The 90,241-nt window shown below is 53.8% G+C and carries 95 protein-coding genes, 2 tRNA genes and 2 pseudogenes; 25 read left to right on the forward strand and 74 right to left on the reverse strand.

What is annotated here, in order from left to right:
• The 19 genes and pseudogenes from C1Y41_RS18650 to C1Y41_RS18740 form a co-directional block, all read right to left on the reverse strand.
• A pseudogene (locus tag C1Y41_RS18650) lies at window positions 1-862 on the reverse strand (hypothetical protein); the annotation flags it as partial.
• Entirely contained in the window at window positions 862-1,479 is a 618-nt protein-coding gene (locus C1Y41_RS18655) for a hypothetical protein (protein ID WP_104086066.1), read from the reverse strand. The gene C1Y41_RS18655 and the pseudogene C1Y41_RS18650, both read right to left, overlap by 1 nt.
• Window positions 1,466-1,921, reverse strand: a complete 456-nt coding sequence (locus tag C1Y41_RS18660) for a lysis protein (protein ID WP_104086067.1) — start codon at window positions 1,919-1,921, stop codon at window positions 1,466-1,468. Before C1Y41_RS18660 ends, C1Y41_RS18655 begins: the two co-directional genes overlap by 14 nt.
• Complete coding sequence (locus C1Y41_RS18665) at window positions 1,918-2,235, reverse strand: hypothetical protein (protein WP_052246523.1); 318 nt, start codon at window positions 2,233-2,235, stop codon at window positions 1,918-1,920. The genes C1Y41_RS18660 and C1Y41_RS18665 overlap by 4 nt, the downstream gene beginning before the upstream one ends.
• A 120-nt stretch (window positions 2,236-2,355) precedes the next feature.
• Window positions 2,356-2,952, reverse strand: coding sequence for a tail fiber assembly protein (locus C1Y41_RS18670; RefSeq protein ID WP_104086068.1), 597 nt, complete (start codon window positions 2,950-2,952; stop codon window positions 2,356-2,358).
• A complete protein-coding gene (locus tag C1Y41_RS20305; RefSeq protein ID WP_233207464.1) occupies window positions 2,952-6,332 on the reverse strand; it encodes a phage tail protein in 3,381 nt (1,126 codons plus the stop codon). The genes C1Y41_RS18670 and C1Y41_RS20305 overlap by 1 nt, the downstream gene beginning before the upstream one ends.
• 5 nt (window positions 6,333-6,337) lie before the next feature.
• Window positions 6,338-6,781, reverse strand: a complete 444-nt coding sequence (locus C1Y41_RS18680; RefSeq protein ID WP_104086069.1) for a phage tail protein — start codon at window positions 6,779-6,781, stop codon at window positions 6,338-6,340.
• A 61-nt stretch (window positions 6,782-6,842) separates the two neighbouring features.
• Entirely contained in the window at window positions 6,843-7,934 is a 1,092-nt protein-coding gene (locus tag C1Y41_RS18685; RefSeq protein ID WP_104086070.1) for a phage tail protein, read from the reverse strand.
• Between the two features lie 9 nt (window positions 7,935-7,943).
• Window positions 7,944-9,377: a baseplate protein gene (locus C1Y41_RS18690; RefSeq protein WP_104086071.1), complete on the reverse strand. Its 1,434-nt coding sequence runs from the start codon at window positions 9,375-9,377 to the stop codon at window positions 7,944-7,946.
• A 12-nt stretch (window positions 9,378-9,389) separates the two neighbouring features.
• Window positions 9,390-9,749 carry a hypothetical protein gene (locus C1Y41_RS18695; protein ID WP_104086072.1) on the reverse strand — a complete coding sequence of 120 codons (360 nt, stop codon included), beginning with the start codon at window positions 9,747-9,749 and terminating at the stop codon, window positions 9,390-9,392.
• A 3-nt stretch (window positions 9,750-9,752) separates the two neighbouring features.
• Window positions 9,753-12,806 (reverse strand): hypothetical protein, encoded by a 3,054-nt coding sequence (locus C1Y41_RS18700; protein WP_158249876.1) that lies wholly within the window; start codon window positions 12,804-12,806, stop codon window positions 9,753-9,755.
• Window positions 12,807-13,481: 675 nt separating this feature from the next.
• Window positions 13,482-14,300 (reverse strand): hypothetical protein, encoded by an 819-nt coding sequence (locus C1Y41_RS18705; RefSeq protein WP_104086074.1) that lies wholly within the window; start codon window positions 14,298-14,300, stop codon window positions 13,482-13,484.
• A gap of 11 nt (window positions 14,301-14,311) precedes the next feature.
• Window positions 14,312-15,031, reverse strand: coding sequence for a phage tail protein (locus C1Y41_RS18710; protein WP_104086075.1), 720 nt, complete (start codon window positions 15,029-15,031; stop codon window positions 14,312-14,314).
• 9 nt (window positions 15,032-15,040) lie between these two features.
• The gene (locus C1Y41_RS18715) at window positions 15,041-15,592 is read right to left on the reverse strand and encodes a hypothetical protein (RefSeq protein ID WP_104086076.1); all 552 of its coding nucleotides are present in this window, start codon (window positions 15,590-15,592) and stop codon (window positions 15,041-15,043) included.
• A gap of 2 nt (window positions 15,593-15,594) precedes the next feature.
• On the reverse strand, window positions 15,595-16,086 hold the full coding sequence (locus C1Y41_RS18720; RefSeq protein ID WP_104086077.1) for a baseplate protein: 492 nt from the start codon (window positions 16,084-16,086) through the stop codon (window positions 15,595-15,597).
• 10 nt (window positions 16,087-16,096) lie between these two features.
• Window positions 16,097-16,687, reverse strand: a complete 591-nt coding sequence (locus C1Y41_RS18725) for a hypothetical protein (protein ID WP_104086078.1) — start codon at window positions 16,685-16,687, stop codon at window positions 16,097-16,099.
• A gap of 43 nt (window positions 16,688-16,730) precedes the next feature.
• Window positions 16,731-17,435 carry a hypothetical protein gene (locus C1Y41_RS18730; protein ID WP_104086079.1) on the reverse strand — a complete coding sequence of 235 codons (705 nt, stop codon included), beginning with the start codon at window positions 17,433-17,435 and terminating at the stop codon, window positions 16,731-16,733.
• Window positions 17,436-17,446: 11 nt separating this feature from the next.
• Window positions 17,447-19,024 carry a phage tail protein gene (locus tag C1Y41_RS18735; RefSeq protein WP_104086080.1) on the reverse strand — a complete coding sequence of 526 codons (1,578 nt, stop codon included), beginning with the start codon at window positions 19,022-19,024 and terminating at the stop codon, window positions 17,447-17,449.
• A 46-nt stretch (window positions 19,025-19,070) separates the two neighbouring features.
• Complete coding sequence (locus C1Y41_RS18740) at window positions 19,071-20,810, reverse strand: capsid protein (protein WP_104086081.1); 1,740 nt, start codon at window positions 20,808-20,810, stop codon at window positions 19,071-19,073.
• Window positions 20,811-20,980: 170 nt separating this feature from the next.
• Between C1Y41_RS18740 and C1Y41_RS18745 the strand changes: the two genes are divergently transcribed.
• The gene (locus tag C1Y41_RS18745; protein WP_104086082.1) at window positions 20,981-21,433 is read left to right on the forward strand and encodes a hypothetical protein; all 453 of its coding nucleotides are present in this window, start codon (window positions 20,981-20,983) and stop codon (window positions 21,431-21,433) included.
• A 52-nt stretch (window positions 21,434-21,485) separates the two neighbouring features.
• Here C1Y41_RS18745 and C1Y41_RS18750 read toward each other — a convergent pair whose 3' ends face one another.
• From C1Y41_RS18750 to C1Y41_RS18775, 6 genes are all read right to left on the reverse strand, one after another.
• Window positions 21,486-23,141, reverse strand: a complete 1,656-nt coding sequence (locus tag C1Y41_RS18750) for a hypothetical protein (RefSeq protein ID WP_104086083.1) — start codon at window positions 23,139-23,141, stop codon at window positions 21,486-21,488.
• A gap of 246 nt (window positions 23,142-23,387) precedes the next feature.
• On the reverse strand, window positions 23,388-23,912 hold the full coding sequence (locus tag C1Y41_RS18755) for a hypothetical protein (protein ID WP_104086084.1): 525 nt from the start codon (window positions 23,910-23,912) through the stop codon (window positions 23,388-23,390).
• 2 nt (window positions 23,913-23,914) lie between these two features.
• The gene (locus tag C1Y41_RS18760) at window positions 23,915-24,682 is read right to left on the reverse strand and encodes a hypothetical protein (protein ID WP_104086085.1); all 768 of its coding nucleotides are present in this window, start codon (window positions 24,680-24,682) and stop codon (window positions 23,915-23,917) included.
• On the reverse strand, window positions 24,682-24,966 hold the full coding sequence (locus tag C1Y41_RS18765) for a PAAR domain-containing protein (protein ID WP_040113254.1): 285 nt from the start codon (window positions 24,964-24,966) through the stop codon (window positions 24,682-24,684). Before C1Y41_RS18765 ends, C1Y41_RS18760 begins: the two co-directional genes overlap by 1 nt.
• Before the next feature lie 27 nt (window positions 24,967-24,993).
• On the reverse strand, window positions 24,994-25,191 hold the full coding sequence (locus C1Y41_RS18770) for a hypothetical protein (protein WP_104086086.1): 198 nt from the start codon (window positions 25,189-25,191) through the stop codon (window positions 24,994-24,996).
• Window positions 25,191-25,769, reverse strand: a complete 579-nt coding sequence (locus tag C1Y41_RS18775; RefSeq protein ID WP_104086087.1) for a hypothetical protein — start codon at window positions 25,767-25,769, stop codon at window positions 25,191-25,193. The genes C1Y41_RS18770 and C1Y41_RS18775 overlap by 1 nt, the downstream gene beginning before the upstream one ends.
• 195 nt (window positions 25,770-25,964) lie before the next feature.
• Here C1Y41_RS18775 and C1Y41_RS18780 point away from each other — a divergent pair, with 195 nt between their 5' ends.
• On the forward strand, window positions 25,965-26,348 hold the full coding sequence (locus C1Y41_RS18780; protein ID WP_104086088.1) for a hypothetical protein: 384 nt from the start codon (window positions 25,965-25,967) through the stop codon (window positions 26,346-26,348).
• Between the two features lie 52 nt (window positions 26,349-26,400).
• On the opposite strand, the gene C1Y41_RS19950 is transcribed toward C1Y41_RS18780, so the two are convergent.
• The 13 genes from C1Y41_RS19950 to C1Y41_RS18840 form a co-directional block, all read right to left on the reverse strand.
• The gene (locus C1Y41_RS19950; RefSeq protein WP_146065242.1) at window positions 26,401-26,703 is read right to left on the reverse strand and encodes a hypothetical protein; all 303 of its coding nucleotides are present in this window, start codon (window positions 26,701-26,703) and stop codon (window positions 26,401-26,403) included.
• Window positions 26,704-26,712: 9 nt separating this feature from the next.
• Complete coding sequence (locus tag C1Y41_RS18785) at window positions 26,713-27,249, reverse strand: hypothetical protein (RefSeq protein WP_104086089.1); 537 nt, start codon at window positions 27,247-27,249, stop codon at window positions 26,713-26,715.
• A gap of 125 nt (window positions 27,250-27,374) precedes the next feature.
• Window positions 27,375-29,777 carry a Dam family site-specific DNA-(adenine-N6)-methyltransferase gene (locus C1Y41_RS18790; protein WP_104086090.1) on the reverse strand — a complete coding sequence of 801 codons (2,403 nt, stop codon included), beginning with the start codon at window positions 29,775-29,777 and terminating at the stop codon, window positions 27,375-27,377.
• On the reverse strand, window positions 29,774-30,682 hold the full coding sequence (rdgC, locus tag C1Y41_RS18795; RefSeq protein WP_104086091.1) for a recombination-associated protein RdgC: 909 nt from the start codon (window positions 30,680-30,682) through the stop codon (window positions 29,774-29,776). Before rdgC ends, C1Y41_RS18790 begins: the two co-directional genes overlap by 4 nt.
• A gap of 64 nt (window positions 30,683-30,746) precedes the next feature.
• On the reverse strand, window positions 30,747-31,355 hold the full coding sequence (locus tag C1Y41_RS18800) for a baseplate protein (RefSeq protein ID WP_104086092.1): 609 nt from the start codon (window positions 31,353-31,355) through the stop codon (window positions 30,747-30,749).
• Window positions 31,352-32,344, reverse strand: coding sequence for a tail length tape measure protein (locus tag C1Y41_RS18805; protein ID WP_104086093.1), 993 nt, complete (start codon window positions 32,342-32,344; stop codon window positions 31,352-31,354). Before C1Y41_RS18805 ends, C1Y41_RS18800 begins: the two co-directional genes overlap by 4 nt.
• A gap of 3 nt (window positions 32,345-32,347) precedes the next feature.
• Window positions 32,348-33,121, reverse strand: a complete 774-nt coding sequence (locus tag C1Y41_RS18810; protein ID WP_104086094.1) for a baseplate — start codon at window positions 33,119-33,121, stop codon at window positions 32,348-32,350.
• Entirely contained in the window at window positions 33,118-33,903 is a 786-nt protein-coding gene (locus C1Y41_RS18815; protein ID WP_104086095.1) for a phage tail protein, read from the reverse strand. The genes C1Y41_RS18810 and C1Y41_RS18815 overlap by 4 nt, the downstream gene beginning before the upstream one ends.
• Window positions 33,903-35,117: a phage tail protein gene (locus tag C1Y41_RS18820; protein ID WP_104086096.1), complete on the reverse strand. Its 1,215-nt coding sequence runs from the start codon at window positions 35,115-35,117 to the stop codon at window positions 33,903-33,905. The genes C1Y41_RS18815 and C1Y41_RS18820 overlap by 1 nt, the downstream gene beginning before the upstream one ends.
• Window positions 35,110-35,442 (reverse strand): hypothetical protein, encoded by a 333-nt coding sequence (locus C1Y41_RS18825; RefSeq protein WP_040113265.1) that lies wholly within the window; start codon window positions 35,440-35,442, stop codon window positions 35,110-35,112. The genes C1Y41_RS18820 and C1Y41_RS18825 overlap by 8 nt, the downstream gene beginning before the upstream one ends.
• Window positions 35,439-36,092, reverse strand: coding sequence for a maturation control protein (locus tag C1Y41_RS18830; protein ID WP_104086097.1), 654 nt, complete (start codon window positions 36,090-36,092; stop codon window positions 35,439-35,441). The genes C1Y41_RS18825 and C1Y41_RS18830 overlap by 4 nt, the downstream gene beginning before the upstream one ends.
• Window positions 36,093-36,268: 176 nt before the next feature.
• The gene (locus C1Y41_RS18835; protein ID WP_104086098.1) at window positions 36,269-37,057 is read right to left on the reverse strand and encodes a hypothetical protein; all 789 of its coding nucleotides are present in this window, start codon (window positions 37,055-37,057) and stop codon (window positions 36,269-36,271) included.
• 60 nt (window positions 37,058-37,117) lie between these two features.
• Complete coding sequence (locus tag C1Y41_RS18840) at window positions 37,118-37,726, reverse strand: Ref family recombination enhancement nuclease (RefSeq protein ID WP_369826843.1); 609 nt, start codon at window positions 37,724-37,726, stop codon at window positions 37,118-37,120.
• Window positions 37,727-38,317: 591 nt separating this feature from the next.
• Between C1Y41_RS18840 and C1Y41_RS18845 the strand changes: the two genes are divergently transcribed.
• A complete protein-coding gene (locus C1Y41_RS18845) occupies window positions 38,318-39,199 on the forward strand; it encodes a RepB family plasmid replication initiator protein (protein ID WP_104086100.1) in 882 nt (293 codons plus the stop codon).
• Between the two features lie 997 nt (window positions 39,200-40,196).
• Here the strand turns inward: C1Y41_RS18845 and C1Y41_RS20375 are convergent.
• Window positions 40,197-40,319 (reverse strand): hypothetical protein, encoded by a 123-nt coding sequence (locus C1Y41_RS20375; RefSeq protein WP_255402234.1) that lies wholly within the window; start codon window positions 40,317-40,319, stop codon window positions 40,197-40,199.
• A 1,153-nt stretch (window positions 40,320-41,472) separates the two neighbouring features.
• On the opposite strand from C1Y41_RS20375, the gene C1Y41_RS18860 reads away from it, so the two are divergent.
• From C1Y41_RS18860 to cui, 7 genes are all read left to right on the forward strand, one after another.
• Window positions 41,473-41,913 (forward strand): LexA family transcriptional regulator, encoded by a 441-nt coding sequence (locus C1Y41_RS18860; RefSeq protein ID WP_104086153.1) that lies wholly within the window; start codon window positions 41,473-41,475, stop codon window positions 41,911-41,913.
• Window positions 41,897-43,162, forward strand: a complete 1,266-nt coding sequence (gene umuC, locus C1Y41_RS18865; RefSeq protein WP_104086103.1) for a translesion error-prone DNA polymerase V subunit UmuC — start codon at window positions 41,897-41,899, stop codon at window positions 43,160-43,162. The genes C1Y41_RS18860 and umuC overlap by 17 nt, the downstream gene beginning before the upstream one ends.
• A gap of 187 nt (window positions 43,163-43,349) precedes the next feature.
• Window positions 43,350-43,487: a hypothetical protein gene (locus C1Y41_RS20050; protein WP_158249877.1), complete on the forward strand. Its 138-nt coding sequence runs from the start codon at window positions 43,350-43,352 to the stop codon at window positions 43,485-43,487.
• A gap of 146 nt (window positions 43,488-43,633) precedes the next feature.
• Complete coding sequence (locus tag C1Y41_RS18870) at window positions 43,634-43,819, forward strand: hypothetical protein (RefSeq protein WP_104086104.1); 186 nt, start codon at window positions 43,634-43,636, stop codon at window positions 43,817-43,819.
• Window positions 43,820-43,865: 46 nt separating this feature from the next.
• Complete coding sequence (locus C1Y41_RS18875; RefSeq protein WP_104086105.1) at window positions 43,866-44,132, forward strand: hypothetical protein; 267 nt, start codon at window positions 43,866-43,868, stop codon at window positions 44,130-44,132.
• Window positions 44,129-44,455: a hypothetical protein gene (locus tag C1Y41_RS18880; protein ID WP_104086106.1), complete on the forward strand. Its 327-nt coding sequence runs from the start codon at window positions 44,129-44,131 to the stop codon at window positions 44,453-44,455. The genes C1Y41_RS18875 and C1Y41_RS18880 overlap by 4 nt, the downstream gene beginning before the upstream one ends.
• Before the next feature lie 189 nt (window positions 44,456-44,644).
• Window positions 44,645-45,175 carry a colicin immunity protein Cui gene (gene cui, locus C1Y41_RS18885; RefSeq protein WP_104086107.1) on the forward strand — a complete coding sequence of 177 codons (531 nt, stop codon included), beginning with the start codon at window positions 44,645-44,647 and terminating at the stop codon, window positions 45,173-45,175.
• Between the two features lie 25 nt (window positions 45,176-45,200).
• Here cui and C1Y41_RS18890 read toward each other — a convergent pair whose 3' ends face one another.
• The 3 genes from C1Y41_RS18890 to C1Y41_RS20310 form a co-directional block, all read right to left on the reverse strand.
• Window positions 45,201-46,550: a colicin-like pore-forming protein gene (locus C1Y41_RS18890; RefSeq protein ID WP_104086108.1), complete on the reverse strand. Its 1,350-nt coding sequence runs from the start codon at window positions 46,548-46,550 to the stop codon at window positions 45,201-45,203.
• Between the two features lie 461 nt (window positions 46,551-47,011).
• Window positions 47,012-47,563, reverse strand: a complete 552-nt coding sequence (locus C1Y41_RS18895; protein WP_104086109.1) for an AlpA family transcriptional regulator — start codon at window positions 47,561-47,563, stop codon at window positions 47,012-47,014.
• 70 nt (window positions 47,564-47,633) lie between these two features.
• A complete protein-coding gene (locus C1Y41_RS20310) occupies window positions 47,634-47,858 on the reverse strand; it encodes a hypothetical protein (protein ID WP_104086110.1) in 225 nt (74 codons plus the stop codon).
• A 240-nt stretch (window positions 47,859-48,098) separates the two neighbouring features.
• Between C1Y41_RS20310 and C1Y41_RS18905 the strand changes: the two genes are divergently transcribed.
• Genes C1Y41_RS18905 through C1Y41_RS18920 form a run of 4 tightly spaced genes read left to right on the forward strand, consistent with a single transcriptional unit; the run spans window position 48,099 to window position 49,669 of the window.
• Window positions 48,099-48,779, forward strand: a complete 681-nt coding sequence (locus C1Y41_RS18905; RefSeq protein WP_104086111.1) for a hypothetical protein — start codon at window positions 48,099-48,101, stop codon at window positions 48,777-48,779.
• A 2-nt stretch (window positions 48,780-48,781) separates the two neighbouring features.
• Window positions 48,782-48,991: a hypothetical protein gene (locus C1Y41_RS18910; RefSeq protein WP_104086112.1), complete on the forward strand. Its 210-nt coding sequence runs from the start codon at window positions 48,782-48,784 to the stop codon at window positions 48,989-48,991.
• Window positions 48,992-48,998: 7 nt separating this feature from the next.
• On the forward strand, window positions 48,999-49,307 hold the full coding sequence (locus C1Y41_RS18915; protein WP_104086113.1) for a hypothetical protein: 309 nt from the start codon (window positions 48,999-49,001) through the stop codon (window positions 49,305-49,307).
• Window positions 49,307-49,669: a hypothetical protein gene (locus C1Y41_RS18920; protein WP_146065243.1), complete on the forward strand. Its 363-nt coding sequence runs from the start codon at window positions 49,307-49,309 to the stop codon at window positions 49,667-49,669. Before C1Y41_RS18915 ends, C1Y41_RS18920 begins: the two co-directional genes overlap by 1 nt.
• A 134-nt stretch (window positions 49,670-49,803) precedes the next feature.
• On the opposite strand, the gene C1Y41_RS20055 is transcribed toward C1Y41_RS18920, so the two are convergent.
• Window positions 49,804-49,956, reverse strand: a complete 153-nt coding sequence (locus C1Y41_RS20055) for a hypothetical protein (RefSeq protein ID WP_158249878.1) — start codon at window positions 49,954-49,956, stop codon at window positions 49,804-49,806.
• Between C1Y41_RS20055 and C1Y41_RS18925 the strand changes: the two genes are divergently transcribed.
• From C1Y41_RS18925 to C1Y41_RS18935, 3 genes are all read left to right on the forward strand, one after another.
• Window positions 49,955-50,173, forward strand: a complete 219-nt coding sequence (locus C1Y41_RS18925) for a hypothetical protein (RefSeq protein WP_104086115.1) — start codon at window positions 49,955-49,957, stop codon at window positions 50,171-50,173. The two genes, C1Y41_RS20055 and C1Y41_RS18925, sit on opposite strands and share 2 nt — an antisense overlap.
• Window positions 50,174-50,319: 146 nt before the next feature.
• Complete coding sequence (locus C1Y41_RS18930; protein WP_104086116.1) at window positions 50,320-51,396, forward strand: acyltransferase; 1,077 nt, start codon at window positions 50,320-50,322, stop codon at window positions 51,394-51,396.
• Between the two features lie 76 nt (window positions 51,397-51,472).
• The gene (locus C1Y41_RS18935) at window positions 51,473-51,679 is read left to right on the forward strand and encodes a type II toxin-antitoxin system MqsA family antitoxin (protein WP_104086117.1); all 207 of its coding nucleotides are present in this window, start codon (window positions 51,473-51,475) and stop codon (window positions 51,677-51,679) included.
• A 382-nt stretch (window positions 51,680-52,061) separates the two neighbouring features.
• On the opposite strand, the gene C1Y41_RS18940 is transcribed toward C1Y41_RS18935, so the two are convergent.
• The 8 genes from C1Y41_RS18940 to C1Y41_RS18975 all read right to left on the reverse strand — a co-directional run bounded on the left by C1Y41_RS18940 (window position 52,062) and on the right by C1Y41_RS18975 (window position 57,416).
• Window positions 52,062-52,691: a hypothetical protein gene (locus C1Y41_RS18940; protein WP_104086118.1), complete on the reverse strand. Its 630-nt coding sequence runs from the start codon at window positions 52,689-52,691 to the stop codon at window positions 52,062-52,064.
• Window positions 52,692-52,745: 54 nt separating this feature from the next.
• Window positions 52,746-53,051 carry a hypothetical protein gene (locus tag C1Y41_RS18945; RefSeq protein ID WP_104086119.1) on the reverse strand — a complete coding sequence of 102 codons (306 nt, stop codon included), beginning with the start codon at window positions 53,049-53,051 and terminating at the stop codon, window positions 52,746-52,748.
• Window positions 53,052-53,469: 418 nt separating this feature from the next.
• Entirely contained in the window at window positions 53,470-54,270 is an 801-nt protein-coding gene (locus C1Y41_RS18950) for a hypothetical protein (protein WP_104086120.1), read from the reverse strand.
• 9 nt (window positions 54,271-54,279) lie between these two features.
• The gene (locus C1Y41_RS18955) at window positions 54,280-54,924 is read right to left on the reverse strand and encodes a dUTP diphosphatase (protein WP_104086121.1); all 645 of its coding nucleotides are present in this window, start codon (window positions 54,922-54,924) and stop codon (window positions 54,280-54,282) included.
• A 3-nt stretch (window positions 54,925-54,927) separates the two neighbouring features.
• Entirely contained in the window at window positions 54,928-55,401 is a 474-nt protein-coding gene (locus C1Y41_RS18960) for a helix-turn-helix domain-containing protein (protein ID WP_104086122.1), read from the reverse strand.
• Window positions 55,402-55,501: 100 nt separating this feature from the next.
• Window positions 55,502-55,960, reverse strand: coding sequence for a hypothetical protein (locus tag C1Y41_RS18965; RefSeq protein ID WP_104086123.1), 459 nt, complete (start codon window positions 55,958-55,960; stop codon window positions 55,502-55,504).
• On the reverse strand, window positions 55,960-56,292 hold the full coding sequence (locus C1Y41_RS18970) for a hypothetical protein (RefSeq protein ID WP_104086124.1): 333 nt from the start codon (window positions 56,290-56,292) through the stop codon (window positions 55,960-55,962). The genes C1Y41_RS18965 and C1Y41_RS18970 overlap by 1 nt, the downstream gene beginning before the upstream one ends.
• A gap of 92 nt (window positions 56,293-56,384) precedes the next feature.
• Window positions 56,385-57,416 (reverse strand): tyrosine-type recombinase/integrase, encoded by a 1,032-nt coding sequence (locus C1Y41_RS18975; protein WP_104086125.1) that lies wholly within the window; start codon window positions 57,414-57,416, stop codon window positions 56,385-56,387.
• Window positions 57,417-58,032: 616 nt separating this feature from the next.
• Between C1Y41_RS18975 and C1Y41_RS18980 the strand changes: the two genes are divergently transcribed.
• Window positions 58,033-59,109: a hypothetical protein gene (locus C1Y41_RS18980; RefSeq protein WP_104086126.1), complete on the forward strand. Its 1,077-nt coding sequence runs from the start codon at window positions 58,033-58,035 to the stop codon at window positions 59,107-59,109.
• Between the two features lie 61 nt (window positions 59,110-59,170).
• Here C1Y41_RS18980 and C1Y41_RS18985 read toward each other — a convergent pair whose 3' ends face one another.
• Together C1Y41_RS18985 and C1Y41_RS18990 are read right to left on the reverse strand one after the other, a co-directional pair.
• Window positions 59,171-60,682 carry a terminase gene (locus tag C1Y41_RS18985; protein ID WP_104086127.1) on the reverse strand — a complete coding sequence of 504 codons (1,512 nt, stop codon included), beginning with the start codon at window positions 60,680-60,682 and terminating at the stop codon, window positions 59,171-59,173.
• Window positions 60,679-61,992, reverse strand: a complete 1,314-nt coding sequence (locus tag C1Y41_RS18990; RefSeq protein ID WP_104086128.1) for a hypothetical protein — start codon at window positions 61,990-61,992, stop codon at window positions 60,679-60,681. Before C1Y41_RS18990 ends, C1Y41_RS18985 begins: the two co-directional genes overlap by 4 nt.
• Before the next feature lie 206 nt (window positions 61,993-62,198).
• Between C1Y41_RS18990 and parM the strand changes: the two genes are divergently transcribed.
• Window positions 62,199-63,326 carry a ParM/StbA family protein gene (gene parM / locus C1Y41_RS18995; RefSeq protein ID WP_104086129.1) on the forward strand — a complete coding sequence of 376 codons (1,128 nt, stop codon included), beginning with the start codon at window positions 62,199-62,201 and terminating at the stop codon, window positions 63,324-63,326.
• 2 nt (window positions 63,327-63,328) lie between these two features.
• Entirely contained in the window at window positions 63,329-63,874 is a 546-nt protein-coding gene (locus tag C1Y41_RS20060) for a hypothetical protein (protein ID WP_104086130.1), read from the forward strand.
• 17 nt (window positions 63,875-63,891) lie between these two features.
• Here C1Y41_RS20060 and C1Y41_RS19005 read toward each other — a convergent pair whose 3' ends face one another.
• From C1Y41_RS19005 to C1Y41_RS19060, 14 genes are all read right to left on the reverse strand, one after another.
• Complete coding sequence (locus C1Y41_RS19005) at window positions 63,892-64,299, reverse strand: late promoter activating protein (protein WP_104086131.1); 408 nt, start codon at window positions 64,297-64,299, stop codon at window positions 63,892-63,894.
• A 352-nt stretch (window positions 64,300-64,651) separates the two neighbouring features.
• Window positions 64,652-65,050 (reverse strand): hypothetical protein, encoded by a 399-nt coding sequence (locus tag C1Y41_RS19010; protein ID WP_104086132.1) that lies wholly within the window; start codon window positions 65,048-65,050, stop codon window positions 64,652-64,654.
• On the reverse strand, window positions 65,050-65,628 hold the full coding sequence (locus C1Y41_RS19015; RefSeq protein WP_146065244.1) for an MW1434 family type I TA system toxin: 579 nt from the start codon (window positions 65,626-65,628) through the stop codon (window positions 65,050-65,052). The genes C1Y41_RS19010 and C1Y41_RS19015 overlap by 1 nt, the downstream gene beginning before the upstream one ends.
• Window positions 65,629-65,631: 3 nt before the next feature.
• Window positions 65,632-65,883 carry a hypothetical protein gene (locus tag C1Y41_RS19020; RefSeq protein ID WP_104086134.1) on the reverse strand — a complete coding sequence of 84 codons (252 nt, stop codon included), beginning with the start codon at window positions 65,881-65,883 and terminating at the stop codon, window positions 65,632-65,634.
• A gap of 140 nt (window positions 65,884-66,023) precedes the next feature.
• Window positions 66,024-66,125 (reverse strand) — tRNA-OTHER (locus C1Y41_RS20065).
• A gap of 449 nt (window positions 66,126-66,574) precedes the next feature.
• Window positions 66,575-66,703: a hypothetical protein gene (locus C1Y41_RS20380; RefSeq protein WP_255402235.1), complete on the reverse strand. Its 129-nt coding sequence runs from the start codon at window positions 66,701-66,703 to the stop codon at window positions 66,575-66,577.
• 1,034 nt (window positions 66,704-67,737) lie between these two features.
• Window positions 67,738-67,798 (reverse strand) — tRNA-OTHER (locus tag C1Y41_RS19025).
• A gap of 439 nt (window positions 67,799-68,237) precedes the next feature.
• A complete protein-coding gene (locus C1Y41_RS19030) occupies window positions 68,238-69,527 on the reverse strand; it encodes a DNA-directed RNA polymerase subunit alpha C-terminal domain-containing protein (RefSeq protein WP_104086135.1) in 1,290 nt (429 codons plus the stop codon).
• 141 nt (window positions 69,528-69,668) lie between these two features.
• Window positions 69,669-69,968, reverse strand: a complete 300-nt coding sequence (locus tag C1Y41_RS19035) for a hypothetical protein (protein WP_104086136.1) — start codon at window positions 69,966-69,968, stop codon at window positions 69,669-69,671.
• Window positions 69,965-70,483, reverse strand: coding sequence for a hypothetical protein (locus tag C1Y41_RS19040; protein WP_104086137.1), 519 nt, complete (start codon window positions 70,481-70,483; stop codon window positions 69,965-69,967). Before C1Y41_RS19040 ends, C1Y41_RS19035 begins: the two co-directional genes overlap by 4 nt.
• The gene (locus C1Y41_RS19045; protein ID WP_233207465.1) at window positions 70,484-71,176 is read right to left on the reverse strand and encodes a VRR-NUC domain-containing protein; all 693 of its coding nucleotides are present in this window, start codon (window positions 71,174-71,176) and stop codon (window positions 70,484-70,486) included.
• 353 nt (window positions 71,177-71,529) lie between these two features.
• Window positions 71,530-71,814 (reverse strand): hypothetical protein, encoded by a 285-nt coding sequence (locus C1Y41_RS19050; protein ID WP_104086139.1) that lies wholly within the window; start codon window positions 71,812-71,814, stop codon window positions 71,530-71,532.
• An 8-nt stretch (window positions 71,815-71,822) separates the two neighbouring features.
• On the reverse strand, window positions 71,823-72,251 hold the full coding sequence (locus C1Y41_RS19055; protein WP_104086140.1) for an olxA: 429 nt from the start codon (window positions 72,249-72,251) through the stop codon (window positions 71,823-71,825).
• Window positions 72,252-72,281: 30 nt separating this feature from the next.
• Window positions 72,282-79,085: an SNF2-related protein gene (locus C1Y41_RS19060; protein ID WP_233207466.1), complete on the reverse strand. Its 6,804-nt coding sequence runs from the start codon at window positions 79,083-79,085 to the stop codon at window positions 72,282-72,284.
• 144 nt (window positions 79,086-79,229) lie between these two features.
• Here C1Y41_RS19060 and C1Y41_RS19065 point away from each other — a divergent pair, with 144 nt between their 5' ends.
• Window positions 79,230-80,924, forward strand: coding sequence for a phage portal protein (locus C1Y41_RS19065; RefSeq protein WP_104086142.1), 1,695 nt, complete (start codon window positions 79,230-79,232; stop codon window positions 80,922-80,924).
• A 133-nt stretch (window positions 80,925-81,057) separates the two neighbouring features.
• Here C1Y41_RS19065 and C1Y41_RS19070 read toward each other — a convergent pair whose 3' ends face one another.
• From C1Y41_RS19070 to C1Y41_RS20490, 3 genes are all read right to left on the reverse strand, one after another.
• Window positions 81,058-81,366 (reverse strand): hypothetical protein, encoded by a 309-nt coding sequence (locus tag C1Y41_RS19070; protein ID WP_104086143.1) that lies wholly within the window; start codon window positions 81,364-81,366, stop codon window positions 81,058-81,060.
• A 537-nt stretch (window positions 81,367-81,903) separates the two neighbouring features.
• Entirely contained in the window at window positions 81,904-82,161 is a 258-nt protein-coding gene (locus C1Y41_RS19075) for a DUF2829 domain-containing protein (RefSeq protein ID WP_104086144.1), read from the reverse strand.
• Window positions 82,162-82,177: 16 nt separating this feature from the next.
• Entirely contained in the window at window positions 82,178-82,294 is a 117-nt protein-coding gene (locus tag C1Y41_RS20490; RefSeq protein ID WP_146065245.1) for an ash family protein, read from the reverse strand.
• 293 nt (window positions 82,295-82,587) lie between these two features.
• On the opposite strand from C1Y41_RS20490, the gene C1Y41_RS19080 reads away from it, so the two are divergent.
• Entirely contained in the window at window positions 82,588-83,592 is a 1,005-nt protein-coding gene (locus tag C1Y41_RS19080; RefSeq protein WP_104086145.1) for a head processing protein, read from the forward strand.
• Window positions 83,593-83,926: 334 nt separating this feature from the next.
• The gene (locus C1Y41_RS19085) at window positions 83,927-84,814 is read left to right on the forward strand and encodes a hypothetical protein (protein WP_104086146.1); all 888 of its coding nucleotides are present in this window, start codon (window positions 83,927-83,929) and stop codon (window positions 84,812-84,814) included.
• Here C1Y41_RS19085 and C1Y41_RS19090 read toward each other — a convergent pair.
• Window positions 84,811-85,302: a glycoside hydrolase family 104 protein gene (locus tag C1Y41_RS19090; RefSeq protein WP_104086147.1), complete on the reverse strand. Its 492-nt coding sequence runs from the start codon at window positions 85,300-85,302 to the stop codon at window positions 84,811-84,813. The genes C1Y41_RS19085 and C1Y41_RS19090 overlap by 4 nt on opposite strands.
• Window positions 85,303-85,582: 280 nt before the next feature.
• On the opposite strand from C1Y41_RS19090, the gene C1Y41_RS19095 reads away from it, so the two are divergent.
• Together C1Y41_RS19095 and C1Y41_RS19100 are read left to right on the forward strand one after the other, a co-directional pair.
• A complete protein-coding gene (locus C1Y41_RS19095; RefSeq protein WP_104086148.1) occupies window positions 85,583-86,458 on the forward strand; it encodes a transposase in 876 nt (291 codons plus the stop codon).
• A gap of 46 nt (window positions 86,459-86,504) precedes the next feature.
• Window positions 86,505-86,804: a 4-fold beta flower protein gene (locus tag C1Y41_RS19100; protein WP_104086149.1), complete on the forward strand. Its 300-nt coding sequence runs from the start codon at window positions 86,505-86,507 to the stop codon at window positions 86,802-86,804.
• Window positions 86,805-86,925: 121 nt separating this feature from the next.
• On the opposite strand, the gene C1Y41_RS19105 is transcribed toward C1Y41_RS19100, so the two are convergent.
• The 3 genes and pseudogenes from C1Y41_RS19105 to C1Y41_RS20070 all read right to left on the reverse strand — a co-directional run.
• Window positions 86,926-88,302 carry a hypothetical protein gene (locus tag C1Y41_RS19105; protein WP_104086150.1) on the reverse strand — a complete coding sequence of 459 codons (1,377 nt, stop codon included), beginning with the start codon at window positions 88,300-88,302 and terminating at the stop codon, window positions 86,926-86,928.
• Window positions 88,303-88,346: 44 nt separating this feature from the next.
• Window positions 88,347-88,766: a ddrA gene (locus C1Y41_RS19110; protein WP_104086151.1), complete on the reverse strand. Its 420-nt coding sequence runs from the start codon at window positions 88,764-88,766 to the stop codon at window positions 88,347-88,349.
• Window positions 88,763-90,241, reverse strand: a pseudogene (locus C1Y41_RS20070) (hypothetical protein); the annotation flags it as partial. The pseudogene C1Y41_RS20070 and the gene C1Y41_RS19110, both read right to left, overlap by 4 nt.

A 90,241-nucleotide genomic window follows, 5' to 3' on the forward strand; every position in this document is an offset into this window, starting at 1 on the left:
TGTTTTCCGGCTCGCTGGCTTTTGCCTGCTGCAGCGCGGCCAGCTGCCCGGTAAGGTCGGCATTCAGCTGTTTCTGGCTGGCGAGTTTGCCGCGCAGCGTCTGCTCATTGCCCTGCATCTGCTGCGCGCGTGCGGTCTGAGTGTCCACCTGCTCCAGCAGCGCTGACTGCTGCTCTGCCAGCTGATCGGTCTCAGCCTGCGTGGTTTCCACTTCCGCGCGCAGCTTCGCCTGTGCGTCCTTCTGCTTCGTAAATTTGCCGCTGTTCTTCTCGATCAGGTTGGAAAGCGCCTGCGTCACCTGCTGCAGCGACACGTCACGCCCGCCAATCGGCGCAACGATGTGCGTCACGTCGCGCTTGTTGGTCAGGAACTGGAAGGCTACCAGCGTGTCCTGGTTACGGATCTTGCCGTTGTCCGCGGTCGGTGAGTGGAACACCAGCGACACGGTTTGCCCGTCGGATAACGGGATAAGCGCGCTCAGAACCGGAATGCTGGCCACGCGGCGCACTTTGCCGATCACCGCGCCGCCCACGGTTTTCTGCCCGGTCGTGTCTGCGCCGGCGTCGTCGGTCCCGGCGGTAATGTCGGTGCCGTTCAGGCCACGGTTCAGCGCCTTCACAAATGCGCGCATGGTCTGCGCCAGGCGCATACGCTCCGTGCTGATCGCCTCAAACATCGCGCCCGGTAACACGCTTTGTTCACCCAGGTAGGCGTGATCGATATCGTCGATAGTGGCGCTTTCCAGCATCATATCCGCGCTGCTGCCGGTCATCAGGCCGTCATACACCGCCTGCGCCAGCTCTGCGCCCTGCGTGCGGCGCTGGAAGTCCAGCACCATACGGTTTTTAAGGATCTCACTCATTACGCTGCCTCCTCCAGTTGGGCGATCTGCTCTTTAAGCTGCCGCGTCAGTGCCTGCTCCTGATTTAGCTCAGTCTGCAGGCTGTCCGCACTTTTCTGCGCGTCGTCCGCGCTGCGCGTCAGCTGCTCCACCTTTGCTTTGGTTTCCGCTATGCCTGACTTATAGGCGTCACGCTGCTGGCGCACTTCGGCCAGCAGCTGCACCGAGGATTTCACGCCGCGTTTGGGCTGCGCCGTGTCATCGCTGGTGGCAGCAGCGCGCGCCATCCTGCGCGCCAGGGCTTTCTGAAAAGCCGTTGAGCCTTTGCTGAATAGCGTGGCCAGCTGGCGCCCGAGCTCAGGGATCGTGGTGACGTGGGTAAACGGCACGTTTTTCCCGTTCAGCTTCAGGCCGGAAATGTCGCCGCTGTCGTTGACCTGCACGGTCATAACCTGCTCGTCCATGCCAGTGAGGCTGAAAGTTTTGGTCGGTACGCCGTCTTTCCTGCGTGCGGTGCCGGCGGCGGTGACTTTGGCAATCTCATAGCCGCCGGTGGCGATCGCCTTCTTCAGCTTCGCCAGGCCCTTATCGTTGAGTTCGTCAAAATTCAGCAGCACGTAACCTTTAGGATTCGACACTGAATACCCCCTGCTCTGACTTGCTCAGCTGGTACTTTCTGGAAATGGTGTCCTGCAGCGGGAAGATCCGGTAAAGCGGATTCAGGCGGCTGTTGCCGTGCGTCACGCGCACGGTAAGCAGCCATTCACCCGGTTCAAGGTAACGCGTGTCGATCAGCAGAAACTCCTCGCTCACGCCTTTGGGCGAGAGGTCGAGCGTGCGCTGCTTGCCGGAAATAACCACCGTCGGATCGTTGCTGTCGCGCAGCCAGTACTCAATTTTTGCGCCCGCCAGCTTGCCGGCGCAGGCAATGTTAAGCCGGACCGGAAACGCCAGCGCGTTATCACGCGCAACGGCGGTACCGCACCCCAGCAACTCCACCTTTTTACGGGCAAATACGCAGCGATCCGTCACCATTGCTGCAGCCATCGCAGCAATAAACAGGTTCTGATAATCAATCATTGGCCGGAGCCTCCTTTTGACCCAAGCACGCCGTTTATTGCCGCAATGAGTCGTTCTTTGAATACAGTTGAAAGTTCACGCCAGTTGTTGCTCGCCACTAATACGGCGAGATAAATCACGATTTCATCCAGTCCCTGCTGCCGCGCAAAAAAGTAGGCCGTGAGGCCGGTAATTAGCGCCAGCACCAGCTCAGTGACAAAGTTGAATACGTTCGGTTTGATCCGGTATTCGCGCACTCCCAGCAGGAAAACGCCTGTGCCACTCAGCAGGGACAGGAGAAGCGAAACCGCGAGCATTTTTTCTACATCGGTCACATACCCCCCTTTGGTACCTGGTTATCAGGTGGCGAGAGGGTAAGCAGTCTGTAATTTAGAGAGGTAAAGAAAAACAGCGCCCGGAGGCGCTGTTTTTAGGTGTGACGTGTAATTCGGCTATCAAACTGAGGGCTTGTCCGGCCAGGCTACGGCAGCTCCGGCTGATATGTCGATATTCTGCAGCAGTTCGGCGTAGGCCATCCACTCAATCAATTTCGCTTTGCTTGCGTCGCTGATCATGTTCAGCAGTAGCTGCGTCTGCCATAACTGCGTCGCGCTGTGTACCTCTGCCAGCTTATCAGCACGCAGCTTTTCAGCCGCCTCGCGTGCTGCAGATTCTGCCGCAACGCTGTCAGTTACCCAGGCGCTGCCAGACCATACATCGTGCTCTGTCGCCGGTGCCTCAAGCGTCATGGAATCATCAAGCGGGCCGACTTCGGTAACTTCCAGGACATAACGGGTACTCTTCTGATAAGCCTTCAGGCCACGAAAATCGTCAATGATTTCCCAGCCATCGCCGCTGAAGCGGGCGATCTTCAGCTCGTCCGGAAGGATGGCTGGCGGAGCCTGAATAGTGCAGAAGGCGGGCAGGCCAACGCCTTTTGTTACCTTCTCTGTTGTCGAGCCCGCAAACAGCCCGGTAGACGGGTGCGCATTATAGGCAGTCACCACGCCATCCGCTGTGGCGAGCCCGTTTTTAAACGTAACCTTCTTCATTAAGCAGCTCTCACAATGTAGTTAAATGCTATGTTTCGCGGCCTCACCCTGAAGCCCGTACCCGCACCCAGTCCTGTAGGCGTAAGCGTGATTCCTGGATAATGCGCAGACGTTGAGGCCATCGATTCTCTGGCGTCATAGTCCTGTGTGTAGTAGTTGGAATAACCTGTATTCTGGACTGTTGATTCTGGACGCGTGACAAGGGTGTAGTTACCATCGGTTCGCTTTGCCAGTCCCCAGTTTTCAACAAGTGTTGCGGCCTGCCAGCTCATAACCTGACGTCCGTTGTCCACGCCACGCCCGTTATCCGCACCACGGATAAATTCGCCGCGCAAATCAGGTAGTGTCAGGTTCGGGTAGGCTCTTGCCAGTTCTGGATAATCTGACGCACTGAATTTTGCGCCATTGCAGAGTAGCCAGCCGTAGGGGATTTCATCAGATGGCCACGGGAAAGGTATGCCAGCAGGAAGGTTCAGCGCTTCTAACGTGGGTTTATATCCTTCGTGATAAACGCGCTGATTGTCATACTGCAAAGAACCATCGTTTACTAACCGGAGAAACTTTTTGGTAGTCGCATTCCCCATATAAACATCATTCGCTGCACACCCGAAATTGAGCAATGACGTTATTCCTGGCGCTTTGACTGTTAGCTCACTGCTGAACTGAACCGGCCCTGTAAAAAGTGCGCTGCTGCGTACCACAAGACCGATATCGCTATCCGGAAGGCTGGTGTCTGTGCTGCCGATGATTGTCTGGCCACGCAAATAGTTTGGCGCGGTTCCCTGCAGGTACAGGTTCCATCGGTTCACGCCGGGGCGCGCATTCAGACGCCCGTCAAAAGCGGCAGCTGACAGAATGTTCTCGCTAGTTTTATCGTAGGCGCGGAACGAGGAAAAATTGCTGATCTTCGTGGTGCTGTTGACGGTGCCGGAGTTCGCCCAAAACTCCACCGCGTCATTCAAAGTATGCGCTGTTTTCCCATCGCCAAACGTTAACTCAGCGCCAAAGCCCAGCGCGCGCTCTGTCGCGTCTGCGCCAATATTCGCATACGCCATAGCCACCAGCTGCGTCGTGCCAGTCAGGTTGCCATTGCCGGCGAGACCGTTACCCAGCGTCAGCAGCCGGGAAGCGGACGCGCCAGCCCCCAGGCCGACAGAAAGCTGGCCTCTGGAACCAAAAGCAGCACAATACTTACTCCACGTTTTCCCGTTATCCCGGTTATCTGCTTCCAGCAGCAGGTTAGTGCCGTAGGTTCGCCAGCGATATGACGGGTTATTTGTAGTGCGATCAATGAGCGCCAGCGCAGGCGAAAAGCTGTTAACGGTGATGCCTTGGCTGCCGTCACCATTACTGCCGTTCACCACCATCGCCGCACCGGTAAGATCGCCAATGGCAGTTGAGCCTTTCGCCAGGACGGTCACCGGCCCGGTAAAGTCAGCGCCGGCCGCAACAGTCAGGCTACCGGCGACTGAAGCTCCGCCGCGAAACTTCATTGTCGAGACGTTGATATCGCCCGTGCCGTCGGCAGAGAGGCTGATCCATGTATTGGGTATCGAATTGCCCCAGGTCACGGTATCGGTGTTATCGACTGACTGGCCTAAATACCAGTGCAGCGTGTCGTCTGACTTCCGTCCGCGAAGATAATAGGCTTTATCTTTGGTTGAGGGCTTCAGCTGCAGCGCAACCTGATCAGCTGAAAAGAGGCCTGCCCCATCAGAACGCAGACCGCCGCCGCCGACTAATGAAAGTCCGCCGGACCCCTGCAGCGTGGCGGTACCGTCGCCACTGTTGAGGGCAAAGCGCGCTGTGGTCGCGCCAGAGCGCGCGCGCGCATCGAGCGCAAGCTGCCCGCCGCCGTGTGTCATGTTCGTGATAGTAATACTGCCGAGCACTCTGCCGCCCCAGGTATCGGTCGTCGTGGACGCCAGCCGCCCGAAGATGTTCATCACGTCGGTGTCATACGCCGTCGGCGTATCTTCCGGCTGATCGGTGCGCACAAACGTCATGACAGGCGTTGACGGCTCAGAGCGGATCACGCCAATACGGAACCCGGCCTGAATCTGTGAATTAACCTCCAGATTCTTTGCGAATTTCACTTTCGGTGTATTGATATCGGTCAGGCTGTTCAGGCTGGTAATGTCGTTGTTCCAGCCCGCTCTCGCAGCGCCCAGGTTCAGCAGATCGGTCAGCGTCATACTGGCCGTGTCCATCTGTTTACGCCAGCCGTTTGCATCAGCGCCACTGCTCAGGCCATGCCATGCCCAGGAGCCATTACCACCGCCCGCGGTGCGGATATACACCGTGCCGTTTTGCGCGACCAGCAGCTGCACCAGCGACGCGCCGGCATCATACAAACGGCGAACGTTGATTAGCTGGCCGCTCAGTGCCAGTGGCGCTTTACCAAGCTCAACCGGACCGTCTGTAAAGCTGCCGCTCAGCGTCCAGAAGGCGTTCTTTCCGGTTACAGTCACGTCAGCCAGCGACGTAATTTTGCTGTTTAATACAGCAGACGTTCCGCCCAGGCCAAACGCCCCTACGGCCATCAGAGCGCCGGCCGTCATATCAATCGAGGTTTCCTGGACGTTCGCCAGCGCGGCGGTACCGAGCCCAAGATGCTTGCGGGCTTCCGGAACGTTTGGCAGATCTCCCAGGTTTTCAGAGGCCTTCAGCTGCTTGTCATTGGTTACCTGGTCGAGCTCAATGTTCTGACGAAAGAGCGCCTTATCCTCGATGTCTGAACCATTGTTAGCGATGACCATGTTATTATCGATCATGCCCTTCAGGATTTTCAGCCCCTTCAGGTTAGCTGCAATCAGTTCATCATCGCTGGTGAGTATGGAGTCCAGCGTAATACCTACCTGCCGGTTGATGCGGTAGTTCGTGACGATCATCGCCTGCGTCACCTGCGTGGTGCCGGTTGGCACAAGCACGCGGCAAAGCTCCAGCTGGTTCGGTGCCAGCGCAACCGACAGATCCTGCGCAAAGACGCGCGCGGCCTTAACGGCGGAATCGCGGTTAACCTGCTCTGTCACCACGCCAACTTTGTAGTTCGCCTCCAGCACAATGCGCGTGGTCTTGCCCGCCACTACCGGCAGCGACAGATCGGCCAGGTGCTGCACCGTTACCTGGTGAGCGTTAACGTCAATAGAAGCCGAACCCTGCCCGCCGTCAGCGCCCTTTGAAGTGACAACGACGCTTAGCCCGGTACCGGCTACCGGGGAAAAACCCAGGTAGAAGCCGGGACGCACGATCCCTTTTAATTTCCGGTTAAGCGCGGAACTGGTGTAGGTCTCCAGATACTGCATATCAGCTGACAGCGGCGCGGTACCATACGGAATGCCGGACATAACGCCTACGTCGGTAATTTCGTTATCAGTCATGTGCGTTACGCCGTTTTCTGTTCAATGGTAACCAGCAGGTTATAGGCCTTGCCGCGAAATACCGTGTCCTGCTGCAGACAGAGCACGGCAAAGGCGTTGCCGTCTCCATCCACCAGCGTCAGCGTATTAAGGTCATAGGCTTTATCAGCGGCCAGCGCTGACTCGTTAAGCTGAATAGAGACAGAGATTTCCGCGCCGGAGCTGGTGAGGATCAGCGGCGTCTCAGTAAACTTGCCGGACAGGTTGGCATTGCTGAAGGTGGAGGGAATATCTGCAATGTTCCAGCCGCCGGCAGCATTACTGGTGACCAGCGCAGACTTGCCCCAGTAGGCTTTCGCCATTTGGAAGCGGTTTCCCTTGCCGATGGATGATTCAGCGCGACGGATGTAGTAGTAGTCCAGCAGCTTCGCCTTAAACAGCTTGCTGCTGACGGAGATGGTATCAGCCATAAAAAAGCCTCTCAGAGTTAAGAGGCCAGAGGGTAAGGAGTTTGTAAAATCCGCAGGTCAACTATGAGACAAATTGCTCGTAAAAAAGCATTGTAACCGTGCTGGTGCCGCTGCCGTCCGTGGGTAGCGCCAGAGTAAACTCCGGCGTCCCATCGAAGGGAAACGCCATTGTTTTACTGCTGCCGTCGTCACGCGTGACCGTAATGCCCTGATAGTCACCCTTCAGGATAGCGATGTACTCCACGCCTTCCTCCGTAAATAACCGGGCGCGGCTGTCATCGCCGGCGCTGGCAATAACAACCGGCGCCGGAGCGGCGTCCGGTTTGTTCTGGTAGTCGTTCCACCAGGCATCAGCAGGTAGCGCGTCATAGCGCTTAACGTAGCGCGCTTCTCTGACGGGCTCAGGAGACATGACATGCAGCTGCTGTGACGTCATGTGCAGCGTCTTTATTTCCGATTGTAGATCGGCGTAGGACATTTTGGCCCGGTAGTCGATACCGGCACTAATCAGCCGCACGCGCTCTGAATCAGCGGTAAGCTCAAACGAGATAAACAGTGCCACGCCGTCAAACACAATATGCAGCGGCAGCAGCGGCTCAATGATCTGGTCAAACTGGCTCAGCAGTTTGTTAACCGCCTCCGTCTGTTCCACGTAGCCATAGCGCTCGTACAATTCGTTAAGCGCCACCGAAATTTGGGCGCGAGACGTCAGAAAGAACTCGCCATATTGCTCCTGCGCGACCTCCACGCCCTCTTTTGTGGTGAAGAATGAGCCGTAAGGTGCTTTCTCCTGATCCACCGGCGCATAGAGCGGTTGCCAGGTCACGGGCAGGTTATCGAACTCGCGCCAGAACGTTGACGTGATCGGCTTATCGGTCCCCTTAAAATGCACTTCATCCAGGCGCTGCGCCAGCAGTACCGGCCTGCTGGTGTCCGTGGTTTCCGCCACGACAAAAAAGCGGCCATACTCGCTCATGCGCAGCGTCAGATCGTCTTTGTTCATCGTGAAATAGCTTTTGCGATTGGTGATGCGCTCAAGCGTCGGTTCTACCGCCTGCTCAAATACTGACTGCAGGATATTTGCGAAGCCCGACCACAGCTCTGACGTGCTTTTCTCTTTTGTGAGCCGGTCTTTTACCCAGTTTCTGATCATGGCTTGGCCTCAGAGATAATTGATGTCAAAGGTGGAATTAGCAACGTCGAGATAGATAAAGTCATTCAGCTGGACGGCGGTTTTCAGATCGTGCGTCTGCACGTCGTAGGAGATAAACAGATCAAGCTCCTCAATGACGCGCCACAGGTCTTTTACCTGCACCTGCGCAAATTGTTTGCCGGCGGCAACGTCACTCTGATAGCTGTCGCCAAAGGTAGTCGCATCGCGCCCGAATTGTGCCTCCAGCAGTTTCTGCACCTCGTCTTTCGCATCGGAGATAATGACGTTCTTCTTCGCCACGGCGCTGACGCTTACCGTAAACGGCTCCTCCTGCGTGCGCACGTAGCGGAAGGTTTTATTTAGCTCATTGGGTACAGACAGAACGGCGGTCATAAGCAGTTCTTCGAGCTCTGCCTGCGTATACCCCGGCTTGTGGCCGCAAAAGAAAATTGTGTTGATGTTGGAGAGTGATTTAACGCCGGTTGACTGCTCCTGCTCCTTTTCGCCCCAGGCGCTGATCCACGACATACCCGGCACTTTGCGATTCAGGAAGTATTTGTAATCGCCGCCCCACACAACCTGTTCATCATAGGCAACGTAGTACTGCGCCCGGTTGCGGGTCTCCTCGGTTGATTCAAAACCGCTGCCACCGGTGATCGGCGTCATAGTCACTACTTCGATTTTGCTGCTCATATCGGCAATGTTGCCCGCCGGCGTCAGCTTCTGGCCCTGCGTCAGCGTGGTGTCACCCCGGCTGCACCACACGTCCAGATCGACCTTGCTGCCCGTTTCCGGCATTTTACCAATTGCGCCATCGCCAAAGCGCACGCCCAGCTGCTCCGAAGGCTTATAGACCATCACGTAATGCTTACTGGTGCCGCGCGACAGGCGAAACAGCGGGTTATTTTCCCACAGGGTTTTGTTCTCGTTTTCCGTTACAAAAACGTCGAGTGAAACGGCCTCCTCGGTAATGTCGCGCGGCAGCATAACCGTATAAAACGCCGACTCAGCCTCAATTGTGGTGGACACGTTGACGTACTCCATCTGGCGTACGTCATTCACAGTCACGCTTTTACCTGCGGGGATATAAATCACGTCGGTTGTGACGTAGGGCAGCTGCGCCAGCGACAGAAACTCTGCGTAAATCGGTAGCTGAATGTCCTGATCCGTTTTATTGGTGATCTTCACGCTGCCCCAGGACGGCGTGATTAAGTGGCCAATGTAGTTACGATCTTCGGCTGCGGCCAGAATGCTCGATCGCTTCGTTGCAGTAGAGATAAAACCCTCAGTCAGCCCGCGTTCGGCGGTGCTCTGCGCGGCATAAATGATCTGCGCGCCAAACACGGCCATCATCTGAATGAACTGGCTGTTAGTAAACTTTCTCCACCAGCTGTTGCTCTGCAGCAGCCCGTTAAATTTGTCCTGTAATGCCTGAATGTTCACAATATTCCCCGGTTAACTTTTATTCATGGACACGGCCAGCGCGCCGTTTGATGTGACGAATGTGATTTGCCAGGTATCAACGTTCTCCGGGGCGCAGCGGATAGCGCGCAACCCCAGCGCCGGCAGATCAATACGCAGCTTGCGCAGCAGCGCCGCTTCTATGGCGACTTCGGTTAAATGGCCGGTCTCAGATCCGACAGGCTCATGTTTGTAGTCCTGCATGGTGTTACCCCAGCCAGGCAGGCCATAGACGCTGCCCTGCGGGGTTCTCAGCCACTCCTCAAGGCGGGCAAGCCACGCCTGAGAATCACCCTCTTTCAGCACGACGCCGCCCTGATCCACGCGCATCAGGCAGTCAATTTCGTTTTGCATGCGTTAGTCCCTCAGTAATTCGTTGAGCGCCGGATCGCTGATGCTCAGCGACGACGACTGGCGCGGCGCCGGCTGCGCGGTATTCACCACTTTGTCCGGTGCTTCTTCGCCTTTTTTCTTGGTGACGCCCAGCAGCGCCTCCAGCTGCGTGCGCATGGCTTTCAGCTCTTTGAGCATGTCCGAATCCTGACCGGCGCTGTCGCCCTTCATCATCGGACGCATCCCGCTGGCGCCTAAATCAGTGACGTTCGGGATTTGTGCCGGGTGACTCAGCAGCGGCTGCTGCGGTGCGGAACGTGCCAGGGATGCGCTGCCGCCTGCAAAAAATGACTGGCCGGCGCTGGCCAGCGACTCTATGCCGCTGTCCAGAAAACCGCCCGCTTTGCTGGTGAGCGGTGACACGGCCCTGAAAATCCCCGGATCGGATATGCCCGCCTGACCCAGCACGCCGCTTATCATGTCGTTACCGCTGAAGCCCCCCAGCGTCTGGCTGAAAGTGTCGCCCAGGGCAGGCATGACGGCAGAGCCAACGGCTTTCACGCCGTCCATCGCACCACCCATCATGCGATCAAAAAATCCGGCTTCTGCTGCAGACTGCGCTGGCGCGCTATCAGCCTCCATAGCCCTGTTGATGACCTGCTCTTTCGCCGCATTAACAACACTGCCAGACGTGGCAGAGTTCGGACGGACGCGGGCGCGGCCAAACGATGCGCCTGACGTAGCGACAGGACGTGAGCGGGTAGCAATCTGGCCCGGTGAAAGCGCCGCCATCTGCAAGCCAGCCGGGAGCGAATCGCCGGCAGGCAGCGAAAGCCCGCTGGTTGGACGGTTACGGGACAGCCCTTCCACGCCCAGTGATTCTGCTGCGCCCTGTAACTTGCCGTCAGCCCATTGGTTGAGGCCTTTCACGCCGCCCCAGGCGGACGACGCACCCTGTTTGATTTTGTCGGTTAAGCCCGTGGCAGGTTTGTCTTTGTCAGATTTCGCGGTGGCTGCTGCAACCTGTGAGCCGGTTGGTGCAGCAGGCGCATTTACTACGACGGCAGGTGCCGCCTGGACCGGTGCGGCAGCGGGTGCCACTGCACCAGGCGTTACTTTTACCTTGTCGCCGGCCGAATAAAGCGAATCGGCGGCAACGGGTGCCAGCCCCTGCTTTCTCCGCGCTTCGTTTACCGACTTCAGGGATTCATCACTGAATTTGCCCCCTACCCACTTGCCGTTTTCGTTGTGGCCAATGGCATTCATCATGAAGTCATTCGTCACCTGCGGGTTGCCGCCCTCTATGGTGGCGATACCGCGCATCATCTGCGTCATGACTTTGGGATCTTTGAGGTCAAGCTGCTGATTGCTTTTCACGCCCAGCTTTTTAGAGAGTGAATCGACGTAGTTCGACGTGTCATTTTCACTCTGCGGGGCATACAGCTTGATAATGTCCTCAACGGTATTGAGCTTCTTATAACCGGCAGCTTTAGAGGTACCTTCGGAATAGCTGGTGAGCTGGTTGGCCAGCGCCCTGAAACCTTCCTCCGGCGTGTTGAATTTCGCAAAGCGCGCCTCGCCTTTGGCGTTCTTCGCCTCCAGACTTGCGCCCTCCTGCCCGACAAAATTCAGGTTGCCAAAATTGTTATTGCGGAAAGATCGGGTTTTCGCGTTTGCGCCACCAATATTGAGATCCGCGCCGATGCTGTTTTTCGCCACGTCGGCATAGTCAGCCGTGCTTTTACCCTGCGCACCTACGCCATCCTCACCCCATGTTCCACCCTGCAGCTGTGAGCCCAGCCGGTTGATCGCCGTAACGGTTTTTTCGGTTCCGTCCGTGATCGCTTTCGTCTGCTCAGCGCTGGTGCCGGTGAGCTTGTCATAAGCGCTGACGGCGCTGGTGGAAAAAGAGGTGAACACGTCACCTACCTTGCTCAGCCCTGAGTCCAGTCCTTTAGCGATATCCCCGGTGTCAAACGTCAGCGCCTTAGCCGCGCCATCCATACCCAGCGCACTCGCGCCTTTCGCCAGCAACCCGGCGCCGCCTGACAGCAGCCCGCCCATGTTCAGCACGTTGGCAGCGGTGTATTCGCCTTTCTGTCTGCCACTGACAGCCTGATTCTCTTTCAGGCCAAACGCCTTTTTCTGGCCGTCGGTATCATGAAAGCCTTCGTAGGCGTCCATTCCCGCACCTATTGCGGTACCCACCAGCGGGATCGCTTTCAGCGCGGTTTCTCCGGCGACCTTCCCGGCCACTTTGAGGCCACCTTTCTCAGCGGTTTGCTCAGCGGCGGCGGCAGCGGCTTTCTCAGATACGGCAATGCCCTCTTTGGCCACAACCTTCCCGGCAGTGTCTGTCGCGGCTTTAGTCCCTTCCTTTGCGGCGGTCTCTCCTGCTGCTTTCGTACTGGCGAGCACTGTTGCGCCGGTGGCCGCTGTTGCTGCTGCAGCGCCAGCGCCGGCAACGGTTGCTGCTTTTTTGCCGCCTTTCAGGGCTTCCATTGCCTTTGTCAGCAGGCTTTTCTTTTTCGGCTCAGGCCGGGGTTTTTCCCCATGAGGTTTTTTCTTGCCATCCGGCAGCAGATCGCCTGCGGTATCAAGCGCCCCTGCAGCGGCAGTAAGCGCACCGCGCTTTCGCCCGCGGGAGCGTCGTTTACGCCTGCCGGGTATGAGCGAGTCCAGCAGCCCGCCATCTTTGCCGTCCGACGCATGCGCGAGCTTTTTAATTTCGTCGCGCACGTCGTCCAGCCCGCTGATGATACGATCGTCATTGGCGGCGAGTATTTTGGTCTGCTCCTGCGTGACCTGTACGGCCTTTGCCTGCTGCGCGCTCTTATAGCCATCAGCTGATTTTGGCTTGCCGACGGCCGGCGGCTGCTTCGCTGCTGCAGTAACTGGCGGGTGCGTCACCGGCGGTTCTATTTTCAGCGCGGCGTTGCCTTCGGTTTTTCCCTGCATGAAGTTTTTTAGCGAGACGACGTTTTTACCGACTTCGGCGGAAATGTCGTACATGCCTTTACCCATCATCCAGAGCGGCCCCCCTGCGGCGGTACCGGCAATGTCTGTCCCTGATGACATGGCATCGCTGTTTGCTTCAGTAGCAGATTTCATCATGCTGGTAAGCGATCGATAGAAGCCCTGCTGCTGCTGCTGTTCGGCGCGACGGGCATTTTTTTCCTGCTGCGCAGCCGATGCATCGCCTGATTCAGTACGCGATTTGAAGCGCCCGCTTGCGTCCCTACGCGGGTTTTCTGTTGTGATGCTTTCCTGCTTTAGTTGTGACTTATTTTGATTTCCTGAGTGCTTTTTTTGAGGTTCTTGTGTGCTTTTTTTTGCCTCTTCTGTGACTTTTACTTGTTCTTTTTTCGATTGTGTCTTTTTATCGCTTTTACTGTGCTCTTTTTTAATCACATTAGTGCTTTTTTCAGAGCGCTTATCCGCATCTTCTGAAGCGCGAGTGCGTCCGGTAACAGAGCGTCTGACTGTGAGGCCTGAACCATTGCTGTTGCTGGCTTTATCAGGTTTTGAATCTCCAGTAAGCGCTTTGCGGATAAGTGTCAGTTGCTTTAATTCAGCTTCGCTGGCGTCCTGAATGGCGTCTATTATCCGAGCCTGACTTTGAAGATTCATAGTTCAGCCCTGTATTGTGTTCTTTTAAGTTGCTCAATAAGCGTGTTGTTCATCTGGATAGCTCGCCACAATGGTAAATTGTCCACATCTCCGACAGGCTGGCGCGCGACCAGCGTCAGGTTGTCAATGATGGTTAGCCATCCACTGAGTTGAAAATTTCGGAATAAATAATCCAGAGCGAAAGGGAATAAACAGTTGAGTGGTATTCATCTGCATGTCCTCCTTTTCACATGGTGTTGGCGGAAGCAGCAGGCGTACCTGACCCTGTGTAATTTGCATGCGTAGCCCGTGACGCAGGTTTCTCTGCATCAGCTGGATATGCGCCACCAGCGGCGCAAACTCCAGATCAGGAACCATGTTTTCCATAATGTCGAATCGACGGTTTGCGGCAGCTTCAAAATCTTCCGGATCGTCATCCAGTGCGGTACAGAGTGCGAACTCAGCAATGCGCATGCGCACCAGCGCCGCCTCATATTCCGGCGTGTCGGCATCCGGCAGGCTCACGCGCATGCGCTCCAGCATCTCCTGGCCGCGCCCGGTAAGCGGCTTTAACGTCCAGTTGGTTGCCACGCCGTTGACCGGCACGCTCACGCGCTCAAATGGCTCAATGGTCAGCAGCTCGACGGTTTCCGCCAGGTCTGACAGGTCAAAGTCGTAGGTATGCACTTCTTTGCAGTGTTCGCAGGTGTAGTGAAACGCCTCAAGGTTATCTGCGCGGCTGTTAATCATGATCCACCAGAGCGCGGTGCGCCGTTCCTGCGCAGTCCAGTCGCGGCTGTCGTTTAGCGGTCCTTCCTGCAGGTGGTTGAGGTATTCAGTGACGCGGCGTTCGTCACCGATTTCATCCGGCGTGCTGTATTTGAGCGCGTCTTTCATGACCGGCTGGCGAAACTGAATTTCGGTACCGGGACGCGAGGCCAGGGGAAGCGGGGGAATATTCACGGCAGTGTCCTTCAGAATTTAATGAGGTTTGATGCGGACGATTGAACCTGGTTTGTAATTCCCCCGGTTAATCCTTTTACCAATCCGTTTAATGCGCCGCCGGCACTGGTGTACTTCACAAAAGTCACAGGGAAGGTGGCAAACTCGCCCACGGCATCGCGCGCGCGGGAGATCTCGCCAACCGTGGTAATGAAACCCTTCATTTCCTCTTCCAGTGAGGCCTGACCATCCTGCGTCACCCGGTAAATCCGGGTGTTTAACAGGTAGGCAGGAGGGAGGTTAAAGGTGCCGTCTCCGTTGGATATGCGCGCCCGCTTCTCCTTGAATTTCTGCAGCAGCTCGCCGCTCTCGTTATCGCGGAGCGTCATGGTGATGGAGCCCGCCGTAACGTGCGTGGGCTTCACGAACTCCACGCCGCCAATCAGTTTGCTTTCGGTCTCAACGTTGTTGGCGCTGTAGGTGAGATCTTTCACGTACATATCCACGCGCGAGAAGCCGTCTATTTCAATATTCCACTGCCAGCCCTGCGCGTAGCGAATGCGCATCGCCATTTCCAGAATGGCTTTGGCACTGGAGAGCTCAGGCGGCAGGCCTGCATAAGACGCGCCGCCGCCGCTCATGTTTGAGGAGGCACGCGCCAGAATGTTGGATATCAGGCTGCTGCCAGCCTGTTTGGCCGTACTGGAGGCCAGGCCTTTAATGTTCCCGGCCAGCCCGTCAAAAAAGCTCATGCTGTCTCCTTACCAGGAACTCATAGCGGGGATGATCGCCCGGTTAGCGGAGATCTGCGCTTCCAGGTCGGCTTTGCGCTGGTGCAGCGTGGCTTCATCCGGCAGAAATGAGGCATCAAACTTTCCGGCGATGTGCAGCCGGCGCAGGCGCTCGACGTTGGGAATGGCGATCAGCGCTTCAAGGTAATCTTCAATCAGCCCGGTAATGTCCGGCGGCAGCGTCACCGCGTCATAATCGCAGTCGCGGATATTGCGAAAGTAGAGCAGGGTGAGCGGCCATTTTTCGCGGCCAGTCAGCTCTAGTTCAATGGTGGATTCCCAGGGATCGGCGTATACCAGCGCGCCATTGAAATCGTTCACGTTTACCAGCGAGAGGTAATCAGACGGAAACGGGAGGCTTGCGCCCCCCGTTTTTTCAATGCGTGTGCGACCGGTTACGCCGGCCCGATCCTGATAGACGCCCAGTGCCTGGCGGAGAAGGCTTTGCAGCAGCGGCGCCTCGTCCACCAGCAGCGTCGTGAAGCGCGCTTTTACGGCTTCAAGCAGTTCGGCCGGCGTCATGATTATTCAGCCCAGTTATACACTACGCGCAGCGGCAGCTTGACGGCTGCAGTCGTGTCCTCAGAGCCAAAGTCCACGGCATCTGAGTAGATTTTGCAGTGCAGGTAGTTGCGCGTCAGGCCAGCGTCAGCGCCGCTGTTTGACTCGGCGGCGGCGGCAAAGGTGAGATCCAGATACTCTTTGTTGAGCACCATCTTGCGGACGGCTGCAAAGACGTCGCCCTTAATGGTTTCAACGCAGGTCATCTGGAACTCGCCAGAGTTTTTCAGTACGCCGTGCTGGTTAAACTTCATGCCGCCTGGCGCAACGTCCTCAACGTCCTCGCGCGCCATTTCAGGCAACTGAGTTGTGCGGATCAGAATAGACAGGTTCGGGTAGCCCTTAACGGTCATCCAGTACTCGGAGCCGATAAGTTTTTCACCGGCGGCAAGGTTCTGGTTAAAGCGCTTTTTCAGAAATGCCACGTCGGGTTTTGTGTTGGAAAAGCCGGACATAAATTGTTCCTCAGATAAACATAAATGGAATATCAGACTGGTTCTGGACGCTCTGGCCGGAGCACTGCAGCGTGACGGTGTTGTGCGTGTAATACCCCTCAGCGGTGCGGGGCGCGTCCAGCTGGTAGCTGACGCTTTTGATCACAACGTCCATGATCTTCAGGCGGCGCCCGATATCCAGAATGACGGGGAGAGGACGGCGACCGCCGGGGAGGGCGGCATTCAGTTCAGGCGAAGCCATCTGCTGCAGCGCCATGATTGCGTCCATTACTTCGATCTTCGCGTTCACGGTGGCCATCAGGTCTACCACGATGCTGAACTCTGGCGGCTGCTGGCCTTCCCAGATAAGCAGGGAGTTAAATTCCGACTTTGAGGTATTCCCGGTTGCCGCCTGCGCGCCGCTCGCCAGCTTGCCCGCTGCCGTGCTGACCGCGCCGGCCACGCCGCCAAGCGAGTCATTGGCAAAAGGGGATTCCCACATGGATTCGAGACTGGCGCTCGACCCTTCCCCGATATAGCCCACGACCATCGCCGTCTGAGACGTGATGTAGAGCTTCAGGAATGGGCTTACCCCGTCCGGCATGATTGCACCGCAGATCATCGCACTATCCTCATTGCCGCCGGCGTTAACCGGCGGCTATCCCTTACAGACCGCGCTTTTTGCGCAGCTTCATCGACTTCTTACGGTGCGCATTCGCCATTGAGCTATGCGCCTTCATGCGGGCTTTTTTGAGCGCCTGCTTCTGCAGAGACGTCATGCGGCGCTTTTTCGGACGCTTACGGATAAGCGTTACCACGCCATCGCGCACGGCTTTGAACGTGGCTGACTCAAGCATGGCTTCGCCACCTTTGCCGCCGGCAACGGTGTAGTCAGCAATGGCTTCGTCGTCGTCGCTCAGGCCGGAAAGCGCCTCGAAAACGCTCTCAGCGGCGCTGTCGTCGTCGTCGTCGATCATGCTGGTGACGTCATCCTGATCCGCACCCAGGGCAACGGCGGCGTTGGCCAGCTGGCCCAGCGCGTCGTTAAACTGATCCACCTGGTCATCAGTCAGATCGTCGTCCTCTGCAATGCCATCCAGACCGGCCAGCACCAGCGCCAGCGCTTCAAAGCTATCAGCGTCGGCTTCACCGTCGGCAATCCAGCCCGCCAGCAGTGACGCGGCAACAGAGCGGGCATCCTCACCGGCGCGGCGCTCCACGGCTTCAAACATCGCAATGACGCGCGACTCTGCCGCGTTGCCGTCATTGACGCCTTCCGCCATAAAGTCCGGTTTAGCGGGCTCTGCTGCCGGCGCGGCAAACGCCGCGCCCAGGAGGCCATTAGACTTGTGGTTAAAAATGTTGTTCATAATTTCCTCTGTTAGCGGAGCAGGGTTGGCTTACCGACGATGCGGCGTGAAGAACCGGTAGGGCAGACAGACCAGGTGGCTTCCCACAGGTCGATATCTTTCTGCACAACGGCGATGACAAACGGCTCGGTACCCTGCGTGGCGTCACGCGGCTTAACCAGCGCCTCCGCGGCAACGAAGCGCTCCAGAACGTCTTTCAGGCCATCAGTGAGGCCTTTGAAGGTGATACCGTCCGGCTCATGCTTAAGCGCTTCCGCCACGTCGTAAAAACTGCGCGCGATCGCATTCATCAGTGAACTGATGTGCTGCAGGCGCAGGTAGTTGTTTTTAGCGAAGGTGGTCAGGGAATCATCAATGTACATATTCCCGTTCTTATCCAGGCTGACCGGGTTAATACGCGCATTCACAAAGGCTTCGCGGTCGATTTCATCCAGGCCTGGAATCGGCTTGATGTTCTGGCGTCCGATAATGGCGCGTGACACGCCTGCCGGCGCGTAGTGCCAGCCGCCGACGTCAGAGACCAGCGCAACGCCTTTCGCTTTCGCCACAAACGCATCGCAGGAGATCCCCCAGCTGACGTTAGTGCCGGTAAATGCATCGCGTGCGGTGTACGGCCAGTAGTAACGCGCCGCCTGATGCGAACCGCCGAAACTATGGCTCTGCGCTTCGGCAATAGCGGCGGCTGACAGCTGCGCCCCGTGGATGTCGTAAAACATATCGGTACGGGTATCTTCGGCCAGCTTCACCAGCGCGGCGAGGATAGTGGGGTCATAGCAGCCCAGTGACAGCACTGCGGTCCAGGTAAACATTGATTTGCGCAGCACGGTCAGCGCTTTGGTGTAATCCGCCGTTGCGATAGCAGACAGATCGCCGTCGGTACCGCCGCTGAACTGCATATCATCGAAGCCTTCGGTGATCTGCAGCATCTGCGTTTCAACGTCGTCAGCCACAACAGCGCGCAGGCGGGTAGAGCCGTTTTCCAGCGCGGTCGGCAGAAACGCCGGTGATCCCATGTCGCTGGTGGCGTCCGGATTAAAGGAGATCTGGTGTGACTCCAGCTGCGTTTCACCGCCAGCCGCATCAACCTGCTTCAGCGTCAGGATGTAGAAGCCCGGAGCGGTTTTATCCGCCTCCATGCTTAGCGTGCGGTCTGCAGAGGCGTCGCCATCCTCGATGTAAATCATGGCCGCAGCGCCAGCCGCCAGAACCGGGTCGGTTCCCGGCGCGAAGTTGGTGGCAACCACGCTCAGCTCCTGCATGGTGGTATCAGCAGTCAGGGTCAGAGCAGGGATCTTCATTCCCGGCGCTGGCACGCGTACCACATAACCGTCGCCGCCATTTACCGCCGTTGCAACGTGGCGCAGAGGTTCAAAGGCCGCGCCACTGCGCGGGTGAATCGCCGCGCCCAGCACCGCCTGAAAATTGTCAGCCGTAACGCGCAGCACGGAGCCGATTTTACCGCGGCGGGAAATGACCAGGCCTGCAAAGACGGACGCGCCGCCGGATGTAACCGAAGTCGTTGCGTCAGCATTGACTTCGCTTATGCCGACGCCAGCCGCCTGGCCTACTGCAAAAGGAATCTTATTCATGTGATATTTCCATGAAATGCCCCCTTAACGGGGGCGTTAAAGGGGATTAGCTGGCAGTACCGGTGGTGGCAGTTTCAGGTGCGGTTTCACCCTGAATTTTCTTGCCGGTCAGCATGTCGTACGCGCCTTCTTTCGCATTGGTCAGCGTCAGCTTGGCGAAGTAGTTCTCACCATTGCGCGGGTGCAGCTCGTTGAGGGAAGAACCCCAAAGCGTGGTGCGGTTGACCAGAGACGGGTTGGTTTCATGGACATACGGGATTGCCGGAACGGCGTCACCGGCGATCAGGCCAGCATCACCGATGGACTCGCCGCGGCCATAAAACAGAATGTCCTCTTTGCTCAGCGCCACGCCGTTGGCCACGAACTGATCGCAGATAGCGGTCGGCACTTCGTAGATCGGGTAGATGCCAAACAGGGTGCCGATGCGCTGAATGTACGGCGACTGGACGAAGTTTGGATCGGCCTGGAACACGTTAGCCGGAAGGCTTTTCAGGAAGTTTGCCGCCTCGCCACCCGCAAAGCCGCCACGGATGCCCGCCTTACGGGTACGGTTCACCATGTCAGTGCTCAGCTGCGTAACAGCGTGCTTCAGCAGCGTTACCCATGATTCGTAGGTCTGGCCTTCCGGCAGCGCTACGTCAAACTCACGACCGTAAACGGTGTGGAATGCCATAGTGCGCAGACGCATCATGTCCTGCTCATGGCTCAGCCAGTTACGCATTGCAGTGAACTGCGTGGACGACAGGCTGATGCCAAATTCACGACTCAGATCGGACGCGGCCATCACGGTGTGCTCGGACGCAATAACGAACTGCGACGGCTTAATGGTGAACTCACGCATGGACTGGTTGATAACCGGGATCAGGCCTGGCGCTTTTTCAACGTTGATCTCGACCTGCGCGGCCAGCTCAGTACCTTTAGCCGGCGCGTCGGTAAAGGTTACAACGATGGTGCCTTTGTCGTAATCGACTTTACAGGTAGCCTGGAACTGGTTGCCTTTAACGTCTTTGTCGGAGAAAAACAGGTTGCCGTCAGTATCATCGACTTTACTCGGACGACGGTTGATCAGCAGCTTGGTGCGGCCAGCACGGATCGGCATATCCGCGTTCTCAATCGCCTTAATGCTGAAGGTGAAGGTTTTCTTGGTGCCGTCCGGCTGCGCTGCAGCAGGGAACAGGTACAGGCGTTTCATCTGCGAGTAAACCGCCGCAGACTGCATATGCATTTCATCGCCCTGCTGGAAGGTGCCAAAGCTGGTACCGGCCACGTTCATCAGCTCGTAAATCTTCGCTTCGTCGCGCTCGCACGGGACAAAGGTACATGCATCGCTGGTGGCAGCGCCCAGCACCGCAGGCAGGATCAGCGCGGCAAACTGCGCCTGACGCATTACGCCGTCAGAAGTGCGCATATCAGCAGCCACGGACTCAAACATCGCTTTGCCGTTGCCTTCATGCTTTTCAGCTGCTGATTCAACCATCAGGTTTTCAAGCGCGCGGCTGGCGTTCGCCAGCTGATCGGCTGGTGGGTAATGACCGTTACGCTCTTTGTACTCGATCATGCTTGACGCCCACGCGGTGCCTACCAGACGGCAAAACTTCGGGTCAACGCCTTCAAACATCGGATCACGGCCAGCTGCCACGCCAATACTGACGGACATATCGTGGCGGTCAGAAATCATTGAGCCATCTGCGTTGCGCTGAGCGTCAACGGTGAAAGCCATAACGCGCGATGCACGCTGCATAACGTCCTGCTCGCGCAGGCGAGCCGGGGCAATATCTTTACTCACAAGTAGACCCTTTTTTCAGGGCGCGGCTGCGAGGGAACTTTTGACGAGGGTGAATTTAAGCGGTTTGTAATTTGCGTAGATCGACATGCAAGAGAATTATTTAAATTCTAAGGAAAATTTTAGACGAATGGTGTAGATTGCGCGAATGAATTTGACCACTGGTAAACCTCATGGCTTATAAGCTCTACTTTCAATACGCAAACGGCTCCAGATCACATACGCTTTCGACCGGCAGCCGGCGCGATGCTCAGCAGCACCTTGATTACCTTCTGAGTGAGACAGAACCCCGCTCACTGGCTCAGCAAATCATCATCATGTATGGCGCAGAGATCATCATGGAAGTCAGCCCGACATTAGGGGATGACGAGATCCGCGCACTTCCTCGCTGGCGCAAAGCCGGTAACACGCAGCAGATGCATAACCCGGTTACGGCGTCTATTTACATGCCGAGTGCGGCGCGTGATTTTCTGCTGCTGACGGGTGAGGGCAATCTGGCAGCAGGCATGCGTAAAATCATGCTGGAAGTAGGCGGAGCGGAAATAGCGTCAGCGTACATGGTGGACATAGCGGGTAATTCTGAAAACTACAGCGCAGCCAGTGAATTGAAAGTCTGGATAAAATAAAATACCCACACACTAATAATATTAAGCCGCTATGTCAGCGGCTTTTATGCTATTAGGATGCAGTATTAGGGATGACTATATCAAAATCCTCAGGTGAAAAACCAAACACTTGAATAAATGCATTCTTAGCCCAACCCTCTAATTCTTTGCTGCTGTGTTCTTTAGTAAGCCATCCGAAATTATATTTGAAATCCCCTGCCTCTAAAATCCATTGCTGGCATAGGTTAAAGAGTGCCATATAAATATAAAAATCCCCAGCCGTGTTCGATAGGTTTTTTTCATCAATACCGGGCAGCTTACTTGGGCCAATATCCATGTTTACATTTTCTTTGAATAATGCTTGGTGTTTTAAATATAGATGACTGTGGATTTTCTCCATCCTTCCCCCAGCAACGTAAGCACCAGGCCAGCAGAAAAATTCTGGGTTACTTAATTTATCACCATTAAAGCTAAGAAATCTTGCAAAAAGCAACCTCACCAGCAAATTACCATTTTCAAAAGAAAATTTTTCATTTTGCTGCATTAATTCAATCAAACCTTCCTCGTTTTCACGCCAAGCCTCTAGCTCGCAAAGATATGTAATTGGAGCAATAACGCCAATGGCCTTGCATAGCAAAGTGGATATAACAAAATATTTTTTCGGTGCATAATCGTCAATTATATATTTAAATTCAGGGTATTGGTTTTTCACTACTGCGCAAAGATGAATGAATCTTATCCCCGGATCTGTATGCTCGATAAAATTTTCAAAACGCTCTACAACAAATGGAAAGCCCTCAGCTGGGTTTATCGCAACATCAATGAGCAATAAATAAAGTGCAACCAATGGGCTATCAATACTCTTAGGATATTCCTCTTCAACAATCTTTAAAAAAACATCAAATGCAGAAATGTAAATACCGTGAAGCATTCCCGCTTGTTTAAATTGATACCAATCGAGTTGCTTGTCAGAAGTTATATGTAAATAAAGCAACTGGTTAAATCTGGCCTGACCTTCATATAAATCGGATAGGCCTACAGGGGGAATGCCTATAGACTCGCCGCGATAAAAACCGCTTACTTTTTTATCAGCTAATTCTTTAAATCTTTCTCCCCATTCATCTACGTTTGGAAGGAAGGAAAAATCGTTATCGAACGTCGATGAAAGAACACGGATAGCACAATCATAAGCTATACTGTAAGAGTGACCAATTGATTCAAAGTACTTATCATTGCAAACTTCAGATATATAGCTAGGCCTTTTCATTCTTATTTTGTAGTAATTTATATCATGATAATTGTTCATTATCTGATTTATAACCATAGATTCAGGGCTGTTGGAATTACTTTTTCTAAGGTTATTATCACTATAAAAGCTAATTGGCTTCTTTTTACCAATTAAATTGACGTATTCTTTAAGTAGATTTATGTTGGCTATAGTTTGCGCTGGCGTGCTTAGGCTCATAATTAACCCTGATGTAGAGCCTACAAACTGCCACCAATGCAACGTTTCATGAAAAAGTGTAGATAAAGCTTGATGAATTTCACCTGACATCAGATCATCTGTTTTTCCTTCTTCAACCTTATTGATTATGTCATGAACTTCGGGATGCAATCTTAATACATAAATAATATGGTTATAGAGTCCCTTGACCGTGCTTTCAGATTCTATAGGAGCTTGAGCATCGTCAAGTTCTGAGTCATTAAGTAATGAAGGGTTAAGTTGCATATGATCATCCTTGTGCATAATGAAATTTTTTTCACTTTATCCATAAAAGATGACTAACTAAAGTGCTAGAAATGTAAAATAACAAAGTCGCTCACAGACCTCACCACTTACAAAGTCCGTAAGCGACTTAATTATAGGTATACGTTATGGTTAGATATTAGGCCGTTTCGCCGGTTGCATTCATCGACTGAAGCCAGTATTCCTGCCACGTAAGCGGGTAGCATGTCGGTGAATCCGGGAATGTTTTCATCCACCTGGCACGGCTGATAGGCCAGCGCCTTTTGAGGCGGCAGCTCCACCAGCTTTGTGACCGTCACGACTTCGGGAATTAACGGCGCGGGCTTTGTCCCGGAGCATGCGAATAACGCTGGCAGGCAAAGCAGTATGATTAACGCCGGCAAGCAGTATCGCCCGGTTAATTTCATCAATTTCATTCTGACTATCCTCTTTAAGTTTCTGCAGATCCTGCTCAAGCTGCGCCTGTTTCTGCGCGTAGTCCTGGCGTTCTTTTTCCCGTTTCTCCAGCGCCTGCTGCAGCGTCTGCAGCTGCGCCTGCTGCTCAGAGAGCGAGGTTTTAAGCGTGCTGTTATTACCGGTCAGCGTTTTGTTGTTCGCAGTAAGCGTGCTGTTTGCCGCCTCCAGCTGCGCAACGTGCGCAAAGTGATTCGTGACAATCACATATCCCTTATGGCCTGCGGTCAGCAGCACGACGCAGAGCGCCACGGCTACCGCACGCTTGAGCCAGCCGGTCAGGGTGATTTGACTGAACATAGTTACTCCTCGTTGAGCGCAGCCAGAACGGCCGCGGGCATAATGGCGCTGACGGCCTGACCCATAACCGGATCGCCGCTCAGGCCGGACGTAAGCGCGATGGCCACCGCATCCGACATGGCTTTTTTTGCCGTGCTGGTGGACGCGCTGACCTGATCCGCCAGGCGGGAAAGTGCAGACGTACTGGCGGGAAGGGGCAACAGCAGCACATCGAGCGCGCTGGTAGCCTCGCTCAGCGCGGCTGTTTCCTCTTCGGTAAACGCCAACGCGGTTGCGGCACTTCCCGTTGCGCCCGGTGCTGCAGCAGCGCCTGCTTTCGCGTTAATTTCCCCCATTGCTCCGGAGAGCGCGGATAGCGATACGGCCTGCAGCAGATCGCCCACTGCGCCTGTAACGGCTTCATCCACCATTGCGGACACCAGCGCGAACGCCGGGGCTGGAGAGAGGCGATTCCCCTTTACGTGACACTCCCATCCGGTTTTCAGCTGCAGCAGCTCAGAAGGGCTGCTGAAGGGCTTAACCGCTGCCACGAATCCGGCAGCAGCGCCTGCTGCAGCGTCCAGGCTCGCCGCATAGCCTGACAGCTTCCCGGTATACCCGGAGACCTCCGCCGGATAGGTGACGTCCGGCAACAGCAGCGCCCTGACGGATGCGGCCAGCTGCTCAGCGCGCGCCTGCGCCCCTTCGCACACCACAACCGGCGCTGGCGTAACCATGCCGGAGGCGGAGAGGGCAGCAAACGCGTTGATCTGTTTGTCGTTGTAGAGCATTACTTAACCTCAAACCCGGCTTCGCCCGTGGCGACCACTGATCCGCACGAAACCGGATCGTTGACGCACACAATGCCTTTGCCGTTGATGGTGAACCACGGACGACCCGTAACCGCCGTGCCGTTGTGAGTACTGCTGCCGTCGGTGTGATCCGGAAACAGCTTGCCGTCCACCAGCACGGGCTTGCCGTTGATGGTGAGCCCCGCATCAGCCTCAGCGGTCTGACGCGAGGGGAAGCCATCGTGTCCGGAACAAACCGAGTCCAGCGTGCCAGCGGCAGGCATCAGCCCGCCCCGGCGCCGGAGCGCGTTTTATTCGTCATCAGGTATCAGCTCCAGATCCCCGCGGGTGTAGTTAAGCGGGCAGGTATAGTACGGGTGTTTCAGCACGTAGCGCTGCCCGTTCTCCAGCCAGTCCACCCGGTCAACTACGCACACTTCACCGTTAAAAAGGTTGCCGCGTATGCGCACGCGGGAGCCTTTGCGGATCGGCTTCTCAGCTACGTCCATCAGGATTCCAGCAGCTCGTAAAAGTCATCAGGGATATCGCTGAACGACATGAACATACCCAGCCAGACGGCGCGGCTTGCGTCGGTGATATAGCGCGACATTTTGACGGTAGACAGCACGTTGCTGACCCATTTGGTCTGCGTGCGCTGGTCAAGCGGTGACATTTCATCCCACTTATCCGTTGCCATTTCGCGTGCCAGGTTAAGGGCGTACATGGTGGCCCACATTACCGGCATCAGCTCGACGGTTTCCGGCTCGTCCGGCAGCTCTGCCTGCGCTTCCAGATAGAACTCATACGCGACCTGGCAGACGTAGGTTGGCGTCAGCATGTAGCGCGATTCCGGGCGCATGGCCATCAGGCGCACGCGGGTATCTTCTGCCGTGGCGTTTGCCATGATCTGCTCAATCATGATGTTGCGTGTGGCGCGCTGCGACGGGGTAAAGCGCCAGTAAGGCGTTTCCAGCAGCACGCGAGTTTCAGGGGAGTAGTTATATTCGTACTGGAACTGCGGATCTTCGCGCAGCGCCATGCTCAGGTTGTGGAAAAGCTCAAATGCGGTGGGCTTACGGTTACTCATAATTCACTCAATGGTGTTAAAGGAAGCGGCACCTTAACCAGTTTGTAATTTGTTGAGAGCACCCGGCGCTGATACTTTGGGTTACTTAATATCTAAATTTTTATAAAAAAATTATAGAAGTTTTTGACACTTTTCCCGTATAGTCTGGCCTGCGGGTAGGTAGTGCCTGCGCATAAGAAAAATAAGGATCATCAGATGAAAACCATTTTTGGAAACGTTGTCCCGGCAAATGGGTTGCCTATCGACAAAACCGTGCTGGCGTCGTCCGGCAAATCCGGCGTGCAGCTGCTGGACTGCGGCGAAGAGTTTCAGGGGCGTTATGAGGTAGTTTCTAAGGGCGTGCTGGTGGCCTGCACCGACAATTACGCGAAAGCGAGTGATTATTACTTTAAAGAGAGCGCACGCATCAGCGCTGAAAGCCAGGCCAGCTATAACGCTAAAGTCAGAGAGGCAGAGTCAGCAGGGCTGAGCGGGTATCGCGTGCAGGACTATGCCAATGACCGCATAACGCTTGATGACGCACTGGCGCAGCAAAACACACCGCACGGTATCCCGGTAGAATTGCTGTCAGCCAGTTAAATAAATCAGAGTAAAAAATTATTAATCAAGAAGATGAATTGAATATTTATTTTTAGAAATTAGTAATGCGAGCCATTAAACAGTCTCTATTTTGTATGGCGAATAAGACAGGAACTGCAATGATTGCGGCAGCAGTTATCGCTATACCAATTGTAAAAGCTGCAGCCGTAATTGTAGTTCCTGCAACAATTGCATCTAGTGCTATCAATCCCCACGTCGCTGTAACACCAATTCCTATATGAGAATAAGCATCGTATGGCACTTCAACACTGCAAGCAAATGCATGTTTTTGATAGCTTACTAACAATGCCATCGACATAGCTGATAAAACAAAGGTTCTTCTGGATAAGTCCATATGAGCACCTTACTTAATCTGAGTAAGCACTGGGGTTGCAGAGACGTTATAGAAATTTTTTAATGCAATGGATGTAACAATGCCTGAAAGCGCAGCTTTCTCAGGGGAGTAACCAGAATAAGCCTGCTGTAGCGGCACAGATGACAGATATTTATCAATAACCTTATGTATACCATCCATGCTAAGTCCGTTCTTATCATAAAATTCTTTAAATATTTGGGCTACCAAAACCATTCGATATTCTGCCTTTAGCTTAAATATCCTTGTCCATACATTAAGGTCAGGGTCGTGCCTCAGCATGTTAGCTAGCAATATTGATTCGCCACTTTTTATTCTGGGAACTATTTCTTCAATGAACTGGTTGGCTGAATCACCACATGAAGTACTGAAAATGAAAATTTTGCTGTTGTTAGATATTTTTCCGATTGGGAATGAACTCATAAGCTGAGTCTCAGCCCCCCCAAAAACATGATTTTTGGCTGGCTCAATGGATTGGATTTTAACGTCGCTGATCTTGAGAAGTTTGGGTCGGGCTGACAGGTCCATTTATAGTTACTCACAGTTAGTAACATAAATTCAATGTAGCGTAGATGGATGGAGGAATGCCACTTTTTTTTTGTGGGTATCATCCCAAAGTTTGAATGCCCCGCATAAGGCGGGGTCTTTTCGTTTCAGAGCACGGCAATTATGTCGTCTGCCGTTTTGCGCGTATCGCCCTTACAGGACACGGATCGGCGTGCGGCCAGCGGCATGATCCTGAAGCCGTTACGCGTGTACAAATCTACGACTGACGGCGCGCTGCTGTTGGTAATGACTACCTTAGCGCCGCGCTTGCGCGCTGCCACCAGGCCCTCCACCAGCCGCGTCTGATGCTCAAACGTAAAGGCGTTGCCGCTGTATGCGGTAAAGCCGCTTTCGTCCGGCATCGGCTCATAAGGCGGATCGCAGAAAACCACATCACCTTCGCCCGCCTGGCCGATCACATCCTCAAACCCGGCGCAGACAAAAGTCATTTCTTTCTGCAGGCCAGCGAAGTGCTGCAGTTCATCCAGCGGAAAGTAGTTTGTCCCTGCCTTTTTGTTCCAGCCCACGTTAAACAGGCCTTTCAGGTTATACCGGCACAGCCCGTTAAAGCAGGTGCGCATCAGCGCCAGGAACAGCGCCGCATGCCGCACCGCGTGCGCCTGGCGTCCGTTAAATTCATCGCGTATGGCCACATAGGCTTCGTTAGTGAGACAGCCCTTTTCCAGCTGGTGAGCCGTATTAATCACGGCGTCCGGGTTGCCCTGCAGTTGATTGAAAAGGTTAATCAGATCCGGGTTGATATCCCCCAGCAGGTTGCGCTTAAAGCCTGCGTTGATGAATACGGTACCGCTGCCAACAAATGGCTCAATCAGGCGCTTCCCGGCTGGCATTACCGCCAGTATTTCATCAAGCACGGAGTGTTTGCCGCCCGCCCATTTCAGGAACGAACGCGGGTATTTATCCTCTGCAACCTTTCGCGCCGGCGCGCGTTTTTTCTTTGCTGCCGGCAGAGCGGGGAGGTCCACAGGCCGGGTCTCTGCTACGCTGGCCACCAGCATGATCTGATTAGCAATGCGATCGCCAATCCAGCGCATGACCGGTACCGCCATAGAGTTACCAATCGCTTTATAACGCGGACCATCAGCCGCCAGGCGGTGCGCTTCTTCTTCCGGCATGTCAGGGTGCGTCAGGCGCAGGTAAGCCAGTTCATCAGCAGCAAGCGCGTTGCGCTTCTTTTCCGGTATCAGTGTCCAGCCATCCGGGAAGCCCTGCAGGCGTTCACATTCTTTGGGCGTCAGGCGCCGGACTTCGCAGCGGGTGACAATAGAGGGATAGCCCTGTCCGGGCTTTCCGCCGCCGGCCGACAGTGCGCCCGTTATCTGTCCGTCGCCGTTGACCAGGCGGACTTCACCACGGGTGTTTTCAGGAAATGCTGCGTGCTCCCCACAGCGGGCAATACATGGTGCTGCATCACCTTTGCCCGTTTCGCCAGATTCAGCGTTAAGCGTGTGGCACAGTTCGCCCGTAGCGCTCTGTACTGCGAACGTCTCAACGTCAAAGTCATTACGCTGCCCTTTAGCCGTCAGGCATGCTGCCACATCCAGCGCACCAGAACAGTTGCCGCCGCCAAACGCAACAGGTTCAGCAACGAGCCCGGCGCCACGTTGGCTGAAAACTTCCTGATTGCTGGTGCCTATTCCGCCTGTATTAAATGACTGGTACAGGGTTGGGTGAGGGTTGCCCGCGTCGTCCCAATGGCTACTGACTTTAACGCCAGCTGCAAAAGTGTCGGGAGCTGCCTTCCCCGGTTTTCTGCACGGCGGAGAATCCCGGCGCAGGCCGTCGAACTCAAGAAGTATTTCTGCGGGATCAACATCGTTTCGAGCACTTGCGACAACGAAGATACGACGGCGGCGTTGGGCCACTCCGAAGAATTGGGCATCAAGGAGCCGCCAGGCAAGCTGCCGCTGCGGTCCGTAAATACAACCAGACTTCGGCCATTTCGCCAAATGCTCACCGGCGCTGCTTCCTTTTTCGGGGTCTTTCTTCCATCGCCAGAACTCGTTACTTTTGCCGCGCTCAGGTCTTGGGCCTGGTTCAAATGCTTCATTTTCGCCAGCTATTCCGGCAAGGAAGAATCCAAAGGCGTTGTCAGGTGTGCTGAGACTTCCTGGCACGTTTTCCCACAGGTGGACGGCAGGCTGCTCGCCGTTTTCAATTCGTTTTTCATCAATGGCGTTCGCTAAATCTACATAAGAAAGGGAGAGCTGACCGCGCGGGTCGTCAAGGCTTTTACGGAGCCCGGCGATAGAAAACGCCTGGCAGGGGGTACCGCCAACCATGACGGCCGGCGCCGGAATAGAACCGGCGCGAACGCCGGCCGCAATCTTTGTCATGTCGCCCAGGTTCGGCACGTCCGGGTAACGGTGAGCCAGCACGGCTGCAGGAAACTTTTCTATCTCAGCAAACCATGCGGCTGTCCATCCCAGCCCGTCCCAGGCCACGCTGGCCGCTTCAATGCCGGAACAGATAGAGCCGTAAGTGATCATCGTTTTGCCTCACCGCCCAGTGCATCCACCAGCCCGGAGAAGAAAGCAGAAAACTCGGACGTGAACAGCATAAAATCAGCCAGCATGCGTGCGCGCTGATCCTCACGGTCAATATCATCGTTCTGCTCAGTGAGCATGTCGGCATACTTAATGCCCTTAATGCTCAAATCGTCCGCCACACGGCAGAAAATGCGATTCTGCCAGTCAAGGCTCAGGTGCGTGACTACTTTCCCTGCCTCAATATGCGCGCGCACTTCATCGCTGATTAGATCCTGCTTCTTACAGCGGATTTTGCCGCCTTCTTCCAGAATCGCCGCGAGCTCGGCCTCGTCGCCCAGCAAAAAGCCCGCCGGCAGGTCGCCGGAGCGCAGCCATTCAGTCAGCGTGAGCTCGACAGGCTCCTCAGCCATCAGCGGCACAACCGGCAGCGAGCCGATAGTTTTGCGCAGCATGGCGAGCATATCCTCTGCCGCTTTAGCGCTGGCTGCGTCAACGTAGATGCGGCTGTTCACGCTGTCGATCCAGATATAAGCCTGCGTGCGGCGGGTAAAGGCGCGCGGCAGCAGCGTGTAAAGGGCTTCATCCTTCAGGGAAACGCGTTCACTGCGACGCACCTTGCGCGCCTCTTCCTGCTCAATTTTCGCCACGCGGTCAGCCACAAACTCGTTAAGCGTGGCGGCGGGCATGATTTTGCTTTCGGTCTGACAGCACAGGAGGTACTGACCGTTTTCAGCCAGCAGCAATTCCTCTGAGGTAACGCTGATCCAGCCTGATTTCGCCATGTCCTGCGCGGCACAGGGAGTAAACGCCATCGCCTGCAGCTGCTGCGCCAGTTCTTCCGCGTCCAACGGAATTTCCCGGTTCAGGCCGTAGACCATGACGTTTTTGAAGAAGGGAGATTTCATGCAGAAAAGCCTCAATGCGGATATTAATCACATTCTAAGGATTTTCTTAGATTACGCATAATAATTACTGACTGAACTCAAACTGAGGCGCTGTAGCGCTGAAAGTATCGCCTGAATCAAACACGGTTTTCCCGCCTGCTTTGACCTTCACATTGCCGCCCACGTCGATAACCAGATCACCCGGCCCCAGAATATAAATCTGCCCGCTTTCGTTCATGCCTATGCGTGAACTGCTGGCCGTGTTGGTAATTTCATACCCGCCACCAGCGGACCGGATTTCCAGCAGATTATTGCGGTGGGAGACAAAATCATCCGTTGCGCTCAGGGCAGGGCGCGCCGGTGCGCCGTCAACGGCTGGTGGCTCGTAGGCGCTGCCCTGTCCGGAGGCTTCAGGTGCCACGCTTGGCACGCCACCTGGCGCTGATTGTGCCGCACCGGTGATAAGCGGCCGGCGCGTGTCCGGGCGCCCGCGCGCGTCGGTATACGGGAACTCTACCCACACTTCATCCCCCGTTTTGCAGGGAACAAACGCGTTGCCTATCGGCAGCTGGTATTCAGCCCAGGGCAGTGTTTCTGCTTCGACGTCCGCCCACTGCGGCGTCAGGCGGATCTGCGCGCGCATGTGTCCTGCCGGGTCTTTGGTGGCCGTGATTACGGCGCGTTGCTTACTCACTGGTTGGGTACTCCTAAAATCATGCGCGTGGTGTAGCCAATGCGATCCTCATGGTGAATGGCCGCTGCAACGATAAAGTTTTTCGGCAGCGTTTCGTCCGTCTGGTTTTCCGGGTCATAGCGGTGGATCTGTACGCCTATCACCATGCCAGCGGTAATGTCCGCGTTGCCGCTGACCTCGATATCCAGCTTTGGAATAAGCACGCGCCCCATGTTGGTGAGCGTGGCCACGTCGGCATCAGAGATATATTTAACCGGCTTGGATTTATCGCCCACGGCAATGTAGCCGTCAGTCATGGAGTAACCCACAAACTGATAATCAGCGCTGCTTGTGGCGGCGGCGTCCTGGTTGATATGGCTCAGTTTGCTTATCGTGTATTCCGCTTTCGGGTTATTGGCTTCATAGACAACCGCCGGTTTCGTGCCAATGAGTTTGCCTATCTCCTTCATGCAGAACATGCCGCGGGCGCACCACACCAGCGCGCCATGATCTTCTGCCATCTGGCGCAGAACGCCGGACGGCTTCTCGCTCATATTCAGGTGATAGGTCATCGCTTTTTTGAATGCGTCAGCCTCGATCGTCAGTGTGCCGGCAAACTCTTTCATGACGTCGCCAGGCTGACGATCGGCGTACAGGCGCACGCGGGCTGAGGGCGTTTTCAGTCGCTTCAGGTCGGCTGACACGGCGATAATGCGCACCACGTCGCCGCTGGCCGGCGCGGACGTAACGAAAAACGTCTCACGGTACGCGCCGCGCTTCCCGGTCGGGTCGCCCAGCTCCGCCACCAGCGTTGCGCCGTAGCGGGCGCCCATTTCGTCCATCAGTTTGCCTTCCGGATCGTGCGCCTCCAGCACCAGCAGCGGGGCAGTGAGGGCGGTTTTCTCAATGTAGAGCGCCGACGTTATCCAGCTGCGCGGCAGTTCTTTGTCATTGATGATCACCGACTGCAGGAAGTACTGCATGGGCTTGTTCTTCTGCTCTGCTGCCATCCGTTATGCCCCCGCCGGCGCAAGCTGCGTGTCGTGGCGCACGCTGCGCGCGGTGACTTCGTATGCGGTCAGCACGTCCACCATGACGATCATCGACGTCTGGCAGGCGTAAATGCGCTCCTGCGAGAACGGCGGCGACATATCGCTGAACATGATCGATTTGGCGTCCTGAATGCTGCAGTTGAGCTCAACAGGCCAGCCAGCCAGCTTGTCATGCGCCATAAAGCGGGTGGAAAGGCGGGAGCGGAAGTTAGCGGCCAGCGTATTGCACATCAGCGACAGCGTATCTTTGTCGCTGGCAATCAGCGTGATGGTGTAGTTCAGCGAGGCCTGCGCGGCTTCGATCTCCGCCAGCGGCTCATCATCCTGCGCAGACGCGATCACATCGGCGTAGTTGCGGCGGTCAATCTCATGATCGTTGTTGTCGTAGGTGATATCGAACCCGCGGGAGAGGTTGATAACCGGCAGCGCGTCGCGGTTGAGGTTCGGCATATCTTCCTGCTTTACGCTGTGGCGTCCGGCGCCCGCCTGGCGGACGGCGCGCAGGAACTCCAGCACATCATCAAACTTGCCGACGAATACCCGATCCTCCGGTTTGCGTGCCAGGAAGGCGGCGTAGCGCGCTTCATGCGGGCGCGGTGCGACAATGACAGCGCCGCGGAACACATCATTCAGCGCCTTTGCAATGGCGGCATCAGCAGCGGTAAAGCCCGTACTCTGCATCTGGCCGGTGCGCGTGGTTTCCCATTCACGGGTGCGGGCGAGTAATTGTTTCATTCGATACGTCCGTTGCTGGTGGTGTCAAAGTTGCGGGCGGGAATGCAGTAGTAGAGCGATCCGACGTTCTGCGTGCCGAAGCCGTAAATGCGGTGGACGTACCACCAGCGGCGCGCCAGGGTGCCGCTGGCCATCTCTTCGTTCCACTCAAGAATTGAGCCAACCGGCACGCCTTCTGCAGCAATGCGCAGGATCAGCACGTCATCGGTTAAACCGTCCTGCTCGTCGCCGGCATCGAGCACCTGAAAGCTCTCGCGCTCGTCCGGGCAGTCCAGCACCGTGACAATGGCCGGATCGGCATCCTGATAGCTCAGCGTGCGCTGGTTGTTGTTCAGTTCGGTAAACACGGGTTGTTCAAAGCCGGTTTCGTCGTCCACCTCGCCCACGTCGCGCATATCCGGCAGGTACAGCAGCGCCTGAAACGCGCTGTAGTCGCTCTCAATTGCCTTAACCCAGTCGCGGCGGACCATGTTGTTAAAGGGGGCGTGACCTTTAAAGCGGGGCTTAATCGCCGTGCTCTGCTCGCGTGCGGCCAAAGAGTCCGGCAGCGGGGCGCTCAGCGGGTCATAATTTTCACTGCTGCTGCCGTCAGGGTCATCAGCACCGCCAGTGGCAACGCCATCGGGTGAGGCGGCGGCGGATTCGCCAGACGCTTCCAGATCGGTTGCAGCGCTGCTGCTGTCCGGCACATCTTCTGCAGGCGCGGGCTGCTCTGTTTCACTGCGGGTTTCCTCGCTGGTGGAAGGGGGCGTGTCATTAAGAAATTCGTCGTAGCGTCCCATTACTGATTACCTGCTTTTGTCTGGTTCTTTGCGTAGTCGATAAACATTTTTTCCGCCTGCGCGCGCGGCGTGCCGCTCAGCACCAGGGCATCAATGAACGTCTGGCGCTGGATCTTCGCCTGGTCGGCCAGCTGCTGACGCAGCAGCGCGTTTTTCGCCTTTTCGTCCGCCAGCTGCGCCTGCTTTTTCGCCGCGCGGGCGCGCTCCGTGGCAGTAACCTTTTTGGCGCGGGTCAGCTGGCCGCGCAGCTTATCGATCCGGCCATCGTCGTTGTTCAGCCGCTTCGCCAGCGCGCCCATGCGCTTCTGGTATTTCTCATGCTCGCGCTTTACGGCGGCGGCGTTGGTCTGCGAGTTACGGTTGCGGTTGAACTTCGCCTTATCGGCGTCGGTGAAGTGCTCAGTGGTTTTACGCGGATCATCGCCGTAAGCGTTGTTGCCGGCGCTTTTGAGCATCGCCTGGCCGATCCGCACCTGCCATGAGGCGGACTGCAGGCGTGTGAAGGCGTGAATGACGTGCTTACAGGCCACGCCTTTCAGGTTCGGGTTTTTCTCTTTTGGGTAGGCGTACTCTTTTGGCGGGGCAAGGGCGAAGTTGCCCGCTGTGGCAATGTAGCGGTACCAGTACTGGTGACGGCCACAATCGCAATCAAAAGAGACGCGGCCAGCGCAGAGTCGCTTAGCAATTTTGGCGCTGTCTTTGCCATCCGTGACCTCCTCGATCAGCTGATCCCACTCCTCAAAGCGGAACTTCACGCGGTGATGTTTATCAACCGATACGGCGGACGCCTCCACGCTTACCGTGAGCACGTTGTGTTTGAGCGTGGTGGGCGTGGCGCGCTTAATACCGGAACCGTCGTCCACGCGGTTATTGGCGCGCTTAATGTCGATCTGCTGACTGCCTGCCACCAGCTGCGCATACGTGATCCCCGCAACAGCCGCATTAAACTGCTGGCGTGCGCCGGCGCGGTTTTTCTCAAACCCTTTAAGATCCTCTCTGGTGTAGAAGGTGCCGGACTTCTTTTTGCCCAGGGCAATAATGTCGTCGAGCGCCTTGTTCTTCAGGGTGAGAGGGCTAAGCGTGCGGTGCGCAATGCGGCGCGAACGCCGGCGGTCTTTGTCTATCTGGTCGAACACGCGGGAGAACTCTTTCGAGGAGAGCCCGGCGGTGTCATAGCGCCCGGATTCGGTGCGGGCAAACGGAGTATCAGCCACTGATTAACTCCGGCTTGCCGCCCGCGTATTCGCGCATGCGGTTACGCAGCCATGCCATATCCGGCAGGGAAAGCGTCTGGCCGGCGGGCAGCGGCTCCATCTCTGACTCAATCCCGCACAGCAGCCGGAAGATCCAGCGCAAATCCGCGTTGCCCTCATAGGCGCGGTATGCCGCCAGGTCAGCGCGGAATATCTCGTCGAGACGGATGGTGTAGTCCTGATTCTCTTCGTGAAAAGAGGCGGAACGCTTTATAACTTCCTGGTGAAAGAGGCTGCGCAGCACCACATCCTCAATAGAGCGATCGTCGAGGCGGTTATAACTCACAGAATCCGCTCCTCGTCGCTGATGCGCATCCCGGCCAGCGTCTCCGGCACAGCCTCAGCGGCTTTGATTTTCTCGTAGCCGATAAGGCGCTTAAACGCGTCCATGACGGACGGCTTTTCATCTGCTGCAGCGGCGCTCATGGCGTTAACGTAGTCCGCTGACGCCACGTTGTTGTAGCCCACGGCAAAGCAGCACAGGATGGTGAGCACATGCTCCGGGCGTATATCACGCCAGTTGATGCGGTACACCTCCTCGCCGCTGGCGTTGTACTCCACCTCCACGATGGAATCGGGGATCTCGAAAGCACCTTTGTTTTCTTTTGGCAGCGCGAGATTTTCCTGCAGCATGAGCTCGTTGTAACGCTCAATACCGATCAGCACCGCCGCGCGGCCATCGCTGCCTTTTGCTTTGAGAGAAACATGATTGCCGCCCACGACGCCGGCCACTTTGCCCGTGGCTTCATCCACCAGCACCTTAAAGCCCTGCGCGCGCAGCGTTTCAATGTAGGGCGTGAGTTTGGCTACCTGCGCCCGCATGCCCTTTGGCAGCGGCTGCGGCTTTGACATGACCAGCGTATGATCTTCGTAAATGGCGGTGATCGCCATTGGCTGACTGGTTGAGAGACTGATTACTGCGATTTTCTGTTTCACGTCTGTACCCCTGAAAAGGCGAAAGGCCGCATATAGCGGCCTCTCTGGCTTTTAACGTTCCCAACCGCGCGTTGCAGATTAGGTAAGTTGTCAAAAATTCCATCAGGGAACCGCTAACAGCTTGGGGCGACTTTAAGCGGTTTGTAATTTGTGATGTTAGGTGTCAAACATTTTTTTTAAACATTTTGCTTAGTTAGCACACTTTCGATGTAACCATTTGTAAATGAAACATACATCCCTATGTTGTCAATGGCTACATTCATTATATGAGGTGTTATTTCATTATCCTCGCCATTAATTTTTTTCCCATTTCGGTGCGCAATATCATGCCTTAATCTCATAAAACGATGAACATCTTGCTTTAAACTGCCCGGCATCTCTGGAAATTTTTCACCTAAAATAATTGAGTAAATTAAATTAACTTTAGGCAAGTTGTGGTAAAGGATTTTTGATAAAAAATCTAAAATTGCAGCATCAATAATAGCTAAAGGGTCGCGATCAAATAAATCGTTAACTTTTATTTTAAGGTCTTTCAATTCATCAATGGACTCCATCGCGTTTCTTTTAAAAACATCGTTAGACAATGTAACCGACTTCAACATTTCGCTTAAACACGATTCCATTAGAGTAACAGCATACGAGAATCTCATTTTATGATAAAGTATTTCATCTTCAACGTTATGCCTCAGATCGGTAAGTTTAAGCATTTGCACTCTAAACTGCTCATAAGCTTCAGTATGTGGATGACGCCTAGACCATGTAACTTCACTTTGAAGTTTATCCCAAATAAATTCATCAACCAGCTGATCAAACAGAACACCTCTGTCTTTCATGTCGAAAATAGTTTTATCATATTCTTCAGCAAGTAAATTCCATTCAGGTGAGTCTTTTCGGATACCCTTACCGGATTTAGTCTCTATCCAAATTTTTTTAACTTCATCTAGAAATTCAGCTTTAGCATCCATACTCTACCAACCTCATAATTTTATAATCAATATTGCAATCTTATTTGAATCTAAAAAATTTTATAGCGGCATAAGATGAAAAATGTCAGCTATTTTATATGCTTTTTCCATGAGTTGTCTTTCACTTCCATTCAAACCAACGAAATTTGTTTTACCGCCTGTTTTCCCATCCGCGTGTACCGGCACCAGCCAGGGGAACTCTGCGCGAATGTGTGCCGGCGCGGCAAGCTGGTGATGATAGTCGCAAAGGGGGATCTGCAGCAGGTGTGCGCCAGGTTTGGTGCGACCGTCAATGTGATGCAGGCTGATTAGCGGTGATTCCTTTCCGTGCTGAAGGCAGGCAATGCAGGGCAGTTTGCCTAACGCATCCATAACCACGCGCTCTGCTGCCGTGGGCGTGCGCCCTTTAAGTCCTTTTCCTGACGCGCCGGCGCGCGTTTGCCGCTTTGCTGCTATCCGTGCAGGCTTTTTCTCTTTCATGCGCTCAAAGGCGCTTACAGTGCGTTTTGCTGCTTTGGCTTTTTGCTCTGCTTTCCACTCCGGCGAATTCCGGCGCTCTATCTGCTTGGCGAGCATCCTGTTGGCGCTGGCCTGCTGTTTATCATACTGCTGCTGGCGGTACTCCGGATCGGCCTGCTTGGCTGCTTGTTTTTCGCGCTGGCGCTGCAACATTCTGGCCTGTTTTTCCCGTGCTGCCTGATACTGTGACGCTTCCATGTGTGACCTAATCTAAAATTTTCCTTAGATTTTTGATCACTTAAATGATGTTGTAAAGCGTTATGGAATTATCCAGTGGGAGATTTAAGATTTCTGCGGGCAGGCTACCAGAGTGCTTGTACGTCGCTTACAGCTGCGATCTGCGGTTCATGTGTTCCACGGGGAATATGGTAAAGAAAACGCTGCAGAACATCGCTGAGGCGGTGATACACGCGATTGGTAGTGAGATGTGAGAGCGGCATAGGGTGCTGGAGTGTGGATAACTGTTTAGCCTCATGAGTTATCCACTTATCCACTGAATAGATCCTAAAAATAGATCATTAGTAGATCAAAGATAGATCAAAGAAGATCACCGCCGTTATAAGGCAATGATTTTAAATATAAAAACAGCTTTTTGCGTTAGTCTATTCATGGTAAATGTTAGTCTATTCATGGTAAACGTTAGTCTATTCATGGCAAATGTTAGTCTATTCATGGTAGGTTGTTAGTCTATTCATGGTAGCGAACCATATTACTCACATTTCACAGTGGCAGAATGATATCATGCAAAAAGATAATGAAATCATAACTATATCTGATGCTCTATGTGTTGAAGGTGGCGATAATGGGGAAAGTTATACTCTTACGCCAACGGATAACAAAACAGTTCAGCCTATTGCTCTCATGCGCTTAGGGATTTTCGTTCCTGGTTCCAAAAGGTTGCCTTCGCGTGGGTATGTGTCTGTCGATGCTACTCAAGAATTGGGCACTTTAGAGCTTGCCAAATCAGAGGGTTATACGGATATTTCTATCCGTGGAAGCCGTCTCGATATGAGCACGGATTTTAAAACATGGATCGGCGTTATTCGTGCGTTCTCAAAGCATGGCAAAAGTAGCAACCGAATTACCCTGCCTTTCACCGAATTTGCCAAGTTAACCGGCATAGCTGTTGACGATATAAATCAGCGTTCGAGAGACAGATTCTTTGATTCTCTGGTGCGCCTGTCCTCTTTAGTGGTTTCTTTCAAAAATAAAGACGGAAGTAAGGTTACGATCACACACCTGCTTCAATACGCTACCTATGACATAAAGAGTGACACCATTAGTTTGGAAGGTGACTCGCGCCTATGGGAGCTTTATAGCTATGATCACAAGGTTTTGTTGCAGCTTAAAGCTATTCAGGCATTACCTCGAAAAGAGTCAGCACAAGCGTTATATGTCTACATCGAAAGCATGCCAAACAGTGCATTACAGCTGTCGTTACCGAGGCTACGTGAACGTCTCAATCTAAGATCCAGCCTTAGTGCGCAGAACCTTGCAGTACGAAATGCTATGAAAGAGCTGGAGAAGATTGGGTATTTGACATACAGCGAAGTGAAAAAAAACGGGACGGTATTTTTCCTGATTCACTCACGCAAACCAGGCTTAAGACCTCAATTGAATTGAGTGTTAGTCTGTTCATGGCAACTGCGGTGTAGCTCACTGCAACGTTAGTCTATTCATGGTAATGAGTGTTATTTACTCACAATGTATAAACAACCGGCGGTTTAGACTAACGCCACCATGAATAGACTAATAGCTGGTTCAAAAATAGCCGCTTTACCATGCACAGACTAACAAATTTACCACTTCTAAGCCCTGAGCCTTCCAGTGGTACCGGTAGTAATCACGAAAACATTAGTCTATTCATGGTAAAAGCTGGCTAACACATACATATCGTTAGTCTATTCATGGAGAAATCGGCACTAATTCCTGAAATTGAGTGCTTTGTATACTGATTGTCATGGTTTGCCATGAACAGACTAACAGTTGCCATGAACAGACTAACGCTGCCATGAATAGACTAACGATGTTTGCAAGCATGGTAGCCACCAGCTATCTGACGGAAAATGTATATAAACATGCCGAGCGTGTTTGCAAACATGATGGACGCTGATCATGCACGGTACATCGCCCCGGTGTAGGTCGGCTTTCACTCACGCCAGCATGTTTATAAACACTTTTCAGCCTGGCACTCGATCCCATCATGTTTATAAACACTGTTAGTCTATTCATGGCAACGGCTGACGCCTGCCATGAAACCAGCAACACGGCAGCGATTGGCCGTTTAGGTGTGAGGGCAATTTCTACACTTCCCACAATCGGCCCTGCCGCTGGTGGCTGTCATGTTTGCAAACATCGTTAGTCTATTCATGGTGAAGGTTGCTGGTTTCGTGGTAGAGGGGCGCGCAGCCACCAAATATGTTCGCAATATGTACAGGTTGAGCCTGTTTACCATGAATAGACGAACATTTGCCTGCTAACTGAGTGGGCTACCATGAATAGACTAACGTTTGCCATGAAACCAGCAACATGAGGGCAAATCTTACATTGCTGGCAAAAATGGCATCCCACCAGCGCACATAAGCCACAAACAAAAAAGCCGCCCGAAGGCGGCTTACTATCACTTACTGTGGATCACTGTCACCGGAGCATTGATGGTGGTATTGATGCTCATACCCTCACCGCCGCTATAGGTGTTCAGTAATGCCATCAGCAGTGACACAACAAGTGCGTTGCGTCCCATGCTTGTAGCCTTACGATTCGACCAGTGGCTTTCGGCTCGCCGCGCAAGAGAATTGAATGCTTCTGCTTGTGCTTGGTCTGGTTGATAGGACAGCATGATGCCGAAAAGTCTGAGTAACTATCCTGCTGTTTATGTTGGTGTTGATATTGCCACACAACGGGGCCAATAGATTGCCTTTTACGAATGCCAGCTAATTTTTTTAAAAAAATCTGATTTTCAAAAAACAGCAAAACTCCAAAAGTCACTTTTTCGCAAAAGTGCGCGAAAAATTTTCAGCGTTTACACGTTGCAACCATAATACTAAACCGTATACTGGCCATGAATGCTTCTGCTTGTGTTTGCTGTTTCAAGCAAATCTGCAGTGGTGAAAATCGCCTGAGAACGGTTTTCGCCTTTCTGGAAAAATGCCTGAGAACAGTTTTCTGGATTCATCAAAACCGCCTACGGGCGGTTTTTTTGTGGCTATTTATAAGCAAGACGTCACCAGCGAGATAAGCATTACACATACTAAGTATCAAATGAAAGATCTTGCGCGTCTTATTCGTTTACGCTTTAGCATACTATATTTTTTTATGTATATTAATCATTAACTTAAGTTGCTTTCTTGTAAGTCTTAATTTTGCAACATTATCCATAGGGCTTGTCTTTGTTCTGGTTCCGTTCCTACTCTTTCCATAACTCCTGTCTATCCCGATGCTCCAGCCCTTAATGCTCACAAGGATACTGAGTATTGCTACACCTTTCATACACTCATTCAGCGCTGCCAGGTTATGCCACCAATAAAAAAGCCGCTATGTGCGGCTTTTTGTATGGGTTCAGGAAATTGTTTTCAGAAGAGGGTAAAGCATTTCGTTAGATTTTAGTTTGTTCCCTCTGTCGTCATATGACACCCACTGCTTTTTCTCAAATGCGATGTGATAATCACCGCGATCTATGCGTAATGGCTGCTCTTTCACGCGTGAATCCCGGAATCCTTTTGCTCTCCAGTACCCGCGCCATTTATCCAGTTCAATCTTCTTTAAACCCAAATTAATCATAAGGTAATTCTTAATTTTTTAGACTTTGTTTAATTCTACCTGAAATCGCCCACTGGTCAATTCCGTGTGCGTAATCTTATACTGTATTTTTATACAGGCAAAAGGAGGTGGATATGATGCGATTAGAACTGATAGCCAAACCGGCACACACCGCGCCACGACAGGCGTATTTACAGTTTCTGGAGAAGGTGGCAGCAGGTTTTCCGTCGCCGGCAATAGGCTACGAAGATACGCCGCTAGATCTGAATGAGTACTGCGTGCGGGCTAAAACGGCGACCTATTTTGTCCGCTGCCAGGGTGAGTCGATGATTGATGCCGGTATTTTTGACGGCGATCTGCTGGTGGTGGACAAGTCGCGCACGGCAGCAGACGGACAGATTGTGATTGCCTCAGTGGACGGAGAATTTACGGTAAAAAAGCTGCAGCTGAAGCCGGAGCCGATGCTGCTGGCGATGAACCCGCGCTATAAGCCGATCCCGGTTGAGCCGGAGTCACTGGAAATATGGGGCGTGGTCACTTACGTGATCCACAGTACTGACAATGTTTCTTCACAGTGACGTTAACGCGTTCTACGTGTCCGCCGAGCTGGCATTCAGACCGGACCTGTACGGGCGCCCGGTGGTTGTGGCGACGAACAATGACGGGTGCATAGCCGCGCTGAACAAAGAGGCAAAAAACGCCGGACTGAAGCGGGGTGATCCGCTGTTTAAAATCCGCGACACAATCCGGCGCTATGGCGTGGTGGTATTCAGTAGCAACTACACGCTGTACGACGCATTCAGTAAGCGCTTCCATTCCATTGTGGGTGAGCATGTTCCTAACCTGGAAGCATACTCAATCGACGAGGTATTTGGCTCTCTGGATGGCATGTCAAAGCTGGTGGACTATCAGGCGTTTGGAGAGGAGATCCGCCGGACCGTCACCCAGCACACCACGATGAAGTGTGGCGTGGGGATAGCGGAAACCAAGACGCTCTGTAAGGTTGCCACGCACGCAGCAAAGACCTGGCCGAAAACAGGCGGCGTGGTAGTGCTGACCGACCCGGCGCGGCGTGACAAGCTGCTGTCGCTGCTGGACGTGTCCGAAACGTGGGGAGTAGGGAGCCGGATAGCCGCCAGGCTGCGCATGATGAACATCAAGACGATGCTCGACCTTGCCCGCGCTGACACAACCACGATCCGCAAAACGTTTAATGTGATGCTGGAGCGCACGGTAAGAGAGCTGCGCGGCGAACGCTGCTTTGAGCTCGAGGAGAACCCGCCCACGAAACAGCAAATCGTGGTGAGCCGGTCCTTTGGCAAGCGCCTAACCAGCCTGGACGAAGTGAGCAACGCTGTTTGTTTCTTTGCCACCAGCGCCGGCGAAAAGCTGCGGCGTGAAAAGCAGTACTGCCGGAATATCACGGTATTCATCCAGACCAGTAAACACGATCCGAACTACCCGTATTACTCGCGCGGCGCCAGCCATTCGTTTACCACGGCCACACAGGACACACGCGATCTGATTGATGCCGCCGTTCGCGGCCTGCGGGCTATCTGGCGCGATGGCTACCAGTATGCAAAGGCAGGCGTGATGCTGGGAGAGTTCTGCGGCTCTGAGCAGCAGCTTAACCTGTTTGATGAAGCGCCGCCGCGCCCTGGCAGCGATAAGCTGATGGCTGTTATGGACAAACTGAACAGCTACCAGCGTGGCACGCTTTTTCTGGCAGGTCAGGGCGTGAATCCGGCCTACCAGATGAAGCGGGAAATGCTCTCACCGCGCTATCTCACGCGATGGGAAGAGTTACCGGTAGTAAAAATAAAATAGGGTGATTTAAACCCTGGAATTACAATAATTTAGGTTAAAAATAATCAGCCACTATGTTACCCCGTATTTATTCATTGCAGCAGCCGATCAAATGTTGATCACCCTTTAGGATGTGCATACAATCAGAAAAAACTGAAAGTGCATATTTTATTAGCGCACTCAATTAACAACCGGGATTTATAGGGATATGGCTGATATTTTATACATGGCAATGATGCTTTTCTTCGCTGTTTTTTCGCTTGTCGGTTTGTTTATTTCGCTCCGTTTGCCTGCAATGTTGCGTGCTTTTGATGCTGAAATGATCAAAAGCAAGCTTTCTCACTGACTCCATCCTGCGAAACTCACCAGCCAGCCGCCATCATGCGGCGCTGGTGGGACTTGTGCAAAGCACCCCATTGGTTAATGAAAAATTTAAACTTTCCTTAGAATATTATATCATTTAGTCCGAAATTAACCATTGGACTAAATGATATGACCAGTGCCACTAAACCCCCTGTTTTGTCACAGCCGGCGCTTATCGGCGCGATCCTGTCCGAAATTGGCAATCAGCAACCGGGTGCCACCATCAGCGCCGCACAGTTCAAAGCGATCGCTAAAGCCGCTAACAAAGTTATTGACGCTTTCAAACCTCAAGTGAACGAACAGGCTGATGAATAATGATCATAGCGCTGGTGTCCGATTTAAGCGCATGGAGGGTATGTAGATGCCGGTAAGCAGAGCACAGCTATTTACTCTGCGCAGAATGCGCAACGGAACCCGCTACATGATGCGGGGCGACAAGGGCTATGGCATTGAAGTTCGCTATGACGTTGCGACCGGGAACCGTGATGATGTTAATTGCCGCAGTCTCGCACCGCTGATGCGCAGCGGGCTTATCCGCTTCAAGACCAAACCCACAGACATGACACGCTACTACGAAGTGGAGCTAACTCCACAGGGTATTACAGCAGCGAAAGGGAATATTCAATGAGCCAGGGAGTAAAACATTATCCGATGCCGGTTGTGCCGGCTGAGCTGGTGGAGCCGCTGATCCGCTTTCTGTCCGACCGTGAGGAGCGTATTGAGTTTCCACCTCATATGTTTTCAATGCTTAAAACTCTGGGGGAGGAGATCGCGCTGGCCGCACTGACTGCAAAGCCACTGGCAGCTACTGAAAAACATGAAATAAGCAACATGCATGCGACAGGGCTTTACCTTAGAGCATGGCCTCTATGCAGACGCCTCAACCAGCAGGAGGGCTATAACGTAAACCTGTATACCGCTCCACCAGCGCTAGTGAGTAACGGGCAATGAACCTGCGTAAATTCTTCCGCCTGAAAGCGCCCTGCGCGAATTGCCCGTTTTAAAAAGCCGGTGGTATAGAGCTGAATCATGGGCGTAAAATGAAGATGAACCATTTACACGCATGTGCTACATAGTCTGCAGGTGTTTGTTGTAAATGGTATTTAATGGAAAAAATAAAGCTGAGAAAAAGGAGTGTTGATGGAAAGTTTTAAAGACATGCATTCTTCTAAAGGTGAAGAGAAAAAGATTATCCTTTCTTTGATTCTGGCACTGATGCCGCTCATGGTTTTTTTACTGTGCCAGCTGCTTAATAATGACTCACTATTATTGCATTTTATCTATGACAAAACAGCAAACTTACCGGCTGTCATTTCTTCAAAAAGCATCCTGCTAAGTAAGTCGATGGATGTTTATTGTAAAACTGCGCCATTTTTGGCGGTGATTGTATTTGTTTTATTTTTAAATCCAAGAAGTTTGATTCGCAAGGTAGATCCAAAGCAACTGGTGAAAGGATTTATTTCCTGCTGTATTCTCCTGTCTTGTGCATTTTACTTTTTTATGTTCTCCAGTTTTGATTTGTATCAGTCAAAAAGGTTTTTAAGGCTTTTTTCTTACAATGATTATTCACTGACCATTTTTTATGTCAGCCTGTATGCGATTTTCTATATGTTTACACTGGCTCTTTTGTTCTTTGTAGTAAGGATTGCTGAAATGATAAAGGAGAGGTAAATATCACCTCTCCTTTTATTTTTACTTATTGCGCCCGAGAGATAAGGTAGCTGTTGAAAGCAGCAGTTGCCTTATCGTCAATAAGTGAACTCAGGTAGGCAATCAGCATTAGACCGGCAACTGTCAGTACAGTTGCCGTCACAGGAAGAGAAAGGGTAAAAGTGGCAACGATGGCCGAAAATAAACTTAGCGCAACACTGCCAGCTATACCGGCCAGCACCCAGGATTCCACTTCAAGCATTAATGGTCCCCAGTTGCCGGTTCGATAACCCTCCATGCTCTTTTCAGCCACTTTCTGCACTTTTTGAGCCAAGTCGCCAACCTTGAATGCTTTTGCAAGACGACCCATTTTTTTTGCCATATCTGCAGCGTTGACATGCTGCCAAGCATTCGCCAGAACCTGCGTATCTGCTGCATTAAATCGCATTGCCGGGTTAGCTCTGAGCTGATTAAGTGCATTCATAGCCTGAGCATATCCGCGTATGTTCTTGCCCTGAAAATTACGCACATTGGAGGCAATGCTAGCCGCTACCTGTTTGTACTTATCTCCGGCATAACTACTCACCTTTTCACCAACATCAGTGATAAGACCTGCAGCGCTGTTGATCGCTTCAGTGGTTTGTGCGGCTTTGTTTTGTGTAATTGCTTTATCCAGATCTGCCAAAACCTCACCGCGCACTTTGTTCAGTTTGTACCTGACTGGATTGTTTACCTGTACAGTATGGCTGTTGCCGTTCCTGCCGCCGCTATCACGAGTCTCTGTAACTTTTTCTGGCTGAACGTTGTATGCAGTCTGCCATGCCTCGGCAATTTGCGTGCGTGCAGCAGGCTGCTCACTGAAAGCCAAAGCATCAAAAGAGGCACGGAGTTGTTTGTAAGAATTAATTTGAGTTGAGGGGGTAACCTTTTGGTTAGGCATTTCGTAATCAGGCACATTTTTGAGAGTGTCTGCAATGGCTGTATTGATCAATGCTTCATCTAATCGGCCTTTACTGGACCAGCTTCCACCTGCCAGATAATTTTCAACAACCGTCTGCGCTAATGGTTTACCTCCTGCCGCTTGGTTAGGAGCAGGGGTACGACGGGCAAGTTCATTTAGGACGCGCGTATAATGAAAGCCGTCGCCTGGAACTTTAACCATTGAAGAGTTTGTTGCGGTCATTCTTATGCCATTCATCATGGCATAACCATCAGTGATAGTGATACGGCCCCACGGGGTCATATAGGATGTGCCGGCTTTAACTGATGTTATTTTATCTCCAATACTGACACCGCCGTTTACACCGTCACCAGCATTGCTGTGCGTTTCTCCGTGGCCGGGTAACGGGCCGCGCTCAGAACTCCATGGTGTACCATCACCGTATTTGTTGCTCATTAAAACCCCTTTCTAAAATAAATTAAAAAATCCTAACGAGTGCAAATTTATATTATCACTCCGTTTTAATTAAGTACAAATGGTTAAACGGACTTTTACCACTATTCTTAATAATTCGATGATTTATAAAATTTATCTTCTATACCAGTTTCCACTGGTTATTAAATTTTATTGGATGCTAATGTTCCTATATGAGCTTTTTTGTATTGTTGGTGTGTTTTTTGGTTGTTATTGGAAATAACGGTTAACTTATTTTTATATTGCTATATAACCAACGGTTGTGGCTGGTTAGGCAAAGAGTTGCCTGCCTTTGATTTTTAGCTGGCAAAGATCACTACAAGCATTGCTAAGCAGCGGCTGCTGTCAGGCCAGCCGCACGGGTTTTCATGCGAGCGCGATGTTCAATGGGGGGAAGCCTGTTCTTATTTTTTTAGGGTTGCAATGCTATTTGGTTCTGATGATCAGGCGCTGCGGCGGCGTTCTATCAGCATATGCGCCATAGATTCCACTTCCTCAAAATCCCTTGAGGCTGCGGTTCTCAGTATCAGATTCCATTTGCTGAGTGTGCGCGCATTTTTAGCCAGATCACTTCCTGCTTTCACACGTCCGCTTTCTTCCAGCCAGGCGGCTACTTCTGACCAGTCCCAAAGGGGAGACTGACCCTTTATGCGCTGGACAGGGCAGGGGAAATTGCCGTTGCCGCGCGTGCCGTCTTTGAGCATGGCGATTGCCTGGCGTGACATTTCGGTGTTCTCTGCAATGTCGCTCAGTCCCACCAGCGCCGAATCGACAGACGCCACTACAGCGCCGATTCCGGCTGATTCAACGTTTTCAACCGCTGACATAATGGCTTCATGCAGGGATTCTGCTTCGCGGTCAAACTCCAGATAAACGGCGTGGCCATATGCGCAAATCAGCGCATCATCACAGCCGCTTTCAAACAGCGCATCTTCCAGTCCTTCGGTCTCATACGTTACGCCTGAGAGTGTCAGAGTGAAGTTATAAAGCGCCATAGTACCTCTTCTTTTTCGTGGGTGTGTAACTCGGTAAAGAGCGGCGTTAACCACTCTTTACCGGGCAAAATCATGTGCAGTGATCGACCTTGCGCCTGATTTGCTTCGCGTGGTTCTCCGGGCTTCGCGGAGTAGACCACACACTCATTTGATGATCTCGGTGTTCATCTTCTGGATTACCGCAGCGCAGCTTGCAAAAGCAGTGAGCTGAATCGCCCGGTGGAACCCAAACCCAGCCTTTCGTTAACGCATAATCAATGGCTGCTTGAATATGCTTGTTCGGATGTTTCTTCATTCTCCTCCGAATAATAGTATTCTATTCTCCGTGTTGACATCCGTCAACGGCGGTGACTCTATCCGTTGATGCCCGCACCCCTAATTACCTGGTCACATGCTGCTGACTGCCAGCCCGGACTAACAACAAGATAATCCATTTTGATTGTATTGACAAGCAAAAGGTTTGTCTGTACATTACACCTCATGGCGCAACGTTGCGTCGTCGCCCTGGCGCACCAGGCATTTAAGGAACTTCTTCATGACTCACGCACCAATGACTTCTACCGCTGCTATCCAGCATATGTCCCACACTTTGACCGGCGCGATTGCTCAGAGCCACCAGCCTGGCTTTATCGCTGCTGAAGCGTATACGGATATCAAAACCAACTACGAGCTGGTGGCCTCCAGCTGTACAGACCTGGCAACCGTCGTCTGGCTGCGTAACAACATCTGCTTTGGTTACATAGGCGATGACTGCACCTTTGAAGAGGTCAATCTCACATACCGCGATCACTATGACTTCATCCTAAAGTCCGGCTGGCGTCCGGGTACTGCACCTGCGAATAAGCTGGTACTCAGCAATATGTATGAACTGGACTGGTGGGAGCCACAGGATATCGTGGTAACAGGCCACACTGACACTGAAGTAAGCGGCACTGCCACCATGATAGACAGTGAGGGCGAGTATCAATTCGCGTTTGAGTGGACGATGATCATGGGCGAAGAGGCCGAGCAGTACGATATACCGTTTATGGTTAACATCACGGCAGCACGCTTTACCCTGCCGTATGAGTTCTCGCTCTACGAGTGCGACGGAACCCCGCTTGATGCACTGACGGCCTTGCAGGAAATGGATTGCGCCCTGGGATTTTGTGTAGAGTCTTTCCTGGACGTTTACAAACAATACGCTCCGGCTGAAGGAGCCACTGACAGAGGTTAATCATGACCGATAAAGCACGCGACCCACGGGCTTTAAACTCAGTTAAGGGAGACGTCCCGGCGACGTCTCAGATTCAGATGCGCGTTACGCCTGACATTAAAGCCCGCTATGTCAATCAGGCACGGCAGGAAGGTATGAAGCTGTCAGAGTGGATTCAGCATCATCTTAATGCGGTATGTCAGGCGGCAGACGACGCAAAGCAACAGGATTAGAACATCAGTGATCAAACAGGAAATCAGGGAGCTTTTTCTGGCGCACGGCTTCAAGATGGAGCCGCAACCTGACGGCAGTACCGATTTTGACCCGGCGTATTACAGCGTCGCTCAGGCGCTCGCAGAGCGTTTTAATGATATTTACGGGCAACCAGTAGGAAACGTGGAGATCGCCGCTGCTGGTGGCGCAGAGGCACGGACAGTGCCGCTTTTTTACGATAAGGCAGCGAGTATTGAGTTTCCCGTGTATGTCATGCGTGAGCCGTCCCAAAAGCCCGCGCTGGCCACCAGCAACAATCCGGCGTTCGTGCGCTGATGGACGAACGACTAAGGCAGTACGGCTGGTGCTCGTTTGAGGGCTGGCCGGAAAGTGAAGTGCGCGATTTTCTTATCACCAAATGCCATATACTCCACGCCCGCCAGCTACCCGACGGCAGCTGGTGCGGGCTGCTGCAGCTGCTGTACACGCTCAGCGTCTGCATGGGGATCACGCCCACTGACGCTTACGTGTACCGCTGGTGCTTTGAAGATCCGAAAGAGGCGGCACACTTCTATAAAACCGCCGTGGAGTATGACGAAATCCCGGTGCGCCGGGAGTCGCTGGTGGGGCATCGGCACACGACAGGCATTCCGCTTTACGTGGAATTTGACCAGCTCGGTCTGCCAAAGTGGCGTTAACACCTTTTTACTGACCACCAGCTACCCGGTTGGTGTCAGTGTTTCAATAACAGCAATACAGAATGGTAAAAAATGGAAATCAGGATTAAATGCCCGCACTGCGGATCAGGGAGCGTCAAAAAGAGCAGGGCGGTTTATGAGCAGGGAACCTCAAAGACGCGCAGCGTGAGCCACACGGGCTGGATCTCAAATCGGGGATCGGGCGGCAGCAGGCGGCAGGGCAAATCAACGCGCCAGTCAGTAGCCGCATCGCGGAACGCACCAACCGGGGGAGGATTGGAAGGCATGGCTTTTGTCGGTTCATTCTTCCTGTTTACCTGGCTGGCTCTCTACATACCGGCAACCACGCTTATGATCTCGTTAATCATGGGCTTTATTCTTTCGTTGTTGTTTACAGCGCTGGTGGCTCACCTGAACCGGCACAACCGGCGCAGGGCGCGGGAAGATTACGAAAGGCAGTGGTATTGCAGCAAATGCGGCGACACATTTTTACGTGGTAGCTAATCCAGAGCATTAAATTGGCTTTGATATAGTTACCCATATCAATTAAATCAGGCGCTTAGTGCGCCTTTTCTATGGTTGCTCTTGGTGTATCGCATCCCTAGAATGCGGCCACCTTTACGTTTATCAGACAATCCTCATACGGACTCATGACACAACAGCTCAAATCTATTCAGGCGCTGCGCGGGCTTGCCTGCCTTGCCGTCGTAACTTTTCATTTTCGCTATCAGATCAAAACGCAATATCCGGCGTTAACCAAAGTGCTTTCAACCGGCGCTATTGGCGTGGATCTGTTTTTCATCCTCAGTGGCTTTGTTATTACGCTCTCCGTGTCGCGCATGGGTACAGGGTTCGCGGCAGCGGGTGACTTCCTGAAACGCCGTGCGCTGCGCCTGCTGCCCGCCTATTTCATTCTGCTGCTGATCAACTTCCTGTTAAGCGGGGCTATGGCGACGTTCCACTATGCGGATAAGACTCAGGCGCTGATTAGTGCGGCAACGCTCTCCGTCTACCTGCCGCAGCACGCGCCGTTTTACGTGGACGACGGCGGGTTTATGAACGTGCGCTGGACGCTCAACTATGAGTTTCTGTTTTACCTGATGATGGCCGTATGCCTGCTGGTGCGCGCACGCTGGGTGGCGCTGGCCGCAATGCTGGGCGCGGCGCTGGTGGCGGCACCAATGGCAGCAGGCCACCAGCCGACGCTGCTGGTGCATGGCTACGATATGGGTTACGCCTACCTGAACCTGATGACCAATCCGATTATCTGGCAGTTTGCCGCGGGCGTGCTGATTGGCCTGGTTTACCCGTACATGGCGCGCCTGCCGGTGGCAACCCGTGTGCCGTTCCTGCTGGCAGCGGTTGCCCTGTTTGTGCAGCACATTATCAGCCACCAGCATATCGGGCATGGTCTGATGGCGTCTGGTACCGTGCTGGCGCTGCTGCTGGCCGCTGTGGCGTTCAATGACAGCTGGTTAGGACGCATCACGCCGCGCTGGCTGGTATTCCTGGGGGATATCTCTTTCTCCGTATACCTGATCCATATCGTGACCAAAGATCGGTTATCAAAATCCTTCACGGATCAGGGTATGACGTTCTTCGTGTGCAACGTCCTGCTGGCACTGCTGGTGGGCTGGCTCAGCTACCGCTACATTGAGCCAATTGGCCAGAAGATAGCGCGCCGGCGCAGAGAGAAAGCGCTCCGTACCGTAAGCGATGCCGCATAACCCCGCAACCCTTCTGCCGCAAGGTTTCAGGCCTGTCAGCTATACTTAGTGGACAGGCTCAACAGAGGAGTAAGCGATGAAATGTCCGACATGCGGTGCAGAGGCTTTTGTTTACGACACGCGCGACGTCCAGCTGAATACGGGCAACCCGGATGACATTGTAGAGGATGTGAAAGGGAGTCATTGCCTGGCCTGCGGAGAGGTGATCGTGGATATGTCAGAGGCCGATTCTTTCATGCGAAAGATCAGCGCGCTGGAAGCTGCAGCGGCACACAATCATTGACTCAACAGCCCGCATCGAGCGGGCTTTTTACTTGCGCGCACTGGCCGTCATTCACCAGCTGTCTACAATCGCTCAAAATAATATGCCCGAACAGAGTTAGCCTTTCATCTCAATTAGCGTTAATGGCGTTCCTGATTGCACGCGCCTGCCTACCCCATTCATCCCGGTCATTCCATGTGCCGGAGCCACAGCCGCCTAATGCCGCTGGTGATGACAACAGAGGTACACGGGTGCAGTTTATAGTGAATAGTGAATAGTGAAACGGTGGCGTTTGAGGACGATTCTTATGCAGCAGCAACGATGTTTATCGACACTATGACGCACTGGGATAAAGATACTTATCACTATTATTCAATGATATTAGCTGATCTAGAACAGCCATTTACTGGGGCTGTTTTAGGTCGTTTGTGTTGCCTGTATCAGTTACACCCGGTATTGGCGATGAAGGAATTAATGAATCTATAGCATTTTTCATCGCATCACGGGCTGTATCGCGAATGCCTGGTTTTGCGATTGAAATAATGCCAACCAGAACAATGGTTGTGACCACTGTAGCGAGTAGACCAGAAATACCGCCTCCTATCCAACCTAAGAACCAGTAACCAAGTCGCTTCGCTAAATGCGGCTTTGTTAAATGTGCGCTATATGCAGCAGCATTATCGCCCCATTCAACCCATTTTTTTCTTATTTCTGCTTCATGGGACGCTTCCATAGCTGATATCCGCTGATCATAAACGTGACCAACGCCCTCACTAACTGTCAAAATCAGTTGGTCTACAGTTCTCCGCGCTTTGCCACGGTAATCATCTAGCTGGCGTTCGGAATGGGCGATACCATCATGAAAGCTTTCAAGTTCTGTATTAACCTGAGCATCAGTCATTCCACGAGTACGGCATTGGTTAGCGCGATCATCTTTGTCGGCTTTATACATTGCATAGGCTATCAACTGTAAGGGATCGTTAGAATCTTTAACGAGCTCAGTGAACACCCATTTCTTTGGCTGCGTTGTCATTTCTCACCACAAAATAAAACGCCCCAACTAAGGGGCGTCCAAAAAATTTTATTTTTAGCCTTTGCGGGCTTTGTTAAAGGCTTCTTTGAAGAAGTCCCGCCCTTCTGACTGCGATAAGACTGAACCCGCAAGTGCCTTTTGCACTTCGGAAGCGCTTGTGCTTGCCAGCACTTTAGTTGCCAGGTAAATGACCGCTTTGCCGCCTTTAGCATGGCGGTGCGCGTGTCGTCTCGGCTTATGTGCACCGGATTTTCCTACTTTTGTCGTAGTAATTCTCTGGCGGGCTACATCCGCAACGGCTTTTTCGCCGATGCTGCGTATCTCTTCAGCTGTAAGCGCAGGCATGCGATATGTGGTCATAATTTATACCTCCGTATAGACACTGAGTGTATATCGACCCAAAACCATTTGCATTAAATTAGACAATAGAATTTACAGCTAGCAGCGCATTTCCTACTTGTCGAAGCAGGTACGCGCACCATAATGGCCTGATGATGCTCTCACAGTGGCTGGTGGACGCAGAGAAAGAGCGTGACACGCTGTGGGCGGAAGATCACCGCCTGCGGTCAGGCGGCAACGTTCACTGTAATCAGTGCATAAGCTGTAGTGAGTGAGTTAGAGCCAATAAAAAAGCCCCTTAACGGGGCTTTTGAGTAAGAGCTAATGGCAACGGGTAAGAAATTTGCCTTGTAAAATTAGCAAATCCTTAGAATTTAGAAAGATATTTAAACCCAGCACCGCACCACCTGGCGCATAGCCTGACAGGCGTTACCGGGGCTTATTCCGCTGCCGCCGGCGCAGCCTCTGACGCTGTGGCCACCAGCTCCGGGTCGGGCTGCAGGGCGTCAGTTTTCGCCTTTCCCTGCGCGATAGTGCGCAGCAGCTGCGCTTTTTCAACCGCTTCCTGCACCAGATCCTGATCCATACCCACTACAGCATATTTATCCAAGCCTTCCATGCGGTAACGGTCGAGCTCCGGCACGAACTGCAGCATGTTCTTTTCGTTATCCGGCGTCAGGTAGACCAGCTGCCCCTGCGCGTCCGCGCCGGCAGGGAACAGCACCCAGGCACGCTGGCCCACACCCAGGACCTGCAGGAACAGCAGGGCAACCGCCAGCGGCAGGGACTGCGACGCGCAGCTGACGTGCTGCTGCCTGTTTACCAGCAGGCCGTGGCTCTGCACGTCATACGGGTTAAAGCGGGAAACGGTCTCCGCGCGCCACTGGCCCGTCAGGGAGCCCGACACAAACGCCTCGCCGGTTACGTTCATTGGCAGCTGGCTCATGAGGTGCTGCGCTAAGCTGTGATCCATTGACGGCATCAGCAGGCGGGCGCCCGTTTTCTCATTGATGGCTTTCACCGCTGCAGCGCGTTCTTCGTCGTGCGCCGGCAGCGACTGCTCATGCGCCAGCCAGAACGATTTATCGTCATTTTCATGGCTCCAGACGGTAACGCCTTCAACGTTCTGCGGCGTAAAGCCCATCGTGGCCAGCAGGGCGATTTCCAGATCGGCAGGGCTGATCTCGCCTTTCTCGTTAAGCTCAATGGACGTTTTGCTGCTGAGAATATATTTGGTCATGGTCTGGCCTTACTTGCTGGTGGTTTTCTTGGTAGTCGTGGTGGTCTTGGTCTCTTCAGCTGGCTCAGCATCCGACGACTCTGCAGGGGCATCCTGCGACGTTACAGGCACGTCGATTGGTGCTGGCTCCTGCGAAACTGTTGCGGTGCTGTCGTCGGCCGGCGTGCTGTCGGCAGTAGGCGTCGGATCGGTTTCCGCCGGGGTGGTGGAGCCAAAGCCGTTGTCGCCGCGGTCGGTTTCGGACAGTTCATCAACTTCTGTCCAGGTGACTGGCTCCACCTTCTCAATCACAGCCTGCGCAATGACCATGCCCGCCTTCGGCTCGATGGCCAGACCGCCTTCGTCGGCAATCATGCGCAGCTTGATCTCGCCGCGGTAGTCGCTGTCGATGATGGCCACGCAGTTGGACGGGCGCAGGAAGTTAGCGGTACCCAGCCCTGAACGCGCGTAAATCTTCATGCAGTAGCCCTCGGGGATCTCCACGGCCAGCCCGGTAGTGATCCACCACGCGCGCGGCTGGCGGGCGCCGCCCTGCGTCTGTACAACGTTTAGTTTTACGTCCAGCGCGGTGATATCCCACGCTGCAGCGCCTTTTGAGCCACGGAAAGGCAGAACGGCATCAGGGGTGAGGCGTTTAATCTTTACTTCAGGCATGACTTACTCCGGGTTTTTAAAGGTGTAGTGGCGACGGGTGCGGTGCGAGTTTTCCTCAACGGGAACGTCGCGGTATTCCACCAGCCCGCGCTCAATGAGTTTTCTGGCTGACTGCAGGAACAGGGGATGACTGACGGCAAATTCTTTGCGCATATCGTTGGCGGTAATGAATTTACGATCGTTGAGCAGCATCAGAATGGCATGTTCGATCTTTCCCATTCTCATAGGCGTCAGGCTGACGGCAAAAGAAGGGCGCATGGCCAGCGAGTATTCGCCGTCAATAGAGCGCTCAGCCAGGCCGACTTTACACAGGTCCAGCAGCGTTCCCCGGATGACGTGCGTTTCGGTGCCGGGAAGGGCGCGCGTAAAGCGCCGGCGCGTCGCGGTGCGCTCCTCTTTCAGCAGCAGCAGCACAGCCTTTGCCGTCTCCGGATAGCGCGCACGAAAAATTTTAAGTTTCGGTAAAATATGCTTCAAAGTTCTGTTATCCTCGCCAGTGGTTTATTTCAGAAGTCCACGTCCAATGGTTATGAGTAAACCAAAGGAATAAGGGAGCCAGCGATGGCTCCCTTTTTCTTTAGTCCTGCGTCCACTTCTCGCCCGTATCAGCACACTCCACGCCATGACACACGCGCCCCTGATCCAGACGGTAGGCCATGCCGCCCAGCTTTATGCGCTTGCGGCAGTGCTGCGCGCCTGACAGGTAGGCATGCGGAACGGCGGAGTCAATCGCCCCTTCCTCGGTGCATAAGCCGTCCTCAGCGTCGCTGTACCCGCGGGCAAACTCGCTCAGCACTTCGCGCCGATCCTCAAAACGTATTGTCTCGCCCCGGTCCAGGCAGCGGGTGTACTCAATCGCGCCGTACTTCGCCAGAGTGGCAATAGTTTTGGGGTGTCTGAATATCTCCTCGCCCCAGTAATGCCCGGTGCAGGAGTCAACGTAGGAGCCGTTGGAATAGGTGCCGATAGGATTAGAGACGTCGTGTGCGGTCGCCACTGCGACAAAGAAGTTAACGACGTTGCCGGTAACAGACATTATTGCCCCGCAAAAAGCCGCTGGCGGCTGCTGAACGTGGGTTTACCCTGCTGGCTGAATGCGTCGTCCACCAGCCCGACAAACCCGGCAAATTCCTTTCTGTAATACTCCAGTAGTTTATTTGCGGCGCGGTCGGTGATGTTGGAAACGTAGAAGCAGGCGCTGTGTCGGTCGCAGTAGGTCTTATCGAGGGTCAGCAGCGGGGCTGCTTCTGACAGGGTGCTTACACCAAACTCCACCAGCGCAACTCCGCCGCGCATAATGGCGGTAAAGCTCAGCTGGTGGGCGTCTATGTCAAAGGTGCGGTGCAGCAATATCTGTTGTGTGGCCATCGTTATTCGCAGGTGCGTGACAGCCAGGATTGTGCGACAAAAGCACTATGGTTACAAATTATATTTCTTTAGAATTTAATTAACCTAAAAGATCACTCTCCGTCCAGTATTCCCGACATTTTCCCTTTCTGACTTTCAGAGCGACGGAGGTATCGCATGACGGTTTTCGGGTCTTGCCAGGTACCTTCCTGCATGATCTGCGTGATGGTCGCGTCGCGCTCCGCCATGTCCATCGCCGCGCCCACGCGCGCGCTGTGGCCGGACCATTTTGTGTAGCGCCCTTTATTATCTTTTACCGGCTCTTTCCCCAGCAGATCCCAGGCGTCTTTGAAAATCTTCTCCGTGGCCGGGGCGCTCATGGGCTTTTCCGACACGCCGGCCGTATTGTTGTGGCGGACGGGGCCGAATATCACGGCATCAGGGCAGTTAATCAGCCCGGACACGTCCAGCCAGCGCAGCAGGTGGCCAGCAGCAGATTTGCTCAGGTGCTTTATCACGCCGGCGGCAGTCACCATCGTTTTGGTGTGGGTCAGGTTAACAATTACATGCCCACTTACGTCGATATCCAGATCGCGCACCCGGATGCGGCTCAGTTCAGACATACGGCACAGGGTGTTATAGGCCAGATACAGGAACGCCAGATTGCGCATATCGGTGAGTTTGTCAGACCGGCTCATGAGGTGCGACAGCAGCTGCAGATCCGAAAGCCGGAACGGTATGGCCTGCCCGGTGCGCTCGCCGCCCACCACGGCCTCGCGCTTGATGCGCTTCATGGCGCGCTGCACGTCCACATTCAGCAGCAGCTGCGGCAGGCCGCACTGCTTGCAAAGCATGTTCATCATGGCGTAGTGCTTTTCGATCGTGCTCGATGCAAGCCCGCTTTCCGCCATAGACAGAAAGTAAATGCGGGCCAGCTCCGGATCGATTGGCAGATATGACAGGCCGCGCGCGTTGCACCACGTCGCCCAGCGGCGGATCACCGAAAGCAGGTCGCGGAATGTATTCTCAGAATACGCGGCTTTGTCGGCAATAAAGCGGCGCAGGTTATTAGCAACGTCCTGCGGCGTTAATACGGTTAATTCCGCCGGAATAACACTGCTTTTAATTTCCGCTAAATGTTTCATCTATATATTTCCCTCAAAAACAGCATGACGTCGCTACGCAAAATCTATCAAAACAGCAGGGGTGGAGTTCGTCAGATTTCACGTAGCGACGCCAGGCGATTGTTCGTTGCCGCTTCGCTCAGAATCTGTACAAAATGCCACGATTTGCACCAACTGATCATTTGATCATCCAACTACTGATCAAGCATACATGAAAGGCACCAAACTTTATATAATGTTTATTATTTAAAGTTTCCCATTCCGGCCAAAATCGCGCAATGTCTGGTCTGAGGGTAAACTAAATCGAAAATTTTTAGAAAAGCATGCGTTTTCTTCGTGATCGGCTGCATGCCTTCATATATGATCATTTGGCATTCAATTTTGATTGCGGCTGGTAACTGTTATCATCTGAAACCTTTGGGCGTTACATCGCGGGCGATGTAGCAGTACCGGCACGAAACCCGAGCTTATTAAATGACGTGTACAGCAGATATATCCGACAGTTAAGGATTACGGACTATTCTTATTATTGCCATTCTAAGGATTTGCAATTTTACATGCCTTCCTTTTCTGTCTATATTCGCGCTCATTAAGTCCAGAGAGACTGTTGGCTCATTACATTTTTGGAATAACTATTATGCCTAACTTCAGCGACCTAGAATTTGAAAAGCGCTACAAACAATTTCTGCAGGTTCAACATGACTGGCTGACTCTCATTACGGACAATAAATTCTTTTCTGACACTAACGCGGTGGGTGAAGAGTGCCGTCCGGCTGGCCTTCTTACCGATTCATCACAGTTTCAGCATGCCCAGCACCTGCTGGCTGAATGGCAGAGTTTTGCCGACCTGGCAGAAGAAAAGCGTAAAGAGCGCAGTATCGCCATTACCACAAACCTTTATCTGCCTGTTCCAGTACTGCTGATTAATCCTGCATACGTTCAGATTGACCGTTTTCGCGCTACAGCGACCGCTAATCATAAGCGTGAAGATATCCTGATGCGCTATGAAAAGCAGATCGGCAAGCTTAAGAAGATTACCCACGCTTTCGGTGCAATCATGACGCTGGAAGATGAACGTAAGTACTTTGAGGCTGCACCGGTTGCTACCGTGTTCCGCGCCCGTACCAGCACCTATACCGATATCCAGGTAAGCGTGCGTCATACAGCAGATCAGCAGGAAGTTGATAAGTTCCGCTACGGCGCGCACGGTATGCTTATCATCGGTGACGACCTCGCGCTGGGGCGTAATATCAAACTCAACGTGAGCGTATCAAACACCAAAAGCTCACTGTACGACTTCATCCAGCCTATTCCGTGCTCCGTTCTGCCGTCCGCGCAGGTCTACACCCTTGAGGACGTGGAGCTGGGTAAAAAGATGGTTTCGCAGCGGGCGTCTGTTGCCTATGCCGTTAAACAGCGTCGCTATCAGTTTGATAAGCGCGCGAAGGAAAAGATGGCGCGGGCAAAAGGTCCTGAAGAGGCGCGTGCTATCAGCCAGGAAATTGAAACCGGACGCGAAGTGCTGGAACTTATGGACGCACACGACTTTGAACTGCTCGACCGGAAGCTGGCCGCAGGGGATGAATCGCAGCTTACCATGCTGCAGATCCGCGAACGCTACGGCAATGAATCCGACCGCACCGGGAAAAATATCCGCAACATGCCGGAATTTCTCGCAAAACTGATTGCTAAAGAAGAGAAGAAGGGCAATTAATAAGCGGTAACGGGTAACAGAAAGGGCGCACAAGCGCCCTTTTTTATTGCCTGGCTGGTGGTCACGCCAGCAGCGCGTCCAGTTCCTCCAGCTCTTTGAGTTTGCTCTCCGCGAAATCTGCCATGCCTTCGTCAATCTCTGCCTCTGCCGGACGATAACCAATCAGGAAGATAAAGCAGTATGTGTCCCAGCGGTCAGGCGACTTGATGTTGAGTTTCTGTCGCATCTGAGGCTTCGGCACCATCATGATCCTCCCCATTTCATCCATGTAATACGGTATCTTTGATCCCTGCTCCGCCGTGTGCTGAGAGGCGTCTATACGCATCCTGCCGGAGCGGACAGCATCAGCGGCCATGATGTTCGCCCAGGCGCGCTGGTTCTTGAAGCGCTCGCGCACCTTCTTACTGAACGGCGGTTGCCCCCAGCGGATATTGACCGCATTCACGCCCCGGCGCTCCAGCTGCTTCAGCGTGGCAGAGCCCACGCCGTCACCATCGACGGCAATCGTGATCCCCGGATAGCGCTCCTGCGTACACTCGTTAGCGACGAAGTCACCGAAAGATATTGGGTCCATCGTGCCAGGCATTTCCACCAGCTTAAACGACACCACGCGCCGCGCATCACCATGCCCAGACACCCTGCAGATATTGAGTATCGACTTATCGCGCCCATTACCGACGTCAGCGGTAGCCACCCAGCCCCAGCCTTTCTCCAGGTATACTTTGCGCCGTGCGGCGCGATCGCACTCGTCACGCCCCAGCAGATAGCCGCTGATGTTGCGCGGGAAGCGCCCCAGCACCTTCACCATGTACTCCAGAGAGTCACGCCCGCCGTACTCCAGCAGCTTTTCCCTGATGAACTTCAGGGTAACGTGCGGCGCCTCTTCAGAATTGAGGACAATGGCATTCCAGATCCCGTCCGGGTTATCGGGGTTACGGGCTAATGAGTGGTGCGAGTCATAGAAATAGCCGCTTGGCCGCGTGGGCTGCGACATCATCAGCATGCGGTTATCGGTCTCTGTCAGCGCACCACGCATGATAGCTATCGCTTTATCAGAAATACCTGACGCTTCATCGAGGATCAGCAGGATATGCGCGGCGTGCTCGCCGGCCAGCGCTTCTTCGTTACCCAGGCGGAAGCCCTTACAGAGCACTTCCCATATCCCCTTACGCGACTTCTCATAAAACATGGTGTCCGTCAGGGTGAAGTAGTTCTGCAGCCAGGGGTGACGTTTAGCGGCGTTAGCCCAGTAAGTTTTGACGTATTTGAATACGCCCGTTTTAACCTGCCCGATTTTGTTGGCCACGATGATTACGCGCGCATCCGGGAACATGATCATGTAAATCAGCAGCATCATAGCCGTCAGGGATGATTTGCCGGTACCGTGGCCGGACGTTACCGTAGTCTGGCTTCCGGTCTCCTGTACGGAGTTAAGTATCTCTTCCTGCTGCCAGGTGGGGATAAGGCCAAATAGCTCGACTACTGCCGTCGCCCAGTCATAGCGATAGCGGATCACCATGTCGCGCCAGCGCGGGTCGGTGGTGACGCTCCTGATGCGTTTTTTGCCGCTCATTCTGCGCCATCCTTGTCTTTCATAACGGATAGCGCATCGGTCATAACGGATTCATCGTCGGACATAACGGATATCTCCGGCGGGATATCGTCGTCGTACAGGTCAGCAGTAGCCGCATAGTCAAAATTGCCGCTCAGATTGGCCTCGCCTGCGGTTTCGCCGGCGCGCAGCTCTCCGTCTGCCTGGACGTCACCAAACCCGCCTTTGTCCACCAGCGCGGCAACTTCAGCGCGACGTGTCTCAACAAAGGCAGCGGACGCGGCCTGCTGCCGGCGATACTCCTGCGCCTCCAGTTCCAGCTCCGCCTCGCTGACCTGGCCGCTTTCATCTACCGGCGGTTCAGCGTTCTTAAGCTCGTTTTCGAGACGTCTGGACAGAGACTCAGGCAGTTTGATGCCGTGGCGCTCGATGTACTCTGCCGTCTGCAGCAGATCCCAGTCCTCCGCCTCTCGCAGCTGGTATGCGCGGCTGATAACCTCGCCGGCGTTATGCGTCAGCGCATGCTTCTCATTGTCGCGCCGGTTCTTATCGGTACTGCCGGCGATTGCCGCTACCCGGGTAGCGTGGTCATTGACCAGATAGCCGACCTCGATCATCAGCTTGGTCATTTTCAGGATAGGGTGTGGTCCGCCGCCGTCGTCCTCCTCCCCCTTCTTTTTGCCGCTGGCCATGTTGTCGGCCTCAAGCTCAAACAGCTCTACCGCACGCGCCGTGGTGCGCTTGAGCATGTCCATGTGCGCCAGAGAGTCAAACAGCGCCGTCATGGCGCTGGCTTCCAGCCCCTCGCCCAGCACCTCTAACGCCGCTTCATAATCCTGTGGCCGCGGGTAGGCACGCCGGTTGGCGACCAGCTTAGTTTCATGGCCTTCCTCAAAGGGTTTACCCTCGCCGCGGGGCTTTGCGGTGTGCTTCGGGCGCCCGTCACTTTGATCACCGTCATTTATGATCTTTTTGGCATGTGAAGCATTGGGCTTTTTCTTCCCGCCAGGCTGCGGCGCTGCGTCAGCGCGTGGTTCCAGCACCCCCTCTAAAGCCGCGCTGTGCCTGAGTTTGCGCCCGTTCCGGCGTATGGTGAGGTCGTCTTTTCTGGTGTGATCATTTTGATGATCAGAAGCGTGATCACCCGAATGATCATGATTGTGATCACCACTTTGATCACCCATCGCGGCCAGCGCTTTACCGTTCAGCTCCCGACGGGCCGTGTTGAATGGCAGGTCATAGTACTCGCAGTACTCTTTGACGGTTATTCCGCTCTCGGCCTTCTGCTCAATGAAAGCCCTTCTGTGTTCATCCCAGTTAACTTTGGACATGGTTTATCGTTCAAATGAGGCCAATAAACCAGGATGGTAAGGAGTCTGTAATTTGCAGTGATCACAATAATGATCACTTAGTCAGCAAACAGTTTTGGTTGTGCCTTTTTTCGAGCACAAGCGCGCTTTTTTAAGTGTACAAGTGTGCTCTGTGTGATAAATTCAGTCCCGGACTTTCAATATGAAATTAACCATTGGACAAATAAATGACTAAGAACAAAGCAGTTTTAGTAGCAGTGGATGCAGGCTCCGGTAACATTGCTCTGTCGTTCCTTGACGAAGCAACCGGCAAGATTAAAACCTCTGTGACCCCGGCGCTTGTGCATGAAGGCCACCAGCAGACGCTCGCTACTGAGTCACAATCTTCATGGCATACAACAGATGCGCAGGGTAAAGAGCGCACGTACACCGTCATGAATGCAGGCTATGACCTGTATGACACCTGTGACCCTGATTACCAGGTTTCCGCTGCTCACCGCGTTCTGGTTAATGATGCGCTGGTTCGTGCTGGTCTCGGTGGCCGTGACATTATCCTCGGTGAAACGCTCCCGGTAAGTCAGTTCTACAGCGCTGCAGGCAACATCAATGAAGCGCGCATCAAACAGAAAGCTGACAGTCTGAAAACGCGTGTTGAGAACATTAATGACAGCATCAAAGCTGCAAACATCATTCACGTAGAAATCTATCCAGAGGCTGTCCCTGCCATTCTTACCGCGCAGGCTGATCTGCCAGAGCTGGCAGACGCAGAAAAGACGCTGGTAATTGATTTAGGCCGCTTCACCTGTGATATCGCCCTGGTTGACTCTGACCTGATGCCGATCCGCAGAAGTGGCTTTGAGCACGGCGTGCAGACGATGATTAAGCGTGTTCACACCCTGCTGATCGAGTTTGAAAAGACGCTGGATAAGTCGTTTAACGCCTCAGACCTGAGCTTGGACAGCGTTGATGCAATCATCCGTCAGGGCTATATCGGTTCCCGCCTGGAGAGAGCGAAAGATAAGCGCATCAATGTTCTGCCTGTTATCGATCAGGCCGCAGCTGAACTCGCTGAAACCATCATGAAAGATGTTCGTGCGCTGCACCGTAATACCCACGACATTGACGTTGTGCTGGTTGTGGGCGGCGGTGCTAACTATATCGCCGGTAAACTGCCTGGCCTGACAGATCACACCGCTGACTGGCATGATGTGGTGGTTGTGCCAGATAACCCAGAAATGGCTATCGTGCGCGGCGTTCATATGGCGCTGACGGCTGCAGAAGAAGAAATCCGCGACGAAATCAGCGAAGCCGCCACCGTGAGTGATATTCGCAGCAGGACTGGCGATAAGGCGTAAATATGGGAAAAATACTGCGAATTGCGAGCCTGGAAGAAAGCGGCATTCTTAATAGCCACTTCCAGAAGGAATATGACAAGCTGCCGTCAAATGCTACCCGGCGCGCGTGTCTGCATTCGGTTGTGCGTTCAGGTCACGCTGCTGAATTGATGGGGCTTGCACCGATGATCGCCATGCTGGAGGCGAACTTAGGCCAGAAGTTCTTAAAAATGTCTAAACAGGAGCGTCTGCAGCGACTGCTGACGTTAATCAGCGCTGTTACGGGTGAAGATGTTCCTGTTGTGGCCCCTGCGCCAGCGCCTGCAGCAGCAGCAGCTGAACCGGTAACGCCACCAGCTGAACCAGCCCCTGTGACGCGCGTTTCTTCTGTACAGGAAGTGCCACCAGCGGCTGAACAACCCGCTGAGCCTGTGCCAGAAGCCAGCGAACTCCCTGTTATTACACGGGACGAGGAAACGAACTCAACCGAAAGGCTGGATAATCCGCCTAAACAGGTTCCGTCATCGTTAACCAAAGCCCGCAGGCTGCACCGCAGCGGTCAGAAGTAAGCAAATCAGCACCCCGTTCACATGAGCGGGGTGTTTTCCATCCTTCCCCGCATACATTTGTCCATCAGTTCCCTTGCCATCACGCATACAGAACGCTGCTCAATCTCTTTCGTCTGCCGGCGGTGTTTCGTGGCGCTGGCTACAATCAGCGAGTCGTAATCGATATCCGAACGTCCGCGTGCTTTGAAGATGTAGCCGTTTACCGCATCCAGCCTGTACTTACGGGGATAGGCTTCAGGATGTACCCGGCATTGTGCAAACGGAGAGCGGACAAAGGAGCGCAGGATATTAGAGACGATACCGGGGTTTACTGTTAAATGCGGGTATTCTGTTTCCACCAGCCTGGTTACTTCTGCAACCGTCATATAGCAGCGACGACGAATTAACAGATCGGCTATCTCAATACTGCTTACCTTTTTGTCCATGTAGCGCTCCGGTTGAATTAAAAACACGCTATTCTAAGGTTTGTCTAATCCGTACAAGTCTTAACGTCGTCGATTTTGGATTTTTTGACAGGGCTGGCGTGTTTTCAGGAGCAATCTGACTCGGATTTACAGATCCCTTTACTGGCTGGTGGTGCGGCATTACAGATTGGCTTTGGCTCTGCATTCCCTTACAGCGGCATAATTATCGCCCGAATCAGTACCATCATTTAATGCAGGTTTGGCGCTAATACGCACGATATCTGGAAGGGGTGTTTTAGAATCGCGGGCGTTTGTGGCGAATGCAGAGTACCGGATAGCGCTTACTATCCGGCATATTGTGGCCTGCCCGGGATCAGCGGTAGCTTTTCAGAAGGTGGCTGACTGTATTTGACCAGTTAGTTACGGTGTCACGGGCTAAGCGGTGAACGACCTGGCTGTAAAGGTTATCCGGTAATGGTTCCCCGGCTTCATCCTCAAACCGTAATCCTTCTGTCGTACCTGACTTACTCATATTCACACTGTAATCAAACTTGCCCGTTGCTCCGTACATGCCTATCTGTTGCTGAGCCTGCCAGGTAAAGCGCACGCCACACCCTTTCCTGAGCTCAAACACTACGGTCCCTTCCACCAGCATCACTGACTGCTTCTCACCTGTAGGCAGTGACTTATTGCGGCATGCCACTGATGTGACTTTGCAGTGATCCGCGCGCCAGCCCAGCAGTTCCAGCCCTTTGAGTTTTACCGTCTCCATTAAATCAGTCTCCAGTCGCTTGCCAGCAGATCGGCGGTTACGGGCGTCCAGTCAGCCGTTGTCAGCTGCTCGGTATTGGTCAGAACGAACTGAGGCATGCGCGTTACGGACGCCTGCGGATCGTGGTCAAAGAATCGCGCCGGCACGCCGTACATATCGGTGCCGTTCAGCGGGTGCCGTGTGGTGCCTCTGTTGAGGCGCAGATGCGTTCCCTCTCCCCACGCTTTACGTGCCACTTTTGCGCCGTCAGAGAGCCACACATGCGCGACGGCCATAGGCGCGCCCTCTTCCCTGAATTTCAGCATGCCCTCGTCTATCAGCTGTTCGCTGCGCAGGATCAGATCGTTCAGTTGCAGCATGGCCAGACAGGTAGCGTGATTAAGCGATTCCCCGCGGGCGGTCATGGTCAGTGCGCCTTTGCTCACCGTGGCTGACCAATCAGTTGCGGTCTGTGACTGGTGCGTTACCACAAAGCCCAGGTGCTCCAGAACGTTCAGCATCGCCATATAGTCGCCGGTATAGTTGCCTGCAGCGCCGGCAATCATGCCAATCATTCCGTTTATTTGTTGATCGTTCATCGTTTAGTAACCCCGTTTGCTTTTGCGCTTGTGGGCGCTCTGTCTGCGCTTCTGCGCGGTCAGCCGCTCACGTTCGCGGTGCTGATGCGCTTCTTCCATGCTGGTGGCCAGCCGCTGTATTCCTTCCTCGGCGGTCAGCTGCGGGCGCTCCGGCAGCTGCAGCGACCTGACCTGCAGCACGGGAACGGTTGGCGGCCGGCGCGCCAGCAAGGTGAGACTTCCCATTAATGCGCCCATCAGTGCGATCTTTTTCATGCTCTCTCTCTGTCGTGCAGGCGTGCAGAATCCCCGGCGATTGCCGGTGGTTAAAATTCACCTGATTAATTCCGGCGCCGGGTGCGCACGGGGATGTTCTGAGACCTGTCCCGGCGGCTGGCCGGGTGGCTATGTAGGCATTGTGCTGGCCGGATTTGAACCGGCGACCTTTCGCTTGTCCCTATCACCGCCCTGCAGGCCGAATAAAAGAGCGAACGCTGCTGCCGCTGAGCTACAACACAACGATAAAAGCCCGTCTGCCGGCGCTCTTACCTGTTGGCCTGTATCAGCTGGCCACCAGCTGCGCGATCAGCCATTTATGACCGGCAAACAATCCGGCATTCAGCAGCAGATGAAACATGACAAACTGCATCGCTCTGACTGTTTTGGTGTACATGCTGGTGTCCATACTGCTTAAACCCTGATTAGCTGACTGAATTGCTCTAATCATGCCTCAATTTTCTTGTCAGCGCTTATGCATGCGTATCTGTTATGCGTTGGTGGTGGCCGGTGCCATACCCGGCAAGTAACCTCTCAAGCGACTGGTCAACTCGGTTACTGGCGGCTTAAACCCCTATGCGTTGCGATTGATGAAGCGGGGGCCAGTCTTGCGATCGCAGCAGCAACTGCGAATGCACCACAACGGAAAGAGTACTGAGCGGCTAATGCGCTTTCCTGTTGGGGTGTCGTGCTATTTGCGGCGCTTTTTCTTCGCGTCGCTGCGACAGGCTTTGATAACCGTTTCAAAGCCGTAAATGACCACCAGCGTGTAAATGATGGTGAGGGCTGGATGCTCTGCAGCAAACGCTAAAAACGGCATATCGTGTCCTGTCTGTTAGGGATGCTGTCTCTTCCAGCTGTCAGAACTACTCGCCCCGGCGCTCAACCGGAAGATGACAGAAGTATGGCTGGATGACATTACGTGTTGACCGGATAACCTGTTAGCTTCAAAGGAATTAAAAGCCAGACTCCGCACTCACATATCCCAAGTGACCCACTTTCGACCACCAGCAGGGGGCGCTGGCTCCAATGCAACTGGTCTGTACTGAAACTGGCAGTGACGGCTGGATTTGAACCAGCGACCTTCCGTACTCCTGAGTTAAAGCCGGACGCTCATTCCTCTGAGCTACGTCACCATAAACGGGTTGCTGTGATCGGTTTCCGTTAGCGCGATTGTTCAATGAGGCGGGAGTGATACCCGCTTTGCCTTCGCAGCCCATCGCTGACTGCCGGCGTCGATTCGCCGGCAGGGCTTTCGCCCCGTGGATTGACTCCACAACTCCTACGGTGTGTTAAAGCAATCACCACAACGGTCGAGAGCACTGGCTAACCAGGCGCGTGGCGTCATCTGTCATTCACCACTCAATACTCTCGCCGTTGTGTGCTGGTCTTTCCCAGCTGCCACGAACTTTTTTTAGGTCTGCCGCTGACCTTGCCCTGCCACCAGCCAAATTAGCCAGTAAGCAGCGCGTCGCCTGGTGTTGACGTGTAGTGCATGGGGGGCTGGTGCCTCCAGCTGTCCGTTACGGAACCTACGGACGGGTGTAGAAGATTTTCATGACAGGAAAATATTATTCCGCCCCGCGTGCGCATAGCCGCATTCCCCCATTTGTGAGCGTGCTGCCAGAGGTAGTTTTACCCGTCGCCAGGCAGCAAGAGGATGCCAGCACGCTCACAAATGGCGATCCCTTACGGGGATCAGACGGGAACCTGTTTAAGCCTCACGGGGCGTTCTATGCGCGGGGTAGTCCAAAACCGCGTTCACTGCCGTGACAGGAGGGGCTACATGCCGTTCACCCTACTCATAACACGCCCGGAAAAGGTAATAACCGGGAGCGGCCCGTTACGAACTGATGCAGGCTGGCGGAATCGAACCGCCGACAATGAAACACTCTACCGACTGAGCTAAGCCTGCTGAATTGGTGCCGGTGCATACCCGGCTCGGACACTTAGGCATCTGGTCAACCTGTCCGCTTGCGTAAACAACAGGGAAGGAACCACCCCTGCCAGATTTGCATTGCGTCTGCCTCGCTGCTGAATCCTCTCTCCGATTCAGCCGTGAGCACACGTCATGCACTCACGGTTAAACCTGAAAAAAAAGCCCGAAAACTATCGGGCATAAAGCCACCTCATACAGCGCAAAAATCACTCGGAAATGAGCTTTGCGCTGTAAAAAATTGCGGATTAAACAATGGGTTAATGCTTAATCCGCGAAATACCAATTCAGATAACTTTCAACGATTATGGGCGTTGCCAGCGGGTAGGAATGTACACAATGAGGAGATCTGAATCAATGAAAATCTAAGATATCTCTTAGATTTTCATATTTATTAGCGGCGGGTAATTACGTCACGTTAGCGACGTTTCAGGTTGTTATTTTTGATAGGTTCAATATCACCATTGGATTTTGCCCAGGTGATGCACCAGCTGTTAACCGCAGCGCGGATCTCGTCTACCGTGGCCTCACTTAGCCCTTTGACCTTCACCAGTTCCGGCGGCAGCTCACCGCCCACCGCTGCCACGGTGTCATAACCGGCTTTGACCAGCGCGTTAAGCGCACGCGCAGGGATAGCCAGCTCGGAGACCGGCGCGGCCTTACCGTCAGTGATGCGCTTGTGGAGTCGTGGGAAGTCCAGCGCCAGGCGGGTCATGATGCGCTCATGCAGTTCATCGTTGATGGCTGTGTCCCACATAGGGAGTAAATCAGGCAGGATGCGGAATACCGGATTACCCCATATACCCGGCACAACATCCATTGCCAGCATCATCGCCGTGCGGATCTGATAGTGGAAATTTGCTGTTTCAATGGACACGTCACGGATGCCATGAAATACGCTGAGCCCGAAGTGGTAATTGTAGATATAACAGCCCACGTCGCCGCTGCCGTCCGGCAGCTGCAGGAGGAATTGCGCCACGTCTTCCTGCCCGTCGTGAAACTCCACGCGCTCTTTCAAATGATTGTGCGAGGCAGTGAGTTTAATGAGATCGTTGGCCGTCTCACCGCGCAGGCGGCGCTCTTTGCCTACTTCTTTATCTGCAATATTCAGCTTCTGCTGCAGTTCCTGTATCAGTGCGCTCTGTTTTTTGCGATCGGCGCGGTGCTGAGAAATGGTTTTGTCGCGCTCCTGCAGATCCGCCGCCAGGCGTTCAGGATTCTTGCGGCGGTAGTGTGCAAATTCCTGATTCAGAGTGGTCAGCGCCAGCTGCGCGGTAACCAGCGCATCTGAGTTGCGATCACGGTCGTTTTCAGCATTGATAGCGCGATTTTCGGCCTCACCTTCACGAATACGGGCTTCCTGAATGGCTTCATCAGCGGTGTTCTTCGCCTCAAGGCGAATCTGAGCTATCTCTGCAGCCAGTACGGAATGGCTGTCCAGCTCCTGCTGTACGTGCTCCAGCGCCTCTGCCAGCACGTTATAGGTATCAGCTTCGTGATTAAGGCGCAGGTTGATATCAATCTGCACCTGCTCCAGCGCGGACAGGCAGTTATCCAGCAGGCGTTTTTCAAGATCGTCGAGTTTCAGGCGCTTGCGCATAGAACTCAGTTGGCCATAGGCCGTTACAAACGTCTGGTGAAGTACTTCATCGTCAACGGGGCATTCAGGAAGTTGCTGCAGCTGCTGGAGAACATTTTGAGAAGTCATGATTGGTTTCAGGTCCGCTGTAAATTTGCGGCAGATGATAACCTGAAATTAACCACTGTCTAAGAATTTTCTTAGATTTTATTTATATAAAAAGAAGGGCGGAATTGGTGGCAAAGCAGAGCGCCCTGCCACCAGCAGGAATTACACCAGTTTGAGCGCCACCAGCACGCCTGCTACAGCAACGGCCATCATCAGCATATGCAGCAGCACGGACGGCGCTTTGATCTCTCCGCTTTCATACTCTGCCTGCGACATACGCCCCAGGTAACTGTGTGAGACCAGAACGGCGTTTTCATCAAAGCCCAGCTGCAGGCGCACGTCCTGCAATGTCGGGCGCGTAACCTGACGCGAGACAAGCTGTACCACGCCTGAGCGCATCTTACCGTTATCACCCATATAGCAGATCGAATGGTAGTGGAGCTGTGTATTACGCCCGATCACTGAATGGCCACCCAGTCATGAACACGCATATCATCCACACTCAGGCAGTGGATTTCTTCACCGCCATCAGGGCGAGTCAGCCGCAGCACGTCGTCGCCTTCATGCTCCTGCTCCAGTGACACGAAAAACCCCGCTGGCCAAGCCTCGCGGCGCATCAGAAGTTCGGGATCTTCTTTCATCTGAAGCAACGCCTGACTGTGACAGCACGCAATGGCACCGATACCAATTTTCCCCAAACCTTCGATCTGTGCCACCGTCATGCGTGCTCGTCCTTCTGTAAATGATTTTCGTAAGATATAGCCGATACCTTTAACGCCACCGTAGTAGTTCAGCTGGCGATTGTTCATGCCGCATCGCGCCATGAGTTCCTTTTTCGGTACCCCGAACATGCCTGTTTCCAGTGCCAGTTCGGCAAATACTGCGAGCCCCAGCCCTAAGTTGCTGCGCGTCTTAGCGCGTCGCGCATAGTGTTCAAACGTGGGGCATCCGGAAAAAAAGTCCGCGTCAAAAAGCACTTATTCGCTCCAGAATCCGTCGTTTTCGTGCGCGGGCATTACTCCGCCTGCTTCAAGTGCTGCGTACTGCTCTGTCACCCTGATCGTCTCTTCCGGTGAAAATGATAAAAGGACGTAAAAGCCCTGCGCTTTAAGGCGCTGCATCCACTCTATCTGCTTCTCAGAAGGCATGCGCTTACCATGTTTTTGCTCTATGCGCATACCGTGATAGACACCAGATGGCATTTCCAGACACATATCAGGAACGCCACGCTTTGCCCCTTCTGCCTCAATCGCTGCAGCGGTTTTTTTTAGGCGGAATCCTCCGTTGGGTACGGCGTACAGGTGATCATAAATAACCCTGTTATTGCGGTGAAAATGGTCAAAAATACGAACCTGGTCGTAATGCTCTTTTTTGCCTGCCAGCAGGTCGGGGTTTTTAACGAGTGCGGCTAACGCTTTTGCGTGAACCGATACTTCTGTCAGTGCGGTTAACCAGGCGGACGCTTTGACGGATTTTACCGACGCGACACCCTCAGCTTTATCTGCTGGTTTACTGCGTGTTTTAGGTTTTTTCTTGTAGGAGTGAAACCACTCTTCACTGAAGCGCATATCCGGAATTGTCAGCCGATGATTAAGTATTCTAAAAGATGGATTTGCGTCGGGGGGTATTTTTAACGCTGGGACGGGAAAAAACAAGCCTGTAATTGGCATCTTTCAAAGATAATGATTACAGGCCTTTATCACATTACTGGTGTGCCATCCACATCAGCATGAGGCAGCAGACGATGCCAATTGTGCTAAAACAAAGCGTGAGGAATTTGCCGATCGTATTAGTAATAGCGTCAGTGTTGACGTCATTTCCTTTGATTGAAGTGGTATTAACAAAGTCACGCTGTGCAAAATTTTTCATGCTATATTCTCTTCGTTATGTGCAGAGATGACGTCGCCAAACACAGTCTCTGCAGGTAAAAAAAAGCCCGGCCATCTGGTCGGGCTTTTTTCATGCTTACCGCCTGAGCGGATATGCAAAATCTAAGCTGTTTATAGTTTTCAGTCAACAAATATCAAAAGTTTTTGTCACTTTTCAGCTGTGGCGCGGCCTCAGCCTCTTCTTTAAGGCGTTTTAACGCATCGTCCAGGGCTATCAGCCAGCTGGCTTTATCCAGATGACGTATTCTTTCTATCCGGTATTTTGTATACGGATTAAGCACCCATACCCATCGCTTATCATCCTGGCGATCGCGCAACGTAAATACCCCGCTCGGGTGATAAAATTGCAGCTCTGCACCGGCAGCACTGGCGTAGGCCTCTAATTCCTCCAGTTTTAAATATTTATTTTCTCGTGCCACGGTGTCTCCTAAAGTCTTCTTTTTTCTATGGACTCGTCATAGCTGACGTATAAATACGGCTCCGTATCGTCCGCTGATAACATAACGGGCAGCAGGTGGTTTGCACTGTATACCGCGTCGTTCTCCGTGCGATCGTCAGCGTACAGGTGCGCTGCTACTACCGTCAGGGCTGGCCGGGAGAGCGAGTATATTTCGGCAACGTCACTTTCGACTACCTGCCCGAATTTAGTAATAGCACTTTCCAGTAAAAGTAGCTTGATTGCAGGCCACCACGGGCCAAACGCGCGATACGCAAAGCGCGCGCTGCTGACGCGCTTCACAACGTTTTCCAGGTAGTATGCGACAAACGCCTCTTCGGTACGTCCGTCCAGGGCAAGCGGCAGCAGGCTTTCTATGTAGGTCTCGGTTGGCTTAATGGTATCAATCAGTGTCGTCATGTGTGACGGCCCTTTCGGGCCGCTCCTGTGTTATGCGTTTTCGATATCCGCGCGCAGCGCATCGAGATCGTGTGAGGAAGGGATAAGCCATGCAGGCTGTGTGAACTCGTTCCCGGCTACCGGATCGGCTTCAAAGTTCCAGAATTTCGCGCCGTACTTCTCTTTCATCAGGTCGCGCACCGCTTTGCGCTTGAGCACCGGCTTATCGCTGGTGTCCGTGAGCACGTAGGCGCCGCCGGCCGGGAAGTCGATTTTAAAGGTGCGGTTCTTCCACTTGCGCGAGGCCACCAGCTCCTGCTCGTTTTTCAGCACCTGGAAACCGGACGCCTGTTTCTGCGCCTGCTCAGCCCGCACGGCGGTTGCCGCTGTGGTGGCCGCAAGGTTCGCTGACGCGCGGCGCTCTGCCAGTTCTTCAGGCGAGAGTTTGCCGGTCATCAGCGCTTTATAGTCCGTCCACGTCGGCGCGTGATCCCGATATCCGCCCTCTTCCATCTGCTCCAGGAAGGTATAAAGACCGCCCACCAGCGCCTTAACCGTCCGGGAGGACAGGAAGGTTTCAGCCGTCACGTCTGATTCGCTCAGATCGCCCAGAGCCACGCTGGCGCGCAGGAACTGCGCCGCAGGCGACTCGGTAACGTTGGCCGCGTTATCAATATCGCCCATCGCTTCGTAGCGCGTTTTGTCCAGCACCGTGGCAATGGTCGCCTGGATGCTTTCCGGGGTGTACTGGCGGAACTGCTCCAGCGCTGCAGCAGCGTACTGATCAGCCAGCGCTCTGACGGCTTTAACCTTGCCTTGCCCCATCCCGTCGCGCAGCTGGTTAAACATCGCCTCGTACTCGTTGCTGTTGGAAAAGCCCGTCATGGCATTACGGAACTGACGGATGCTGATGCTGTTGCTCCAGAAAAAGCTGTCCTGGCTGGTGCCTAAGAAGTAAGCCTTTGCCTCAGCGTCCGTTGCGCCGGTCACTTTGCGCCCCTGTGCGTCGCCTGCCTCAAACTCCGCTACCAGCTGGCTGAACACCTTAACGACGTCCTCCATGTCCGCCTGCTCGCCGTAGCCCTGCATCGCCGCATTGTAGTTTCCGCCAAATACAGCTTTGAATACGGCCTGCACTGAATACAGGTTTTTGGTCAGGCTGTACTGATACAGCTCGCGCTTCAGCTGCTCGTCGCCGTGATCCGGATAGAGCCAGTCCTCTGCTTTGATGCTGTCCCGGACGGTAATGCCCGCGTGGATATATTCATGCTTAAGCTCGCCGGCCGCATCGCGGTACATCCAGGCGTCTGCCTTCACATTCATCACGCCGGCGCGTATCGCCACATAGAAGTCCGCGCGGCTCAGCGTGTCGGCCAGCGAGACCGGATCGATACCTCTTGCCGCCTTCTGCAGCGCTTTTGCCTGGTCAGTCGTGATTTCCACGCGATCGCCAACCAGATCCGACGGCATTTCCGCGAATCCGCCAATGTCCGGCCTGGTATAACAGCGAAGCGGCTTGTGGATCAGCTCAACCTCAACCGTGCCTTTTTCCGGGAAGAATTTGCGGATCTGGAAAACGCCCTTTTCCTGCTTATCGTCATCCATCCAGATTTCATAGCACGCCCCGATGCGCACCAGCTGCCCGCCGGCCAGCTTCATGTACTGCTCTGGCGCGCGCAGCACGTCCGGGTCGACTTCCAGCGCGCCGGACAGAATGGCACGCTCAACCTCACCGCGTGAGCGCTTAATGGTGTTGGCGGCGCTTTTAGAGCGCGTCAGCGCCTTGCGTGCGCCGTTCAGCTCCTGCTCCAGCTTCTTCTGCTTCGCCAGGCCTTCTTTAAGTGCCGCACGCGCGTTGCGGCGGTCCTGCCCGCGCCAGTTGTCCGCAGACCGCTTGCCGTCTCTTTCGAGCTCAATGTTATAAGCCGTTTCGGCGTCTGTGACGTCTGCACGCAGCCCGTCAATGCTGCCGTTGATTTCGTCAAAAGCGGCTGACAGGTCAGTGATATTCGCTTCCAGTACCTCTGTCGGCGTGGCAGCGGCAACGCTCGCTTTCAGGTAAATGTCCAATGAGGCGGCGGCTTCGCGCTCAGCCTGCTGGCGCTCTGCTTCGCGTTTTGCCTTCAGCTGTGCGTCCACGCGTGCGCGGCGTTCTTCCGGGTTTGCGGCCAGCAGCAGGCTCTGCTCCTCTTTGGATTCCACATCGCCGTTTTTCATGCTGGACACGTCAGACTTCATGACGTCATTGATCCAGTTTTTCTTGCGCTGCAGCGTCTCCAGGCGGAACTCGTCAAACGAACCCTTACCGCAGTAGTAATGCACGCGCATGCTGTCGCGCTCCGAGCCCACGCGGGCGCCGCGCCCGTTGCGCTGGTCAATACTGGCCGGCGTCCAGGGCAGCGTAAGATGGTGCGTATCAGCGGTGCCTTTGTGCAGGTTGATCCCCACTTCGGCTTTTTTGTTGCAGATGATGATCGGCGTGCGGCCTTCGTTGTAGTCGGCGGCGATCCCCTCCATCCCGGCAAGCGAGGCGTCATTCAGCGCGGCCTGATAGTCCTCATAGCGCGCCAGCTCCTGATAGTACTTATCCCACGCGCCCTCCTTAAAGCTGCCGTCCGCTTTCTCCACCGGCTCCACCGGCTTCTTCACGGGCTTAACCTTCACGCCAGATGCTTTCGCTACCGTTGTGGCGTTGATGATGCCTATCTGCTGCTCCTGCAGGCCCAGGGCGCTTGCGATGATGCGGCGCAGTTTGTTGTGCTGCGTCTTTTCATCCATGAAGATGATCTGCTTACCGTCCGGCAGGCCAGCTTTGAGGTTTTCTATCAGCGCGGCGTACTTCGGCGGGACCGGGTGCGAGACGTGCTGCATATCAATGCCGGCGGCAGCGATCGCGTCCAGCACCTGCTGCTCCAGCGTGTCGCTTACCACCAGCTCCACGACGCCCCCGCGGTTCTTCAGCATGGTTTTGACAACCTTGCTGGTGCGCGTGTCGGTCAGGCCGCTCTCTGCGTCCTCTGCTACTTCTTCTTCGTCGCCCGCCAGCTGCACGCCGCCCGCTTCGCCCGGGAGCGCGCGTGCAACCTGCTTCACCTTTTCAAGATCCTCTTCGCGGAAGCGGAACGTGATAGCGGAGCGATACAGATCCGGGTCAATCACCACCTTATCCATGTCGCGGATCACGGAGAAAATGAAGTCATCATCGTTCTGCACGATGGACATGGTGCCGTCGCCGTTATCCTGCACGCTCTCTTTCTGCCCGATGCGGCTGGCGCGCACGCGCAGCTCCTCATAGAGCGCCTGCTGATCGCGCGTCATCGGCACGCCCACGGTTTTCTCGTCCAGGCCGGGGATTTTCACGCTGTCTTTCACGTCAGCAGCAGATTTAAGCGTCGTCCAGCGGTGGAAGATGCCGCGCAGGCCATCAAGGTTTTTAAAGCCCACCAGCCCCTGCTTATCCTCGAGCTCGCCGGAAATTTTCTGCACGGTTACGGTGTCGGTTTCCCCGAACACCCGCACAAAGTCATCCGGCGTCAGAATCCCCATCGCCTTCCACTCTTCCAGCGACACAACGTGAGAGAGCATGTTGAATGCGTCGATCGGAGAGTTAACCAGCGGCGTTGCGGTCAGCATCACCACCCCGCGCCCGTTGTACTTTTTCATCATGTACTGGCTTTTCACGGCCATATCTCGGGCTGTTTTGGAGACGGACGGATTAGGCAGGTAAGCCAGCTGGCCAGCTTCACGGCCGGCGCTGTGCGAGTTGCGGTAGTTATGGCCTTCGTCTGCGATTACGCTGTCAAAGTGCATATCTTCAAAGTAGGGGATCTGGCTCTTTTTCTTCGTGCCGGTATCGGCGGCTTTATCACGGAGTTTGTTGCGGGACGTGGCGGCGCGGTGCGTGGACTTCATCAGATCCGTGCGGCCATTCTCAATCTGGTTAAAGACTGCCTGGCTGGAGTTCTCTTCAATCGTCTCCGGGCGCATCGGGATATCGCCAAACTGCTCTTTGGTCATCACCACGGCGCGGTAGTTGGAGACCGGGATCATGTTCATGCGCTCAAGCACGGTCGCGGCAGCGGACTCTTTTACCACGTTGCGCATGACCGGCTGGCCATCTTTGTCCAGCTTAGGCTCGTTGTTTTCGTCGCGCTCCGGCGCCTGCATGATCTGGCCATCATCGCCGCGCACTTCGTCCAGGCCAACAAACAGGATTTTCTCAAACGCCTCGGCGCTGTAGAAACCGTGGGCTTCGTGATACCAGTTCTGCAGCACGGCTTTAGGCACGACGTACACGGTACGCTTGCTCCGCCCCACCTCGTAGTTATAGGCCTCCAGCGCCAGCGCGGTTGTGGTTTTACCCAGCCCGGTACCGAATCCCATAATGCCCCGGCCATCTTCCGACAGGCGGCGCACTTCGGCGTTCTGGTAGCTCAGCGGAATGCGCTTGCCGCTGATCTGCTGCAGCTGCAGGGACGAGGACGAATGCTCAAACGGCACGTAGCCGTTAAACGCGTCGTTGTAGTCGCTGACAACCGATTCAACGTCCGGATGCGTGCGCAGCCAGTGGTTAAACTGTGCCTCCAGGCCGCTGATGCGCTTCAGATAGACGTTAGCGTTCACGCCGCGCGGCTTCACGCCGTTCAGGTAGTTTTCCAGCTGGTTGTAGAAGCCGTCTTTGTAGCTGGCGCGCTTAAATTCAGTCACGCCACCTTTGCCGGTGACGGAGCGCACCTGATAGCCGGAAAATACGCCGTCTTTCCCCGCGTAGTTGTCCTCCGCGGTCAGGTAGCCGTTTTCGTTTTCCAGATCCTGCGTGTACTTAAAGTCGTCAAAGCCCTGGTCAATCAGGAACTCTTTAATCAGCCGGCGATCCAGCCAGCGTGCGTTAAGGTTGACCGTAATATCTTCAATCGGCGTATGGTTGCGCTTCTCGTTGATCGTTTCCAGCTGGCGAACGTAGTTAGCCTTAACCGGCCCGTCCGGCGCGTCGTTAATCAGCGCCGCCAGGCGGGACACCTTGCCGCGCACGTTGCCGGTTGTAGCGCGCGCCAGCGGCATAATGTTGCCGTTACCGTCGAGCGCAATCTCCGGGAAGGTCGCCAGGTGCGCCAGTAACGCCTCGTCATCTTCCGGCAGTTCGCCTTTAAACGCGGCGCGGAAAGCGGCCAGTGCCACCGGTACCAGATCCACATCGCTGAAAAGGTGCGATACCACCTGCTCCGGACTGGCAAAGTCCACCGCCACCGCCTCGCTGCGGTCAATGGTTCCGTTCAGCAGCGCGGACAAATCCCCTTCGCGGCTGACGTTGGCCTGAAAACTCAGCCAGCCTTTGGCGCTCGCATCAGAGAGACCGGCCAGCTTCAGGCCTTTCGGCGTGCCGTACTGCCCGACTTCTTCACTCACCAGGCGCGCGGCGTCAGCAATAATGCCGCTGGCGTCGCCGCCCAGCATCTGCGTATCGAGCGCGTCGTTGATGCGCAGGCCGATGATCGACGCGCGCATCACGCGCCAGCGATGCCCCGGCTTCTGCTGCATCGCAAAGCGAATGGCCGCGTGAATGCGATCGTCAAACAGCTGCGGGTATTCCACGCTGGCCGCGTACAGGGCGCGGCTGTCCAGCGAGAGCATGCCGTTAATCGTGCGCGTTTTCGTCTGCAGGTCGCCAAACGTGGCGGCACCGAACCGCTCCGCGTCGATCCCGCTCGAAGCCGTGGTGGAATCTTTAATAAACCGCGTGCCATCGTAGGTGTGCCAGACGCCGGCCATCAGCCGCTTATCACCCTCTACCGGCGACTGCCAGACCGCAGCAGGCGTACCCAGCCGATCCCAGTCGATGCGGCTGTCAAAGCGACGCGACAGCGCGGCTTTCATCGCCTCATTGGTCAGCTGGCCATCTTTTTTGACCACCAGGATGTTATTGAAGTCAGATCGCTCGGTTTCGCCGTGAACGTAGCGCCGCCCCTCGGTTTCAAACCACTTGCCGCGGATAAACGTTGGCCACAGCACGCTTGCTGCCTCAAGCGACTGTTCATCGCTGTCATGCACCAGCTGCGTCAGCGCCTCGGTGTGCTTTCGCAGCACCCACACATCCACCACCGTGGCGGTACCGCTCTCGGCAAACGTGCCGGACGGCATGCGGTGCGCGCCCAGGAACTCCGCCACGCGGGAGACGCGATCGCGCAGCTTCTTGTTGGCGCCGCCGCCGTCGGTCATGCCGTTTGGCACCACCAGCACCACCAGCCCGCCGTATTTCACCTTGTCGATGGTGCGCATCACGAAGTAATGCCCGACGTTGGTTTCATCCCGGTAGGCCGGGTCGAGCTCGGCAAAGCCCGTGCGCGAGTCGCCAAACGGCACGTTGCCGACAGCGTGGTCATAGCTGTTGTCCGGTACTGACGCGGCCAGCTTCTCAAACGCGCCCATGCGCACGTCATCTTCCGGGTGCAGCAGCTGGTTAATGCGTCCTGACGTGTCGGAGATCTCCGCGGACGTCATCATTGCGCCGGCGGGCTTGGTTTCCTGAAAAACGCCCGTGCCGGCGGACGGCTCCAGCATGTGACCGCCGGTAATGCCGTAGTCCGCAAACAGATCCCATATTCCCTCCGCCATAAACGGCGGGGTGTAATATTCATACTGGCTGCCGCCGCCGCCCTCCAGACCGCCCTCACCGCTGTACCCGGCCAGAATCCGGCGCTGTTCATCGGTGAGTTTGTTCCCGTCAAAACCCGCCGGCAGCGAGTTAAGCAGGCTGACAGCATTATCATTAGCGGCGCGGCGTTCGCGCTGCAGGCTCACCCCTTCCCGTTTTGTCACGCCAAACGCCACAACCGTTCGCTGTTTGTGCAGGCGCATGACCAGGCGGATCAAGTCCTCAACGGACCCGGCTTCCTGGACCGCCCTGTTTTCTCTTTTTTCCACTGTGTGAATTTTCCCCGGATTGCATAAAGCGGTTATGGTTATATAAATTCTAAGGGTTTGTAAAAAGGACACTATACATTGGCTAAAAGAAACAAGGCGCTTTCTGTAATCGGCGCACTCAGGCAGGCATTCAGAGGCTCAACCAACGACGCGCCTGACTCACTCGCGTGGACTAACGGACAAAACGTTGTGGTGTCCCGATCCGGGCTGGCAGCACTGGCGTATCAGGAAGGTAAGGCAGGTGAAATGACCACGGCCGGCGACAGCCTGTACCTCGGCGCAGAGCTGCCGCTGGACCGGCTGCAGCGCTACGCCATTCTTGAGGAAATGGCTAACAGTCCAACCTGCTCCGCCGCGCTGAATATCCACATTGGCCACGCGCTCGCGCCGGACAAAAAGACCGGGCTGGCGTTCTGCATTGCCCCGGTTGACCCGTCGGACAAAGAAGGCGCGGCGCGCGCAAAAGAGCTGCAGGATGATTTAGGGGCGATGATCAATAAACATTTGCCATCGCTGGCTATGACTATGGCGATTTTTGGCGTCTCCTACGTGCGTCCTTATGCCCGGACCGGCAGCGGGATCACCAGCCTGGAAAACAGCTATTACTCGCTGCCCTACTTTGTGCAGGAGTTTTATAAGGGCGATCAGCTGGTGGGGTTCGGCGGGGATTACGTGCTGTCACCCGATACGCATACGCGCACGCTTTCCTCGCCGTGGTCTCTGGTACCCATGAAAAACCCGTACTGGACACCCACGCGTAACGTGCAGCCGGTCACGTCCGGCAACCGGGGCTATTCGCTGCTGACTGAGGAGGAGGATAAGGAAATCGCGGAGACGCAGAACTACGGAACCAGCTTTCTCGCGCACGCCTATGAGCCGTTCCTCAACCTGACGGGCGCACTGAATGCGCTGAAAGCCACGCGCTACAACGCCGCCAAAATTGACCGCCTGATTGCGCTCACCACCAACTCACTCGATCCGGTTGTGGGCGCCAACTACACCCGAACCGTATCGCAGACGCTCAAACGCCACGGCGAGGCGTTGCAGAAAAAAGCGGTGAACGGGAACACCATGCCAACCGTGATGAACCATGTGATCCCGGTTATGGGGGATGGCAAAAACGGGATCACGATTGATACGCAGTCGATACCCGCGGACATTACCGGCATTGAGGACGTGATGTTTCACCTGCGCCAGCTGTGCGCCGCGCTCGGGATTGATTCAACGATGCTGGGCTGGGCGGATCAGATGGCAGGCGGGCTGGGGGAAGGTGGCTGGATTCAGACGGCCATTCAGGCGGCGCTGCGGGCGCAGTGGCTCCGCCAGGGCGCGCAGGAGATGATTTACCGGCTTATAGATATTCACCTGGCGTTTAAATACGGCAAGGTATATCCGGAGAATGACCGGCCCTACGTGGTACAGTTTAACTCCATGAACACGGCGATTCAGGAAGAAGAAAGCCGTGAAATGGACGCCCGCGCCAACTTTATTACGCTCATGGTGCAGGTCATGGACGCGCTGCAGGCCAACAACAAGCTGGCGGAGAATGACACGTTCATGCGCTACCTGTTCAGCGATCAGCTGAAAATGGACGACGGAACGCTGGATAAGATGCTGGCGGAGTTCAGCAAAAGCCGTGACAAGGCCGATGCGCAGGAGGATGACGCCGGCAGCATGATGAACGAGTCAGCGCCTGACGGCGACGATCCGGCCAACTGGACGCATGAGGAGCTGGTGGCGTTTGCCCGATATGTTGTCAGACCGGAAAGTTAATTTCCGGAAAACCAAAAAGGCCGCACACAAATTTACAGGGGAGTGTGCGGCTTGATGAAACCAGTCATCTAAAGCAGATATAAAAACTGAAGGAAAATATATCTGCGCTCCGGGATGATTAATTGCCCTGTCTTTAATTGTTATCCAGATGCTTTACTGCCCTAAATATCTTTTTTTCAGCAGGTTTTTTAGGTTTCTTCGGGGTGTTAAGTACCAGGTATTCTTGCTGTCCTTCTTTTTCATCCGGCCTGGTAATACAGAACGGACAAACCTTCACGCCCGAAAAGTGCATAGAGGCTACGGTCAGTGCCTGATTAAGCGTATAGCAGGTGCCAATGAACGTTCGTTCTTCAAGTGAAGGCAGCTGCGGGCAGTCTATCCGGTGTAGGAGCAACCCGGATGGAAAATGATCACTGACAAAATATTTCATAGCCTTATACATACTTCATCCTCTTGCTGTGTGCATAAAACTTCCATGTTAGATATGAAACTTTTCAGCGTAAATCTACGCTAAAGAGCTTACGCAAATGTTATGTGATGTTTATTTAATTTCATCAACACATTAACTAATTTGCGTTAAGAGAAACTAACATCATAAATTAAATTTAAAAAAGAACTTTTTAAAAAACTAAATTAATCTTTAGTAAGTCCAAATCAAATTATGAATGTCACATTCAGTGGCTCAATTTTTGTAAGTACATGATATTTACCGATTCGCTTACATATGCTGAACTGCACAAAGTTGCACCATTAAGAAAACGTCCGTTAAAAAAAACCATGACTTTCTGAGTGAATTTTTTTCATGTAACGCTAGCACATAATTTGCTCAGTATTTCTGACAATAAACCTGGTTTATGCTCAGAATATTTGCCGTTTCGCTTTGCCATGACAATGTTGATAATCTATCTTCGCAACCATTCATAATCTAACTAACTACGTGGTCAGACCATCTGATTAGATAAATTTTTCACTTATGCAGTCAGTCTGAGAGCGCGATAACCTGCCAGTCAGCAGAAAGCATATCTTCAGGTGATGGACAGTAGAAATTCAGTGTCCCGATGTCATTCATGAAAACGTACTGAATCTGATCGTCAGCATCAGGCAGTATGGATACGTGGTTAGCCGTATCGCCCCACTTTGCACGGCGGCAAATGGCGTCACTATTCTGACTGATTGTTAACATGGCAGAAGCGAAAGTGTGCGCTGCAGGGGATGGCGCGCGAGGGATATCAGACATGGTGTGCTCCCTGTGCTTAAAGAAGCGTCACTACAGGAGGTTCCAATCTCCGGGTGGTGACGTTGACAGGGTTGGAACTACCGGCGCACAAGAAAACCGGCCTACCCGAAGGTAGCCCCACCAACGCCACCATAGATACGCCCGGAATGATCCGGACGTGGTAGCGCCGAAGGCACTATGTGCCAGCTCTCATGCTTTTTCAGGGTTCCAATCCCGACCGCTGTTTTGCAGCGGCGCGCACACTATATCCGCCGCACTGATAAATTCAATATGTCTAATGTGAAATTATCCACTGGTCATTAGATCCACGCATGGATCAAGAAAAGTTACCTACGCAAATTACAACCGTCCTACCATCAGTCCGCGCTGACAACCGCCAGCGCTGCCGCCGCTTTGCGGGGCATCCATTGAAGTTATGAGGACAATATGAAAGCACTCCGCACGGTAACGGATCGTTTTTCACTCATTGATAAAATTCGTCGTTTCACGCCGCAAAATGATCGCAACTACCTGCTGCGCTCGGTCCGGGAAACGTTCAGCAGCCCGGAAACGCAGGAACGTATTCAGCTGGGGGAAATGTTCGGCTACTACGGCCACGGGCGACGCGCCGCCTACTATGCGAAAACCGGACGGCTGAACCTGCCGGAATTTGCCGTTGTCATGGTGGATGGTAAGCCGGTGACGATCGAAAACGTGCCTTCAAACCGGACGCTTGAAGTGAGCGTTGATGATAACGGAGTCGTCACTCACGTTCAGGAGATTCTGGACACCGATCCGGGCAACATCGTTGACGGCATGAGCCGTTCCCGCGCCGGTGGCTGGTCATGGGCGACCGGCGGCGATGATAGCGCGGTCTCCAGAGTCAACAGCCTTCACGGCTTTGATTACGTGACTTTCCCTAACTACATCAGCCTGGATAACGCCTCAGCAATGCTGGAGTCCGCCAGCGATCGTGAAAGTATGATTTGCGCAGGGCTGGTGGAAAAAGGGTATTCGGAGAATCAGGCAGCGGACATTTTTCAGCACTTTGAAAGTATGCGCGGCCAGGCGGCAATGTTTGAGTCGGGAGACGCGTCACTGCTGGAATCGGCGCTACACATTGAGCACGGCAAGCGGCTGGAGCTGGAGGATCGGCTGCGCAGCGCCAACCTGATGATTGAGAGCGCCGGCAACGTGGCAAAGTCCCGTCGTAAAATTATGAAAGAGGCGCTGGCCAACATGCCGCTGTTTTTCAGTAAAGAGCAGACTGCTGCGCTGTGCCGGATGGACACGCCGGAAGATGCGATGATTGTTGCGTCCATGCTGGAATCTATCGGAGCAAAAGCAACTGCTTCACTGCCTATGGGCGCAGGAAAACAGCATGCTCTGCCGCAAAAAAAGAGTATGACTGCAGAAGAAGGACCGCTTTTCTGGATTACAACAGGGAAATAAATTAGGGAGGAGATACCGCGCCCGGTGAAGGGCGCGGTTATGGTTTCTCTAAAATTAAGAAAAACCTTAATCTTGATCCTTAAGCTGATCAAGTTTATTATCCGCGCTCTGACCAAGCCGGCAAGCCTGGTCAGAACAAAAAAAAATCGCCTGCTGGTAACAGTCGATTTTTCTACAACTTTATGTGGTTAGCGCCACAACGGCATTGCGCCGTACAACAAAACGATAAACAACAACCTGCTCACTTACAGGAAGGTAAATCAATGGAAATATCCATTCACAGGGAAAGAGATAACCAGGAACGATTAACCATTCACAGGGAAGGAAATAACCAGTGAAGATAGTAGCTAAAAACGCCGATCACGGCAACTCTTTTCCCTTGCATTGCTTAGATAATAAGCAAAATCCTGTACGAATTACCGGGTATGATTTTACCCACGTTATTGAGCTTTCACCTCTTCCAAAATCCCTCACTCGCGTACTGAAATTCGCGTGTAATTTGGCGTGCTCTACGTCCAGATTTGAGATCATCAAATCCCTCAGCACTTTGGCAGAGGAAGCAGGCGTGAGCATTTCTACCGTTCAGCGCGCTTATCGCCTGGCGGTTAAACTCGGCATCCTTACTCATGAGGAGCAGCGCTGCAAAAACAACCACAAGTGGAGTAAGCCCAGCAAGTACACGTTCACCAGCAAAGCGCTGGCTTTTGTACAGGCGAGTCTGGCTGAACTGAAAGCGGCTAATCTTCAGCCTGCGGGGCGTCAGAGCCTCGTCCGGAGAATCGTTGCTGACACCTTCTCAAAATTAAATTTCACCCTCGCTACCCCTGGTCAGAATGAACAGGCTACCCCTGGTCAAAATGACCAACAAGAAGTAAGAGATCTCTCCAGAACAAGAGAAACACAATACAGTGAGTCAGCAATTTCGGAATCGAAAGAGATTGCGTCAGAGCCATCAGCGCCAGAGAAAAAATTCGGGATTTATCAGGAGTCACTGCAAAGCCTGGCAGCAGGATCAGCAGCAGCAGACAAAGAGCGCCGCGCAGAGGCATACCAGCGCAACGGCCAGTTGATGCACAAGGTCTACGGCTATATTAAATCCACGTTTAAGCCCAAAGCAGCTGCGGGCCGGAAACCAGAAAGCCGCCGCCAGACGGGTGATTTCGCTGGCGACGGTCTGAAGCATGATAACTACGCGATCCCGGAAGGGTTCAGAGGCGCTTAATCGGTAACTGTGCCACCAGCATCACGATAGGCAGTCAGCAGCGTTTCGATAGCGTGCGTTTTCTGACCATATGGCGAGCCGGTGAGCGACGCCCAGATATCGTTAGTTTTGCCAATGGCCGTGCGGATTCGTCCGGCGTGGACGTCGGCATACGCGCCCTGCTCTTTCAGCAGCTGGTCAAGCAAGCGCTCCTGTGACGCGGGGCTGAAGTCGGGCAGTTTCAGCTGTTTTTTGTAGACCGGCCAGTAGCGGTAAAGCTGCTGATATCGGCCTGCTGCAGTCGAGGCCAGACCATGCTTATTGAGCACTTTAGCGCGGCGGTTTGAGAACGGGTGATCGGTGAAGTCGGTAAAGATTTCGCCCAGCTTGTCGCCCAGCCCGGTCACGATAACGTCATAGCCACGCATGCGGGTTAACGGGTGAGTACTGGTGCCTTCTGAGAACGCCAGCATGTCGCCAAAGGCTTTACGGTTTGCGGATTGCTCCATTGTGATACCACTCTGTAATGATTGAGAGCGGGACTGTATGGAGTTTGTAATTTGTAGTGGGAAGAAAGGCCGCATGGTGCGGCCATTGTGTGTTAGCTCATAGCGGGCATTAAGCACCCACAGTCCGCTCTGTGACAGAAGCGGTTTTTACTACCATTTCTTAATAAGGGAATTCTAAAGAAAAAACGACTAAAACGGAGGGTTTAATTAAATTCTGATATTTCCATTCGTGCATTTGAACGATAAAGTCAATGTAAATTTTTCTCTGAATGGGGTGAAGATGAGGTTATCACGGTCACTATGCAAAGTTGTTGGGGACGTTATTGCTAACACTGCGTCTCATGAAGCAATCGAATCATTATTTTACTCTGTGGGCGCTCGTGGTGAACCACCAAAAGGAGCTCATGATACTAAGTGGAAGAACTGGTTATACCTCACAGGTCAGGATAAGGAGGTTGATAGCCTATCTGTGTTAGGTGGGGTGATTGAAGAGTTTATGGATCTTCCTCCGAAACAAGGAAGCCCCGAGTATATTGAATGGTCTGAAAAAAGAGAGGGTGTCGAAGCCGCGTTACATGATAATGGTTTTCAATATTATCGTTTTGGCCGCATTTTACCTTTGGGTCACATCCCTGCAGATGATATCCCATATGAAGAGACTTTAAGAATTAGTCAGCAGCCAGTTATTCCTCAGAAAGTGGAAGCTTTGCTGGAAAGGTTGGTTAGAGGTTTGCAACGTGCTATGCACCCTCTCACACACCGAAGAAAAGGAAGCCAGAATTTAACGTTTAGCAATGAATATGATGTGCAAGATTTACTTCATTCATTATTGAGACCTTGGGTTCAAGATATACGCCCAGAAGAATTTACTCCTAGCTATGCTGGTTCTAGCACTAGGATGGATTTTCTTTTGCCTGCGCATAGTCTTGTTCTTGAAACAAAAATTGTAAGAGACCGTACTCATGCCAAAAAAATTGGCGATGAGCTTATAATTGATATTGAACATTACAGACGGCATAGTGAATGCAATAATTTATGGTGTATCGTATATGACCCAAACAAATATATAACTAATTCACAAGGATTTAAAACTGACCTGGAAGGTGAACGATCAAGTAAAGATGGAAAAGTCTTGGTGAAAGTATATGTGATCTAGGATGCATCCATAATTAATATCAACTAAAAATCTATGAGGCATAAAAATGACAGATTACATCTATAATTCTCAAGGAAAAGCCGTAGGGTTTATCCGTGGAAAATACATACATGGTATGAACGGCAATGCCGTCGGCCAACTTCATGCAACACATGTATATAAACTCTCTGGTCAATACATTGGGGAACTTCATGAAAGCATGATCCTAAACAAGCACATGGGTAACTTAGGAAACATCGGTAATCCGGGAAATCCTGGCAATTCCGGAAGGCCAGGTAATCCTGGTAATCGGGGTGCACGCAATTATGGATTTCCAGATGTCTCAATGCATCTATTTGATCAGTAGTGATGACATCAATCGCTGACGTCCGCTTCTCGCTCAAAGCAGACGGCCAGATTTAATGATGCGCAGCCAGTGAAAACCGTCAGCTCAAGCCAGAGCTGACGCATATTATTAACCAGTAAAATTAGTTCGTTACTGGCGCCCTGACAGCCTCAAACATGGCAAAGTTGAGCCCCTTGCCTTCGCCAAACTCCTCCTCAATTTCTCCTGATACAGCTGTCAGCACGTCATTCAGCGTCAGCTCACCGCCGCCGAACATATCACCCAGCGCCTGCTGCTGGTGTAACAGCTCGTCGTTGATCTTCTGCGCCATCTTTTTAAACGCTGCGCCAATCCGCTTCGCGCTGCGGTTGTTGGCCACGATAAACAGCGCCAGGGCTTCGGCCTCTATACTGGCCTCCTCAAAGAGCCCCTGCTGCGCCAGCACTTCCTGTATCGCCTGCCCGCTGTCTTTCGCCTGGCGCACCAGCTTAATTGCCTCCTGTAGCGCAGCTATCGCCTGCTGATCCAGCCCGTTCACCGACTGCACGCCGTCCACCAGCCCAGTAACCGCCTGGCGGTGAACGTCACCGGAGAGCGTCTGCATCTGCGCAAACTCACTGGCAGCGGTATTAAGCGCCGTCAGGATGTTGCGCATATCCGGATCGGGTTCCTCAGATACCAGCTTTACCAGCCGTTCATCCTTATAGGCGCGGGCAAAGATCGCATTCTGAATGCGGTCAATCAGCTGCTTTGTCGGGCGCCCGTCGTCAGTCAGCAGGCCTGCTGTTGCCGTGTCGCCTATCTCTTTCATGAATGCCCGGATAAAGCCGTCATTTGAGCGCGCCAGCAGGTTGCCGTCATCGGACGGATTGAAGATGGCCATTAGGCGTTCGTCGAGCATTTCCGCATCCACAAACGCCTTTTCGCTCGCCGCCATTTCCTGCAGATCGGAGAGGTTGGAATCCTTCGCAAACTGCGCCCGGTCAACGTCCGTCAGGCGCTCGCGCACCAGCACGGGCATATCCATCTGCGCGATATCCGACGCCTTCAGGCCATAGTCTTTCGCGTGCTCAATCAGGTACTGGCGGTATTCATCGGCCTGCCCCTGCTCATAGGCGCGCGTGATCCCCATTGAGCGCCCGTTGCCTGACTCCACCACGTTATCCGCGCCCACGATTGGCGCGCCGTGGCTGCTCATGCCGGAATCGGTCAGCTTCGCCGGCCGCAGGTTGCCCGCAATTTTTGAAACCTGCACTTTACTGGTCAGGCGCGTGCGGTCGCGCGGCTGCAGCTCTGCCGGGAACGCCGGATTAATTGTACCGTCGAGGTTGTTTGAGATAATCAGGTCGCGGGCATCCACTACCTTAAACGCAGTTTTCACTTCCTGACCTTTGCCCGTCACGACGTAGGATGATCGCCCGGTTTGGGTCTCTGTTTTGCGCAGTGAACCCACGAGCCCAATCAGGGCAAATATGCTGCCGGCGTCGCCCAGCAGGCTCTTTAATTTCTCGTTAAGCATTGTGATCCCGGTAATAAAAAACCCCGCCGAAACGGGGTTGCTGATTAAGCTGCGAGGCCGCTGGCGGCTATCCAGCTGGCGGTTTGCTCTTTCGCGTCGTCCAGCGCCAGATAAACGCCGATGTAGTCACCGACTTTGCGCAGCGTCTCCACAAAATCCAGCTGTGCCTGATGCGTGAATTTCCCGGCCAGAAAGTCTTTAACCACTTCCGGGACAGGCTGATCTTCTTTAACAGGGTCAGGCTGTGGCTCCGGTTCCGGCGCCGGGGCGGGCGCTGGCTCCGGTACCGGATCGGGAGCGCTGGTGGCTGGTGCCGGCGCTGCGCCATAACCCAACTGCAGCATGATTGCTTCCATCTGGTCATTAAGATCCAGAAGGTCCAGCCCCTTTACCGTCGGGGCTTTGATAATCAGTTCGTCCAGCTGGTCGGCTAAATCCAGCTTTTCAAGGGCGGTTAACGTCATGCTGCTACCCCTTTACGCTGCACGGCCACCAGCAGATCGCTCAGGTGCTGCACCGCGCCGTTCACCAGCGCTTCGTTTTCATCAAACACGCCTGCAGCCGTCAGCGCGGCAATCGCCTCGCGCACCTGATTGCGGCCGGCGCGGATCACGTCCATGTCGTCGGTATCAAGTGAGGTCAGCCCCTGCAGGTAGTCGATCGCCTTCTGCGCTTCAGAGTCTGCTTCCGGCACGGGCTCTGGTTCCGGCTGTGGTGCTGGCTCAGGCTCTGGCTGTGGTTCTGGTGCCGGTTCCGGGGTGTTGAGTTCCTCCACCAGCGGAATACGCTTGCCGGTGATCATCGCGGTTTGTGCTGCCTTCAGATATTCAGGACTCTGATTAGCTTCCACGTAGTCAGCCGCCTGCTTCAGCTGCTCACTGCCATAGCCCAGCGCCTCAGCCCAGGCGTTTACCAGGTCAGATGCCCAGCCCACCAGGTCGCCCAGGCGTTTAGCAGCAATCCAGAACGGGTCTGTGGTTTCACGATCGTCAGTCACGTCGGTCTCTTCTCCTTCGCCTGCTGCCAGCTGCTGCAGCGCGGCTTTGATAGCGCCCGTGAAATAGGCCTCATCTTCCCCTTCCGGATATGCCACGCCGGTCAGCTGCTTACGGGCCACCATGCGCACCTGTTTGGCGTAGGTGTCCGGATCTTCTTCTGACATTTCCAGATACTGCGCGGCGTAGTCGCTCATTTTCTCCGCCACGGTTGCGGCCAGCGCATCGAGATCCGCATGCGTCGGGATCAGCTTCAGCTCAAAGTCAGCAATCTCTTTGTCAGTCAGCGGACGGTCATAGGAAATGATGCCGTTACGGGCAACGCCGCTGTACGGCTCGCCTGCTGCTGGCTGATCCGCCACGGCGGCAAAGTTCGGCGGTACCGCCCCAATACCTGCAGGACGGTTAACCAGCGCATAGCGCCAGACGGTTGCCGGCGTAACGGGTTCCGGCTGTGGCTCAGGGGCTGGTGCTGGCTCAGGCTCCGGCTGTGGCTCTGGTACTGGCTCTGGTTCCGGCTGTGGCGCGGGTTCCGGCGCCGGGGCTGGCTCAGCAGCAACGCGGTACTTTTCCGCCGCGCCGGTGCGGTAGGCTTTCAGCATCTTTGTTGCCGTTTTACCCATCTCCGCACCCTGGCTGGATTTAGAAGGCATTTCATACGTGGTGCCGTCGGCTTCTGTGATGATCACTTTGCCTTCCAGTTCGCCGTTCTGGTCAGCGACCTGATAACGAACCGTCGCGCCGTTGCTTAGCGTGGCCTGCCCGTCCATGTTCAGGCGCGCTTTAACCTGAATAGTGCGATCGCCGAAGGTGTCCGTGTTTTCCGGCTCGCTGGCTTTTGCCTGCTGCAGCGCGGCCAGCTGCCCGGTAAGGTCGGCATTCAGCTGTTTCTGGCTGGCGAGTTTGCCGCGCAGCGTCTGCTCATTGCCCTGCATCTGCTGCGC

Source organism: Pantoea sp. ICBG 1758, from assembly GCF_002928325.1.
Classification (GTDB): domain Bacteria; phylum Pseudomonadota; class Gammaproteobacteria; order Enterobacterales; family Enterobacteriaceae; genus Pantoea; species Pantoea eucrina.

What these genes read in the sequence shown, in the direction of transcription:
- C1Y41_RS18660 (WP_104086067.1), bottom strand. Translation starts at nt 1,921, where the DNA reads ATGATTGATTATCAGAACCTGTTTATTGCTGCGATGGCTGCAGCAATG.
- C1Y41_RS18670 (WP_104086068.1), bottom strand. Translation starts at nt 2,952, where the DNA reads ATGAAGAAGGTTACGTTTAAAAACGGGCTCGCCACAGCGGATGGCGTG.
- C1Y41_RS20305 (WP_233207464.1), bottom strand. Translation starts at nt 6,332, where the DNA reads ATGACTGATAACGAAATTACCGACGTAGGCGTTATGTCCGGCATTCCG.
- C1Y41_RS18680 (WP_104086069.1), bottom strand. Translation starts at nt 6,781, where the DNA reads ATGGCTGATACCATCTCCGTCAGCAGCAAGCTGTTTAAGGCGAAGCTG.
- C1Y41_RS18685 (WP_104086070.1), bottom strand. Translation starts at nt 7,934, where the DNA reads ATGATCAGAAACTGGGTAAAAGACCGGCTCACAAAAGAGAAAAGCACG.
- C1Y41_RS18695 (WP_104086072.1), bottom strand. Translation starts at nt 9,749, where the DNA reads ATGCAAAACGAAATTGACTGCCTGATGCGCGTGGATCAGGGCGGCGTC.
- C1Y41_RS18700 (WP_158249876.1), bottom strand. Translation starts at nt 12,806, where the DNA reads ATGTCATCAGGGACAGACATTGCCGGTACCGCCGCAGGGGGGCCGCTC.
- C1Y41_RS18710 (WP_104086075.1), bottom strand. Translation starts at nt 15,031, where the DNA reads ATGAGCTTTTTTGACGGGCTGGCCGGGAACATTAAAGGCCTGGCCTCC.
- C1Y41_RS18715 (WP_104086076.1), bottom strand. Translation starts at nt 15,592, where the DNA reads ATGACGCCGGCCGAACTGCTTGAAGCCGTAAAAGCGCGCTTCACGACG.
- C1Y41_RS18720 (WP_104086077.1), bottom strand. Translation starts at nt 16,086, where the DNA reads ATGTCCGGCTTTTCCAACACAAAACCCGACGTGGCATTTCTGAAAAAG.
- C1Y41_RS18725 (WP_104086078.1), bottom strand. Translation starts at nt 16,687, where the DNA reads ATGATCTGCGGTGCAATCATGCCGGACGGGGTAAGCCCATTCCTGAAG.
- C1Y41_RS18730 (WP_104086079.1), bottom strand. Translation starts at nt 17,435, where the DNA reads ATGAACAACATTTTTAACCACAAGTCTAATGGCCTCCTGGGCGCGGCG.
- C1Y41_RS18735 (WP_104086080.1), bottom strand. Translation starts at nt 19,024, where the DNA reads ATGAATAAGATTCCTTTTGCAGTAGGCCAGGCGGCTGGCGTCGGCATA.
- C1Y41_RS18745 (WP_104086082.1), top strand. Translation starts at nt 20,981, where the DNA reads ATGGCTTATAAGCTCTACTTTCAATACGCAAACGGCTCCAGATCACAT.
- C1Y41_RS18750 (WP_104086083.1), bottom strand. Translation starts at nt 23,141, where the DNA reads ATGCAACTTAACCCTTCATTACTTAATGACTCAGAACTTGACGATGCT.
- C1Y41_RS18755 (WP_104086084.1), bottom strand. Translation starts at nt 23,912, where the DNA reads ATGTTCAGTCAAATCACCCTGACCGGCTGGCTCAAGCGTGCGGTAGCC.
- C1Y41_RS18760 (WP_104086085.1), bottom strand. Translation starts at nt 24,682, where the DNA reads ATGCTCTACAACGACAAACAGATCAACGCGTTTGCTGCCCTCTCCGCC.
- C1Y41_RS18765 (WP_040113254.1), bottom strand. Translation starts at nt 24,966, where the DNA reads ATGCCTGCCGCTGGCACGCTGGACTCGGTTTGTTCCGGACACGATGGC.
- C1Y41_RS18770 (WP_104086086.1), bottom strand. Translation starts at nt 25,191, where the DNA reads ATGGACGTAGCTGAGAAGCCGATCCGCAAAGGCTCCCGCGTGCGCATA.
- C1Y41_RS18775 (WP_104086087.1), bottom strand. Translation starts at nt 25,769, where the DNA reads ATGAGTAACCGTAAGCCCACCGCATTTGAGCTTTTCCACAACCTGAGC.
- C1Y41_RS18780 (WP_104086088.1), top strand. Translation starts at nt 25,965, where the DNA reads ATGAAAACCATTTTTGGAAACGTTGTCCCGGCAAATGGGTTGCCTATC.
- C1Y41_RS19950 (WP_146065242.1), bottom strand. Translation starts at nt 26,703, where the DNA reads ATGGACTTATCCAGAAGAACCTTTGTTTTATCAGCTATGTCGATGGCA.
- C1Y41_RS18785 (WP_104086089.1), bottom strand. Translation starts at nt 27,249, where the DNA reads ATGGACCTGTCAGCCCGACCCAAACTTCTCAAGATCAGCGACGTTAAA.
- C1Y41_RS18790 (WP_104086090.1), bottom strand. Translation starts at nt 29,777, where the DNA reads ATGATCACTTACGGCTCTATCTGTTCCGGCATTGAAGCGGCCAGCGTG.
- rdgC (WP_104086091.1), bottom strand. Translation starts at nt 30,682, where the DNA reads ATGAAATCTCCCTTCTTCAAAAACGTCATGGTCTACGGCCTGAACCGG.
- C1Y41_RS18805 (WP_104086093.1), bottom strand. Translation starts at nt 32,344, where the DNA reads ATGGCAGCAGAGCAGAAGAACAAGCCCATGCAGTACTTCCTGCAGTCG.
- C1Y41_RS18810 (WP_104086094.1), bottom strand. Translation starts at nt 33,121, where the DNA reads ATGAAACAATTACTCGCCCGCACCCGTGAATGGGAAACCACGCGCACC.
- C1Y41_RS18815 (WP_104086095.1), bottom strand. Translation starts at nt 33,903, where the DNA reads ATGGGACGCTACGACGAATTTCTTAATGACACGCCCCCTTCCACCAGC.
- C1Y41_RS18835 (WP_104086098.1), bottom strand. Translation starts at nt 37,057, where the DNA reads ATGGATGCTAAAGCTGAATTTCTAGATGAAGTTAAAAAAATTTGGATA.
- C1Y41_RS18845 (WP_104086100.1), top strand. Translation starts at nt 38,318, where the DNA reads ATGCAAAAAGATAATGAAATCATAACTATATCTGATGCTCTATGTGTT.
- C1Y41_RS20375 (WP_255402234.1), bottom strand. Translation starts at nt 40,319, where the DNA reads ATGGGACGCAACGCACTTGTTGTGTCACTGCTGATGGCATTACTGAAC.
- C1Y41_RS18860 (WP_104086153.1), top strand. Translation starts at nt 41,473, where the DNA reads ATGCGATTAGAACTGATAGCCAAACCGGCACACACCGCGCCACGACAG.
- umuC (WP_104086103.1), top strand. Translation starts at nt 41,897, where the DNA reads ATGTTTCTTCACAGTGACGTTAACGCGTTCTACGTGTCCGCCGAGCTG.
- C1Y41_RS20050 (WP_158249877.1), top strand. Translation starts at nt 43,350, where the DNA reads ATGGCTGATATTTTATACATGGCAATGATGCTTTTCTTCGCTGTTTTT.
- C1Y41_RS18870 (WP_104086104.1), top strand. Translation starts at nt 43,634, where the DNA reads ATGACCAGTGCCACTAAACCCCCTGTTTTGTCACAGCCGGCGCTTATC.
- C1Y41_RS18875 (WP_104086105.1), top strand. Translation starts at nt 43,866, where the DNA reads ATGCCGGTAAGCAGAGCACAGCTATTTACTCTGCGCAGAATGCGCAAC.
- C1Y41_RS18880 (WP_104086106.1), top strand. Translation starts at nt 44,129, where the DNA reads ATGAGCCAGGGAGTAAAACATTATCCGATGCCGGTTGTGCCGGCTGAG.
- cui (WP_104086107.1), top strand. Translation starts at nt 44,645, where the DNA reads ATGGAAAGTTTTAAAGACATGCATTCTTCTAAAGGTGAAGAGAAAAAG.
- C1Y41_RS18890 (WP_104086108.1), bottom strand. Translation starts at nt 46,550, where the DNA reads ATGAGCAACAAATACGGTGATGGTACACCATGGAGTTCTGAGCGCGGC.
- C1Y41_RS18895 (WP_104086109.1), bottom strand. Translation starts at nt 47,563, where the DNA reads ATGGCGCTTTATAACTTCACTCTGACACTCTCAGGCGTAACGTATGAG.
- C1Y41_RS20310 (WP_104086110.1), bottom strand. Translation starts at nt 47,858, where the DNA reads ATGAAGAAACATCCGAACAAGCATATTCAAGCAGCCATTGATTATGCG.
- C1Y41_RS18905 (WP_104086111.1), top strand. Translation starts at nt 48,099, where the DNA reads ATGACTCACGCACCAATGACTTCTACCGCTGCTATCCAGCATATGTCC.
- C1Y41_RS18910 (WP_104086112.1), top strand. Translation starts at nt 48,782, where the DNA reads ATGACCGATAAAGCACGCGACCCACGGGCTTTAAACTCAGTTAAGGGA.
- C1Y41_RS18920 (WP_146065243.1), top strand. Translation starts at nt 49,307, where the DNA reads ATGGACGAACGACTAAGGCAGTACGGCTGGTGCTCGTTTGAGGGCTGG.
- C1Y41_RS18925 (WP_104086115.1), top strand. Translation starts at nt 49,955, where the DNA reads ATGGCTTTTGTCGGTTCATTCTTCCTGTTTACCTGGCTGGCTCTCTAC.
- C1Y41_RS20055 (WP_158249878.1), bottom strand. Translation starts at nt 49,956, where the DNA reads ATGCCTTCCAATCCTCCCCCGGTTGGTGCGTTCCGCGATGCGGCTACT.
- C1Y41_RS18930 (WP_104086116.1), top strand. Translation starts at nt 50,320, where the DNA reads ATGACACAACAGCTCAAATCTATTCAGGCGCTGCGCGGGCTTGCCTGC.
- C1Y41_RS18935 (WP_104086117.1), top strand. Translation starts at nt 51,473, where the DNA reads ATGAAATGTCCGACATGCGGTGCAGAGGCTTTTGTTTACGACACGCGC.
- C1Y41_RS18940 (WP_104086118.1), bottom strand. Translation starts at nt 52,691, where the DNA reads ATGACAACGCAGCCAAAGAAATGGGTGTTCACTGAGCTCGTTAAAGAT.
- C1Y41_RS18945 (WP_104086119.1), bottom strand. Translation starts at nt 53,051, where the DNA reads ATGACCACATATCGCATGCCTGCGCTTACAGCTGAAGAGATACGCAGC.
- C1Y41_RS18950 (WP_104086120.1), bottom strand. Translation starts at nt 54,270, where the DNA reads ATGACCAAATATATTCTCAGCAGCAAAACGTCCATTGAGCTTAACGAG.
- C1Y41_RS18955 (WP_104086121.1), bottom strand. Translation starts at nt 54,924, where the DNA reads ATGCCTGAAGTAAAGATTAAACGCCTCACCCCTGATGCCGTTCTGCCT.
- C1Y41_RS18965 (WP_104086123.1), bottom strand. Translation starts at nt 55,960, where the DNA reads ATGTCTGTTACCGGCAACGTCGTTAACTTCTTTGTCGCAGTGGCGACC.
- C1Y41_RS18970 (WP_104086124.1), bottom strand. Translation starts at nt 56,292, where the DNA reads ATGGCCACACAACAGATATTGCTGCACCGCACCTTTGACATAGACGCC.
- C1Y41_RS18975 (WP_104086125.1), bottom strand. Translation starts at nt 57,416, where the DNA reads ATGAAACATTTAGCGGAAATTAAAAGCAGTGTTATTCCGGCGGAATTA.
- C1Y41_RS18980 (WP_104086126.1), top strand. Translation starts at nt 58,033, where the DNA reads ATGCCTAACTTCAGCGACCTAGAATTTGAAAAGCGCTACAAACAATTT.
- C1Y41_RS18985 (WP_104086127.1), bottom strand. Translation starts at nt 60,682, where the DNA reads ATGAGCGGCAAAAAACGCATCAGGAGCGTCACCACCGACCCGCGCTGG.
- C1Y41_RS18990 (WP_104086128.1), bottom strand. Translation starts at nt 61,992, where the DNA reads ATGTCCAAAGTTAACTGGGATGAACACAGAAGGGCTTTCATTGAGCAG.
- parM (WP_104086129.1), top strand. Translation starts at nt 62,199, where the DNA reads ATGACTAAGAACAAAGCAGTTTTAGTAGCAGTGGATGCAGGCTCCGGT.
- C1Y41_RS20060 (WP_104086130.1), top strand. Translation starts at nt 63,329, where the DNA reads ATGGGAAAAATACTGCGAATTGCGAGCCTGGAAGAAAGCGGCATTCTT.
- C1Y41_RS19005 (WP_104086131.1), bottom strand. Translation starts at nt 64,299, where the DNA reads ATGGACAAAAAGGTAAGCAGTATTGAGATAGCCGATCTGTTAATTCGT.
- C1Y41_RS19010 (WP_104086132.1), bottom strand. Translation starts at nt 65,050, where the DNA reads ATGGAGACGGTAAAACTCAAAGGGCTGGAACTGCTGGGCTGGCGCGCG.
- C1Y41_RS19015 (WP_146065244.1), bottom strand. Translation starts at nt 65,628, where the DNA reads ATGAACGATCAACAAATAAACGGAATGATTGGCATGATTGCCGGCGCT.
- C1Y41_RS19020 (WP_104086134.1), bottom strand. Translation starts at nt 65,883, where the DNA reads ATGAAAAAGATCGCACTGATGGGCGCATTAATGGGAAGTCTCACCTTG.
- C1Y41_RS20380 (WP_255402235.1), bottom strand. Translation starts at nt 66,703, where the DNA reads ATGCCGTTTTTAGCGTTTGCTGCAGAGCATCCAGCCCTCACCATCATT.
- C1Y41_RS19030 (WP_104086135.1), bottom strand. Translation starts at nt 69,527, where the DNA reads ATGACTTCTCAAAATGTTCTCCAGCAGCTGCAGCAACTTCCTGAATGC.
- C1Y41_RS19045 (WP_233207465.1), bottom strand. Translation starts at nt 71,176, where the DNA reads ATGCCAATTACAGGCTTGTTTTTTCCCGTCCCAGCGTTAAAAATACCC.
- C1Y41_RS19055 (WP_104086140.1), bottom strand. Translation starts at nt 72,251, where the DNA reads ATGACGACACTGATTGATACCATTAAGCCAACCGAGACCTACATAGAA.
- C1Y41_RS19060 (WP_233207466.1), bottom strand. Translation starts at nt 79,085, where the DNA reads ATGCGCCTGCACAAACAGCGAACGGTTGTGGCGTTTGGCGTGACAAAA.
- C1Y41_RS19070 (WP_104086143.1), bottom strand. Translation starts at nt 81,366, where the DNA reads ATGTATAAGGCTATGAAATATTTTGTCAGTGATCATTTTCCATCCGGG.
- C1Y41_RS19075 (WP_104086144.1), bottom strand. Translation starts at nt 82,161, where the DNA reads ATGTCTGATATCCCTCGCGCGCCATCCCCTGCAGCGCACACTTTCGCT.
- C1Y41_RS20490 (WP_146065245.1), bottom strand. Translation starts at nt 82,294, where the DNA reads ATGGTGGCGTTGGTGGGGCTACCTTCGGGTAGGCCGGTTTTCTTGTGC.
- C1Y41_RS19080 (WP_104086145.1), top strand. Translation starts at nt 82,588, where the DNA reads ATGAAAGCACTCCGCACGGTAACGGATCGTTTTTCACTCATTGATAAA.
- C1Y41_RS19090 (WP_104086147.1), bottom strand. Translation starts at nt 85,302, where the DNA reads ATGGAGCAATCCGCAAACCGTAAAGCCTTTGGCGACATGCTGGCGTTC.
- C1Y41_RS19095 (WP_104086148.1), top strand. Translation starts at nt 85,583, where the DNA reads ATGAGGTTATCACGGTCACTATGCAAAGTTGTTGGGGACGTTATTGCT.
- C1Y41_RS19100 (WP_104086149.1), top strand. Translation starts at nt 86,505, where the DNA reads ATGACAGATTACATCTATAATTCTCAAGGAAAAGCCGTAGGGTTTATC.
- C1Y41_RS19105 (WP_104086150.1), bottom strand. Translation starts at nt 88,302, where the DNA reads ATGCTTAACGAGAAATTAAAGAGCCTGCTGGGCGACGCCGGCAGCATA.
- C1Y41_RS19110 (WP_104086151.1), bottom strand. Translation starts at nt 88,766, where the DNA reads ATGACGTTAACCGCCCTTGAAAAGCTGGATTTAGCCGACCAGCTGGAC.